The organism is Streptomyces sp. NPDC088785, from assembly GCF_044750685.1.
Taxonomy (GTDB): domain Bacteria; phylum Actinomycetota; class Actinomycetes; order Streptomycetales; family Streptomycetaceae; genus Streptomyces.
The window spans coordinates 1-111,858 of the sequence record NZ_JBIVKH010000012.1; the positions used below are offsets into that span (position 1 = coordinate 1).

100 protein-coding genes and 2 pseudogenes (1 of these 102 only partly in view) are annotated in these 111,858 nt (G+C 73.1%); 58 read left to right on the top strand and 44 right to left on the bottom strand.

Annotation, left to right across the window (positions count from 1 at the left end):
• Positions 1–83, bottom strand: a pseudogene (locus tag ACIP5K_RS26900) (electron transfer flavoprotein subunit beta); the annotation flags it as partial.
• 129 nt (positions 84–212) lie between these two features.
• On the opposite strand from ACIP5K_RS26900, the gene ACIP5K_RS26905 reads away from it, so the two are divergent.
• From ACIP5K_RS26905 to ACIP5K_RS26915, 3 genes are all read left to right on the top strand, one after another.
• Positions 213–929 carry a TetR family transcriptional regulator gene (locus ACIP5K_RS26905; protein ID WP_401413490.1) on the top strand — a complete coding sequence of 239 codons (717 nt, stop codon included), beginning with the start codon at positions 213–215 and terminating at the stop codon, positions 927–929.
• Between the two features lie 131 nt (positions 930–1,060).
• Entirely contained in the window at positions 1,061–1,480 is a 420-nt protein-coding gene (locus ACIP5K_RS26910) for a Zn-ribbon domain-containing OB-fold protein (RefSeq protein ID WP_401413492.1), read from the top strand.
• A gap of 27 nt (positions 1,481–1,507) precedes the next feature.
• A complete protein-coding gene (locus ACIP5K_RS26915) occupies positions 1,508–1,816 on the top strand; it encodes an immunity 53 family protein (protein ID WP_401413494.1) in 309 nt (102 codons plus the stop codon).
• Between the two features lie 8 nt (positions 1,817–1,824).
• On the opposite strand, the gene ACIP5K_RS26920 is transcribed toward ACIP5K_RS26915, so the two are convergent.
• Complete coding sequence (locus ACIP5K_RS26920) at positions 1,825–2,775, bottom strand: alpha/beta fold hydrolase (protein WP_401413496.1); 951 nt, start codon at positions 2,773–2,775, stop codon at positions 1,825–1,827.
• Positions 2,776–2,989: 214 nt separating this feature from the next.
• On the opposite strand from ACIP5K_RS26920, the gene ACIP5K_RS26925 reads away from it, so the two are divergent.
• On the top strand, positions 2,990–3,349 hold the full coding sequence (locus ACIP5K_RS26925; RefSeq protein ID WP_401413498.1) for a luciferase family protein: 360 nt from the start codon (positions 2,990–2,992) through the stop codon (positions 3,347–3,349).
• A 24-nt stretch (positions 3,350–3,373) separates the two neighbouring features.
• Here ACIP5K_RS26925 and ACIP5K_RS26930 read toward each other — a convergent pair whose 3' ends face one another.
• On the bottom strand, positions 3,374–5,113 hold the full coding sequence (locus tag ACIP5K_RS26930) for a cation:proton antiporter (protein ID WP_401413500.1): 1,740 nt from the start codon (positions 5,111–5,113) through the stop codon (positions 3,374–3,376).
• Positions 5,114–5,200: 87 nt separating this feature from the next.
• Here ACIP5K_RS26930 and ACIP5K_RS26935 point away from each other — a divergent pair, with 87 nt between their 5' ends.
• Positions 5,201–5,776 (top strand): dihydrofolate reductase family protein, encoded by a 576-nt coding sequence (locus tag ACIP5K_RS26935; protein ID WP_401413879.1) that lies wholly within the window; start codon positions 5,201–5,203, stop codon positions 5,774–5,776.
• 135 nt (positions 5,777–5,911) lie between these two features.
• The gene (locus ACIP5K_RS26940) at positions 5,912–6,283 is read left to right on the top strand and encodes a helix-turn-helix domain-containing protein (protein ID WP_401413502.1); all 372 of its coding nucleotides are present in this window, start codon (positions 5,912–5,914) and stop codon (positions 6,281–6,283) included.
• A gap of 37 nt (positions 6,284–6,320) precedes the next feature.
• Here the strand turns inward: ACIP5K_RS26940 and ACIP5K_RS26945 are convergent, their stop codons facing one another.
• Positions 6,321–6,698, bottom strand: a complete 378-nt coding sequence (locus ACIP5K_RS26945; protein WP_401413504.1) for a DUF488 domain-containing protein — start codon at positions 6,696–6,698, stop codon at positions 6,321–6,323.
• A gap of 96 nt (positions 6,699–6,794) precedes the next feature.
• Here ACIP5K_RS26945 and ACIP5K_RS26950 point away from each other — a divergent pair, with 96 nt between their 5' ends.
• Complete coding sequence (locus ACIP5K_RS26950) at positions 6,795–7,424, top strand: HdeD family acid-resistance protein (protein ID WP_401413506.1); 630 nt, start codon at positions 6,795–6,797, stop codon at positions 7,422–7,424.
• A gap of 83 nt (positions 7,425–7,507) precedes the next feature.
• Here the strand turns inward: ACIP5K_RS26950 and ACIP5K_RS26955 are convergent, their stop codons facing one another.
• Entirely contained in the window at positions 7,508–8,608 is a 1,101-nt protein-coding gene (locus tag ACIP5K_RS26955; protein ID WP_401413508.1) for a hypothetical protein, read from the bottom strand.
• A 161-nt stretch (positions 8,609–8,769) separates the two neighbouring features.
• Positions 8,770–8,928, bottom strand: coding sequence for a hypothetical protein (locus tag ACIP5K_RS26960; RefSeq protein ID WP_401413510.1), 159 nt, complete (start codon positions 8,926–8,928; stop codon positions 8,770–8,772).
• A 282-nt stretch (positions 8,929–9,210) separates the two neighbouring features.
• On the opposite strand from ACIP5K_RS26960, the gene ACIP5K_RS26965 reads away from it, so the two are divergent.
• The 5 genes from ACIP5K_RS26965 (at position 9,211) to ACIP5K_RS26985 (ending at position 14,789) form a co-directional block, all read left to right on the top strand.
• On the top strand, positions 9,211–9,711 hold the full coding sequence (locus ACIP5K_RS26965) for a ferredoxin (protein ID WP_401413512.1): 501 nt from the start codon (positions 9,211–9,213) through the stop codon (positions 9,709–9,711).
• A gap of 152 nt (positions 9,712–9,863) precedes the next feature.
• Entirely contained in the window at positions 9,864–11,054 is a 1,191-nt protein-coding gene (locus ACIP5K_RS26970; protein WP_401413514.1) for an acyl-CoA dehydrogenase family protein, read from the top strand.
• A gap of 168 nt (positions 11,055–11,222) precedes the next feature.
• Positions 11,223–13,133: a PAS domain S-box protein gene (locus ACIP5K_RS26975; protein WP_401413516.1), complete on the top strand. Its 1,911-nt coding sequence runs from the start codon at positions 11,223–11,225 to the stop codon at positions 13,131–13,133.
• 168 nt (positions 13,134–13,301) lie between these two features.
• Positions 13,302–13,871 carry a TetR/AcrR family transcriptional regulator gene (locus ACIP5K_RS26980; protein WP_401413518.1) on the top strand — a complete coding sequence of 190 codons (570 nt, stop codon included), beginning with the start codon at positions 13,302–13,304 and terminating at the stop codon, positions 13,869–13,871.
• A 57-nt stretch (positions 13,872–13,928) separates the two neighbouring features.
• On the top strand, positions 13,929–14,789 hold the full coding sequence (locus tag ACIP5K_RS26985; protein WP_401413520.1) for an NmrA family NAD(P)-binding protein: 861 nt from the start codon (positions 13,929–13,931) through the stop codon (positions 14,787–14,789).
• A gap of 31 nt (positions 14,790–14,820) precedes the next feature.
• Here the strand turns inward: ACIP5K_RS26985 and ACIP5K_RS26990 are convergent, their stop codons facing one another.
• The 3 genes from ACIP5K_RS26990 to ACIP5K_RS27000 form a co-directional block, all read right to left on the bottom strand.
• On the bottom strand, positions 14,821–15,237 hold the full coding sequence (locus tag ACIP5K_RS26990) for an ATP-binding protein (protein ID WP_401413522.1): 417 nt from the start codon (positions 15,235–15,237) through the stop codon (positions 14,821–14,823).
• A 71-nt stretch (positions 15,238–15,308) separates the two neighbouring features.
• Positions 15,309–15,644 carry an STAS domain-containing protein gene (locus ACIP5K_RS26995; RefSeq protein WP_401413524.1) on the bottom strand — a complete coding sequence of 112 codons (336 nt, stop codon included), beginning with the start codon at positions 15,642–15,644 and terminating at the stop codon, positions 15,309–15,311.
• Between the two features lie 480 nt (positions 15,645–16,124).
• Positions 16,125–17,030 carry a helix-turn-helix transcriptional regulator gene (locus ACIP5K_RS27000; protein ID WP_401413881.1) on the bottom strand — a complete coding sequence of 302 codons (906 nt, stop codon included), beginning with the start codon at positions 17,028–17,030 and terminating at the stop codon, positions 16,125–16,127.
• Between the two features lie 215 nt (positions 17,031–17,245).
• Between ACIP5K_RS27000 and ACIP5K_RS27005 the strand changes: the two genes are divergently transcribed.
• The 5 genes from ACIP5K_RS27005 (at position 17,246) to ACIP5K_RS27025 (ending at position 21,930) form a co-directional block, all read left to right on the top strand.
• Complete coding sequence (locus ACIP5K_RS27005; protein ID WP_401413526.1) at positions 17,246–17,569, top strand: carboxymuconolactone decarboxylase family protein; 324 nt, start codon at positions 17,246–17,248, stop codon at positions 17,567–17,569.
• Between the two features lie 36 nt (positions 17,570–17,605).
• Entirely contained in the window at positions 17,606–18,448 is an 843-nt protein-coding gene (locus ACIP5K_RS27010; protein ID WP_401413529.1) for an SDR family oxidoreductase, read from the top strand.
• A gap of 49 nt (positions 18,449–18,497) precedes the next feature.
• Positions 18,498–18,905, top strand: a complete 408-nt coding sequence (locus ACIP5K_RS27015) for a cupin domain-containing protein (protein WP_401413531.1) — start codon at positions 18,498–18,500, stop codon at positions 18,903–18,905.
• A 53-nt stretch (positions 18,906–18,958) separates the two neighbouring features.
• Positions 18,959–19,429, top strand: coding sequence for a hypothetical protein (locus tag ACIP5K_RS27020; RefSeq protein ID WP_401413533.1), 471 nt, complete (start codon positions 18,959–18,961; stop codon positions 19,427–19,429).
• 233 nt (positions 19,430–19,662) lie between these two features.
• The gene (locus tag ACIP5K_RS27025) at positions 19,663–21,930 is read left to right on the top strand and encodes a tetratricopeptide repeat protein (protein WP_401413535.1); all 2,268 of its coding nucleotides are present in this window, start codon (positions 19,663–19,665) and stop codon (positions 21,928–21,930) included.
• A gap of 335 nt (positions 21,931–22,265) precedes the next feature.
• Here the strand turns inward: ACIP5K_RS27025 and ACIP5K_RS27030 are convergent, their stop codons facing one another.
• Entirely contained in the window at positions 22,266–22,769 is a 504-nt protein-coding gene (locus ACIP5K_RS27030; protein WP_401413537.1) for a GNAT family N-acetyltransferase, read from the bottom strand.
• A 152-nt stretch (positions 22,770–22,921) separates the two neighbouring features.
• Here ACIP5K_RS27030 and ACIP5K_RS27035 point away from each other — a divergent pair, with 152 nt between their 5' ends.
• A complete protein-coding gene (locus tag ACIP5K_RS27035; RefSeq protein WP_401413539.1) occupies positions 22,922–24,466 on the top strand; it encodes a phytoene desaturase family protein in 1,545 nt (514 codons plus the stop codon).
• A 22-nt stretch (positions 24,467–24,488) separates the two neighbouring features.
• On the opposite strand, the gene ACIP5K_RS27040 is transcribed toward ACIP5K_RS27035, so the two are convergent.
• On the bottom strand, positions 24,489–26,285 hold the full coding sequence (locus tag ACIP5K_RS27040) for a serine hydrolase (RefSeq protein WP_401413541.1): 1,797 nt from the start codon (positions 26,283–26,285) through the stop codon (positions 24,489–24,491).
• Between the two features lie 167 nt (positions 26,286–26,452).
• Between ACIP5K_RS27040 and ACIP5K_RS27045 the strand changes: the two genes are divergently transcribed.
• Together ACIP5K_RS27045 and ACIP5K_RS27050 are read left to right on the top strand one after the other, a co-directional pair.
• Positions 26,453–27,553, top strand: a complete 1,101-nt coding sequence (locus ACIP5K_RS27045; protein ID WP_401413543.1) for an NAD(P)H-dependent flavin oxidoreductase — start codon at positions 26,453–26,455, stop codon at positions 27,551–27,553.
• A 117-nt stretch (positions 27,554–27,670) separates the two neighbouring features.
• Positions 27,671–29,227: an acyl-CoA synthetase gene (locus ACIP5K_RS27050; protein ID WP_401413545.1), complete on the top strand. Its 1,557-nt coding sequence runs from the start codon at positions 27,671–27,673 to the stop codon at positions 29,225–29,227.
• A gap of 36 nt (positions 29,228–29,263) precedes the next feature.
• Here ACIP5K_RS27050 and ACIP5K_RS27055 read toward each other — a convergent pair whose 3' ends face one another.
• A complete protein-coding gene (locus ACIP5K_RS27055) occupies positions 29,264–31,687 on the bottom strand; it encodes a penicillin acylase family protein (RefSeq protein ID WP_401413548.1) in 2,424 nt (807 codons plus the stop codon).
• Between the two features lie 117 nt (positions 31,688–31,804).
• Between ACIP5K_RS27055 and ACIP5K_RS27060 the strand changes: the two genes are divergently transcribed.
• Positions 31,805–33,334 (top strand): acyl-CoA synthetase, encoded by a 1,530-nt coding sequence (locus tag ACIP5K_RS27060; RefSeq protein WP_401413550.1) that lies wholly within the window; start codon positions 31,805–31,807, stop codon positions 33,332–33,334.
• 179 nt (positions 33,335–33,513) lie between these two features.
• A complete protein-coding gene (locus tag ACIP5K_RS27065) occupies positions 33,514–34,464 on the top strand; it encodes an alpha/beta hydrolase family esterase (RefSeq protein ID WP_401413552.1) in 951 nt (316 codons plus the stop codon).
• A gap of 19 nt (positions 34,465–34,483) precedes the next feature.
• Here the strand turns inward: ACIP5K_RS27065 and paaK are convergent, their stop codons facing one another.
• Positions 34,484–35,776: a phenylacetate--CoA ligase PaaK gene (gene paaK / locus ACIP5K_RS27070; RefSeq protein WP_401413883.1), complete on the bottom strand. Its 1,293-nt coding sequence runs from the start codon at positions 35,774–35,776 to the stop codon at positions 34,484–34,486.
• A gap of 270 nt (positions 35,777–36,046) precedes the next feature.
• Between paaK and ACIP5K_RS27075 the strand changes: the two genes are divergently transcribed.
• The gene (locus ACIP5K_RS27075) at positions 36,047–36,580 is read left to right on the top strand and encodes a hypothetical protein (RefSeq protein ID WP_401413554.1); all 534 of its coding nucleotides are present in this window, start codon (positions 36,047–36,049) and stop codon (positions 36,578–36,580) included.
• Positions 36,581–36,634: 54 nt separating this feature from the next.
• Here ACIP5K_RS27075 and ACIP5K_RS27080 read toward each other — a convergent pair whose 3' ends face one another.
• Together ACIP5K_RS27080 and ACIP5K_RS27085 are read right to left on the bottom strand one after the other, a co-directional pair.
• Entirely contained in the window at positions 36,635–37,450 is an 816-nt protein-coding gene (locus tag ACIP5K_RS27080; protein ID WP_401413556.1) for a GNAT family N-acetyltransferase, read from the bottom strand.
• Positions 37,451–37,490: 40 nt separating this feature from the next.
• Positions 37,491–39,146 carry an acyl-CoA synthetase gene (locus ACIP5K_RS27085; RefSeq protein WP_401413559.1) on the bottom strand — a complete coding sequence of 552 codons (1,656 nt, stop codon included), beginning with the start codon at positions 39,144–39,146 and terminating at the stop codon, positions 37,491–37,493.
• 174 nt (positions 39,147–39,320) lie between these two features.
• Between ACIP5K_RS27085 and ACIP5K_RS27090 the strand changes: the two genes are divergently transcribed.
• From ACIP5K_RS27090 to ACIP5K_RS27120, 7 genes are all read left to right on the top strand, one after another.
• The gene (locus tag ACIP5K_RS27090; RefSeq protein ID WP_401413561.1) at positions 39,321–40,121 is read left to right on the top strand and encodes a crotonase/enoyl-CoA hydratase family protein; all 801 of its coding nucleotides are present in this window, start codon (positions 39,321–39,323) and stop codon (positions 40,119–40,121) included.
• A gap of 97 nt (positions 40,122–40,218) precedes the next feature.
• Positions 40,219–41,184 carry a Zn-ribbon domain-containing OB-fold protein gene (locus ACIP5K_RS27095; RefSeq protein WP_401413563.1) on the top strand — a complete coding sequence of 322 codons (966 nt, stop codon included), beginning with the start codon at positions 40,219–40,221 and terminating at the stop codon, positions 41,182–41,184.
• Positions 41,185–42,255, top strand: a complete 1,071-nt coding sequence (locus ACIP5K_RS27100) for a thiolase domain-containing protein (protein ID WP_401413565.1) — start codon at positions 41,185–41,187, stop codon at positions 42,253–42,255.
• A complete protein-coding gene (locus tag ACIP5K_RS27105; RefSeq protein WP_401413567.1) occupies positions 42,252–43,421 on the top strand; it encodes a thiolase domain-containing protein in 1,170 nt (389 codons plus the stop codon). The genes ACIP5K_RS27100 and ACIP5K_RS27105 overlap by 4 nt, the downstream gene beginning before the upstream one ends.
• An 84-nt stretch (positions 43,422–43,505) precedes the next feature.
• The gene (locus ACIP5K_RS27110) at positions 43,506–43,748 is read left to right on the top strand and encodes a DUF397 domain-containing protein (protein ID WP_401413569.1); all 243 of its coding nucleotides are present in this window, start codon (positions 43,506–43,508) and stop codon (positions 43,746–43,748) included.
• Positions 43,749–43,896: 148 nt separating this feature from the next.
• Positions 43,897–44,784: a universal stress protein gene (locus ACIP5K_RS27115; protein WP_401413571.1), complete on the top strand. Its 888-nt coding sequence runs from the start codon at positions 43,897–43,899 to the stop codon at positions 44,782–44,784.
• 73 nt (positions 44,785–44,857) lie between these two features.
• Entirely contained in the window at positions 44,858–45,355 is a 498-nt protein-coding gene (locus ACIP5K_RS27120; RefSeq protein WP_353940497.1) for a hypothetical protein, read from the top strand.
• Between the two features lie 75 nt (positions 45,356–45,430).
• Here ACIP5K_RS27120 and ACIP5K_RS27125 read toward each other — a convergent pair whose 3' ends face one another.
• On the bottom strand, positions 45,431–47,425 hold the full coding sequence (locus tag ACIP5K_RS27125; protein WP_401413574.1) for an N-acetylmuramoyl-L-alanine amidase: 1,995 nt from the start codon (positions 47,423–47,425) through the stop codon (positions 45,431–45,433).
• A 324-nt stretch (positions 47,426–47,749) separates the two neighbouring features.
• Positions 47,750–48,904, bottom strand: coding sequence for an aminoglycoside phosphotransferase family protein (locus ACIP5K_RS27130; protein ID WP_401413576.1), 1,155 nt, complete (start codon positions 48,902–48,904; stop codon positions 47,750–47,752).
• Between the two features lie 235 nt (positions 48,905–49,139).
• Between ACIP5K_RS27130 and ACIP5K_RS27135 the strand changes: the two genes are divergently transcribed.
• Positions 49,140–50,642: a hypothetical protein gene (locus ACIP5K_RS27135; RefSeq protein ID WP_401413578.1), complete on the top strand. Its 1,503-nt coding sequence runs from the start codon at positions 49,140–49,142 to the stop codon at positions 50,640–50,642.
• 21 nt (positions 50,643–50,663) lie between these two features.
• Here ACIP5K_RS27135 and ACIP5K_RS27140 read toward each other — a convergent pair whose 3' ends face one another.
• From ACIP5K_RS27140 to ACIP5K_RS27150, 3 genes are all read right to left on the bottom strand, one after another.
• Positions 50,664–52,088, bottom strand: a complete 1,425-nt coding sequence (locus tag ACIP5K_RS27140; protein WP_401413580.1) for a PP2C family protein-serine/threonine phosphatase — start codon at positions 52,086–52,088, stop codon at positions 50,664–50,666.
• 281 nt (positions 52,089–52,369) lie between these two features.
• Entirely contained in the window at positions 52,370–55,351 is a 2,982-nt protein-coding gene (locus ACIP5K_RS27145) for a CARDB domain-containing protein (RefSeq protein WP_401413582.1), read from the bottom strand.
• A gap of 38 nt (positions 55,352–55,389) precedes the next feature.
• On the bottom strand, positions 55,390–57,600 hold the full coding sequence (locus ACIP5K_RS27150) for a discoidin domain-containing protein (protein WP_401413584.1): 2,211 nt from the start codon (positions 57,598–57,600) through the stop codon (positions 55,390–55,392).
• A gap of 481 nt (positions 57,601–58,081) precedes the next feature.
• Between ACIP5K_RS27150 and ACIP5K_RS27155 the strand changes: the two genes are divergently transcribed.
• The 5 genes from ACIP5K_RS27155 (at position 58,082) to ACIP5K_RS27175 (ending at position 64,242) form a co-directional block, all read left to right on the top strand.
• Positions 58,082–59,416, top strand: a complete 1,335-nt coding sequence (locus tag ACIP5K_RS27155) for an ABC transporter substrate-binding protein (RefSeq protein ID WP_401413586.1) — start codon at positions 58,082–58,084, stop codon at positions 59,414–59,416.
• An 86-nt stretch (positions 59,417–59,502) separates the two neighbouring features.
• Complete coding sequence (locus tag ACIP5K_RS27160; RefSeq protein WP_401413588.1) at positions 59,503–60,435, top strand: carbohydrate ABC transporter permease; 933 nt, start codon at positions 59,503–59,505, stop codon at positions 60,433–60,435.
• A 4-nt stretch (positions 60,436–60,439) separates the two neighbouring features.
• Positions 60,440–61,426 (top strand): carbohydrate ABC transporter permease, encoded by a 987-nt coding sequence (locus ACIP5K_RS27165; RefSeq protein WP_401413590.1) that lies wholly within the window; start codon positions 60,440–60,442, stop codon positions 61,424–61,426.
• A gap of 123 nt (positions 61,427–61,549) precedes the next feature.
• Positions 61,550–63,154, top strand: a complete 1,605-nt coding sequence (locus ACIP5K_RS27170; RefSeq protein WP_401413592.1) for a glycoside hydrolase family 13 protein — start codon at positions 61,550–61,552, stop codon at positions 63,152–63,154.
• A 77-nt stretch (positions 63,155–63,231) separates the two neighbouring features.
• A complete protein-coding gene (locus ACIP5K_RS27175; protein ID WP_401413594.1) occupies positions 63,232–64,242 on the top strand; it encodes a LacI family DNA-binding transcriptional regulator in 1,011 nt (336 codons plus the stop codon).
• A gap of 16 nt (positions 64,243–64,258) precedes the next feature.
• On the opposite strand, the gene ACIP5K_RS27180 is transcribed toward ACIP5K_RS27175, so the two are convergent.
• The 4 genes and pseudogenes from ACIP5K_RS27180 to ACIP5K_RS27195 form a co-directional block, all read right to left on the bottom strand.
• On the bottom strand, positions 64,259–65,272 hold the full coding sequence (locus ACIP5K_RS27180; RefSeq protein ID WP_401413595.1) for a LacI family DNA-binding transcriptional regulator: 1,014 nt from the start codon (positions 65,270–65,272) through the stop codon (positions 64,259–64,261).
• A gap of 207 nt (positions 65,273–65,479) precedes the next feature.
• Positions 65,480–67,099: an alpha-amylase family glycosyl hydrolase gene (locus ACIP5K_RS27185; RefSeq protein ID WP_401413597.1), complete on the bottom strand. Its 1,620-nt coding sequence runs from the start codon at positions 67,097–67,099 to the stop codon at positions 65,480–65,482.
• A 105-nt stretch (positions 67,100–67,204) separates the two neighbouring features.
• A complete protein-coding gene (locus tag ACIP5K_RS27190) occupies positions 67,205–67,381 on the bottom strand; it encodes a hypothetical protein (RefSeq protein WP_401413599.1) in 177 nt (58 codons plus the stop codon).
• A 289-nt stretch (positions 67,382–67,670) separates the two neighbouring features.
• Positions 67,671–68,012, bottom strand: a pseudogene (locus tag ACIP5K_RS27195) (universal stress protein); the annotation flags it as partial.
• Positions 68,013–68,390: 378 nt separating this feature from the next.
• Here ACIP5K_RS27195 and ACIP5K_RS27200 point away from each other — a divergent pair.
• On the top strand, positions 68,391–69,110 hold the full coding sequence (locus ACIP5K_RS27200) for a PP2C family protein-serine/threonine phosphatase (protein ID WP_401413601.1): 720 nt from the start codon (positions 68,391–68,393) through the stop codon (positions 69,108–69,110).
• A gap of 90 nt (positions 69,111–69,200) precedes the next feature.
• On the top strand, positions 69,201–69,458 hold the full coding sequence (locus tag ACIP5K_RS27205; RefSeq protein WP_401413603.1) for a DUF5133 domain-containing protein: 258 nt from the start codon (positions 69,201–69,203) through the stop codon (positions 69,456–69,458).
• On the opposite strand, the gene ACIP5K_RS27210 is transcribed toward ACIP5K_RS27205, so the two are convergent.
• Positions 69,447–71,225, bottom strand: a complete 1,779-nt coding sequence (locus tag ACIP5K_RS27210) for a coagulation factor 5/8 type domain-containing protein (RefSeq protein WP_401413605.1) — start codon at positions 71,223–71,225, stop codon at positions 69,447–69,449. The two genes, ACIP5K_RS27205 and ACIP5K_RS27210, sit on opposite strands and share 12 nt — an antisense overlap.
• A 329-nt stretch (positions 71,226–71,554) precedes the next feature.
• On the opposite strand from ACIP5K_RS27210, the gene ACIP5K_RS27215 reads away from it, so the two are divergent.
• Complete coding sequence (locus ACIP5K_RS27215) at positions 71,555–73,426, top strand: discoidin domain-containing protein (RefSeq protein WP_401413607.1); 1,872 nt, start codon at positions 71,555–71,557, stop codon at positions 73,424–73,426.
• A gap of 16 nt (positions 73,427–73,442) precedes the next feature.
• On the opposite strand, the gene ACIP5K_RS27220 is transcribed toward ACIP5K_RS27215, so the two are convergent.
• Positions 73,443–73,976, bottom strand: coding sequence for a DUF4232 domain-containing protein (locus ACIP5K_RS27220; RefSeq protein ID WP_401413609.1), 534 nt, complete (start codon positions 73,974–73,976; stop codon positions 73,443–73,445).
• Between the two features lie 134 nt (positions 73,977–74,110).
• Between ACIP5K_RS27220 and ACIP5K_RS27225 the strand changes: the two genes are divergently transcribed.
• Positions 74,111–74,779, top strand: a complete 669-nt coding sequence (locus ACIP5K_RS27225) for a TetR/AcrR family transcriptional regulator (protein WP_401413610.1) — start codon at positions 74,111–74,113, stop codon at positions 74,777–74,779.
• Positions 74,780–74,941: 162 nt separating this feature from the next.
• Positions 74,942–76,552: an MDR family MFS transporter gene (locus ACIP5K_RS27230; protein ID WP_401413612.1), complete on the top strand. Its 1,611-nt coding sequence runs from the start codon at positions 74,942–74,944 to the stop codon at positions 76,550–76,552.
• Positions 76,553–76,611: 59 nt separating this feature from the next.
• On the opposite strand, the gene ACIP5K_RS27235 is transcribed toward ACIP5K_RS27230, so the two are convergent.
• On the bottom strand, positions 76,612–77,079 hold the full coding sequence (locus ACIP5K_RS27235; protein WP_401413614.1) for a pyridoxamine 5'-phosphate oxidase family protein: 468 nt from the start codon (positions 77,077–77,079) through the stop codon (positions 76,612–76,614).
• On the bottom strand, positions 77,076–77,675 hold the full coding sequence (locus tag ACIP5K_RS27240; protein WP_401413616.1) for a GNAT family N-acetyltransferase: 600 nt from the start codon (positions 77,673–77,675) through the stop codon (positions 77,076–77,078). Before ACIP5K_RS27240 ends, ACIP5K_RS27235 begins: the two co-directional genes overlap by 4 nt.
• Before the next feature lie 391 nt (positions 77,676–78,066).
• Here ACIP5K_RS27240 and ACIP5K_RS27245 point away from each other — a divergent pair, with 391 nt between their 5' ends.
• The 4 genes from ACIP5K_RS27245 to ACIP5K_RS27260 all read left to right on the top strand — a co-directional run bounded on the left by ACIP5K_RS27245 (position 78,067) and on the right by ACIP5K_RS27260 (position 84,749).
• Positions 78,067–79,161, top strand: a complete 1,095-nt coding sequence (locus ACIP5K_RS27245; protein ID WP_401413618.1) for a DUF1996 domain-containing protein — start codon at positions 78,067–78,069, stop codon at positions 79,159–79,161.
• A 102-nt stretch (positions 79,162–79,263) separates the two neighbouring features.
• Positions 79,264–81,015, top strand: a complete 1,752-nt coding sequence (locus ACIP5K_RS27250) for a discoidin domain-containing protein (RefSeq protein WP_401413620.1) — start codon at positions 79,264–79,266, stop codon at positions 81,013–81,015.
• 68 nt (positions 81,016–81,083) lie between these two features.
• Positions 81,084–83,612, top strand: coding sequence for a beta-glucosidase (locus tag ACIP5K_RS27255; RefSeq protein ID WP_401413622.1), 2,529 nt, complete (start codon positions 81,084–81,086; stop codon positions 83,610–83,612).
• Positions 83,613–83,708: 96 nt separating this feature from the next.
• Positions 83,709–84,749 (top strand): LacI family DNA-binding transcriptional regulator, encoded by a 1,041-nt coding sequence (locus tag ACIP5K_RS27260; protein WP_401413624.1) that lies wholly within the window; start codon positions 83,709–83,711, stop codon positions 84,747–84,749.
• A gap of 19 nt (positions 84,750–84,768) precedes the next feature.
• Here ACIP5K_RS27260 and ACIP5K_RS27265 read toward each other — a convergent pair whose 3' ends face one another.
• On the bottom strand, positions 84,769–86,061 hold the full coding sequence (locus ACIP5K_RS27265; protein ID WP_401413626.1) for an ROK family protein: 1,293 nt from the start codon (positions 86,059–86,061) through the stop codon (positions 84,769–84,771).
• 215 nt (positions 86,062–86,276) lie between these two features.
• Between ACIP5K_RS27265 and ACIP5K_RS27270 the strand changes: the two genes are divergently transcribed.
• Genes ACIP5K_RS27270 through ACIP5K_RS27285 form a run of 4 tightly spaced genes read left to right on the top strand, consistent with a single transcriptional unit; the run spans position 86,277 to position 90,909 of the window.
• On the top strand, positions 86,277–87,593 hold the full coding sequence (locus ACIP5K_RS27270) for an ABC transporter substrate-binding protein (RefSeq protein WP_401413628.1): 1,317 nt from the start codon (positions 86,277–86,279) through the stop codon (positions 87,591–87,593).
• A gap of 14 nt (positions 87,594–87,607) precedes the next feature.
• The gene (locus ACIP5K_RS27275) at positions 87,608–88,615 is read left to right on the top strand and encodes a carbohydrate ABC transporter permease (RefSeq protein WP_401413630.1); all 1,008 of its coding nucleotides are present in this window, start codon (positions 87,608–87,610) and stop codon (positions 88,613–88,615) included.
• Positions 88,608–89,504 carry a carbohydrate ABC transporter permease gene (locus ACIP5K_RS27280; protein ID WP_401413632.1) on the top strand — a complete coding sequence of 299 codons (897 nt, stop codon included), beginning with the start codon at positions 88,608–88,610 and terminating at the stop codon, positions 89,502–89,504. Before ACIP5K_RS27275 ends, ACIP5K_RS27280 begins: the two co-directional genes overlap by 8 nt.
• 40 nt (positions 89,505–89,544) lie before the next feature.
• Positions 89,545–90,909, top strand: coding sequence for a GH1 family beta-glucosidase (locus ACIP5K_RS27285; RefSeq protein WP_401413634.1), 1,365 nt, complete (start codon positions 89,545–89,547; stop codon positions 90,907–90,909).
• Positions 90,910–90,973: 64 nt separating this feature from the next.
• Here the strand turns inward: ACIP5K_RS27285 and ACIP5K_RS27290 are convergent, their stop codons facing one another.
• Genes ACIP5K_RS27290 through ACIP5K_RS27300 form a run of 3 tightly spaced genes read right to left on the bottom strand, consistent with a single transcriptional unit; the run spans position 90,974 to position 93,492 of the window.
• Positions 90,974–91,240, bottom strand: a complete 267-nt coding sequence (locus ACIP5K_RS27290; protein ID WP_401413636.1) for a metal-sensitive transcriptional regulator — start codon at positions 91,238–91,240, stop codon at positions 90,974–90,976.
• Positions 91,237–91,803: a rhodanese-like domain-containing protein gene (locus ACIP5K_RS27295; protein WP_401413638.1), complete on the bottom strand. Its 567-nt coding sequence runs from the start codon at positions 91,801–91,803 to the stop codon at positions 91,237–91,239. The genes ACIP5K_RS27290 and ACIP5K_RS27295 overlap by 4 nt, the downstream gene beginning before the upstream one ends.
• Before the next feature lie 48 nt (positions 91,804–91,851).
• On the bottom strand, positions 91,852–93,492 hold the full coding sequence (locus ACIP5K_RS27300) for an FAD-dependent oxidoreductase (protein ID WP_401413640.1): 1,641 nt from the start codon (positions 93,490–93,492) through the stop codon (positions 91,852–91,854).
• 199 nt (positions 93,493–93,691) lie between these two features.
• Between ACIP5K_RS27300 and ACIP5K_RS27305 the strand changes: the two genes are divergently transcribed.
• Positions 93,692–94,639, top strand: coding sequence for an SDR family oxidoreductase (locus ACIP5K_RS27305; protein ID WP_401413642.1), 948 nt, complete (start codon positions 93,692–93,694; stop codon positions 94,637–94,639).
• A 156-nt stretch (positions 94,640–94,795) separates the two neighbouring features.
• Here the strand turns inward: ACIP5K_RS27305 and ACIP5K_RS27310 are convergent, their stop codons facing one another.
• Positions 94,796–95,050 carry a hypothetical protein gene (locus ACIP5K_RS27310; protein WP_401413644.1) on the bottom strand — a complete coding sequence of 85 codons (255 nt, stop codon included), beginning with the start codon at positions 95,048–95,050 and terminating at the stop codon, positions 94,796–94,798.
• A gap of 176 nt (positions 95,051–95,226) precedes the next feature.
• On the opposite strand from ACIP5K_RS27310, the gene ACIP5K_RS27315 reads away from it, so the two are divergent.
• Positions 95,227–95,388, top strand: a complete 162-nt coding sequence (locus ACIP5K_RS27315; protein WP_401413646.1) for a hypothetical protein — start codon at positions 95,227–95,229, stop codon at positions 95,386–95,388.
• A gap of 63 nt (positions 95,389–95,451) precedes the next feature.
• Entirely contained in the window at positions 95,452–96,696 is a 1,245-nt protein-coding gene (locus ACIP5K_RS27320) for a hypothetical protein (protein WP_401413648.1), read from the top strand.
• Positions 96,697–96,729: 33 nt separating this feature from the next.
• Here ACIP5K_RS27320 and ACIP5K_RS27325 read toward each other — a convergent pair whose 3' ends face one another.
• Complete coding sequence (locus ACIP5K_RS27325; RefSeq protein ID WP_401413650.1) at positions 96,730–97,581, bottom strand: endo alpha-1,4 polygalactosaminidase; 852 nt, start codon at positions 97,579–97,581, stop codon at positions 96,730–96,732.
• Positions 97,582–97,918: 337 nt separating this feature from the next.
• Here ACIP5K_RS27325 and ACIP5K_RS27330 point away from each other — a divergent pair, with 337 nt between their 5' ends.
• Both ACIP5K_RS27330 and ACIP5K_RS27335 read left to right on the top strand, forming a co-directional pair.
• Positions 97,919–98,311, top strand: coding sequence for a nitroreductase/quinone reductase family protein (locus tag ACIP5K_RS27330; protein WP_401413652.1), 393 nt, complete (start codon positions 97,919–97,921; stop codon positions 98,309–98,311).
• A gap of 74 nt (positions 98,312–98,385) precedes the next feature.
• Complete coding sequence (locus tag ACIP5K_RS27335; protein ID WP_401413654.1) at positions 98,386–99,069, top strand: ribonuclease H; 684 nt, start codon at positions 98,386–98,388, stop codon at positions 99,067–99,069.
• A gap of 45 nt (positions 99,070–99,114) precedes the next feature.
• On the opposite strand, the gene ACIP5K_RS27340 is transcribed toward ACIP5K_RS27335, so the two are convergent.
• Positions 99,115–99,981 carry a family 16 glycosylhydrolase gene (locus tag ACIP5K_RS27340; RefSeq protein ID WP_401413656.1) on the bottom strand — a complete coding sequence of 289 codons (867 nt, stop codon included), beginning with the start codon at positions 99,979–99,981 and terminating at the stop codon, positions 99,115–99,117.
• 222 nt (positions 99,982–100,203) lie between these two features.
• On the opposite strand from ACIP5K_RS27340, the gene ACIP5K_RS27345 reads away from it, so the two are divergent.
• Positions 100,204–101,217: a D-2-hydroxyacid dehydrogenase family protein gene (locus ACIP5K_RS27345; protein ID WP_401413658.1), complete on the top strand. Its 1,014-nt coding sequence runs from the start codon at positions 100,204–100,206 to the stop codon at positions 101,215–101,217.
• Positions 101,218–101,408: 191 nt separating this feature from the next.
• A complete protein-coding gene (locus ACIP5K_RS27350; protein WP_401413884.1) occupies positions 101,409–103,004 on the top strand; it encodes a GMC oxidoreductase in 1,596 nt (531 codons plus the stop codon).
• Positions 103,005–103,043: 39 nt separating this feature from the next.
• Here ACIP5K_RS27350 and ACIP5K_RS27355 read toward each other — a convergent pair whose 3' ends face one another.
• From ACIP5K_RS27355 to ACIP5K_RS27365, 3 genes are read right to left on the bottom strand one after another with little or no spacing between them, the layout of a single operon-like run.
• On the bottom strand, positions 103,044–103,526 hold the full coding sequence (locus tag ACIP5K_RS27355) for a carboxymuconolactone decarboxylase family protein (protein ID WP_401413660.1): 483 nt from the start codon (positions 103,524–103,526) through the stop codon (positions 103,044–103,046).
• Positions 103,523–104,608: a dihydrodipicolinate reductase gene (locus tag ACIP5K_RS27360; protein WP_401413662.1), complete on the bottom strand. Its 1,086-nt coding sequence runs from the start codon at positions 104,606–104,608 to the stop codon at positions 103,523–103,525. Before ACIP5K_RS27360 ends, ACIP5K_RS27355 begins: the two co-directional genes overlap by 4 nt.
• A gap of 42 nt (positions 104,609–104,650) precedes the next feature.
• Positions 104,651–105,505 (bottom strand): fructosamine kinase family protein, encoded by an 855-nt coding sequence (locus ACIP5K_RS27365; protein ID WP_401413664.1) that lies wholly within the window; start codon positions 105,503–105,505, stop codon positions 104,651–104,653.
• A gap of 100 nt (positions 105,506–105,605) precedes the next feature.
• On the opposite strand from ACIP5K_RS27365, the gene ACIP5K_RS27370 reads away from it, so the two are divergent.
• Positions 105,606–106,340, top strand: coding sequence for a type 1 glutamine amidotransferase (locus ACIP5K_RS27370; protein ID WP_401413666.1), 735 nt, complete (start codon positions 105,606–105,608; stop codon positions 106,338–106,340).
• Here the strand turns inward: ACIP5K_RS27370 and ACIP5K_RS27375 are convergent.
• Positions 106,288–107,550 (bottom strand): benzoate/H(+) symporter BenE family transporter, encoded by a 1,263-nt coding sequence (locus tag ACIP5K_RS27375; protein ID WP_401413668.1) that lies wholly within the window; start codon positions 107,548–107,550, stop codon positions 106,288–106,290. The genes ACIP5K_RS27370 and ACIP5K_RS27375 overlap by 53 nt on opposite strands.
• 163 nt (positions 107,551–107,713) lie before the next feature.
• On the opposite strand from ACIP5K_RS27375, the gene ACIP5K_RS27380 reads away from it, so the two are divergent.
• The gene (locus ACIP5K_RS27380) at positions 107,714–108,262 is read left to right on the top strand and encodes a helix-turn-helix domain-containing protein (protein WP_401413670.1); all 549 of its coding nucleotides are present in this window, start codon (positions 107,714–107,716) and stop codon (positions 108,260–108,262) included.
• Positions 108,263–108,314: 52 nt separating this feature from the next.
• Here the strand turns inward: ACIP5K_RS27380 and ACIP5K_RS27385 are convergent, their stop codons facing one another.
• The 5 genes from ACIP5K_RS27385 to ACIP5K_RS27405 form a co-directional block, all read right to left on the bottom strand.
• Entirely contained in the window at positions 108,315–109,097 is a 783-nt protein-coding gene (locus ACIP5K_RS27385) for a hypothetical protein (protein WP_401413672.1), read from the bottom strand.
• Between the two features lie 159 nt (positions 109,098–109,256).
• Positions 109,257–110,801: a PstS family phosphate ABC transporter substrate-binding protein gene (locus ACIP5K_RS27390; RefSeq protein ID WP_401413674.1), complete on the bottom strand. Its 1,545-nt coding sequence runs from the start codon at positions 110,799–110,801 to the stop codon at positions 109,257–109,259.
• A 105-nt stretch (positions 110,802–110,906) separates the two neighbouring features.
• The gene (locus ACIP5K_RS27395; RefSeq protein ID WP_401413676.1) at positions 110,907–111,377 is read right to left on the bottom strand and encodes a DUF2269 family protein; all 471 of its coding nucleotides are present in this window, start codon (positions 111,375–111,377) and stop codon (positions 110,907–110,909) included.
• The gene (locus ACIP5K_RS27400) at positions 111,374–111,700 is read right to left on the bottom strand and encodes a hypothetical protein (RefSeq protein WP_401413886.1); all 327 of its coding nucleotides are present in this window, start codon (positions 111,698–111,700) and stop codon (positions 111,374–111,376) included. Before ACIP5K_RS27400 ends, ACIP5K_RS27395 begins: the two co-directional genes overlap by 4 nt.
• A 79-nt stretch (positions 111,701–111,779) precedes the next feature.
• Positions 111,780–111,858, bottom strand: the 3' end of a protein-coding gene (locus ACIP5K_RS27405; RefSeq protein WP_401413678.1) for a DJ-1/PfpI family protein. 593 nt of this gene lie beyond the right edge of the window; only the last 79 of its 672 coding nucleotides appear in the window; the start codon falls outside the window, past its right edge; its stop codon occupies positions 111,780–111,782.

Here is a 111,858-nt window from a genome sequence, read left to right on the forward strand (position 1 = left end):
TCAACGGTCAGGTCATCGGCGAAATGCCGGTCGCCCGTGGCATCCGGCACATACTTCACGGTGACAACGATCCTCAAGCTCACGCCGGCTCTCCTCGATCAGAGCGTCCTCGGACTGCCCAGTACGTTCTTCCGACGCCAACGTATGGCACTGAGTTCCCTCTGTAAAGGTACGTAGTGCCAAAACGGGATGTCCGGTGTTACGTTCCCCGCATGAGCGAGGCACGCGAGGTCACCGGTTCCCCCAAGAAGGCACCCATGCGGGAGGTGCTGGCCGAGGCGGCGTTCCAGCTGTACCTCGAGCGGGGCTTCGAGCGGACGACCGTCGACGACATCGTCGCGCGCGCGGGCGTCGGGCGCCGGTCCTTCTTCCGGTACTTCCCGTCCAAGGAGGACGCGGTCTTCCCCGACCACGAGAGCTGCCTGGCCGACATGACCGCGTTCCTCGACGCGGCCGGTGACGACAGCGACGCCGTCGAGATGGTGTGCGACGGCGCCCGGATCGTGCTGCGGATGTACGCCGCGAACCCCGAGTTCTCCGTCCAGCGCTACCGGCTGACGCGCGAGGTCCCCGGGCTGCGCACCTACGAACTGTCCGTGGTGCGCCGCTACGAGCGCACCCTCGCCGGATACCTGCGCCGCCGCTGGAGCGACGCCGCGGACGGCGCGCTGCGGGCCGAGGTGGTCGCCGCGTCCGTCGTCGCCGCGCACAACAACGGCCTGCGGTCCTGGCTGCGGTCGGGCGGCGAGGGCGACGCGGAGGCGGCGGTCGACCGGGCGCTCGGGCTGGTCCGGCGGATGTGGGGCGAGGCGGGGCAGGCGCCGGGGGCGGCGGAGTCCGACGAGGAGGTCGTCGTCATGGTGGCCCCCAAGGGCGCCCCCATGTGGCGGGTCATCCAGCGCGTGGAGTCGGCGCTGCGGGAGGACTGACCGGCCCGGACCGCAAGAGAGGGTACTGGGTGTCTTTACCGCGCGGCACTGAGTGCCATACGATGCGGGAGGCGTCGAGGCCGCAGCCCCGGCGTACACCGGGCGAGCGCGGGAGGCCGAGAGTGTCGGAGATGGCGGAGTGGTCCGGAAGCCGGATCGGGGCCGGGACCGGTACGGACGTGATGGCGCCGCCGACGGACCGGGAGCCGGCCGGTTTCACCTACCAGCGCTGCAAGTGGTGCGCCTCGCCGTCGTTCCGCAGGCTGCTGTGCCCGGTGTGCGCCTCCAGCGACCTGGAGACCGAACACAGCGCGGGCCTCGGCGTCGTGGTCCAGTCCCGGGTGGTGCACCGCGGCACCGGCGCGGCCCGCAACGAGTCGCTGGTCCGCTTCCCCGAGGGCTTCATCGTGCCGTGCCGGATCGTCGGCACCGCCCCCCACCTGGTGTGGGTGGGAGCCCCCGTCCGCCCCGCGCGGGGCACCGTCGTCGGGGCGACGGCCGGCGAGGTCGTCTTCGAACTGTGCGAGTACGGGACGGACGACCGGCTCTAGGACACCGCTCGCCTAGCATCTCCTGCCATGGGCGATTCGGAGCATGTCCTCGGGTGGTTGCAGGGCTGGTACGCGGCGCAGTGCGACGGCGACTGGGAGCACGAGCGGGGGGTGCGGATCGACACGCTCGACAACCCCGGCTGGTCCGTCCGCATCGACCTGGCGGAGACGGACCTGGCGGAGCGCGAGCACCCCGGCCGGGACGTCCACCGCGCTCCGCACGACTGGGTCCGGGTGTGGACGTCCGAGAAGGCCTTCCACGCCGTGTGCGGACCCGGCAACCTCGGCGAGGCCCTGACGCTGTTCCGCGCCTGGGCGGGCGCGGGAACTGCCTGAGGGCTGCGTCAGTCGAGCCCGGCGAGGAAGTCGAGCAGCGCGGCGTTCACCTCGTCCGGCCGCTCCTGCTGGATCCAGTGGCCGGCGCCGTCGAGGACGACGCGGCCGCGCAGATCGGTCAGGACGCGTTCCATCCTGTCGTCCGGCATGAAACGGGCGACCGGGTCGCGCGAGCCCGTGACGAACAGCGACGGGCAGTCGATCGTGCGCCCCGCCAGATGGTCCGTCAGGGACCAGGTGCGGTCGAGATTGCGGTAGTAGTTCAGCCCGCCGGTGAAGCCGGTCCGGGTGAACTCGGCCACGTAGTAGGCGAGTTCCGGCTCGCTGAGCCAGCGCGGCGGCGGCTGGTCCTCGTCGGGGCGCGCCGCCCACCGCGCCGAGTAGATCTCCCGGGTGATCAGTGTGCGGCGGACGTTCCGGGCGAGCGCGCGGTCGGCCGTGCCCGGCTCCTGGAACCACACGATGTAGAAGTCGTCGCCGTTGCGCCTGCGCAGCAGCGGGACCGGCGGCACGGGGGAGCGGGGCGTCGCCGGCACGCTCATCCCCGCCACCGCCCGCACCCGCTCCGGGTACGCCGTCGCCATCTGCCACACCACGATCGCGCCCCAGTCGTGGCCCACGAACACGGCGTCGTCGGCGCCCTCCGCGTCGAGCAGCCCCGCGAGATCCGCGCAGAGCGTCAGCGCGTCGTACGCGTCCGGATCCTCGGGGCGCGTGCTGCCGCCGTAGCCGCGCATGTCCGGGGCCAGCACCCGGTAACCCGCCGCGGCCAGCGCCCGTACCTGATGACGCCACGAGAAGGCCAGCTCGGGGAAGCCGTGGCACAGCACGACGAGCGGCCGGTCCGCGTCCCCGGAGGGGGCGGGCCCCTGTTCGAAGACGCGCAGCGTGATGCCGTTCGTCCCGACCTCCCGGACCGTGACGTCCTCCCAGCCGGCTCCCGGCGACGGTGTGGGCATGCGCGCGACCTCCTGCTCTGCGGTGTGGCTCCTGGGCGCAGCGCGGGACGCTGCTCGTCGGCGTACTCGATCAAGAGGCCGATCCGGTGCGAGTGAAGTCGATGGGACCCTCCCGGCACAAGGGCCGCCGGAACACCGTGACGACAAGTAGCCGGGGGAACACGACGGTTGATGGGGCTGGTCCTCCAGGTGAAGGGTGCGCGAGGATGGAGGCATGACCGCGGCCCAGCGCGCCATGTCCGAACTGGGGACATGGCCGAACCTGGTAAGTGGCCCGCCCCGGTGCTCGGTTGGGCACGCCTTCGGCGCGGCGGGCCACGAACTCATCCATTTCCACGCCGACGACTGCGCCGACCTCTACCTGACCTCCGACGCCGTCCAGCGGCTCCTGCCCCAGCTGCGGCACAGCAGCGCGATCCGGGTGCGGCCGGGCGACTCGTGGATCACCGTCCTCCTGGAGTGCGACACGGACGTGCACCTGCTGCTCAGCCTGGTGAGCGTCGCGCTGAAGGAGCACGACGCCCACGCCCGCCCGTCCCGGCCCTGCGACTGGGAGCGGCCCGTGGCCTCGTAGCCCACCCGGCGGCTCCGGGCGCGCTCACTCCTCGAAGCGGTCGCCGAACTGGTCCAGGCGCGCCTCCTCCAGGTCGAGCACGTGCTGCGCCCCTTGCAGCGCGCGCGAGCTGTACGAGCCCCGGGTGCGCGCGGCGAGCAGGGCGTCGCGTTCCGCCGAGACGACCCGCAGCCGCAGCCGGAGATAGACGACGGGGGCGCCGTCGATGCCCCGGAGCGCTTCGGCGGCCTTCTTGTGGTCCTCGTCCATGTCTGCCTCGCGCGGCCGGATCATGCTGTCCTGGCGCACCCGGTCCAGCAGTTCGGGCGGGGTGGAGCCGGCCTCCGCCGCCTCGTCGAGCGAGGCCAGCGCCGCGTCGGACATCTCGTCGATGAGCCGTCCGTACTCCGAGCGCAGCCGCTGGGGGTCGTCGCCCGGGATGCGGACCGCGCGGATCACGACCGGCAGCGTCAACCCCTGTGCGAGCAGCGTCGTCACGGCCACGACGAACGCGATGACGATCAGCTGGGCGCGGTACGGGGTGTCCTCGGGCAGCGTCTGCGCGGCCGCGACCGTGATCGCGCCCCGCATCCCCGACCAGGCGAGCACCACACCGCCCTGCCAGCCCAGCGTCTCGGTGAGCCGGAAGTCGATGTCCGCGCTCGTGCGCTGCACCCGGCGCTCGATGTGCGCCTTCTTGCGCGGGGTGAACCGCTCGCTCAGGTCGAAGGTGTCCATCCGCTCCTGCATCCGCTCGATCAGCGGCTTCGACGCGGCGGCCCGGCGTTCGTCGCGGCGCACCAGCGCCACCAACGGCACCACGAACACCATGCGGACGACGATGACGAGCCCGGTCAGGGCGAGACCGTAGAGGACGACACGGCCCGCGCCGATGCCGTTCTCGTGGGCGTGCGCCTCGTCCAGCAGCGTCTTCAGGCCGAGCCCCATCAGCAGGAAGACCGAGCTCTCCAGGAGGAAGGCGAGGGTGCGCCAGTTCATCGCCTCGCCGAGCCGGTCCCGGGCGCGCAGCAGCCGCGGGCTCAGATGGCCCGTCACCAGGCCGCAGACGACGACGGCGAGCACGCCCGACGCGTCGAACTCCTCGGCGGGCACGTACGCGACGAACGGCACGACGAACGAGATCGCCGTGTTCAGGACGGTGTCGTCGAGGAGCGCGCGCACCCGGACGTTGACCACGCCGACGACGACGCCCACGACGACCGCCAGCGCGACCGAGAAGAGGAACTGTCCCGCGACGCCCCACAGGGACACCGCGCCGGCCATCGCCGCGACCGCCGAGCGCAGCAGCACCAGGGCCGAGGCGTCGTTGACCAGCCCCTCGCCCTCCAGCAGCGTCAGCAGGCGCGACGGCAGACCGAGCTTGCGGCCCACCGACGTCGCGGCGACCGCGTCCGTCGGGCTGATCACCGCCCCCAGCGCGAACGCGGCGGGCCAGCCGACGTCCGGCATCAGCACGTGCAGCAGCCAGCCCGCCCCCAGCGTGGACACCACCACGAGCAGCACGGCGAGCCCGCCGATGGCCTTGATGTCGCGCCGGAAGTCCTGCGCGGGCATGTTCACGGCGGAGGAGTACAGCAGGGGTGGCAGGATGCCCGCCAGGACCCAGTCGGGGTCCAGCTGCACCACCGGCACACCGGGGACGAAACTGAGGGCGATGCCCACGACCACCAGGCTGAGCGGCGCGGCGAGCCCGAGACGCTGCGAGAACGCGGCCACGGCCACGATGCTCGCGACGCCGACGACGGCGATCAGGGTCACTTCCATGGCGGCCTCGCGGCGGACTGTGCAGTCTGGTGCATGCGGGCCATTGTGTCCGCGCGGGTGCCGGACGAGGCGAGAGACGAGGCCGAGATGCGCAAGATCGTCCTGATGATGTCCGTGTCCCTGGACGGGTACCTGGAGGGCCCGGGCCGCGAGATCGGCTGGCATCGGGTGGACACCGCGCTGCACCAGCACATGAACGACGTACTGGCCCCCATGGGCGGGTTCCTCAGCGGGCGTGTCACCCACGAACTGATGGCGGACTACTGGCCCGCCGCCGACGCCGACCCGAAGGCCGATCCCGTCGAGGCCGAGTTCGCGGCGATCTGGCGCGACAAACCGAAGATCGTCTTCTCGCGCACCCTGCCGCCGGGGCCCGCCGAGTGGCACACCACCGTCGTCCCCGAGGTGTCCCCGGCCGCCGTCCGCGCCCTCAAGGAGGAGCCCGGCGGCGACCTGAGCCTCGGCGGCGCCGACCTGGCCGCCACCTTCCTCGCGCACGACCTGGTCGACGAGTTCCGCATCTACATCCACCCCGTCCTGATCGGCACGGGCAAACGCGTCTTCCCGCAGGGCCCGTTCGCCCCCTCGCCCCTGCGCCTTTTGGAGACCCGCGCGTTCGACAACGGAGTCGTCCTGATCCGCCACGGCCGCGACACCGACTGACCGGCTGACCGGCCGACCGGCGCGGCGACGCGGCGGCGCGGGGAAGCGGCACAAGAACGCGTCGCGCGGATATCGCGGATATCGCTGTGAGTGAAGTCCGGCGTGACGGCGCCGCACCGCGTCTAGGCTGACGCGATGAGCGCCCACGAGACCCGCAGGCCCCGCGCCGCCCTAAGCCCCGAGCCGCTGTGGCGGCACGTCGTCGGAGACGTGCTGCGCCGCCGCCGTCGCGCCCAGAGCCGGACCTTGCAGGACGTGGCCGACGTCGCGGGCATCTCCATGCCCTACCTCTCCGAGGTGGAGCGCGGCCGCAAAGAGGCCTCGTCCGAGATGCTCGCCGCCGTCGCCGGGGCGCTCGGCCTCGGCCTGATCGACGTACTGGCGCTCGCCCAGGGCGAATTGGCGCGCGCGGCCCAGGTGCGCCGTCCCGTCTCCGTCACGGCGGCGGTCTCCGCGCGCGGCGCGGGGGCGGCCCCGGGGCGCGGCACGATGTGCCTGGCGGCCTGAGCACCGCCGCCGGGGACCGGTCCCGGCCGGCGCCCGGTCAGGCGCCGGTCACCTGCCGCACCAGGACCGGGACATGGCTGCGCTCGATCTCCTTCACGGAGGTCACCAGCGTGACCCGGCCGCGCCGCGCCAGCTCCCGGACATGGGCCACGAGACCGGCGCGCACCGGATCGGCCAGCTCGGCGGCGTAGCGCTCGGCGAAGGCGTCGAACCGGCCGGCCCGGTCCTCGTGGTACCAGGTCCGCAGGTCCTTGGAGGGCGCGATGTCCCGCAGCCACTCGTCGACGGCCGCCCGCTCCTTGGAGATGCCGCGCGGCCACAGCCGGTCGACCAGCAGCCGGGCGCCGTCGGCCGGGGCGGGCGGGTCGTAGACGCGGCGTACGGCGATGCGGTCCGGCTGCGCGTGGGTGCTCATGGGGCCATTGTCGGGCGCGGGCGCCGCCCGGCCGGCCGGTCCCCTGTTCGGCGCACCCGGATGGCCGTACCCCGTGCCGTGTGCGAAGAGTCGGACATGACCCAAGCACCGTACGACCCTCAGACCCCGCACCAGACGCCCGTCGCCGACGAGCCGTCCCCCGATCAGGGGCCGCTCGGCAGGCTCGCGCAGAACGCGTGGCAGGCCGTGCTGCTGATGGGCGTCGCCTCCCTCATCCTCGGTGTGCTCGTCCTGGTCTGGCCGGGCGCGTCGCTGTGGGCGGCGGGCGTTCTGTTCGGCATCTACCTCGTGGTGAGCGGCGTCTTCCAGCTGGTCTCCGCGTTCGGCCGGCACGTCACCACCGGGCTGCGGATCGTGGCCTTCGTCAGCGGCGCCCTGTCCGTGCTCCTCGGCCTGTTCTGTTTCCGCGGGGCCATGCAGTCGACCCTGCTGCTCGCTCTGTGGATCGGCATCGGCTGGCTGTTCCGCGGCATCACCCAGACCGTGGCGGCGGCCGCCGACCGGACCGTGCCCGCGCGCGGCTGGCAGATCTTCCTCGGCGTGGTCACGGCCCTGGCCGGAATCGTCCTGATCGACTCGCCGTTCGAGTCGGTCGCGGTCCTCACCCTGGTCGGCGGGCTGTGGCTGCTGGTGGTCGGCGTCGTGGAGATCGTCACGGCGTTCGCCGTGCGCGGCAAGGCGAAGAGGATCCCGCACGGGGCGTGAGCGCGCGAAGGTCCCGCCGCGACCCGCGGCGGGACCCTCGATCAGCCGGCGGCGGCCCCGGCGCGCGGGGCCGACCGGAGCCGTCACACGCCGACGGTCTCCTCCTCCTCGGCGACGTCCTCCTCCGGCTCCGCGACCGCGGCCGGGGCCTGGGCTGCCGTCGGGGCTGCGGTCGGGGCCGGGCCGGCGGCGTGCCGCGCCGTCGCCGTGCGCTCCTGCCGGCGCTCGGCGAGCGCCGCGATCCCGATGACGACGAGGCCCACGGCCAGCCAGGCCACCAGTGTCCACAGGTTCCGCGCGAGGTCGTGGTGGCCGAAGTAGACGAGGCTGCGCGCGCCCTCGACGAAGCCGGCGCCGTTCCAGAACGCGTGCAGGCTGCCGAAGAACCCGTTCTGGAGCTCGGGCCGGAAGATGCCGCCGGAGCTGGTGAAGTTCAGCATCACGAACAGGACCATCACGCCGAGCGTCGTCCAGCGCTTCAGGAACGTGTGCAGGCCGACGCCGATGAACAGGATGCCCGCCGAGTACAGCCAGGCCATGCCCCACAGCCCCCAGAGGCTGGTGTGGGCGAGGTGGAAGAGGGGCCCCGCGAACGCCGCGCCGATCAGCGCGACCACCCCGGAGACCCCGACCACGAGCAGGGCCCTGGCCCGCATCCGCAGGGCGGCGCCCACGCCGCCGAGCACCGCCACCGACGCGTACGAGCCGATGCTGAGGGCGACGAGCAGGAAGAACAGCCCCTGGCCCGTCGGGTCGTCGTCCACCGTCGGCACCACGTCCGTGACCTTCAGCGGCTCACCCTGCTCCGCGGCGACCGGCGTGAAGATCTTCTGGACGACGGAGACCGTGGTGTCGGAGCCGGCCGAGGCCACGATCAGCTCGGGCGTCCGCGCGCCCTCGCCGCCGAGGACGTAGGCGCCGTCGATGTCCCGCGTCCTGAGCAGGTCGACGGCGTCGGCCCGGGCGTCGAGGGTACGGACGTCCAGCGCGTCGCCCCCCTTGTCCTTCACCGTCTGGGCGAAGACCTTCGCCTCGGCGCCCGAGCCGACGACGGCGACGGGCAGGTGGTGCGGCTCCGGGTGGGCGAACGCGCCCAGATACGCCAGGCCCATGCCCACGCACATCAGGAGCGGGGTGAGCAGATGCGTCAGCACGTGACGCAGCGCGGGATTGCGCGCGGGCATGGGCGGGACCTCCGTGGTTCGGCGTGACCGGCCGGGCCGATGCGATCGGCCGTTCGGTTGGCTTATACAACTTCTACTTCAGTTGCACTGTACAACCGGTTGGGGTGGGGAAGGGCCACGGAGGCTGTGAGCCTCCCCACCCCGGCCCGCCGAAGAGGCGGTCAATCCTCTCCGCGCACCAGATTCCACTCCTGGTCCGGCTCGCCCTCGGGCCCGGCCGGCTCGCCGGTCTCACGGTGCGCGGGGCGGCAGGTGCGCACCCGGCCCGTGACCTCGCGTCGGGTCTCGCCGGGGTGGGGTGCGCGGACGGTGACGGCCATGGTCGCTCCTCTGTGCGGTCTCTCGCGGTCCGATGGGGTCGGCGTGCGGTGCGGTGCGGACGGACGTGGGGTCGGACGCCGCGGCCCACGCCGTCGGCGCGCGGGGCGTCGCAGGTCCGGAGGCGCGGCGTGCGGGTACCCCGGGGGCCGCGGGCCAACCGGGAGGGCGTCCCGGCCCCGCGCGGCCGGGTCCTCCGCTGACCTGGGGGAGGGCGGGTTTGGCGGTCCCGGATCCGGCTACCCGCCCCGCGAGTCGTACGAGCCGTGGAAGGGAGCCGGGCCGTGACCCCCCTGACGAAGCACGCGAACTCCCGCGCGGAGGAGGCCCGGAGCACGGAGCGCGCCTCCACGGGAGAACCGTCCAAGGACGCGCTCGTGCGGTACCTGGAGGACCGGTTCGCCTGCGCCCAGTCCTGCACCGAGTGCGCCCGCTCCTGCGCCGTGCAGGTGAGCTCCGCCGACCGGGCGGAGATCGCCGCGGCGGCGCGGGGCCCCGCCGGACCGCCGGCCGCCGGCGCGGAGCCCGGCTCCGCCGCCCGCCCGCCGCTGGAACCGCGCCGCACCCTGCTGCTGTGCGTCGAGGTCTGCGACGCCACCTGCCGGCTGCTGTCGGAGGAGAACCTGCGGGACGAGTACGCACTGCGCCTCCAGGTCGAATGGTGCCGCGCCGTCGCCCTGGAGTGCGCGCACGCCTGTGACCGGGTCCCGGCCGCCGAGGAGACCGCCCGGCGGTGCCGGGCGTGCGCGCGGGCCTGCACCGACTTCCTGGCGACGCTGGGCTGAGCCGCCGTCCCGCGGGGCGGGCCGCGGCGTCCCGGGTGCAGCCGGGGGCGTCCCCGCCATTCACAATTTCTGGAACGGGTTCTACTGTGTGCGCCGTCGCACCGCGCCTGAAAGACCGTCAGGCGCCGCCCAGTCGACCGCCAGGAGGGGCCGTGCACCTCGAATACACGCCTGAGCAGCAGCAGTTGCGCACCGAGCTGCGCGCCTACTTCGCCGAGCTCGTGCCCGACAACGCCTACGCCCGCTACGAGGACCCGGCCGCCCAGAAACGCTTCTACCGGGAGACCGTGCGCCGCCTGGGCTCCGACGGCTGGCTCGGAGTGGGCTGGCCCAAGGAGTACGGCGGCCGGGGCCTGACCCCGATGGAACAGTTCATCTTCTTCGACGAGGCCGCCCAGTCGGGCGTGCCGCTGCCGCTGATGGCGCTCAACACCGTGGGCCCGACGCTCATGCGGTTCGGCTCGGACGAGCAGAAGGAGTACTTCCTGCCGAAGATCCTCGCCGGGGAGATCGACTTCGCCATCGGCTACAGCGAGCCGGACGCGGGCACCGACCTGGCCGCGCTCCGGACGAAGGCGGTCCGCGAGGGCGACGAGACGGACGGCCACTACACGGTGAACGGCCAGAAGATCTGGACGACCAACGGCGACACCGCCGACTGGGTGTGGCTCGCGGTGCGCACCGACCCCGACGCCCCGCCCCACAAGGGCATCACCATGCTGCTCGTCCCGACGTCGGACCCCGGCTACTCCTGCACCGTCATCAACACCCTCGCCTCGCACGACACCACCGCCAGCTACTACGAGGACATCCGGGTGCCCGCCACGCGCCGGGTCGGCGAGGAGAACAAGGGCTGGCGCCTGATCACCAACCAGCTCAACCACGAACGCGTCACCCTCGCCGCCCACGGCACCATGGCCATCCGCGCCCTGCACGACGTCCAGCGCTGGGCCATGGACACCAAACTCGCCGACGGACGCCGCGTCATCGACCTCGGCTGGGTCAGGAAACGCCTCGCGCGGACCCACACCCTCCTGGACGCCATGAAACTCCTCAACTGGCAGATGGTGAACGCCGTCCAGCAGGGCACCCTCACGCCCCAGGACGCCTCCGCCGTGAAGGTCTACGGCTCGGAGGCGCGCCGCGACGCCTACGCCTGGCTGATGGAGGTGACGGGCGCCGCCGGAGCGCTGAAGGAGGGCAGCGCGGGCGCCGTCCTCCACGGCGAACTGGAACGCGGCTACCGCTCGGCCGTCATCTTCACCTTCGGCGGCGGCAACAACGAGATCCAGCGCGAGATCATCTCGTGGATCGGCCTGGGGATGCCGCGGGTGCGCCGCTGACGGAGTGCCCGTCCGGGCGCCGGGCGCTCCCGGCAGGCCGACGCGACCACCCTGATCCGCGGGCGGCGGAGTGCACGGGAATCACGACCCGTTCCGGCAAGAAGCGACATATACGGGCGCTTGAGGACAACGGTCCTGTGCCGGGCCCCCTCGATGCTGAGATGGGTCATGACATCGGGTGAACAAGGAGCACGGCGCCGCACGATCTCCGTATCCGAGGAGCCGTTCCGCGCGTTGCTGGAGGCGGCTCCCGACGCGATGGTGATCGTGGACGACGCCGGGGTGATCCGTCTGGTCAACGCCCAGACGGAGACGCTGTTCGGCTACCCGCGCAGCGAGCTGCTCGGGCGCCCCATCGAGATCCTGGTCCCGCAGCGGTTCCGGGCGCAGCACCCCGGCCACCGCATGGGCTACTCGGCGAACCAGCAGATCCGCCCCATGGGCGCCGACCTCGAACTGCACGGACTGCGCAGGGACGGCGCCGAGTTCCCGGTCGAGATCAGTCTCAGCCCCCTCCAGACGCCCGACGGGCTGCTGATCTCCGCCGCCGTCCGCGACGTCAGCGAGCGCAAGGCCGCCGAAGCCCGGTTCCGCGCCCTGCTGGAGGCCGCCCCGGACGCCATCGTGATCGTCGACGACGCCGGCACCATCCAGCTCGTCAACGCCCAGACCGAGGCCCTCTTCGGCTACGGACGCGAAGAACTCCTGGGGCGCCGGGTCGAGATCCTGGTGCCCCACCGCTTCCACGACCAGCACCCCACCCACCGCCACGGCTACGTCGGCGACCATCGCGTGCGCCCCATGGGTGCGGGCCTGGAGCTCTACGGGCTGCGCAAGGACGGCGTCGAGTTCCCCGTCGAGATCAGCCTCAGCCCGCTGGAGACGCCGGAGGGCACCCTGGTCTCCGCCGCCATCCGCGACGTCAGCGAGCGCAAGGCGGCCGAGGCCCAGCTCGCGGAGCTCTACGAACAGCAGCGGCACGTCGCGCTCACCCTGCAACGCAGCCTGATGGGCTCTCCGGCCCCCCTGCCCGGCATGGACACCTCCAGTCGCTACTTCCCCGCCCGGCAGGGCCCGGGCGTGGGCGGGGACTGGTTCGACCTGATCGCATTGGGCGGCGGCCGGGTGGGGGTGCTGATCGGTGACGTCATGGGGCGCGGCCTGGAGGCCGCCGCCGTCATGGGACAGCTCCGCTCGGCGTCGCACGCCCTGGCCAAGACCGGGATGCCGCCCTGGCAGCTGATGCGGGCCCTGGACGCGGTCGTCAGCGAACTGCCCGATCAGCTCGTCACCTGCTGCTATCTGATCCTGGACCCTGACGAGAGCGCGCTGACCGTGTGCTCCGCGGGACATCTGCCGGTCCTGCTGGTGGACTCCACCGGACAGGTCCGCAGACTCCCGGTCCCCGTCAGCGTCCCCCTCGGTGTCGGCGAGATCCCCCACCAGGAGACGCGGCTCGACGTGCCCCCGGCCTCGGTGCTCGCCCTGTACACCGACGGGCTGGTGGAGACCCCCACGAGTGACATCGAGGAACAGATCGACGCCCTCGCCATCGCCCTGGAGAAGGCCACCGCGGGCACGCCCTGCCTCGAAGCGGCCGCCGACTCGGTCCTCGCGTCCCTGCTGCCCGGCCCCCAGGACTACGCCGACGACGTGACCCTCCTGCTCGCCCGCATTCCGCCCACCCCGGCGACCGCCGTCTCGGCGGTGCTGCCCGCCCGACCCGTCAGCGTGGGCGACGGGCGGCGCTTCCTGCGCCGCACGCTGGAGGACTGGGACTGCGACACCCTCGTCGACACCGCGTGCCTCCTCGGGTCCGAGCTCCTGTCCAACGCGGTACGGCACGCCTGCGATCCGCTGCGGCTCCGCCTGCGCCGCACCAGGGACGAACTCCACATCGAGGTCAGCGACGGCAGCCCCGTCCTGCCCCGCGCCAGGATCGCGGGCCTGGAGGAGGAGTCGGGCCGCGGCCTGGCCCTGCTGAACCAACTCGCCGCCACCTGGGGCACCTTGCCCACCCAGGAGGGCAAGGCCGTGTGGTTCGCCCTCCCGTTGCCCGACCCGGCGGCCGACGGGTGACCTTCCCGCGGCCCGGCCCGGGCGCCCGGCGGCGCCACCGGCCCGGTTTGTCGCCGGTCGCGTTCCGGGTTACTTTCGATACGCAACCGTAGCGTAGCGAAAGTGGGAGTCGGAGTGGCGAGCGCGGCGAACGGCCCACGGGCCGGTGACACGGGTGGGCCGCCGGTCATGGGGAGGCCGCGCGACACCGGCCGTGGGCTGGCGATCCTGGAGGCGACGCTGTCGCTGCTGACCGAGGTGGGGTACGAGCAGCTGTCCATGGAGGCGGTCGCGAGTCGCTCCGGGTCGGCGAAGACGACGATCTACCGCCGCTACCGCGACAAGGCCGCACTGGTCGCCGCCGCGGTCGAGCACCGTGCGCGGGCCACGCCTCCCGAACCGGCCGCGGACGACCTCCGGGCGAATCTGCTCGGGCTCGTCTCCTGGCTGGCCGGGCAGATCGCCGAGCAGGAGATCGGCCTGCTCGGGGCACTGTTCGCCGGGATGCGCAGCGATGCGCGGCTCGCCGAGGAGATGCGCCGCATCCTGCGCCGCGACGAGGCCGCGATGACCGACGAGCCGCTGCACCGGGCGATCCGGCACGGAGAACAGCTCACCCCCGGGGCCGCCGCCCTCTTCGCCGAGGTCGCCCCGGCCGTCATCGTGCACCGCGTCGTGATCGCGGGCGAGGTGTGCGACGAACCCTTCGTCGAGCACCTCGTCGACGACATCCTGCTGCCGCTCCTGCGCAGCCGCTGACCCCCGCCCCGCCCGCGGACCCCGGACGGGCGCGGCGGGAACGAAAGGAACCCCCACATGATCGTCGTCACCGGTGCCACCGGTTCCCTCAACGGTGCCACCGTCGAACACCTCCTCGGGCGGCTGCCCGCCGAGCGGATCGGCGTCAGCGTGCGAGACACCTCGAAAGCGCGGCACTTCGCCGACCGCGGGGTTCGCGTGCGCCGGGGCTCCTACGAGGACCCGGCCGCGCTGCGGCACTCCTTCGAGGGTGCCGAGCAGGTCCTCCTCGTCTCCTCCAACGACCCGCACGCCGACGCCGTCGCGCTGCACCGCGCCGGTATCGACGCCGCCGTCGCGGCGGGCGCCCGCCGCATCCTCTACACCAGCCACCAGGGCGCCGGAGCGGACAGCCCCTTCCGTCCGGCCCGCGACCACGCCGCCACCGAGCAGTTGCTGGCCGATTCCGGCGTCGCGTGGACCGCACTGCGCAACGGTTTCTACGCCCACAGCCTCGGCCGGCTGCTGGGGCCCTGGCGGCGGAGCGGCACGATCACCGCCCCTGCCGACGGACCCGTCTCCTGGACCGACCGCGCGGATGCCGCCGAAGCCGCAGCCGTCATCCTCGCCGGGGACCGTGCCTTCGACGGCCCGGTCACGCTCACCGCCCGGCGGGCCGTGACGTTCGACGACGTCGCCGACCTGGCGTCGAAGGCCGCCGGCCGCACGGTCGAGCGCGTCACGCTCGACGACGAGAGGTGGGTCGCGGCCACGGTCGCCGCCGGCACGCCCGAGGAGATGGCGCGGATGACGCTCACCACCTTCCAGGCCGCACGCGAGGGCCGCTTCGCCGGTGTCGATCCGCTGCTCGCCGGGCTTCTCGGCCGTGAGCCCCGGACCGTCGCCGACCGGCTCGCCGCGGACGTCGACGACGCCTGAGCGGCGGCGTGCCGCGGCGGTGTGCGGCGGATCAGGCCAGAGCCACGTCGGCGATGATGCGCTTCCCCTTGCCGGGGAGGACCTCCACGGTCACGGCCCGCGCCAGGCGCTGGACGGTGGGCCACCCGTAGCCCCCGGGCAGGAACGTGCCCGCGGGACGGGCGACGAGGGTGGGTGTCGCGGTGCTCGCGTCCTGCACGATCACGCGCGCGACGTCGTCCTCCACCCGGCAGTGGAAGCCGGTCACGCCGCCCGCGTGCAGCATCGCGTTGGTCACGAGCTCCGAGACCACGAGCAGCACGTCGGACACCATCGTCGGAATCAGGGTGAGGCCCGTGCGGGCGGTGAAACCGGCGAGTACCTCACGGGCCCTGCCCCGTGCCTCGGCCGGTGCGTCGCCGGGTGCCTCGATGGGGCCTTCGTTCTCGCGGCCGTACTGGATGTCCATTGCAGCCCCTTCGGGATCGCTCTCGGTCGAGCGCCGCCTGGTGTCCGCATGCCCGGTATGCGCCGCGCGAATCACCGGTGGTCCCTCCGGCCGCCCGGCAGTCGGGGTGCTTCGCGTCCCGCCCGGGCGTCGTCGGCGGTGGCGTACCGGGGGAACCGCGGTGCGGCGTCGAGGAGGTCCAGGATCGTCGCGATGAAGAGCTGGTCGTAGACCAGGCGCAGTCCGTGGCCGGCCCGTTCGCAGTGCTCCTGTGCGCCCTTCAGCTCGCGGACCGTGGCGGTGTCGATGAAGGTGACCGCCCGCAGATCCACGATGAGCCAGGCGTCGCGGGTCTGCCGGCAGCTGCCCCGCAGTACGGCGGTGAGTACGGGCAGGCGGGCGATGTCGAGCTCTCCATGAAGCCGCACGACGCGGCAGGCTGCTCTGGGGACGGGCCATGAGTCGTCGATCGGGTTCCCTCTCCTCGCGTGTCGCACCACCGGCACGAACGACGCGCGGAGGTGAAGGACCGCGGGTCGGGTGTCATGGCGGAGGCCGCCGCTTCGGGGGCGGCGGCCTCGTGCCCTGCGCGGCGCGACCCCCGAGAGTGCCGCGGAGCACTCCCTCCGAGCTGCCGGGGGCATGGGCTGGACCGGCGTGGAAACTGCTCCGAGGGACGGTCCGGACCTGCACGGCATCCGCGGGAGACGATGCGGGGCCCGGCGTCGTGCTCCGCAGGCTCACCCTGCTGCGGAGAAGGGCCTCTGAGCGACAACACCCGACTGGTGCGAAGAGGCGATGACGTCAATCTAGGGCAATCGATGAAGGACCGTACCCAATATGCGAAAACTGGTACGAAGAACAGTTTCCGATCATGGTCTCGCCGCAGGGTCGGCGACGGCAGTGGGTCACGGACGCGGGTGGTCGGCGGTGTGCGGCCCGGTGGCCGCCGGGTGGTCGGCGGTGGCGGCCCAGCTGGCGAGGAGCTTCAGGGCGTCGTGGTCCGAGGTGCCGGGTGCGGCGGTGTACGCGGTGAGGGTGAGGCCGGGCCGGACGGGCAGGTCCATGGCGTCGAAGTCGAGGGTGATCCCGCCGACGGCGGGGTGGTGGAAGGACTTGCGGCCGGTGTGGTGCAGGCGCACGTTGTGCTTGGCCCAGGCGGTGCGGAACTCCTCGCTGCGGGTGACGAGTTCGCCGATGAGGCCGGTGAGGTCGCTGTCGTGCGGTGCGCGGCCCGCTTCGGTGCGCAGGAGGGAGACGGTGGTGTTCAGGGACGTGTCCCAGTCGGGGAAGAAGGCCCGGCCCGCGGGGTCCAGGAACTGATAGCGGGCGATGTTGACCGGGCGCGGGGCGTCACCGGCGTACAGCGGCGAGTAGAGGGCACGGCCCAGGGTGTTGGCGGCGAGGATGTCCAGGCGGCCGTTGCGGATGAAGGCCGGTGAGTCGGTCATGGACTCCAGGATCCGCAGGACGCTGTCCGGGATCGGTCCGCGACCGCGTCCGGCGCGCCGAGCGGGCCGTTTCGCCGCGGCGCGCGCCAGGTCGTAGAGGTGGGCGCGCTCGGCGTCGTCGAGCTGGAGTGCGCGGGCGACGGAGTCGAGGACCTCTTCCGAGGCGCCGGCGATGCGGCCGCGCTCCAGACGCACGTAGTAGTCGATGCTGACGCCCGCCAGCAGGGCGACTTCCTCCCGGCGCAGCCCGGGCACGCGTCGGTTCCCCCCGTAGGCGGGCAGCCCGGCCTGCCGCGGGGTGATCTTGGCGCGGCGGGAGGCCAGGAACTCACGGATGTCGCTCTCGGTACTCACGCATTCCAGGCTAAGCCGGTCACGGGGCCGGTGGGGGGTCCTGTCAGTACCTGGAGGGCCAGGCCCTCCCCGGCCGCGCCGATCTGCGTTTTCCTCGATATCGGCAGGGGTTGGTGCCCGCGGCGCCGCCCCGGTGCGCGGCCCGGCCGCCGCCCGCAGGGGCCGTCTCCACCCGGAGCAGCGACCTGCGCCGATTCGTCCCGCTCCGATCGAGGAGGCAGCGCATGCCGAAGCAGTCCGCACCCCAGGAGCTCGCCGCCCTCGCGCCGAAGCTCGTCGAGGTCACCGACGACGTCCTGTTCGCCGACATCTGGGAACGCCCCGGGCTGTCCCCGCGGGACCGCAGTCTGGTCACCGTGAGCGTGCTGGCCGCCCTCTACCGCTCCGAGCAGCTCGGCTACCACCTGGGCGTCGCCCTGGACAACGGCCTGAGCGTCGAGGAGCTGTCCGAGGCCATCACCCACCTCGCCTTCTACGCGGGCTGGCCCAACGCCATGACCGCGGTCAACCACCTCAAGAAGGTCGCCGCCGACCGCGACGTCGGCTGACCCCCCTCCACGACCCCTTCGGAACGGAGCACCCCCATGAGCAAGGTCTTCCTGATCACCGGCGCCGGACGCGGGCTCGGCGCGGATCTCGCGCGTCAGGCACTCGCCGCCGGCCACCAGGTGGTGGCCACCGGCCGCCGCCCCGGCCACATTCTCGAAGCCCTCGGCGGCGAGCAGGACAACCTGCTGGTCACCGCCCTGGACATCACCGACCCGGCCAGTGCCCGGAACGCGGTCCGGGCCGCCGTCGACCGCTTCGCGCGCATCGACGTACTGATCAACAATGCCGCCAACTTCTACGCCGGCTACTTCGAGGAGATCTCCGACGCGCAGATGCGCGCGCAGATCGAGACGAACCTGTTCGGTCCGATGAACGTGACGCGCGCGGTCCTTCCCGTCATGCGGGCCCGGCGCGACGGCCACGTCCTCACCATCTCCTCCCTGGCCGGCGCGGTCGGCCAGGAATTCTGCGTCGCCTACGCCGCCGCGAAGTTCGGTGTCGAGGGCTTCATGGAATCCCTGCGGCACGACGTCGAGCCGTACAACATCCGCACCACCGTCGTCGAGCCCGGCTTCTTCCGCACCGAGCTGCTGGTGGACACCTCCACCACCTGGGCCGACCTGTCGATCGACGACTACGCCGGGCGCACCGCCGCCACGAAGAAGCAGTGGCAGTCCATGAACGGGCAGCAGCCCGGCGACCCCGCCAAGCTCGCCTCGGCTCTGCTGGCGCTCGCGGACCAGGAACAGCCGCCGGCCCGGTTCGTCGCCGGAGCCGACGCCATCGAGGCCGTCACGCTCAAGGCCCGGGAACTGCTCGCGCAGGCCGAGGCCTCCCGCGCACTGGGCGGTGACCTCGCCCACGACGACGCCGCCTGACCGCCCGCCGTCCCACCCCCCCTACCGCTCACGACCGAGGAGAAGAGCCATGGAACACATCACCTCCACCCCCACCCTGAAGGCCCCCGCGGAGCGCTTCACCGGCGACGTCCACCTCACCGTGATCGAGGCCCCCACCGAGCCCGCCCGCCTCGCGGCCGCGCTCGTGCGCTTCACCCCCGGCGCCCGCACCCACTGGCACTCCCACGCCAACGGACAGGTCCTCCACGTCACCGACGGCGTCGGCCTGGTCGTCACCCGCGACGGCGACATCGCACGCGTCGGCGCCGGCGGGACCGTCACGTGCCCGGCCGGCGAGGAACACTGGCACGGCGCCACCGACACCACCTTCATGGCACACCTCGCCCTCGTCGTCGGTGACGGTGCCGGCGACGGCACCACCTGGCTGGAGCCCGTCACCGACGAGCAGTACAGGACCGCCCTCGCCACCGGCTGATCCGCTCGCCTCGGTCCGGCAGAATGAGGCCATGACGACCCTCCGAAAGGCAGATGCCGCGTAGACGGCCCGGCGCCCTGCGCGCCGAACAGCGGGACCGGCGTACCGGGGAGGCCACGCCGCCGGACCGGATCCACGGGCTCTCGGCCCGTACCAGCGGGGCCATAGACCGGGTGGAGCGGTTCTCGGACGACTACCACCTCCACCCGGGAGCCACCGACCGCGCGTTGCGGCGCTACCGCTCGTTCGTCGGACCACCGGGACGCAAGCCCCGGTACCCGCGGGCCGCGCGGTGCTCGTGCCGCGGCTGTTCCTTCGACGACGTGCGACACGCGCGCGACGTGCTCGCGGACGTGCTGCGGCGGTTGCCGGCCGGGGCCCGCGGCGAACTGCGGCGGCACGTGGCCCGGCTGGACGACGCGTACCGGGCACGCACCCTTCCCGACCCCTTCGCCGGACGCCGGCAGTGGCGGTCCGACCTCTGGTGGCGCCGGCGTCTCGCGGACGGCCCGGAGGGTGGTTGATACCGGACGGTGGTTGATACCGGAGGGTGGTTGACATGCGCGCGGGGGCGCGGCGACCGCGGGCGCCCGTCGCCGCGCACCCGGCACCCGGCGGACCCGGCCCGCGGCCCGTGGCCGGACTTGGCCCGACGCGCGTACGGCACCGTACAAAGTCGACAGCCGGGTAGCCATACTGGACCGAGGTCCTGCCCGGGGAGGGCGCGGAGGCGACGCGACGGGGGCGATGGCGGACGATGCCGGAGTTGGGGGACACCCGCGACATCAGGATGATCCACGGGCGGTACCGGCTGCTGGACCGGATCGGCCGCGGCGGCATGGGCGAGGTGTGGCGGGCCCGGGACGAGTCGCTGGGCCGGCACGTCGCCGTGAAGTGCCTGAAGCCGCTCGGACCGCAGCGCGACCAGTCCTTCACCCGGATCCTGCGGGAGCGCTTCCGCAGAGAGGCGCGGGCGGCCGCCGCACTCCAGCACCGCGGCATCACCGTCGTCCACGACTTCGGCGAGTACGAGGGCGTCCTCTATCTGGTGATGGAGTTGCTGGAGGGCAGGAATCTCAGCCAGCTCCTGGCGGAGGACCGGCACCAACCGTTCGCGGTGGACGACGTCGTGGACGTCGCCGAGCAGGTCTCCGCGGCGCTGGCGTACACCCACGAACAGGACATCATCCACCGCGATCTGAAACCCGCGAACATCGTCCGGCTCGCCGACGGCACCGCCAAGATCTGCGACTTCGGCATCGCCCGGCTCGGCCACGACATCGGCTTCACCGCCCGGCTCACCGGCACCGGCATCGCCATGGGGACCCCGCACTACATGTCGCCCGAGCAGATCGGCGGCACCCAGGTCGACCCCCGCAGCGACCTCTACTCCCTCGGCTGCGTCCTGTACGAGATCGCCACCGGCGCGCCCCCGTTCGACCAGGACGACGCCTGGGCGGTGCTCGTCGGCCACCGCGACACCCCGCCGGAGCCGCCGCGCAGCCACCGCCCCGACCTGCCCGCGTACGTCGAACGGATCATCCTCGACCTGCTCGCCAAGGAACCCGACGCACGGCCGCGCGACGCGGGGGAGGTGGGCCGGCGCATCGCCGCCGGGCGCACCGGGAGCACGCCCCACGCACCCACCGTGCGGACCCCGCCCGTCGCCCCGCACCCCGCGACCCGGGAGATCCCCGCACCGCGGACCCCGCACGAGGCCGGCCTGCCGTCCTGGACCCGGGGCATGACCACCGGACACAAGGCCGCCGCGGGCGCCGGCCCGCGCACCACCCCGCCGGACGGCGCGGCCGGACTCACCGGCGCATGGGTGGTCCCGCGCCCCACCGAGCCCTTCCCCGCCCGCCCGGCCGGAGCCGAACCCCCCTCACCCGCGCCCGACCCGGCGGCCGCCCTCGCCTCCCGGCACGAGACGGGCCTCGGCCTCGGGCGGCTCGGCCGCTGGACGGAGGCCGGGGAGCTGCACCGCTCCGTCGCCGCCGACCGTGAGCGACTGCTCGGCCCCGACCACCCCGACACCCTCGCCAGCCGCTACGAGATCGCCCTCGGCCTCAGCCGCACCGGCCGCGCCGCGGAGGCGCTGCGCGCGTACCGGCACGTGGTGGACGGCCGCACCCGCGCCCTCGGCGCCGAGCACCCCGACACGCTGGGCGCACGGCAGGAAGTGGCGTACGTCCTCGGCAAGCTGGGGCGGCACGCCGAGGCCCACCAGGCGTACGCGGACGTCCTCGCCGCCCGCGAGCACGCCATGGGACCCGACCATCCCGACACCCTGCGCTGCCGCCACAACCTCGCCTTCAACCTCAGCCGGCTGGGCCGCCTGGAGGAGTCGTACCGGATGGCCGGGCAGGTGGCGCGGGCCCGCGCCCGGGTACTGGGCGCCGACCACCCCGACACCCTCGTCACCCGCTGCGAAGTCGGCTACACCCTGGGCCGGTTGGGCCGCTGGGCCGATGCCCTGCGGACCTACCGCGAGGTCGCCGCGGCCCGGACCCGGACCCTCGGCCCCGACCACCCCGACACGCTCGCGGTGCGCTACGAGGTCGGCATCGGCCTCGGCCGCCTCGGCCGCAGCGCGGAGGCCCTCGCCCTCTACCGCGACCTGATCGACGACCGCACCCGGGTGAGCGGCCCGCACGACCCCGAGACGCTGCGCGCCCGGCACGGCCTCGGCGTCAACCTCGGCCGGACGGCCCGCTGGGAGGAGGCCCTGGCCGAGGCCCGCGACGTCTGCGCGATCCGCGAGCGGGTGCTCGGCCCCGACCACGTCGACACCCTCGTCAGCCGCCGCGAGATCGCGGTCGGCCTCGGCTGGCTCGGCCGCTGGCAGGACGCGCTCACCGAGTACCGCACGGTGGCCGACGCCCGCGAGCGGGTCCTGGGCGCGACCCACCCCGACGCCCTCGCCAGCCGCAGCGACGAGGCCCACTGCCTGGAGCAGGTGGGCCGCGGCGCGGAGGCGACGGAGCTGTACCGGCGGGTGGCGACGGCGCGGCGCGGCGGCTAGGCACTGTCCGGCGGATCTGGCGGATCTGGCGGATCTGGCGGATCTTGTCGCGGGCGCGGGGTCCGGCGCGCCGACCTGCGGCGTTGTCGTCGGTCGCCAACGCTCCGCGTCGACGCCCCCTCCGCCTTGCCTCCGCCTGGCATCTCGACGCACCGGACCCCGCTCACCAGCACAGAAGCGCGCGGGCCACCCGACTGCGACCTGATCCGCCGGACAGGCCCAGGGCCTGTCCGGCGCGGGTGCGGGATGGGCGGCGGGAGGAAGCCCGGTGACGTGTCACCCGGCCCGGTGGCCACGGGCCGGGGCGGCGGCCCTCGGCGCACGGTGGCCGCCGCTCACACGGCGCGCTCCATGCAGACCAGCCGGTCCCGCTCGTCCCACGACTCGGTGACGGTGAAGCCGTGCCGTTCGTACAGGGCGACGGCCCCGGTCCGCCAGTCCCACACCGAGAGCCGGACGGTGTCCGCGCCGTTCTCCCCGGCGTGGGCGAGCGCGGCGCCGAGCAGGGCGGACGCGACGCCCCGGCCGCGGTGCGCGGGGTCGGTCCAGAGCCGCTTGATCTCCGACGCCCCGTCGGCCGCCGAGGTCAGCACCAGACAGCCCACCGTGGTGTCCGCCAGGCGGGCCAGCAGCACGGCATCACCGGCGAACGCGGCCCGCGGGTCGGTGATCTCCGCCCGGTAGCGGTCCGGCAGCGCGTCCACCGAGTCGACCGCTCGCCCCTTCTCGGCCTCGGTCCGCAGGTGGTAGGCCGCCAGCAGGGCGGCCAGGCCGTCGTCCTCGGTCGGAGGGGCCCGGTCCGGCAGGCGCAGGACCACGACCTCGCGGTGATCAGTCATGCCGCCAGGATCACACGCGGGGGAGCGGCCGGCGTGCGCGCCCCGGGGCCCCTCCGGCCGACCGGCCCGGCCGGGGAACGGTGGGTGCGGCGCGGCGCACAGCCGCAGCCCGCTCCCTGGCCGGGCCGGGCGCCCCCGTGCTACCAAGGGCCATGCTCACCCGGACCGACGTCGCCATCGTCGGCGGCGGCCACAACGCCCTGGTCGCCGCCGCCTACCTCTCCCGCGCAGGCCGCACCGTCACCGTCCTCGAACGCCTCGCCGTCACCGGGGGCGCCGCCGTCTCCACGCGCCCCTTCACCGGCCTCGACGCCCGCCTGTCCCGCTACTCCTACCTGGTCAGCCTCCTGCCGAAGAAGATCGTGCGGGACCTCGGCCTCGCCTTCGCCGTCCGTCCCCGCACCGTCTCCTCGTACACCCCCACCGTCCGCGCGGGCCGGCCCACCGGCCTCCTCGTCGGCGGCGGCGACGAACGCACCCGCGCCTCGTTCGCCCGGCTCACCGGCGCCGACCACGAGTACGCGGCGTGGAAGCGCTTCTACGCGACCACCCGGCACGTCGCCGAGCGCGTCTTCCCGACCCTGACCGAACCCCTGCCCACCCGGGAGGAGCTGCGCGCCCGCGTCGCGGACGACGCCGCCTGGCGGCTGCTGTTCGAGGAGCCCATCGGCGTCGGCGTCGAGGAGCACTTCCGCGACGACCTGGTGCGCGGCGTCGTCCTCACCGACGCCCTCATCGGCACCTTCGCCGACGCCCACGACCCCGGCCTCGCCCAGAACCGCTGCTTCCTCTACCACGTCATCGGCAACGGCACGGGCGACTGGGACGTCCCCGTCGGCGGCATGGGCGCGCTCACCGACGCCCTCGCCGCCGCGGCCCGCGCCCACGGCGCCGTCCTGCGCACCGGGCACGAGGTCACCCGGATCGACACCGACGGCCGGCACGCCGAGGTCACCTACCGCACCGGCGACACGGAGGGCACCGTCGCCGCCCGGCACGTCCTCGTGAACGCGTCGCCGGAACACCTCGCGCGGCTGCTCGGCGACACCCCGCCGCCCCCGGCCGAGGGGGCCCAGCTCAAGGTCAACATGCTGCTCGAGCGGCTGCCCCGGCTGAAGGACACCTCCGTCGACCCGCGCGAGGCGTTCGCCGGGACCTTCCATGTCGCCGAGGGCTACGCGCAGTTGGCGACGGCCCACGCCGAGGCGGCGGCCGGGTCGCCGCCGAGCGTCCCGCCGTCCGAGATCTACTGCCACAGCCTGACCGACCCCAGCATCCTCGGACCGGACCTGGCCGCGCGCGGCTTCCAGACCCTCACCCTCTTCGGACTCCACACACCGGCCCGGCTGTTCGCCGCGGACCACGACACCACCCGCGCCGCCCTGCTCGACGCCACGCTCGCCCAGCTCGACACCCATCTCGCCGAACCGCTGGCGGACTGCCTCGCCAAGGACGCCGAAGGGCGCCCCTGCATCGAGGCGAAGACCCCGCTCGACCTGGAACGGGACCTCCGGCTGCCCGGCGGGAACATCTTCCACCGGGAGCTGGCCTTCCCCTACGCCCGGCAGGGCACCGGTCGTTGGGGCGTCGAGACCGCGCACGCCAACGTCCTGCTGTGCGGAGCGGGCGCCGTCCGCGGCGGCGGGGTCAGCGGGATCCCCGGGCACAACGCGGCGATGGCGGTGCTCGGCCGCTGATCCGCCCCGGCCGGCGGCGCGCTCAGTCCCGGGAGGCCGCCCAGCCGACCGCCCCGATCCGCGACGCGTCCGCCCGCCGGGCCTCGTCGAAGGCGACGCGGCGGCCGTCGGTGACCCGGATGCCGTCCACGTAGACCCCGCGGCCGACGTACAGCTGATCCGTCGTGTACCGCCAGCGCACGCGTACGGACGCGGGGCCGAGGCCGCCGAGGGGCGCCTCCAGGCGGTGCCAGGTGCGGCCCGCGTAGCCGTCCGCGGTCCCGGTGGGGTGGGCGTCGGTGCGGTCGGTCGTGAAGGGGAGCGCCCGCCAGGCCGTGCCGCCGTCCGTGGACACCTCCAGGGACAGCACGTCGGAGCGCGGCTCGGTGTCCCACCACAGGGAGCAGGTGAGGCGTGCGGCCGACGAGGTGAGCCGCAGGTCCGGCAGGGTCAGGGTGGCGGACGCGGCGCTCGCCGTGCCGGCGAACCAGGCCGTGCCGCCGTGCGCGGGCCGCACCGGGACCGCCCGCGCCATGTGGGTGCCCGCGGCGACCCGGGGAGCGGAGCCCGAGCGCCAGTTCCGCACCGGGTGCACGGAGTTGCCCAGGACGACGAGGAAGGAGTCGGTCGTCGGGTCCAGGACGATCGAGGTGCCGGTGAAGCCGGTGTGGCCCGCGGTGCGCGGGGTGGCCATCGCCCCCATGTACCAGTGCTGGTAGAGCTCGAAGCCCAGGCCGTGCTCGTCGCCGGGGAACGCCTGGTTGAAGTCGGTGAACATCAGCTCCACCGACCGGGCGGAGAGGATGCGCGCACTGCCGTACACACCGCCGTTGAGCAGCGTGCGGCCCAGCACGGCCAGGTCCCAGGCGGTGGCGAAGACACCGGCGTGGCCCGCGACGCCGCCCAGGCCGTAGGCGTTCTCGTCGTGCACCTCGCCCCACACCAGACCCCGGTCGAGCCCGGACCAGGGCGCGCGGGCGTCCTCGGTCGCCGCGATGTCCGGCTTCCAGTCCGCGGGCGGGTTGTAGCGGGTACGGGTCATGCCCAGCGGGCCGGTGATCCGCTCGCGCAGCAGGACGTCGAGCGTCGATCCGGTGATCTTCTCCAGGACGAGCTGGAGGGAGATCAGGTTCAGGTCGGAATAGAGATAGACGGTGCCCGGCGGGTTGAGCGGCGCCTCATCGAGGACGAGCCGGAGCCGGCCCTCGCGCGTCGGCGCCTTGTACAGCGGGAGCCAGGAGCGGAAACCCGAGGTGTGGGTCAGCAGTTGACGGATCGTCACGTCCTGTTTGCCCGCGGCCGCGAAGTCCGGCAGGTACGAGGCGACCTTCGCCTCCAGGCGCAGCCCCCCGCGCTCGATCTCCTGCACGGCCAGGATCGACGTGAACAGCTTGGAGACCGACGCCAGGTCGAAGACGGTGTCCTGCGTCATGTCGATCTGCTCGGCGGGCGGGAACTCGACGCCGGTGTCGCTGACCTCGTCGTAGTGCCGGTACCGCACCGCCTTGCCGATCGGCTGGTGCAGCGCCACGGTCCCGCCGCGCCCCGCGAGCAGCACCGCCCCCGCGTACCAGGGGTGCCCGGTCCCGCCGGGGGAGGGGTGGGAGGGGGACAGGAACGTCTGCGCGTCGGCGACCAGTTGGCGCAGATGGCCGGCGAGCAGGCCCGCGCGCTCGGGGGAGCCGTGGCGCAGGGTCGGACGCCGTTTCTGCTCGGTGGCCACGGCGGGGCCCGCGGGGAACGGGGCGAGTGTGAGCGCCCCGCCCAGCGCGAGGGCCGCGGCGCCCAGTCCGCGCCGGGTGAATCCGGCCCGCGATCCGTCCTGGTCCCCTGCGCTCATCAACAGCCTCCTGAAAGTATCTTTCGGGATCCATCGCGACGGATGAAACTTTCATGTCAGGTCCGCTCCGTGTCAACCACCCGGGCCCCCTGCCCGCCCCCGAAAGAATCTGACGCTGCATCAGAAAACCTCTTCCGTCGTCCGGTCGGCTGCGGCATCCTGCGCGCATGCAGACGGAGCTGAGCAACAGACTGGGGATCGAGCACGCCGTCTTCGGGTTCACGCCGTTTCCCGCGGTGGCCGCCGCCATCAGCAGAGCCGGCGGCCTCGGCGTCCTCGGCGCGGTCCGCTACACGGCGCCCGACGAACTCCGACGCGACCTCGACTGGCTGCACGAGCACGCCGACGGCAGGCCCTACGGACTCGACGTCGTCATGCCCGCCAAGAAGGTGGAGGGCGTGACCGAGGCCGAGGTCGAGGCGATGATCCCCGAGGGCCACCGGCAGTTCGTCGCGGACACCCTCGCCAAGTACGGCGTGCCGGAACTCGCCGCGGGGGAGGCGTCCGGCTGGCGGATCACCGGCTGGATGGAGCAGGTCGCGCGGCACCAGCTCGACGTCGCCTTCGACTACCCGGTCAGGCTCCTCGCCAATGCCCTCGGCTCGCCCCCGGCCGACGTCGTCGCCCGCGCCCACGAGCACGACGTCCTCGTCGCCGCGCTCGCGGGCAGCGCCCGGCACGCCCGCAAGCACGCGGAGGGCGGCATCGACATCGTCGTCGCCCAGGGCTACGAGGCCGGCGGGCACACCGGCGAGATCGCCTCCATGGTGCTCACCCCGGAGGCCGTCGAGGCCGTCGCCCCGCTGCCCGTCCTCGCCGCGGGCGGCATCGGCAGCGGGCAGCAGATCGCCGCCGCGCTGGCGCTCGGCGCGCAGGGGGTGTGGCTCGGGTCGGTGTGGCTCACCACCACCGAGGCCGACCTGCACTCCCCGGCCGTCACCCGCAAGCTCCTCGCCGCCGGATCCGGCGACACCGTGCGGTCGCGGGCCCTCACGGGGAAGCCCGCGCGGCAGCTGCGCACCGAGTGGACCGACGCCTGGGACGACCCGGCCGGACCCGGCACCCTGCCGATGCCCTTGCAGGGGCTGCTCGTCGCCGACGCGGTCTCCCGCATCCAGAAGTACGAGGTGGAACCGCTGCTGGGGACGCCCGTCGGCCAGATCGTGGGGCGGATGAACACCGAGCGCAGCGTGCAGGCCGTCTTCGACGAACTGACCCGCGACTTCGAGAAGGCCATCGACAGGATCAACCGGATCGCGGGGCGGTAGCCCGTACCGGGCGCGGCCGACGCGAGCACGCCCCCCGAGACCTACAGCACCTACAGCACCTCCAGCACGTCCAGCACGTCCAGCACGTCCAGAACCTCCAGAAGGGACGCCCACCCCATGCCCGACAAGACCCCCCCGAACGGCTTCTGGGCCCAGGCCGCGGCGGACCCGGACCGGATCGCGCTCGTCGCCCCGGACGGCGAGGAGTGGACGGCCGCCCGGCTCCACGCGGCCGCCAACCGGATGGTGGCGGGCCTGCGCGCGGCCGGCCTGGAACGCGGGGACGCCTTCGCCGTCGTCCTCCCCAACGGCGTCGAGTTCTTCACCGCCCACCTGGCGGCCTCCCAGGCCGGCTTCTACCTCGTGCCGGTCAACCACCACCTCGTCGGCCCGGAGATCGCCTGGATCGTCTCCGACTCCGGCGCCAAGGTCCTGATCGCCCACGAACGCTTCGCCGACCAGGCCCGGGCCGCCGCCGACGAGGCCGGGCTCCCCGCCACCCACCGCTACGCCGTGGGGACCGTCGACACCTTCCGCCCGTACGCCGAACTCCTCGACGGCCAGGACGACGCGCCGCCCGCCGACCGCACCCTCGGCTGGGTCATGAACTACACCTCCGGCACGACGGGCCGCCCCCGCGGCATCCGCCGCCCGCTGCCCGGCAAGCTCCCCGAGGAGACCTACCTCGGCGGCTTCCTCGGCATCTTCGGCATCAAGCCCTTCGACGACAACGTCCACCTGGTCTGCTCGCCGCTCTACCACACGGCCGTGCTCCAGTTCGCCGGCGCCGCCCTGCACATCGGCCACCGGCTGGTCCTGATGGACCGGTGGGCGCCCGAGGAGATGCTCCGCGTCATCGACACCCACCGGTGCACCCACACCCACATGGTGCCGACCCAGTTCCACCGCCTGCTCGCGCTGCCGCGGGAGACCAGGGACCGCTACGACGTGAGCAGCATGCGGCACGCGATCCACGGCGCCGCGCCCTGCCCCGACCACGTCAAACGCGCCATGATCGACTGGTGGGGGACGTGCGTCGAGGAGTACTACGCGGCCAGTGAGGGCGGCGGTGCCTTCGCGACCGCCGAGGACTGGCTGAAGAAGCCGGGTACGGTCGGAAAGGCCTGGCCCATCAGCGAACTGGCGGTCTTCGACGACGACGGCAACCGGCTGCCGGCCGGTGAACTCGGCACCGTGTACCTCAAGATGAGCACCGGCGGATTCTCGTACCACAAGGACGAGAACAAGACGCGGAAGAACCGCATCGGCGACTTCTTCACTGTCGGCGACCTCGGCGTGCTCGACGAGGACGGCTACCTCTTCCTGCGCGACCGCAAGATCGACATGATCATCTCGGGCGGGGTCAACATCTACCCCGCCGAGATCGAGTCCGCGCTGCTGACCCACCCGGCCGTCGCCGACGCGGCCGCCTTCGGGATCCCGCACGACGACTGGGGCGAGGAGGTCAAGGCCGTCGTCGAGGTCGCCGAGGGCCGCACCGCGGGGGACGCGCTCGCCGCCGAGATCCTCGCGCACTGCGCGACCCGGCTCGCCGGGTACAAGCGGCCCAAGAGCCTCGACTTCATCGGGGCGATGCCGCGCGACCCCAACGGCAAGCTGTACAAGCGGCGGCTGCGCGACCCGTACTGGGAGGGGCGGACCCGGACCGTGTGACCCGGCCGCCGCCCCTCCCGCCGCGGGTGCGCGGGATCAGCCGCGCACCCGGACCACCCGCAGCGCGGGCGAGGACCGGACGTCCTCGGCGCAGAAGCGCTCCGTGACCCACTTCCCCCGGGAGAAGAGCCGGGTCTGGTCGCTGGAGTGCGCCGAGTCCGGGTCCGACGACTGGGAGTACGTGAGCAGGGTGCGCGCCACCGGGCAGCGGCCGCCGTCCCAGCCGACGGCCTGGATGTAGCTGGAGCCGTGCACGACCTCCGTGTAGCCGCCCCGCGCGGCGTCCCAGACCGGCTCGACCTTGTTCCAGACGCCGAGCCCCTCCGTGCCGCCGTGCACCGGGATGCGCTGCCCGGCCCGCACCACGAACTGGTGGTCGCCCAGCCGCGCGTCCAACGGGATCCCCGCGGACCGCAGTTCGGCCACGGTGTCGGCCAGGGCCGTGGCGAACTCCGGTGCCCGCGTGTCGAGGGTGCGCGGCGTGCGCACCGGGTCGGCCGCCGAGAACGGCACCTGCCACAGCCGCGCCGCCGGGACCGCCGCCGTCAGCCGGCGCCAGAACCGGTCGAAGAGCAGCGCGCCCCGGCTGCCGGTGCGCAGGGTGCGGTCCCAGCCCCTCAGGACTCCGCACGCCGCCGACACGTCGACGGTCGTCCCGGTGCTGCCCGTCGCCGTGCCGCCCGGCAGCGCGGCGCACGCCCGCGCCGCGTCCGCCGCCGCGAGGTCCCCGGCCGGGGCCCGGTCCGCGAACTGCTGCCGCTGGAGGTCGGCGACCTCCAGGCGCCCCCTCCCGGCCATCGCCGCCACGTCCTCGACCGCGCCGCGGGTGCGCATCGAGCGCGGGGTGCCGACCGTGCCGAAGACCCGCTCGTATCCGGTCAGCGGCCGGTCGGCGTTGGCCAGCCAGGCGCTGTCGTTGGAGTTCTCCGCGTACGGCGCGTCCTTCAGCACCGGCATCCGGGCCGGGCCGAAGACCCCCGGCTGCACCGCGTCCGCGTCGCGGCCGAGCGCGCAGTCGCCGCGCGAGCCGTCCAGGACCGCGACGCCCGAGGCGGGGTAGGTGGCCCGGCCCAGCGCGGTCGAGCAGCGCGCCGCCAGCTCGTCCGTGATCCGCGGCAGCACCTGCGACTGGGTGAAGAGCGAGTGCCCCGCCGCGTCGGCGGCGATCGTGTTCACCCACGGAAGGCCCTGGGTGCGGCGCAGGGAGCGCAGCACGTCGTCCGTCGAGCGCGCCTTGCCGAACCCGAGCGCCGTGTCGGAGGCCCGCAGGTTGACCGCGTTCGGATCGTTCAGCGCGTACGCCGTCGTGGCCGTCCAGGGCAGCGGCAGGGTCGCGCCGAGCGAGGTGACGACCGGCCCGTACCGCGTCCACCACTGGGTCCGCGTCACGTCGGGGCCGCCCCGCACGGGCACGGTCACGGTCCGCCGGGTCATCTTCCGCGGGCTGCCGTCCACCAGGTACGTGGTCGGGTCCGCGGGGTCGAGGGAGAGCTGGTGCAGATTCAGGGTGACGCCGGTCGCGACGGTGTGGCTCCACGCCACCCGCGCGTTGTGGCCGATCGAGATGGTCGTCGTGCCGAGCAGCGAGCCGCCCATGACGTCCAGTTCACCGGGGATCGTCTGCTGTGACTGCCAGAAGCGGCGGCCGCCCTGCCAGGGGTAGTGCGGATTGCCGAGCAGCAGCCCGCGCCCGTTCGCCGTCACCTTCCCGCTGAAGGCGACCGCGTTGGACCCCATGTCGGTGTCCTCCTGGTCGAACAGCGCCGCCGCCGCGCGGGCGAACCGCTCCCGGTCCGTGCGCGTCGGCGCGGGCGTGCCCGGCGCCGTGGCGGACGGCGGCCGCGCGGCCGTGATCCCGTCGACCGCCCGGCCCTGCCCGCCGAGCACCGAGATCGCGAACCCGCGGGTGGCGACGTCGAGCGCGGTCACCGGCCGCACCCAGCCCGCGCCCCTGCACGCGGGGTCGGTGACGCGGTGCTGTCTCAGCCACGCGTTGTACCCCGCCGCCCAGCCGCGCATCCCGTCCCGCACGTCCCGGCCGGGGCCGGCCGGCGCGGGCGTGGCGAGCAGCTTCTCCACCGTCCGGGACCGCCGCACGCCCTGGAAGTACAGGTCGCTGGAGAGGTTCCCGGCCGCCGAGGACAGCGAGCCGTCCGGCGCCGCGTCCGCGCCGAACCAGCGCGAACGCTCGCCGCGCAGCGTCACGAACCCGTCGGCGAGCGTGCACACCTGGTCGGCGGCCTGCGCCCAGCCGGTGCCGAAGCCCAGGTTCGTGTAGTCCGCGGCCTCGATGTGCGGGATGCCGTACTCGGTGTAGCGGATGGTGGCGGACAGGCCGTCGCCGCGCGGGCGCTCCGGCCGGTCGGCGGCCGCCGACGGCAGCGCGAGAACCGCCATGAGAACGGTCGACAGGGCCGTGCCGACCGCCGCGAGGCGCCGTCGTCCCGGGCGGATACGCATCGTGGTCCCAACTGTCGTGCGGGCAGGGGCGGTTGAGCGTACCAGCCGGTATGCGGCCGGTCGGGGCGCCGTCGCACGCGTCTTGACCTGGCGTCGGTCACCCCGCAGGATCACGCCATGACGAGTCCCTCCAGGGCACCGAGGACACCGGCCGCGACGGCGGCGGTCAGCACCGTCGACGGAGTGCTGCGGCGCAGCGCCCGCCGCACCCCGGCGCGCGTCGCGCTGCGCTACGGGCCGCGCTCATGGACGTACGCGGAACTCGACGACGCCGTCTCCCGCGCCGCCGGGGTCCTGCGCGGCCTCGGACTCGTCCCCGGCGACCGGGTCGGCGCCTACGGGCACAACTCCGACGCGTACCTGATCGGCTTCCTCGCCTGCTCCCGGGCCGGCCTCGTGCACGTCCCCGTCAACCAGAACCTCACCGGCGACGACCTCGCCTACATCGTCCGCCAGTCGGGCAGCGCCCTGGTGCTCACCGAGCCCGACCTCGCCGGACGCCTCCCCGACGGGGTGCGCACGCTGCTGCTGCGCGACGCCGCGGACTCGCTGCTCGACCGGCTGCCCGCGGCCGCACCGTACGACGGCGACGCGCCGGACGCCGACGCGCTCGTGCAGCTGCTCTACACGTCGGGGACGACGGCCCTGCCCAAGGGCGCGATGATGTCCCACCGCGCCCTGGTCCACGAGTACGTGAGCGCGATCCACGCCCTGCACCTCACGGAGACCGACCGCCCGGTGCACTCGCTGCCGCTCTACCACTCGGCGCAGATGCACGTCTTCCTGCTGCCCTACCTCGCGGTCGGCGCCACCAGCACCCTCCTCGACGGGCCCGCCGCCGACCGGATCCTCGACCTGGTCGAGGCGGGCGAGGCCGACAGTCTGTTCGCACCGCCGACCGTGTGGATCGGCCTGTCCCAGCACCCGGACTTCGACGCCCGCGACCTGAGCGGCCTGCGCAAGGCGTACTACGGCGCGTCGATCATGCCGGTGCCGGTCCTGGAGCGGCTGCGCGCCCGGCTGCCCGGACTCGCCTTCTACAACTGCTTCGGGCAGAGCGAGATCGGCCCGCTCGCCTGCGTCCTCGGCCCCGACGAGCACGACGGCCGGCTGGACTCCTGCGGGCGGCCGGTGCTCTTCGTCGAGGCGAAGGTCGTCGACGAGGACGGCGCCGACGTGCCCGACGGCACGCCCGGCGAGGTCGTCTACCGCTCCCCGCAGCTCTGCGACGGCTACTGGGACAAACCGCGCGAGAGCGACGAGGCCTTCCGCGACGGCTGGTTCCGCTCCGGCGACCTCGCCGTGCGCGACCCCGAGGGCTACTTCACGGTCGTCGACCGGGTGAAGGACGTCATCAACTCCGGCGGCGTCCTGGTCGCCTCCCGCCAGGTGGAGGACGCCCTGTACACCCACCCGGCCGTCGCGGAGGCCGCCGTCGTCGGCCTGCCCGACGCGCGCTGGATCGAGGCCGTGACCGCCGTCGTGGTCCGTTCGGCGGAGGTGACCGAGGCCGAACTCCTCGCGCACACACGGCGGGAGCTGGCCTCCTTCAAGGCGCCCAAGCGGATCGTGTTCGTCGACGGACTCCCGCGCAACGCGAGCGGCAAGATCCTCAAGCGGGAGCTGCGCGACCGCCTCACCGACTGACCCGGCACCGGGCCGACGGCCTCGGAGGCGACGGCGCGACCGGCCGCGGGGCTCCCGCGTTGTGTTCATTGAGTTCCCCGTTCAGGGCGTATTGCCGGGCCCCGCGCGGGCGTTAGTGTCCCCGCCGTCGGCCGGGCCGCGGACGGACCGCGACCGCCGCGCCGCCCGAAGGGAACCCCATGAGCCCGTCGCACCGCACCCGCCTGGCCGCCTCCGTCGTCGGGGCCCTGCTCGCCGCCTCGGCCCTGACCCCGGGACCGGCGGCCGCCGCCGCACCACCGCACCGGGCCGCCGGATCGGCCGGCTGCGGCACACCGGCCGGCCTCACCCCGGGCGCCTCCACCGCGCGCTCCCTGACCGTCGACGGCGCGCGGCGCGACTACCTGGTCCACCTCCCCGCCTCCTACGACCCGGACCGGCCGACCCCGCTCGTGCTGTCCTTCCACGGGCACGGCCGCACCTCCGGCTACCAGGAGCGCCTCACCGGCATGAACGCGCTCGACGCCGTCGTCGTCTATCCGCAGGGCGTCACCGGCACCGACGGCAGGAGCGCCTGGGAGGGCGCGCCCTACTCGGCGGACGTCGACGACATCGCGTTCACGAAGGCGCTGATCGGCCGCGCCGAGAAGGAGCTGTGCGTGAACACCCGCCGCGTCTTCGTCTCCGGCAAGTCCAACGGCGGCGGGTTCGCGGCCGTCGTCGCCTGCCGCCTCGCCGACCGGGTCGCCGCGGCCGCCGTCGTCTCCGGCGCCTTCTATCCGCAGGGCGGCTCCTGCGCCCCGCGCCGGCCCGTGCCCGTCCTCGACTTCCACGGGCAGGCCGACACGACCATCCCGTACGACGGCGACCCGGCCAAGGGACTGCCCGCGCTGCCCGACTGGCTGGCCGGCTGGGCCGGGCGCGACGGGTGCGCGGCGCGCCCGCGCGAGACCCGGGTCCGGGCCGACGTCGTGCTCCGGCGCTGGCGGTCCTGCGACGGCGGCTCCGCGCTGGAGCACTACCGGATCACGGACGGCGGACACGTCTGGCCCTCGACGACGCCGAACGAGGACTCCGCGACGCCGGCCACCATCGACGCGACCCCCCTCATCCGGGACTTCTTCGCCCGCCACCCGCTGCCGAAGAGCTGAGGCCCGCCCCCCGGCCGCCCTATCCCTCCCGCCGCAGGTCCACGATCCGCTTGATCTTCCCCACCGACCGCTCCAGGGACTCGGGCGCGACGATCTCGACGCCGACCGTCACCCCGACCGCGTCCTTCATCCCCGCCACGATCGAGCGGGCCGCTGCGGCCCGCTCGTCCGGCGTGGCATCCGGGCGGGCCTCCGCCCGTACCGTCAGCGCGTCCATCCGGCCCTCCCGGGTCAGCCGCAACTGGAAGTGCGGCGCGACCCCGGGCGTGCGCAGCACGATCTCCTCCACCTGGGTGGGGAACAGGTTCACCCCGCGCAGGATCACCATGTCGTCGCTGCGGCCGGTGATCTTCTCCATCCGCCGGAACGCCGGCCGCGCCGTCCCCGGCAGCAGGCGTGTCAGGTCCCGGGTGCGGTAGCGGATCACGGGCATGGCCTGCTTGGTGAGCGAGGTGAAGACCAGTTCGCCCGGCTCGCCGTCCGGCAGCACCGCACCCGTGACGGGGTCGACGACCTCGGGATAGAAGTGGTCCTCCCAGATGTGCAGGCCGTCCTTGGTCTCCACGCACTCCTGCGCCACCCCGGGCCCGACCACCTCCGACAGGCCGTAGATGTCGACGGCGTCGATCGCGCACCGCTCCTCGATCTCCCGCCGCATCTCCTCGGTCCACGGCTCGGCCCCGAAGATGCCGACCTCCAGGGACGTCGTCCGCGGGTCCACGCCCTGCCGCTCGAACTCGTCGAGGAGCGTCAGCATGTACGAGGGCGTCACCATGATGATCTCGGGCCGCAGGTCCTGGATCAGCCGCACCTGACGGGCCGTCATGCCACCGGAGGCGGGGATCACGGTGCAGCCGAGCCGTTCCGCGCCGTAGTGCGCGCCGAGCCCGCCGGTGAACAGGCCGTATCCGTACGCCACGTGCACCTTGTGGCCGGGCCGGCCGCCCGCCGCGCGGATCGCCCGCGCCACCATGTCCGCCCACATCGACAGGTCCGCCTCGGTGTACCCGACGACGGTGGGCGTCCCCGTCGTCCCGCTCGACGCGTGCAGCCGCCGCAGCTCCGCCTGGTCGACGGCGAACATCCCGAACGGATAGTTGTCCCGCAGGTCGGCCTTGGCCGTGAGCGGGAACCGGCTCAGATCGGCGAGCGTGCGGCAGTCCTCGGGGCGCACCCCGGCCTTGTCGAACGCCTCCCGGTAGAACGGCACCCGCTCGTACACCCGGGCGAGCGTCGCGCGCAGCCGCGCCAGCTGCAACTCCCGCAGCTCCGGCACGCCCAGCCGCTCGCCCGCGTCCCACCAGTCCGCCATGGATGCCTGTGTCGCCATCGACCGCACTCCCGAACTCCCGACCGATCATTCGGTTGACCTGTTGCCCGTCAGTTATTCAAGGCGGGGCGCCCGGCGTCAAGAGACAGGACGCGCGGGATCGGCGCGGATCCGCCCGGCGAACCGAGGGGGCTCAAGGTCTGGACGGGGGATCGGGCGGCCTGGATACTCGCGCAGACGTGCGCGGGCGCACGGCGTCGCCGCGCACCGGCGCCGCGGGGCGGGCGTGGTCTTCCGGACGGGGGCGGGACGATGGTGCGGCGGGTGGCGGGGGCGGTGCTGGGCGCGGCCGTCGGCGGGGTGCTGCTGTCGGGGTGCACGCCGGCCCAGTATCCGATGGTCGCGGGCTGGCTCGACGACCGCGGGACCCCCATGGTGGTGGCCAGCCCCTGTGACGGCGACCGGGTCGAGGACATGGATCTGAGCGGCAGCGACCCGAGCGTGCCCCTCACGACGGAGGGCGCGCGGCGGCCCCGTGCGGACACCCGGACCACCGTCACCGCGTGGTCCGCCACGGCCGGCCCCGGTCGGGCCGGTGCCTTCGAGTTCCCTCTGTTCGACCCGCCGTCGGCGTGGCACGTGTCGAAGGTGGGCGACCAGCGTCTGAAGCCGGCCTTCGAGTACTACGTGCTGTTCAAGGGCGGGCGGAGCGTGTTCGGCAGCTACAACGGGATCGGCGGGTTCTCCACCGAGGACCTCCGGGGGCTGGAGCCCGGACAGGTCTGGTCCGACGGCCGGGCCATGACGCGCCAGGAGTTCGACGACAGGGTCGCCGACGCCTGCTGACCCGAGCCGGTGCCGGTGCCCGTCCGGGCACCGGCCGGTCTCCCTCAGCGCCGCTCAGCGCCCTCGCGGTGCCGTCGGGTCCTGCTCGGCCGTGTCCATCGGCAGCGTGTACGGGGTGGTCGTCCCCAGCACCTCGAACCCGAGCCGCTCCAGGATCGGGCGGCTGTACTCCGTCGCGTCGACCTGCAGGTACGGGTAGCCCCGCTCGGCCGCGATGCGCGCCCGGTAGGCGACCACGGCCCGGTAGATCCCGCGCCCGCGCCACTCGGGGACGGTGCCGCCGCCCCACAGGCCGGCGAAGTCCGTGCCCGGGTTCAGTTCGAGGCGGGCGGCGCTGACCGGCTCGTCGCCGTGCAGCGCGAGCACGGCGGGCACGGTGTCCGGATCGTCCGCGAGCTGCCGGCGGATCTGCTGCGCGATGTGGGACGACTCGTGGTCGAAGGCCCGCGCGTGGACGGCCTCGACGAGCGCGATGTGCGCCTCCCCGGTGACCGGCACGAGCCGGATGCCCTCGGGCGGCGCGGTGTCCAGCGGCAGCGCGGCCGTCTCGGCGACCAGCAGCGTCTCCCGCTCCTCGGCGACGAACCCGGCGGCCGTCAGCCGCGCGCCCAGGTCGGCCGGCCGGTCGTGCGCGTACGTCTTCCACTCCACCTCGCCGCCCAGCTCCCGGAAGAGCCGCACCTGCGCGGCGATGGCGGCGTCCGCCGTCTCATCGTCGAGGTCCGACCAGAGCACGCCGTGCCAGCCGCCGGGCGGGCCGACGTGCCGGAGGACCCCGCCGACCCGCTCGACCCGCGCCCCTTCCTCGTACGGCTGCGTCCCGAGGCGTATCTGCCGGTCGTACAGGGCCAGCACCTTTTCACGATCCATCCGGTCACTTCAGCACCGCACCCGTGGGGCGGCAACCGGATTACGGCGCGTCCGGCCGCCGGGCGGATCCGGCGGCACCGGCGGCCGAGTCCGCGGCCACACCGCGCGCCCACCGGTAGTCCGCCTTGCCGCTGGGGGAGCGCTGGATGGTGTCGGTCAGCACCAGCTGGCGCGGAATCTTGTACCCGGCCAGCTGGGTGCGACAGTGCGTCTGGACCGCGTCCAGGTCCAGCTCGGGCGCTCCGTCGCGGAGCTGGACGACCGCCGCCACGTGATTGCCCCACGTCGGGTCGGGGACGCCGGCGACCAGCGCGTCGTAGATGTCCGGATGGGACTTGAGCGCCTGCTCCACCTCCTCGGGGTAGACCTTCTCGCCACCGGTGTTGATGCACTGCGAACCGCGGCCGAGGACCGTGACGATCCCCTCGGCGTCGACCGTCGCCATGTCGCCGAGCAGCACCCAGCGCTCGTCCCCGGTCCGGAAGAACGTCTCGGCGGTCTTCTCGGGGTCGTTGTAGTAGCCGAGCGGGACGTGCCCGCGCTGGGCGAGCCGGCCGATCTCGCCGACCGCCACCGGGGCGTACGTCGCCGGGTCCACCACCTGCGTACGGGCGTTGACGCGCAGCCGGAACCCCTGTCCGGCGCCCGAACCGTCGGTCGCGGTGCCGTTGAAACCGGACTCGGACGAGCCGAAGTTGTTGAGCAGCATCGCGTTCGGCACCAGCGCCTGGAACTGGGCGCGCACCGTGTCCGACATGATCGCGCCGGACGACGAGACGCTGAACAGCGCCGAGCAGTCGGTGCCCTTCAGCGGCCCGTCGAGCGCGTCGACGAGCGGGCGCAGCATCGCGTCGCCCACCAGGGACACGCTCGTCACCCGCTCCTTCTCGATCGTGCGCAGCACCTCCTCCGGCACGAACTTGCGGTGGATGACGACGCGCTGCCCGAAGTTGAAGCCGATGAAGGCGGTCAGCGTGGACGTGCCGTGCATCAGCGGGGGAGTGGGGAAGAAGGTGATGCCGTCACCGCCCGCCGCGACCCGCTCGGCCAGCTCCTGCGGCCGGGCCACCGGCTCGCCGGTCGGCGCGCCGCCGCCCAGCCCGGCGAAGAACAGGTCCTCCTGACGCCACATCACGCCCTTGGGCATGCCGGTCGTGCCGCCGGTGTAGATGATGAACTGGTCGTCCGCCGAGCGCGCCGGGAAGCCGCGCTCCGGGGACCCCGCGTCCTGCGCCCGCGCGAACCCGACGGCGTCGAGCGGCGGGGCCTGCGCGGGCGGGGTGCCCACGCGCACCAGGTGCCGCAGCTTCTCGGTGCGGGGCAGCGCGGCGGCCACCCGCTCGGTGAACTCCGCGTCGAAGACCAGCGCCGCCAGATCGGCGTCGCGGTAGAGGTACACCAACTCCTCTTCGACGTAGCGGTAGTTGACGTTGACGGGTACCACCCGCGCCTTGAGGCAGCCGAGGACCGTCTGCACGTACTCGACGCCGTTGTAGAGGTGCAGGCCCAGGTGCTCGCCCGGCCGGATGCCGCTGTCGATCAGGTGGTGGGCGATGCGGTTGGCCGCCGCGTCCAGCTCCGCGTAGGTCAGCCGGCGCTCCGCGCCCGTGCCCGGGTGGTCGACGTAGACGAGCGCCTCGCGGTCCGGGACCACGTCGACGACCGACTCGAACAGGTCGGCAAGGTTGTACTCCACCGCTCCTCCTGACCGTGGCCGCATCTCGTGTGGCCGTCATCAGAGCAGACGGGGATGTAAGGCGGAAGGGTCCCCGCACAAGAAATCTGACTGTCTGTCAGAAAACTCTTGAACTGGTCGGTCCCCTCCTGCAACCTGTTCCAGGTCCGAGCTCCGGCCGACTGGAGGACCCCCATGGGTGGGACCGAACATCTCGACGTGCGGCGCGAAGGCGCGACGCTCGTCCTCACGCTCAACCGGCCCGAGGCCAAGAACGCGTTGTCCCTGCCGATGCTCGTGGGCCTCTACGACGGCTGGCTGGAGGCCGACGCCGACGACACCGTCCGCTCGGTGGTGCTCACCGGCGCGGGCGGCTCGTTCTGCGCCGGGATGGACCTCAAGGCCCTCGCGGGGAACGGCATGGCGGGGGAGAACCACCGCGAGCGCCTCAAGGCCGACCCCGACCTGCACTGGAAGGCGATGCTGCGGCACCACCGGCCGCGCAAGCCGGTGATCGCCGCCGTCGAGGGGTACTGCGTGGCGGGCGGCACCGAGATCCTCCAGGGCACCGACATCAGGGTCGCCGGCGCGTCCGCCACGTTCGGCCTCTTCGAGGTCAGGCGCGGACTGTTCCCGATCGGGGGCTCGACGGTGCGGCTGCCGCGGCAGGTGGCCCGCACCCACGCCCTGGAGATGCTCCTCACCGGGCGCGCGTACCCGGCGTCCGAGGCCGCCGCGATCGGGCTCGTCGGACGGGTCGTGCCCGACGGCACCGCGCTGGACGCCGCGCTCGGCATCGCCGAACAGATCAACGCGTGCGGGCCGCTCGCGGTGGAGGCCGTCAAGGCGTCCGTGTACGAGACCGCCGAGCTGACCGAATCCGACGGCCTCGCCGCCGAACTCAAGCGCGGCTGGCCGGTCTTCGACACCGCCGACGCGAAGGAGGGCGCGAAGGCGTTCGCCGAGAAGCGCGCGCCGCGCTTCCGCCGCCGATGACGCTCCGCCGCCGGACACCGGCCACGACGGGACCGGCACCCGGCGGACGCGACCGCACCACCCCCGAGCACGCCGCCCGCACCGCAGAGGAGCCCCGATGACAACCGCGCCCCCACCGGAGACACTCCGCGCACCCCTGGTCGTGGAGTTCCCCTTCACCCGCTCCCTCGGCCCCGTCCAGAGCGCCTTCCTCACCGGACTGCGCCACCGCACCGTCCTCGGCGTCCGCACCACCGACGGCAGGACCCTCGTGCCCCCCGTCGAGTACGACCCGGTCACCGCCGACGAACTGCGCGACCTGGTCGAGGTCGCCGGCACCGGCACCGTCACCACCTGGGCCTGGAACCCCGAACCCCGCCGGGGCCAGCCCCTCGACACCCCGTTCGCCTGGGTCCTGGTCACCCTCGACGGCGCCGACACCGCACTGCTGCACGCCCTCGACGCCCCGGGACCGGACGCCGTGCACACCGGCATGCGGGTCCGCGTCCGCTGGGCCGCCGACCGCACCGGCGCCATCACCGACATCGCCTGCTTCGAACCGCACGACGGACCGCGCGACCCGGCCCCGCCCACCCCGCACCCCGGCACCTTCGGCGAGGCGCCGGTCACCGGCATCGTCGCCGAGGCCCGCCTCGACTACACCTACAGCCCGGGCGGCGCCCAGAGCCGCTACATCACCGCCCTCGCCGACCACCGCACCGTCGGCGAACGCTGCCCCTCCTGCCACAAGGTGTACGTCCCGCCCCGCGGCGCCTGCCCCACCTGCGGCGTCGCCACCACCGACCAGGTCGAGGTCGGCCCGGCCGGCACCGTCACCACGTACTGCATCGTCAACGTCAAGGCGAAGAACCTCGACATCGAACTGCCCTACGTCTACGCGCACATCGCGCTCGACGGCGCCGACCTGGCCCTGCACGGCCGCATCGCCGGCATCCCCTACGACCAGGTCCGCATGGGCCTGCGCGTCGAACCCGTCTGGAGCGAGGGCGGGCGCTTCCCGGACCACTACCGGCCGACCGGCGAACCCGACGCCGACTACGACACGTACAAGGAGCTGATCTAGATGCGGCCGCCGATCCGGGACATCGCCGTCGTCGCCTTCGCCCAGAGCGACCACCTGCGCACCACCGACGAGATGTCGGAGGTGGAGATGCTGATGCCCGTCCTGCACCAGGTGCTCGCCGCGACCGGCCTGAAGACCGCCGACATCGGCTTCACCTGCTCCGGGTCCTCCGACTACCTCGCGGGCCGCGCCTTCTCCTTCACCATGGCGCTCGACGGCGTCGGCGCCTGGCCGCCGATCTCCGAGTCGCACGTGGAGATGGACGGCGCGTGGGCGCTGTACGAGGCGTGGACGAAACTGCTGACCGGCGAGGCCGACACCGCGCTCGTCTACGCGTACGGGAAGTCGTCGCCCGGCAGCGTCCGCGACGTGCTCACCCGCCAGCTCGACCCCTACTACGTGGCCCCGCTGTGGCCCGACGCCGTCGCCCTCGCCGCACTCCAGGCACAGGCGCTCATCGACCGCGGGGCGACCGACGAGGGCGCCCTCGCCGGCGTCGCCGCCCGCAGCCGCACGGCCGCCGCGGACAACCCGCACGCCCAGCTGCGCGGCCCCGATGTCCCGCAGGGCGACTACGTCGTCCAGCCGCTGCGCACCGGCGACTGCCCGCCGATCGGCGACGGGGCCGCCGCCGTCGTCCTCGCCGCCGGGGACCGGGCCCGCGACCTGTGCGAACGGCCCGCCTGGATCCGCGGCATCGACCACCGCATCGAGGCCCACGGCCTCGGCGTGCGCGACCTCACCGACTCGCCCTCCACCCGGCTCGCCGCCGAGCACGCCGGCGTCTTCGAACGGCCCGTCGACACCGCCGAACTGCACGCCCCCTTCACCGCGCAGGAGGTCGTCCTCAGGAAGGCCCTGCGGCTCGGCGACGACGTCACCGTCAACCCGTCCGGCGGCGCGCTCGCCGCCAACCCCATGATGGCCGCCGGACTCATCCGCATCGGCGAGGCCGCCGCCCGCATCCACCGCGGCACGTCCCGCCGCGCACTCGCCCACGCCACCTCCGGGCCCTGCCTCCAGCAGAACCTCGTCGCCGTGCTCGAAGCCGCCGAAGGAGAGAACCGATGACCAACAAGGAACCGGTGGCGGTCGTCGGCATCGGCCAGACCAAGCACGTCGCCGCCCGCCGCGACGTCTCCCTCGCCGGGCTCGTCCGCGAGGCCGCCCGACGCGCGCTCGCCGACGCCGAGTTGACCTGGGCCGACATCGACGCCGTCGTCATCGGCAAGGCGCCCGACTTCTTCGAGGGCGTCATGATGCCGGAGCTGTACCTCGCCGACGCCCTCGGCGCCGTCGGCAAACCCATGCTCCGCGTGCACACCGCCGGCTCCGTCGGCGGCTCCACGGCCCTCGTCGCCTCGAACCTCATCGCGGGCCGCGTCCACGGCACCGTCCTCACCCTCGCCTTCGAAAAACAGTCGGAGTCCAACGCGATGTGGGGGCTGTCCCTGCCCGTCCCGTTCCAGCAGCCGCTGCTCGCCGGGGCCGGCGGCTTCTTCGCCCCGCACGTGCGGGCCTACATGCGGCGCACCGGCGCACCCGACCACGTCGGCTCGCTCGTCGCCTACAAGGACCGCCGCAACGCCCTGAAGAATCCGTACGCCCATCTCCACGAGCACGACATCACCCTGGAGAAGGTCCAGGCCTCACCCATGCTGTGGGACCCCGTCCGCTACTCCGAGACCTGCCCGTCGTCCGACGGCGCCTGCGCGATGGTCCTCACCGACCGGGCGGGCGCCGCCCGCTCCCCGCGGCCCCCCGCCTGGATGCTCGGCGGGGCCATGCGCAGCGAACCGACGCTCTTCGCGGGCAAGGACTTCGTCTCGCCGCAGGCCGGGAAGGACTGCGCCGCCGACGTGTACCGGCAGGCCGGGATCGCCGATCCGCGCCGGGAGATCGACGCCGTCGAGATGTACGTGCCCTTCTCCTGGTACGAGCCGATGTGGCTGGAGAACCTGGGGTTCGCCGCGGAGGGCGAGGGCTGGAAGCTCACCGAATCGGGCGTCACGGAACTCGACGGGGACCTCCCCGTCAACATGTCGGGCGGTGTTCTCTCCACGAATCCGATCGGCGCCTCCGGAATGATCCGGTTCGCCGAGGCCGCCCTCCAGGTCCGGGGACAGGCGGGAGAACACCAGGTGGAAGGGGCGCGCAAGGTGCTCGGCCACGCCTACGGGGGCGGCTCGCAGTTCTTCTCCATGTGGCTCGTCGGCTCCGAGCCGCCCACCCGCTGACCTTCGGCCCCTTTCGTGGCCTGTGCGCGGCACCGGCCGATCGCTAGGCTGACGCACGGACGACGAACCGGGAGGAGCACGGACGTGGCCGAGAGCACCATCGACCAGCACCCGCTCGCAGGATGGGAGAAGCCGGACCTGGATCTGAGCAAGGCGGACTGGCGCTCCAGCAGCAAGGGGCTGGGCGATGTCCAGATCGCCTTCATCGAGGGCTTCATCGCGATGCGCAACAGCGGCAGCCCGCAGAGCCCGTCGCTGATCTTCACTCCCGCCGAGTGGGGCCAGTTCGTGCTCGGTGCCCGCGAGGGCGAGTTCGATCTGACGTAGGAGCCGCCCCTGCCGCCCGGGCACCCCCGACAGGTGACTTTCGGCCCTGTCCTGTGACTCCCGTGTACGCGATCATGGTCACGAGAAGACAGGAACAGCCGGTCAACGAGGGCACGGCCAGCGTGCCCGGTGTCGGAGGCAGTGAGCCATGAGCACGCCCGAGTCGCAGAACCTTCCCGTCGTCGTCGCGGTCGACGGGTCCGACGACAGCCGCGCGGCCCTGGAGTGGGCGCTCGCCGAAGCGACCCGGCGCGGCGCCGGTGTGCGCGTCGTGCACGTCCGGCAGTACGCGCCCGTCCTCCAGCCCGCCGTCCTGGTGGCCGGGCCGGAGGAGCCGGCCGACGACCCCGTCGTCGACGAGGTGCGCAAGGAACTCGCGGGGCGGCCGGGACTGCCGGCCGTCGAGTACGTCTGCCTGGAGGGCGTCCCGGCCGCGGTCCTGCCGGCCCTGGGCGGCGAGGCCCAGCTCCTCGTGCTCGGCTCGCGCGGCCGGGGCGGCTTCGCCAGCCTGCTGCTCGGTTCGAACGGCGTGGCCGTCGCCCGCGACGCCGCCTGCCCGGTCGTGGTGGTGCGCGCCCAGGAGGCGACGGCGCGGCGCGTCGTCGTCGGCCTCCAGCCGGACGACCCCGACGGGACGACACTCGCCTTCGCGCTCGACCACGCGGCCCGGGTGGGCGCGCCGGTCCGCGTCGTCGCCGCGTACGCCTGGCCGGTGCTCGCCTGGACCGCGTACGGCGACTTCGCCCTGACCGGCCAGGAGCAGGAGGCCGTGGAGAAGGAGACCCTCGCACTGGCCCGGCGGGCCCTCGCCCCGCTCCTGGAGTCCCACCCCGAGGTCGAGGTCGAGGTCCTGGTGACCCCGGGCGACGCCGCGGGCCGACTCGTCGAGAGCTCCGAGGACGCCGCCCTCGTCGTCGTCGGCCGCCACCGGCGGCGCCTCACCCGCCCCGCCCCGATGCTCGGCTCCGTGACGCACGCCGTACTGCTGCACGCCGAGAGCCCCGTCGCCGTGGTCCCGCCCGCACCCCAGGACTGAGCCCGCCCGCCGCCGCCCGCGGCGCCCGGGCCCCGAAGGGGGAGAAGGCGCCCGGGCGACGTACCATGGCCGCATGTCCTTCCTCCGCCGCCGAGCAGCGACCCCCGCGGGCCCCGACTTCGACGTCCTGGCCATGGACCCGGGCGACTGGCCGGGCAACCTCGGCGCGGGCCTGCTGCCCGCCCCCGACGGAACGTGCCAGGGCGTGTTCCTGCGCTACGACCTGTTCGGCGGCCGCGGCCCCGCGATGGTGATCGGGAACCTGCCGGAGGGCTCCCCGGCCCGCGAGGTCGCCGAGGGCGAGATCCCCTTCGAGGTCGCCCAGCTGCTCATCGCGCTGGAGAACGACGAGGAGGTCACGGTCACCGACGTCGAGGACGTCCCGGTGATGCAGGGCGACAACCTCCTCATCGTGCGCCGCCTCAAGCTCTCCGAGACGCGGATCTCCTGCGTCCAGTTCGACCGCAGCGACGGCGTCCTGGTGACCATCGCGTCCTGGGACCGCCCCATCACCGACGACCTGTACGCGCTGCTCAAGCCGCTGCCCGCCGAGCTGTTCCAGCAGGGCTGAGCCCCACCCGCGACCGACGGGGGCCCGGGACCGCGCACGCGGACCCGGGCCCCACCTGTCAGCCGCACACGGCCGCTACGACCCCGTGGACGGCACCACCCGCACGTCGGCCGCCCGCACGTACGCGACACGGTGACCGAACTGGATCTCGTAATACACGTCCTTGCCCCTGACCACCCGGTGCGTCGACGTGTCGAAGGTCGGGGAGTAGAAGTACTCGCCCGTCGTCCGCCCGCCGACCACATAGCGCTGGCCCGCGAGGAGCGTGTACGACAGCGGGGAGACCGCCTGCGGGGTCATCCCCGCCGGATAGGCCTCCTTCTCCGGATAGGCCCGCCCGTACACCGGCACCGACTGCGCGCCCGCCTTCGGCTCGACCACGAGCCCCTTGGCGTTCACGGCCGTCGGCTGCTTCCGCGGGTTCTCGAACCAGGCCTTCTGGCCCAGGTACCAGATCGCCGTCCAGTCGCCCTCGCGCCCGGCGACCGCGTACTGCTGGCCCGTCGACACCCGCGACGCCACGTCGTTCACGTCGATCGTGGAGTCCTGGCCACCCGGACGCAGCCCGATGTCCTTGACCAGCGGGGCGTCCGTACTCGGCGCCGTGTACAGCCGCACCGCGCTCGAACCGTGCGCCGCGCACGGCCGGCCCGCCGCCTCGCAGCCCGTGAACACCGGCTTGTTCCGCCCGAAGCGCGGGTCGATCGTGACGACCCCGCCGCCCCGGCCCGCCGTCGGGTGGAACGGCCTGCCCATCAGCTGGAAGTAGTGCGCCCAGTCCCAGTACGGGCCCGGGTCCGTGTGCATCGACGGAATGGTGGACGTCGTCGGACCCGGCACCGTGTCATGGCCGAGAATGTGCTGCCGGTCCAGCGGAATGTCGTACTTCTTCGCCAGATAGGAGACCAGCCGCGCCGACGCGCGGTACATCTCCTCCGTGTACCAGGAGTCGGGCTGCGCCAGGAAGCCCTCGTGCTCCAGGCCGATCGACTTCGCGTTCACGTACCAGTTGCCCGCGTGCCAGCCGACGTCCTTCGCCTTGATCGACTGGACGATGTGGCCGTCCGTCGAACGCAGCGAGTAGTGCCACGCCAGATACGTCGGGTCCTGCACCAGCTTGAGCGTCTCCTCCCACGTCGCCTCCGTGTCGTGGATGACGATGTAGTCGATGCTCTGGTCGTGCGGCCGGTCCGCCAGGTCGTGGTTGCCGTAGTCGCCGTCGCCGAACTCCTCGTACGGCGCCGGGATCCACTCGCACGACACCGTCCGCGGGCACTCGGTGTCGGAGGCGCTCGTCCTCTTCAGGCCCATCGCCCTCAACTGCGCGGCCTGCGGCTGCGCCGCCCGGTCGGGTGCCAGGGCCACCCGCTGACCTGCGTCCGTCGTGCGCTGCTCGCCGTCGCGGATCACCGCGAAGACGTCGTTGGCGTAGGTGGCCGCCGTCGCCGCGTCGTCCGCGCCGGCGAACGTGCCGACAGCGCCGTACCAGTCCGCGGGATCGGAGCTGAGCGGCTTGCCGAGGCGCTTCTGCGCGGCGGCGAGCAGGGCCGCGCCACCGCGCACGTTCGCCGCCGGGTCGGTGCGCAGGTCCGCGGCCGGGATGCCGGACAGGTCGGCCGCCCGCACCAGCGTCTTGAGCCGGGCCGGGAGCTGGGACAGGGTGGGCACCGTCCGCGCCGCCGGGGGGGCCGCCGCGAGCGGACCCCGCGCGGCGTCGCCGCGCGCGTCGCCCTCCGCGTGGTCGTGCGCCACCGTGCGCGCGAGGGCGGTCCGCGCGTCCGTCAGGTGCATCGGGCCGTAGCCGCCGCTGACACTGGGCGCGCCGTCGTGCGCGTCCCACCGCGACTGGAGGTAGGACACGCCCAGGAGCACGCTCTGCGGTACGTGGTACTCGCTCGCGGCGGCCGCGAACGCGTGCTGGAGCTCGGCCGACGGCGCCGCCGCGTCCTGCGGCGGGGCCGCGCCGAGGAGGGGGAGGAGCAGGGCGCCGGTCGCGAGGGTGCCCGCGGCCCGGACTCGTGTGCTGCCGCCGGGGCCTCTGCCGGTGCGGGAGCGGGGGGATCGTTGCAACGGTGCCTCCAGGGACCAGCGAATCTCGGGATGGTGCGCGGTGCGCGTGCGGGGCCGATCGTGGTCAGTGGTATCGGCTCACCGACGATCCGTCAATGATCGGACGGGCCACGGAGATTCGCGGGAAGTCCCATGTCAGCACGGCTGTGCGGGGGTTTTCCGGCGCGGTGGTGCGGCCGCCTGCGACGCGTCAGTGGTGTGGACCAATGTGCGGCAACGCGGGCCGGTCGGCGAGGAGTTGGGCACGCGGCCGCGCGCCCGGACACGAAGAAGATCCGCGGTACGCCGTCCTCCACCCCGGCGTACCACGGATCTTCGTCTCGGTCAGCGCGTGCCGACGGCCGCGCGCACCGCCTTGCGCGCCATGTTGCAGTCGTCGTGCAGACGGCGCAGCAACAGCCGCTGCTCCTCGCCGGTCGGTACGGCACCGGACGGGACGGCACCGGACGGCGCCGTGGCCGCCGGGACCTGCTCATGCAGCGACCGCTGCACCACCGACTCGTAGGTACGGATCTCGCGGGTCAGGACGAGCATCAGATTGACCAGGAACGCGTCGCGGGAGGCCGGACCGCCGGACTGCGCGAGCTGGCTGATCTGGCGGCGGGCCACCGGCGCGTCGCCGAGCACCGCCCACAGGGTCGCCAGGTCGTACCCCGGCAGGTACCAGCCCGCGTGCTCCCAGTCCACGAGCACCGGACCGGCCGGGGAGAGCAGGATGTTCGACAGCAGCGCGTCGCCGTGACAGAACTGGCCCATCGAACCGCGGCCCGAGGCGTGCGCGATGCCGTGCAGCAGCTTCTGGAGATCACCCATGTCACGGTCGGTCAGCAGACCCAGATCGTGGAACCGGTTGATCCGCTCCGCGTAGTCCAGCGGCGCGCCGAAGGTGCCCGCCGGGGGCCGCCACTGGTTGAGCCGGCAGACGGCGCCGAGCGCCGCCCTGATGTCCGCCCGGGGCGGCGCCTCGGCCGGGTGCCGTTGCAGGGCGGCCACCCGGCCGGGCATCCGCTCGATCACCAGCGTCCCGTTGTCCGGGTCGGCGGCGATCAGCCGCGGCACCCTCACGGGCGGCCGGTGCCGGACGAACGAGCGGTAGGCGGCTATTTCGTGTTGGACCCGCTCCTCCCACACGGGGGAGTGGTCGAGTAAGCATTTCGCGACGGCCGTGCTGCGCCCGGTCGTGCCGACGACGAGCACGGACCGCTGACTGCGGCGCAGCACCTGGACCGGATGGAACTCCGGGCAGATCCGGTGCACCGCGGCGATCGCCGTGCGCAGCTGGGCGCCCTGAGGGCCGGACAAGTCGAGTCTCCCGCTGAGCGGTTGCGTGCCGAGCCCCGGCAGGCGCCGGGTCCTGCCGGCGCCACCGAGCGCTGTGGACCCCGAACGGGCGGGGTCGAGATACGGGCCGCCGGCCACCTGGCGGGCGGAGCGCAGCGGCCGGGGCGGGGCGGACACGGAGGACGATGCTGCGTACATAGGAGATACAGATCCCTTCGTGTGCCGATCAGTTGCTGCGCCTCCCGGCCCGGCCGAGTTCGGTAACACCCTGGGGAATGCCCTGCGGCGACCGGGTCGGGGTGGCGCATTCCTACCTGACACCCGGGGGGCTGGAGCACAACAGCTGGCGCACCCTGGCGAACCGTGGCGAATAGTCGCTCAGCAACTGACAGGCGGCTACTGTCATTTTCAGCCGAGAACCTGGGGGCTTGAAGTGAGCGGACAACCCAACACCCGCCTGAACGACCTGTTCGGCCTGGCCGGCTGGTCCAAGGGCGAGCTCGCGCGACTCGTCAACCGGCAGGCGGCGGCCATGGGCCACCCCCAGCTGGCGACGGACACCTCGCGGGTGCGGCGTTGGATCGACATGGGAGAGATCCCGCGCGATCCGGTGCCACGCGTGCTGGCGGCGCTGTTCACCGAGCGACTCGGCCGTGTCGTGACCATCGAGGATCTCGGTCTTGTCCGGCACGGGCGCGCGGGGAAACGGCAGGGCGGCGGGGGCCTGGAACCACAGGGCCCCGACGGAGTGCCGTGGGCGCCCGAGCGGACAGCTGCGGTCCTCACCGAATTCACGGGAATGGACCTCATGCTCAACCGACGCGGCTTGGTGGGCGCGGGTGCCGCGCTCGCCGCGGGCTCCGCACTCAGCACCGCCATGCACGACTGGCTGCACACCGACCCGGTCCTCGCGGCCGACGCTCCCCGGAGCACCGATCCCCTCTCCTCGGCGGGCGCCGCCGACCCGGCCGGGTTCGACCGCTACGAGGCGGCCCCCATCGGCTCGCAGGAGATCGAGGAACTGGAGCGCTCCGTCGAGGTGTTCCGGGCCTGGGACGCCTCCCGGGGCGGCGGCCTCCAGCGCAAGGCGGTCGTGGGCCAGCTCAACGAAGTCGGCGGAATGCTCTCGTACCGGCATCCCGACCATCTCCAGCGGCGCCTGTGGGGCGTCGCCGCCAATCTCGCCGTGCTCGCGGGCTGGATGTCGCACGACGTCGGCCTGGAACCCACGGCCCAGAAATACTTCATCATCGCCGCGCACGCCGCGCGGGAGGGCGGCGACCGGCCGCGCGCCGGGGAGGCCCTGTCCCGGGCGGCCCGCCAGAAGATCCATCTCGGCGCCCCCGACGAGGCGCTCGACCTGATGAAGCTCGCCCAGTCCGGCGCGGGGGACGAGGTGCTGCCCCGCACCAGGGCGATGCTCTACACCATCGAGGCGTGGGCCCAGGCGTCGCTCGGCAAGGGCCAGGCGATGCGGCGCACCCTCGGCCGGGCGGAGGACCTCTTCGTCTCGGACAAGGGAGACGTGGAGCCGCCCACCTGGATGCAGATGTTCGACGAGGCGGACCTGCACGGGATGCAGGCCCTCGCCTACCGCACCCTCGCCGAGCACGAGCCGGGCGCCGCCGTCATCGCCCAGCAGCACGCCAGGGAAGCCCTCGAACTGCGCGCGGGCGGCCGGGACCGGTCGAAGATCTTCGACCACCTGTCGATGGCGTCGGCCTGCTTCATCGCCGACGACCCCGAGCAGGCGGACCGGTACGCGCGCCTGGCGCTCTCCTCGATGGGCGCGAACTCCTCGCACCGCACCTGGGACCGGCTGCGCGAGATGTACCGGCTCACGGGGCAGTACGCCGGCTACCCGAAGATCGAGGACCTGCGCCAGGAGATCAAACTGGCGCTGCCGAGGAGCGCGGGGAAGCGGATGCGGGCCTGACGCCGGTTCGCGGCCGGGCCGTCAGGAGTCGATCCTGGCGACGAGCACACAGGCGTCGTCCGCGCGCTCACCGTCGGCGCACGCGTCGGTGACCACCTGCACGCACTCCTGCGCGTCGCGGGCCCGGGCCAGCTCGGGTGCCAGGGCGAGCAGCCGGCCCGCGGCCGCCTTCTCGCCGCGCCGCGGCACCAGCGCGTCGGTGTGCAGCAGCAGTACGTCACCGTCGCGCAGCCGCACCTCGGCCTGCTCGTAGACGGCGCCGGAGGTGGCGCCGAGCAGCAGGCCCCGAGGAGGCGTGAGCGCACGCCCCGTCCCGTCGCGGAAGAGCAGCGGGGCGGGGTGTCCCGCCTGCGCCCACGCCAGCGTGCGGTCCGCCGGGTCGTACCGGCAGCACAGGGCGCTGCCGAGGGCGGGGCGTACGGCGTTGTCCAGCAGGTGGCCGAGGCGGTTGAGGAGGTCGGCCGGCGGGGTGTCGCACACGGCCATGCCGCGCAGCGCGCCGAGCAGCATCGCCATGCCGGAGGTGACGGCGACGCCCTGCCCGGTGAGGTCGCCGACGGTCAGCAGCGTCTTGCCGTCGGGCAGCTCCAGCGCGTCGTACCAGCTGCCGCCGGTGGGCGGGCCGGCGGCGGAGGGGAGGTGCCGGGCCGCGACGTGCAGGCCGCCGGGGCCGCCGTGCGGGAGCCGCAGGGAGCCGCGCCACGGCGGCAGCACGGCCTCCTGCAACTCGACCGCGAGCCGGTGCTCGGTCTGCGCGATGTGCCGCTGGCGCTGGAGCGAGTCACGGGTCTCGCTCACCGCCCGCTGGCTGCGGCGCAGTTCGCTGACGTCGCGCACGACCGCCCACATGGAGGCGGTCGAACCGTCCGCGTCGAGCACGGGTTCGCCCATCATGTGCACCGTGCGCGCGGTGTCGTCCGGGCGTACGACGCGGAACTCGCCGTCGATGGGCTTGCCGTCGATCAGGCAGTCCGTGACCATCGCGGTCAGCTTGGGCCGGTCGTCGGCGTGCACCACGGCGGACAGCTCGTCGAGGGTCAGGGCGGGGGAGCCGGGGTCGCGGCCCAGGATCTCGTACAGCTCGGGGGACCAGGTGACCTCGTCGGTCAGGAGGTTCCAGTCGGCGCGGCCGACACGGGTGGGCGTCGGGTCGGCGGGCCGGCCGGCGGCCCGGCGCATCGCCGGTGCCGCGCCGCTCGGCGCCGGGCCCTCCCGCAACTGGGCCAGGTGCCGGTCGAGATCGCGGAGCTGGTGGGAGGCCAGCTCGTACAGCGCGCGCTGCCAGCGGGCCTCGGGGGCGCTCTCGTCGGGTACCGCGTCGGCGCAGTCGCGGCGCACCGCGTCGACGTCGCCGAGCAGCCGGCGCGCCTGGTCGATCAGCGCGTCGACGGTGCCACGCTCCGGCGGCTGGCCGGCGGAGCGGTCCGCGAAGACATGGGACGACATGACGGACTCCGATGCAGGCGCCGGGTCGACCGGGGCGGACGGAAGGATCGCTCACGACTGTGGCACAGGGCGCCTGGCCTCGTAAGGCATTTGGCCATACACGATGCGGTGGTGTCTCTGACATATGCCTTTGTCCTCCAGGGGCCCCCTCCAGGGTGACTGAACCGTACGGATGAGCGAGTGCGGCGTACCTGGGCTACGTCCGACGACGTGCCGCCCGGACCTCGTGTGCGGGGGTCCGGGCGGCATGCCTTACGTGAGACGTGGAGCGGTGGTGCTGTCTACCTCCCCATGCGGGTTCCCGGCCGGGTCGCGGCCGCCGTGTTGGGGCTGCCGTTGATGACGAACTGGGAGCCCGGCTCGACGAGCACGTCCCCGTCGCGGGAGTCCTTGATCGTCACGCCCGAGAGGGTGGCGCTGCCCCGGGCCCCGCTCATGGCGAGGATGCCCGAGCCGTTGACGGACTTGGAGATCGACACGTTGCTGACCTTCACGTCCGGCATCGCGCCGCCACCCGTCTTGAACTGGATGCCGTCATACGTCGAGTCCTGGATGTCGGTGTCCCGGATGGTGACGCCCGGAATGTTCTGGCCCTGGGCGAACAGGGTGATCGCCCCGAACTCCTGGTCCTCGTTCCAGAACGCCCCGCCCGTGCGGTACAGGCCGTTGTTCGCGATCAGCGTCTGCCCGGAGAAGGGCAGCGGGTCGTGGTCGGTCGCGAGCATGATGCCGGGGTAGTTCGCCGTGTCGTACACCAGGTTGTTCTCGATCTTGTTCCCGTAACCGCCGTACACCGCGATGCCGTTGGCCCGCCACGGCAGCTGCACCGTGTTGTTGCGGAAGACGTTGTCGTGGCCGACGTCGACCGAGGTGTCCTTGACGTACTTGTTGGCCCACACGGCCAGCGCGTCGTCACCGGTGGTGCGGAACGACGAGTTGTAGACGCTCGAATTGCGGGTGCCGTTGGAGAAGTTGATGCCGTCCGCGTACGTGTCGCGGATGCGCATCCCGCTGAACTCGAGACCGTCGGCGGGGTTCCACAGCTCCGGGATGTTGCTGTAGTCCCGGCCCACCCAGACGGCGACGTTGGCGTGCTCGATCCAGACGTTGGAGATCTTGGTGTTCTTGCCGAACCGGCCGTTGAGGCCGACGCCGCCCTCCGCGTTGCCGTCGCCGCCCCGGATGGTGCCCGAGCCGAACACGGCGATGTCGGAGATCTTGGTGTTGTCGTCGATGTCGAAGCCGAAGTTGCCCTCGTGCGGGTGGTTGATGCCGCCCGCGTTCTGCGGCGCGGTCAGCGTGTAGAGCTGCGAGTGCCACATGCCGGCACCCTTGATGGTGACGTCACGGATGCCGACCTGGTTGTACTGGCCGCGGTTGAGCGGGTCCTTGGTGAGGATCTTCTGCTCCTGGCGCCACTGCCCGGCCGGGATCCACACGCAGGCGATGTCGCCGTTCTGGTCGGCGGTCACCGCCTTCTGGATGGCCGCCGTGTCGTCGTTGCCGTCGTTGGGCACCGCGCCGTAGGCGGTGATCGACGTGCACTCGGCGGGCTTGCTCGTCGGCGGCGCCACCTGCTCCAGGTCGATCAGGTCGACGATGTAGTACGAGGCGTCGTCGCCGGAGTCGCGCTGCAACCGGAAGGTGGTGCCCTGCGGGTAGGTCTGGGACAGCAGCGCGTGGGTCTCGTCGAACAGACGGCGGGCGTCACCGCCGGGGCTGTTGGTCAGGCCCTCGGGGTCGTCCGTGTGGCCGTAGAGCCAGCTGTGCTTGGAGGACAGGTTCAGCTTCTGCACGAAGGTGCCGTTCGCGTACAGGCTGAGCGTCTTCTCCTGGCCGCCACCGCCCGGCGCGTCCGGGATCGAGTTGCGCACGACGATCGAGTTCGTCGCGCTGGTCGAGGTGAACTGCACGTACTCACCGGTCGAGTTGAGCCGGACCGACCTGCGGCCCGAGGACTCGCTGGCGAAGTTGGTGTGGCCGAAGGTGCGCTTGGCGTCCGCCGTCAGCAGGGTGCCGGTGTACGAGCCGCTCTCCGCCTCGTACTCGACGTAGGGCACCGCCGCGCCCCGGCCGACCACGATGGACCGCGCCAGGACGTTGTTGCCCTCGTTCGTCTCGGCGACCTGCCCGGTGGCGTCCGCCGTCGCGGTGAGGGTGGCACCGCCGCTGGCCGCGGTCCAGGTGCCGCTGAGGGCGACATCGGCGCTCGCGCCTGCGGCGAGGGCGGGCGTCGTGCCGCTGAGTGTCGTGGTGCCCACCGTCAGCCGGGTCACGGAGCCGGCCGGCACCGCGCTGGTGCCGCGGTTGTGCACCTTCACCGAGAACGAGACGCTCGCGCCGACCGCCGGGCTGGCCGGGTTCGACGTGATGTCGGTGACCTCCAGGTCGGGACCCGGGGTCTGACCGACCGTCAACTTGGTGTCGGCGGTGCGGCTGTTGTTGGTCTCGTCCTGCTCGTTGATCGCGTTGGTCGGGTCGACCAGCGCCGAGACGGTGTAGCTGCCCTCGGCCCGCTTGCCGATCGTGACCGGCACCGTCGCCGACGCCCCGGCGGCGAGCGCGGGCACGGCCACGCTGCCCGCGACCGTGCCGCCGACGCTCACGTCCACGGTGGTCGCCGCGGCGGCCGCCGTACCGGCGTTGCGCACCGTGGCGTTCACCTTGACGGTGTCGGCCTCACTGGGCTGCGCGGGCGTCCAGGACAGCGCGGACACCGTCAGATCGGGGTTCGGCGCCGGAGTGCCGTGCACCTCCAGCTCGGCCACCTGGCCGCCGTAGCCCGCGGTGTTCGACGAGATCTTCAGCTGCACGTCGGAGTAGCGCCCGGACACCGGGATGGTCACGGTGTTCTGGTTGCCGGACGGGTTGAAGGTGTAGTCGGCCCGCGCCTTGACCGTGCTGAACGCGCTGCCGGACGCCGCCCGCCCCAGCACCTCGATGCTCTGCGTGCGGGTGGCCCAGGCCGGGTCCGGGTTCAGCTTCAGGACGAGCGAGTCCAGGTCGGCGTCGGAGCCGAGCTTCACCGTGAGGGTCGACGGGCTGCCGCTCGCCTCCCAGTAGCTGCCCGTGCTGCCGTCGACGGCGTTCTTCGCGACGTAGTTCTGGATGGTCGACGACGCCTCGACCGGCTTGTTCAGGGCCAGGTTCGGGCCGGCCGCCGCCGGCGCCGCCTGGGCGGCGACGGGCAGCAGCCCGAGCGTGCTCAGCGCGGCGCCGAGCAGGACGGCGGTCAGCCGCCGGCTTCTCTGTCTGTGTCTCACGACGTGGTCCTCTCGGGGGTGGGGGATGCGGGGGCGGATCACTTCAGGTACGCCTCGACCTCGCTGAGCTGCGCGGCGGGCCAGCCCGTGTTGCCCGTCACCTGCACCCGCAGGTGGCGGGTCGCGGGCGACGTGTCGGGCAGGGAGACGGTCACGGTGTTGCCGGTGGCCGGATCGAAGCGGTAGCCCTTCGACGCGGCCAGCGTGGTGAACGACGATCCGTCGGTGCTGCCCAGCACCGAGAGGGTCTGGGTGCGCGCGCCCCAGGCGGCCGACGGCGGCAGCTTCAGGACGACCCGCCGCACGGCCTGCGCCGAGCCGAGGTCGACGGTGAGCGCCTGCGGGAAGGCGTTGCCGGCCGACTCCCAGTACGAGTTCGCGTCGCCGTCGACCGCCTTGCCGGGGGTGTACACGTCGACCGAGCCGGTGGCCGTCGCCGGGCGGCCCTGGGCGAGGTTGCGGGCCGGGTCGGGGTCCGGGTTGCCGGCGCCGGGCTGCGGCCAGGCCGAGCAGTTCCCCCAGGTGCTGGACCAGCCGGAGTTGCCGCCGCCGTCGGTGAGCGTGAAGGTGCCGGAGCCCGCCGGGTAGGGGCAGTTGTAGACGCCGGCCGCACCGACGCCGGTGGCCTTGAGGTTGCTGATCCGCACGGCGCCGGGCGTCTCGGCCTGCACCACGACCGTGCCGACCCTGTCCACGGTCGACCCGTCGACGGTCACGTTCTTGACGGCCTTGCCGGTGCCGCCGCCCGAGACGAACTCGTAGGCGCTGTAGGGGCTGTCCTTGATCGTGGTGTCGGTGATGCTGACGTTCGCCTCGATGGCGCTGTCGTACGCGTCGACGCGCAGCGCGCCCATCGGGTGGCCCCAGTTGGGGTTGAGGGCACCGGCGCGCACGAGCGTGTTGCCGGAGACGGTGATCGTGCCCGCGAGCGGGGAGAAGGGGTCGAGGAACTTCTGGTTGGAGATCGCGATGCCGCTGCCCAGCGCGTTGGTGTCCTGGACCAGGTTGTCCTTGACGGTGATGTCGGTGCCGCCGTAGATCGCGATGCCATTGGCCAGGTTGGGCTGCGAGATCGTGTTGCCGGCGAACGTGGAGCGGGTGTCGGCGCCGTTCAGCGACCACATGGCGAGCGCGTCGTCGCCCTGGTTGCGCAGGAAGTTGCCGCGGACCTGCACGCCGTGCGCGTTGCCGTTGAGGTTGAGGCCGTCGGCCGTCGTGTCCAGGACGCGGTTGTTCTCGACGATCAGGTTGTCGTTGTTGCCGGTCAGCCAGAAGCCGCACTTGAGGTGCTGGAGCCACATGCCGGAGACGGACGAGTCCGGACCCAGGGAGCCGGTGACGAAGTTGTCCGGGCTGTTGTCGACGCGCTCGGTGACCTCGCCGATGACGGCGAAGTCCTTCAGGTGCACCTTGCCCGCGGAGCCCGACTGGTCGATGAAGTGGGAGGAGCGCACGACGGAGTACCAGCTGCCCGCGCCCTGGATCGTCACGTTCTCCACTCCGCCGAGCGCGGAGCCGACCTTGAAGGTGCCGGCCGGGACCCAGACGGTGCCGCCACTGCCCTTCGCGGCGCTGATCGCGTCGCGGAACGCCTGGGTGGAGTCCTGCTGACCGCTCGCGTCGGCGCCCTTGTCGACCACCGAGACGGCGCCCGCGGGCTTGGTGGCGGCCGCCGCGACCTGCTCGAAGTCGGCCACGTCCACGGTGACCTGGGTCGAGGCGGCCTCCAGCCGCACCTTGTCGCCCGCCTGGAGGTTCCGGCCGAGCAGCAGCCTGGCGTTGTCAAAGAAGTGGTGCGTCTTGGTGCCCGCGATCCAGGAGGTGTCGACGTAGCTGTACTTCGACGTGACGGCCAGGGACGAGGAGAGCCGGGTGCCGTTGACGTAGACGGCGAGCGAGCCGGACTGTCCGTCGGGCACGTTGTAGGCGACGTTCACGGCGTTGGCCGCTCCGGTCAGCGTGAACTCGACGCTCTGGCCCGCGTTCAGCCGTACGGCCTGGCGGCCGGAGGCCTCCGACGCGACGGTGCCCTGGGTGTGGTCGGGGCCGATCTTCTGGCCGCCGGTGACGGCGGACTCGGCCTCGTACGAGCCGAAGGGGAGCGTGGCGCCCGCGGCCGCCGCGGCGGCGGCCCGCTGCGGTGCCGCGTGGGCGGTCGCCGCCCCGCCGACGCCGACCACGGCGCTGACCAGGGCGACCGCGAGGGCGAGGGCGGGGAGACGGCGCGCGGTGCGCACTGGCGAGTACATGACATGGGGGTCCATCTGCGGTGGGGCCTTCCTGGTGGGGGTGGGGAGGTGGGGGTGGGGAGGTGGGGGTGGGGAGGCGGAGAGGTGCCTTCCGGGGAGCGCTGGGCGTCCCGGCCGCAGGCAGCGCTCACTCAAGCATCGGGACCAGGGCAGCACAAGATGTCGGGCAGATACTGCAAATAATTGACAGTCTTGCGTAATCGCTGACCAAGTACGGCTGTCGGCGCCAACGGGGACGCCGTCGGCTCAGACCGTCGCGTCCGGGGCGCGGCGGAGGATCCGGCTCCACTCGTCGCCTGTAGGACGCATGCTTCTTCGGCCTGGAGCGGTTCGGCGCTGACGGCGCATCACCGATGAGCCGTCGTGATGTAGTCGTAATCTTGCAATTTTGGATCCGAATCTTGCGGTCATCTGTGCGCCGTCCTATCGTCACGTCTCGAATCAAGGGCAGTGCTTGGGCTTGACCCCTGGAGGAGCCGTAATGAAGCCCCGTAACCTCGCGATCCTTCTGACGACAGGTCTGGCACTCACTGCCACAGCCTGCGGCGGTGACTCGTCGGACTCCGACGCCGGAGGCAAGGTCAACATCACCGTCGCGTGTCAGCCGGCGAAGACCGCGCCGAAGCAGCGCAAGGCGTGGGACGACGACGTCGCCGCCTTCGAGAAGGCGCACCCGAACGTGAAGGTCAAGAGCACGGACCAACAGCCGTGCTTCGACCCGAAGACGTTCGCGGCGAAGCTGGCCGGCGGGCAGATGGAGACCGTCTTCATGGTCCCCGTCACCAACTACGCGGACGTGATCTCCAAGCGGCAGGCGAAGGACATCACGGGCGACACCAAGTACGTGAAGAACTTCGGTGACATCAAGCAGAACGTGCGCGACATGGTCACCAAGGACGGCAAGGTCTACGGGATCCCGAACGTCAGCTACAGCGTCGGACTCGTCTACAACCGCGCCGTGTTCAAGAAGGCGGGCCTGGACCCGGACAACCCGCCGAAGACGTGGGACGAGGTCCGCGCCGCCGCCAAGAAGATCGCCGGTCTCGGCAAGGACTACGTCGGCTACGGCGAGTACGGCGGCGGCAACACCGGCGGCTGGCACTTCGCCCAGGCCATCTACAGCCGCGGCGGCGAGATGGTCCAGGACCACAAGGCGGCCTTCAACAGCGCCGAGGGCAAGGCCGTCCTCCAGACGCTGCACGACATGCGCTGGAAGGACAACAGCACCGGCAGCAAGGTCAACATCGGCTGGGAGTCGCTGATGCAGCAGATGGCGGCCGGCAAGACGGGCATGATGCTCGGCGCCCCGGACGTCGTCACCGACGTGGTCCAGAAGTTCCAGGGCAAGGTCGACGACTACGGCATCACCGGGATACCCGACGGCAAGGCGTCGCTGACCGGTGGCGAGGCGTACATGGTCAACCCCAAGGCGAGCGCGGCGCAGACCAAGGCCGGCCTGGAGTGGATCGACTTCCAGTTCGACACGCCGGGCAAGGGCCGCTTCGACTTCGCCCGCGGCAAGGCCAACGGCGAGGCCGTCGGCGTGCCGAACAACGACTACATGGGCGACTCGCCCACCGGCAAGAAGCTCGCCGAGGAGCGCAAGACGAACGCCAGCCTCCCGGTCGAGTACTACGAGCCGTACGTCGCGAACTCGACCTCGGTCGAGCCGAAGCTGGAGCCGGAGAAGGCCCAGGAGCTCTACGCGGTCCTCGACGTCGCCATGTCGGCCGTCCTCACCCGTGAGAACGCCGACGTCGACAAGCTGCTCAAGGACGCCGAGACCAAGGCGAACTCGATCCTCGCCAAGAGCTGACGGCACAAGGTTCCGGGGTGTCGCCCACGTGGCGGCACCCCGGGTCGGCACCGCACCGCGGTCGGCGCCGGGAACGGGAGATCACGATGGAAACACTCACGGTGGAGACCGAGCGGCGACCCGCGCCACGGCGCCGGCCACCCTCCAAACGCGGCCGGGCCGCGCGCAGAAATCTGAGCGCCTACGGATTCCTGTGCGCCGCGCTCTTCTGTTTCGCCATGTTCGCGTGGTGGCCGATCGTCAAGGAGGTCCTGCTCAGCTTCCAGTCGACCAACCTGGTCGACCCGCCCACCTGGGTGGGCCTGGACAACTTCCGCACGGTGGTGGACGACCCGGCGTTCGGCCAGGCCTGGCGCAACACCCTGATCTTCACGCTGCTCGCCCTGGTGTGCGGCTACGTCATCCCGTTCGGCGTCGCCATCGTGCTCAACGAGCTGCGGCACGCCCGGGCGTACCTGCGGTTCGTGGTCTACCTGCCGGTGATGCTGCCGCCGATCGTCGCGGTGCTGCTGTTCCGCTGGTTCTACGATCCCGGACCGGGCCTGTTCAACCAGGCGCTGGACTTCTTCGGCCTGCCGACCCTCGCCTGGCTCGACTCCACCAGCACCGCGCTGATCTCCCTGGTGATCGTCGCCACCTGGATGAACCTCGGCTCGGGCGTGCTGATCTACCTGGCCGCCCTCCAGAACATCCCCGGTGACCTCTACGAGGCGGCCGAACTCGACGGCGCCGGCATCTTCAAGCGGATCTGGCACGTCACCATCCCGCAGACCCGGCTGATCCTGCTGCTGATGTTGATGCTCCAGATCGTCGCCACCATGCAGGTGTTCATCGAGCCGTACATGCTCACGGGCGGCGGCCCGGAGAACGCGACGGTCACCGTCGTCTACCTCATGTACCAGTACGCGTTCGTCTACGGCGGCAACTACGGAGCGGGCAGCGCGCTCGGCCTGATGCTCATGGTCGTGCTGCTGGCGGTCGCCGCGGTTCAGCTCCGGCTGACCCGAGAGGAGAACTAGGTCCATGGTCAACACCACCGCCCGCCCGGACGCGGCGGAGCAGACCCCGGTCGGCAAGACCGCCGTCCGCGCATCCGGACGCCCCCGGAACAAGCGCCGCGGCGCCTGGGCCGAGGGCCACACCAGGACCATCGTCTCGCCGCTGGAGCTCAAGTCCCGCTGGGGCCGCAAGATCTACTGGACGCTCCTCGTGTCCGTCCTGCTCCTGTTCACCCTGGTGTTCGTCTTCCCCCTGTACTGGATGGTGACGGGGGCGATGAAGTCGGGCGAGGAGATCGCCCAGATGCCGCCCACCCTCTTCCCCGAACATCCCGACTTCGGCGTCTTCGCCGACGCCTGGCAGCTGTTCGACATCGGGACGCTGCTGAAGAACACCCTGTTCTACGCCGTCGGCGCCTGGCTGTTCGCGCTGGCGGTCGACGTCTGTGCCGCCTACGCCCTGTCCAAGCTCCGGCCCCTGTTCGGGAACGTGATCCTGGCCGGCATGTTCGTCACCCTGATGATCCCGCCGATCGTCGTGATGATCCCGGCCTACATCACCGTGACCGACGTGCCGATCTTCGGCTGGCACCTGCTCAACACACCCTGGGCGATCTGGTTCCCGGTGGCCGCCAACGGGTTCAACATCTTCCTGCTGAAGCGCTTCTTCGACTCCATCCCCAACGAACTCCTGGAGGCGGCCGAGATCGACGGCGTGCCCCCGTGGCGGATCCTGGTCTCGATCATCCTGCCGATCTCCCGGCCGATCCTCGGCGTGGTCTCCATCTTCACGGTCGTCGCGATCTTCAAGGACTTCGTCTGGCCGCTCCTCGTCCTGCCCGACAGCGAGAAGATGACCATCAGCGTGGGCCTGTCGCAGACGGCCGGAGCGGTGACGCAGAACCAGATCATGGCCGGGCTCGTCATCGCCAGCATCCCGATGATCATCGTGTTCTTCTTCTTCCAGCGCAGCATCATGGCGGGCCTGACCGCCGGAAGCCTCAAGGGCTGACCGCGCGCGCACCGCGCCGGGCCCGCAGCCAGTACCACCCCTCAGCACTCCGTCGCCGGCCTCGACCATCCATGCCCCCGCACCGGCCGGCGGCGGAGTCCCACCTGCCCGAAAGGACCTCCCGTGGCAGCTGTTCCCTCGTCCCGCACCGACGACTGGTGGCGCGACGCCGTCATCTACCAGGTGTACCCCCGGAGCTTCGCGGACGGAGACGGCGACGGAGCCGGGGACCTGGCGGGCGTCCGCGCCCATCTGTCGTACCTCGCCGAACTCGGGGTGGACGCGGTCTGGTTCACGCCCTGGTACCAGTCCCCGCTGGTGGACGGCGGCTACGACGTGGCCGACTACCGCACCATCGACCCCGCCTTCGGCACCCTCGAAGAGGCGGAGAAGCTGATCTCGGAAGCCGCCGACGCCGGCATCCGGGTCATCGTCGACATCGTCCCGAACCACGTCTCCGACCAGCACGCCTGGTTCCGCGCGGCGCTGGCGGCGGGCCCCGGAAGCCCCGAGCGGGAGCGCTTCCACTTCCGGCCCGGCCGCGGTGAGCAGGGCGAACTCCCGCCGAACAACTGGCCGTCCGAGTTCGCGGGCGGCACCTGGACCCGGGTGCCCGACGGCGAGTGGTACCTCCACCTGTTCACCCCCGAGCAGCCCGACCTCAACTGGGCCCACCCCGAGGTGCGGCGCGAGCACGAGGACGTGCTGCGCTTCTGGTTCGAGCGCGGTGTGGCCGGCGTGCGCATCGACTCCGCGGCGCTGCTCGCCAAACACCCCGACCTGCCCGACTACGAGGAGGGCGTCACCCCGCACCCGTACGTCGACCAGGACGAACTGCACGACATCTACCGCTCCTGGCGGGCCATCGCCGACGAGTACGGCGGCGTGTTCGTCGGCGAGGTCTGGCTGCCCGACGCCGAGCGCTTCGCCCGCTACCTGCGCCCCGACGAGCTGCACACCGCGTTCAACTTCAACTTCCTCAGCTGCCCGTGGGACGCGGACCGGCTGCGCCGCACGATCGACGACACCCTCGCCGAGCACGCCCCCGTGCACGCGCCGGCCACCTGGGTGCTGTGCAACCACGACGTGACCCGCACCGCCACCCGCTACGGCCGCGAGGACACCGGCTTCGACTTCGCGACCAAGGCGTTCGGCACCCCCGTCGACCTCGCCCTCGGCACCCGGCGGGCCCGCGCCGCGGCCCTGCTCACGCTGGCCCTGCCCGGCTCGGTCTACCTCTACCAGGGCGAGGAGCTGGGCCTGCCCGAGGCGGACATCCCGCTGGACCGCATCGAGGACCCCATGCACTTCCGCTCCGGCGGCACCGACCCCGGCCGGGACGGCTGCCGGGTGCCGCTGCCGTGGGTGGCCGACGCGCCGCACTACGGGTTCGGCTCCGGGGCCGAACCCTGGCTGCCGCAGCCCGCGTACTGGGCGGACTACGCGGTCGACCGGCAGGAAGGGGCCCCCGACTCGATGCTGACGCTCTACCGCACCGCGCTGGAGGTCCGGCGCGCGGGCCCGGGGTTCGGCGACGGGCCGATGTCGTGGCTGCCCGCGGCGGACGGGGTGCTCGCCTTCTCCCGGCCCGGCGGCCTGGTGTGCGTGGTCAACCTGGACGACCGGCCCGCCGACCTGCCGGCGTACGACCGGCTGATCCTGACCAGCGGCCCGCTGGACGGCCAGGGACGGCTGCCGAGCGACACCGCCGCGTGGCTGCGGACCTGACACCGATCGGCATGCGAAGCAACTCAACTGCCAGGAGGTGCAAGTTCTTTGCAAGCCAATGAGATAATCTTGCAGACATGACACGACGACTTGCTCAAGTTGCCAGGAAAGCGGGAGTCAGCGAGGCAACGGTCAGCCGTGTCCTCAACGAAAGGCCCGGTGTGTCGGAGGCGACGCGACAGTCGGTGCTCACCGCGCTCGACGTGCTCGGCTACGAGCGCCCCACCCAACTGCGGGGCGAGCGGGCCCGGCTGGTCGGGCTCGTGCTTCCGGAGTTGCAGAACCCGATCTTCCCCGCCTTCGCGGAGGTGATCGGGGGCGCGCTCGCCCAGCAGGGCCTCACCCCGGTCCTGTGCACCCAGACCAAGAACGGCGTCTCCGAGGCCGACTACATGGAGCTGCTGCTCCAACAGCAGGTCTCGGGCGTGGTGTTCGCGGGCGGGCACTTCGCGCAGGCCGACGCCGACCACGGGCACTACCGGCGGCTGGCCGAGCGCAAGATCCCGGTCGTCTTCATCAACGCGTCGATCACGGGCCTCGACTTCCCCTGTGTGTCCTGCGACGACGCGGTCGCGGTCGAGCAGGCGTGGCGCCACCTCGCCTCGCTCGGCCACGACCGCATCGGGCTGCTGCTCGGGCCGCTCGACCACATGCCGTCCCGCCGCAAGCTGCGGGCCGCGCGCGGGGTCGCCCGGGCGATGGGCATGACGTTGGACGACGCCCTGGTGGAGCGGTCGCTGTTCTCGCTCGAAGGAGGACAGGCCGCCGCCGCCCGCCTCCTCGACCGCGGCGTCACCGGCATCGTGTGCGCGAGCGACCCCCTCGCGCTCGGCGCCATCAGGGCGGCCCGCCGGCGCGGCCTGTCCGTGCCCGAGGACCTGTCGGTCGTCGGGTACGACGACTCGGCGTTCATGACCTGCACCGAGCCGCCCCTGTCGACGGTCCGCCAGCCCATCGAGGCGATGGGCCGCGCGGCGGTGGAACTGCTGATGGCGCAGCTCCAGGGCTCCCGCACCCACCTGGGCGAACTGCTCTTCGAACCAGAACTCGTGGTGCGCGGCTCCACGGGCCAGCTGACCACGCCCTAGGGCGGGCGGCGGGCAGTCAGTCGGCGGCGCGCGGCGGCGCCGTCGATCCGCGCACCACCAGCTCGGGCTCGAAGAGCAGCTCGCCGGGCGGCACCACGCCGCCCTGGATCTGGGCGACGAGCAGTTCGACGGCGGCCCGGCCCATCGCCTCGATGGGCTGCCGTACGGTCGTCAGCGGTGGCTCGGTGCAGTTCATGAACGCCGAGTCGTCGTAGCCCACCACGGAGATGTCCCGCGGCACCGAGCGCCCCGCCCGGCGTGCGGCGCGCACCGCGCCCAGGGCGAGCGGGTCGCTGGCGCAGATGACGCCGGTGATGCCCCGCCCGATCAGCCGGGCCGCGGCGGCGTGCCCGCCCTCCAGCGAGAACATCGCCCGCTCCACCGCGTCGTCGGGCAGCGTGCCGCCCGTCGCCCGCGCGGCGGCGCGGGCGGCCGCGAGCTTGCGCTGCGAGGGCATGTGGTCGTCGGGGCCGAGCACCAGCCCGATGCGTTCGTGGCCGAGCGAGGCGAGGTGGCGCCACGCCTGCTCGACCGCGACCGCGTCGTCACAGGCCACGCACGGGAAGCCGAGCCGCTCGATGGAGGCGTTGACCAGCACCACCGGCACGTTGCGCTCGGCCAGCCGCTGATAGTGGCCGTGCTCCGCGTCGGCCTGCGCGAACAGACCGCCCGCGAACACCACCCCGGACACCTGCTGCTGGAGCAGCAGCTCCACGTAGTCCGCCTCGGACACCCCGCCCTTGGTCTGGGTGCACAGGACCGGGGTGAGCCCCTGCTGGGCCAGCGCACCCCCGATCACCTCCGCGAACGCGGGGAAGATCGGGTTCTGCAACTCCGGAAGCACGAGCCCGACCAGCCGCGCCCGCTCACCCCGCAGCTGGGTGGGGCGCTCGTAGCCGAGCACGTCGAGCGCGGTGAGCACCGACTGCCGCGTCGCCTCCGACACACCGGGCTTGTTGTTGAGCACCCGGCTGACCGTGGCCTCGCTGACCCCGACCTTCTTCGCCACCTGAGCAAGTCTGCGCGTCATGGAACGCAAGATTAGCGCAACGCTTGCGGTCCGTTTGCGTGATCGGGCCATCCGTCCGGCGGCTCGTCCCGGCCGAGGCCCGCGCCCGCCCGCCGCGGGGGCCGGCCGCGGACGTGAACGGCACGACCGTACGCGACGACCCGGCGGCCCGGAACCGGCGGGCACCGCCCGGCCCGCCGACCCGTCCGCCCCCGCCCCGGGTGTCCGTCAGCCCGGCAGCACGAAGATCCCGTGACCGAATCCGTCCGCCTCGACGACCGCGCCGTCCGCGCTGATCCGCACCCCGTCCACCTCGACGGGCCGCGCCCCGGCGATCCGGGACGCGCTCGCGCCGGCCGGCCAACCGCTCGCGCTCCGGCCCGGGTTGACCACCACGAGGAACCGCCCTCCCCGCACGTACACGAAGGGATGCCCCTCGTGCACGACCTCCACCGGTGACCGGTGGCCGAGCGCGGCGGTGGAGCGGCGCAGGGCGACGAGGCGGCGCACGAGATGCAGCAGCGAGGTGGTGTCGGCGCGCTGGGCGGCCACCGAGGGGCGGTCGGGGGACGGGTCGAGGGGCAGGTAGAAGCGGTCCTCGGCGGCGCTGGAGAAGCCGGCGCCGGGCCCGTCGTCCCACTGCATCGGGGTGCGGGAACCGGCCCTGTTGTAGCGCGGGCCGAGGACGCTGCCCTCCGTGTCGGGGAGGCCGGGCACGTACCGCATGCCGATCTCGTCGCCGTAGTAGATCGCCGGCAGGGTCGGCCAGGTGAGCTGGAAGACGAACGCCGCCGGGAGCTGTTCGGCCGTGCGCGGGCCGCAGTTGAGGCGCGAGAAGTCGTGGTTGGCGGTGGGCAGGGCGATGAAGCCGGTGTCCCCGAGCGCGGCCGCCGCCTGCCGCCACGCCCGGACGAACGGGCGGGGGGAGCCGTGCCCGGAGGCGTCGAAGAAGCAGTCCAGCGGATCCCAGGCGTCGTCGGTGGTCCCCGCGCCGTTGCTCCACAGCGAGCGCATCGCGAGCCCGTTCGCCGGGCCGCCGAACTGGAGGAAGAAGTCGGTGTGGAAACCCGCGGGGACCGACACCTCGGGATCGCCCCACTCCGCGAGCAGCACCGCCTGCGGGTGGGCGCCGTCGATCCAGTGCCGCAGCTCCGTCCAGAGCGCCGCGGTCGCCCGCCGCCCCGGATCGTCCTTCACCAGCGACGCCGCCATGTCGACGCGAAACCCGGACACGCCGAGCCGCAGCCAGTGATCCATGATCTCGCGCAGCGCCGCCCGGTTGGCGCGCGGGCCCGCCGCGTCGACCGGCTGCCGCCACGGCTCGTCCGGACGCGTGCGCGCGTAACCGAAGTTGAGGGCGGGCTGGGAGTCGAAGAAGTTCGGCAGATAGCCGCCGGGGCGGCTGCCGGGGGAGGCGACGAAACCCTCGGGGACGCCCTCGCCGGTCCAGATGTAGCGGTGGTCGCCGGGGTCGTCGACGGCGGCGCGGAACCACGGGTGCGCGTCGGAGGTGTGCCCGGCCACCAGGTCGAGCAGGATCCGGATGCCGCGGCGCCCCGCGAGATCCACCAGCTCGGCCAGATCGTTCGTCGTGCCGTAGCGCGGCGCGATGCGGAGGTAGTCGCTGACGTCGTAGCCCGCGTCCCGGAACGGCGAGGCGAAGCACGGATTGATCCACACCGTGTTCACGCCCAGCCACGCCAGGTGGTCGAGCCGCTCGGCGATCCCGCCGAGATCCCCGATCCCGTCGCCGTCCGAATCGGCGAACGACTGCGGGTAGATCTGGTAGAAGACGGCCTCCGCGAGCCAGGCCGGGGCCGGATGGAACGGAGCTGCGTCGTCGGGCATGGAACCGCCAACTCCCTCGCGATGTGGCCACGGTGCGACGTGCGGACGAGAAGCGTACGAGGAGGACGGCGGAGCCGGGTAGAGGGCCCGGCAGCGGGCCCGCGCTCAGGAGTGCGGCACGAGCGCCACGGGACTCGCCGCGTGCCGCACGACGGACCGGGCGGTCGCGCCGAGCCGGAGCGCACCGGCGCGCCGCCCGACCACCGTCAGGCCCGCCCCCGCGGACGCCGCCGACAGATGGCGCCCCGGCCGCCCGCGGACCAGCCGCTCCACCACCTCCACCTCGGGATACTTGGCGCGCCACGCCCGGAGGGCGCCCGCGAGCGCCCGGGCCGCCGTCCGGGGAATCCGGCGTCCGGGCGTGCACCGCGTGCAGCGGGGCCCCGCGCAGCGCCGCGGTCTCGAACGCGTAGCTGAGCAGGTCGTCGGTGGCGGACACCGCGTCGAGGCCGACGACCACCGGCGGGAGACGTCCCCCGGGCGTCCGCCCGTCCGCGGCGGGTGCCCCGGCCCTGACCAGCACGACGGGGCACGCCGCCCCGGCCGCGACGGCGAGCGCGACCGGGCCGACCAGGGATCCGGTGTGGCCGGTGGAGGCCGGCGTCCCGAGCACCAGCGCCTCGGAGTCCGTCGCCGCCTCCAGCAGCGCGCGCCGCGCCGGCCGCGGCCCGCGCCGCGCCAGGATGCGCAACGCCGGGTGCGCGTAGGAGAGGTGGAGGGCGGTCCGGTCGAGGAGCGTGCCGCGGGGCAGATCGACGTCGAGCGGTGGCGGCGCGGCCCTCCGGCCCTCACCCGCGTGCACCAGACGCAGGGGCAGACCGCGCCGCAGCGCCTCGCGGGCCGCCCAGTCGGCGGCGTCCAGGCCCTCCCGCGAGCCGTCGGTCCCGACACTCAGGACACGGATGCCGGTCATGACGGAACCTCCGGGGCGGTGGCGCGGACGGTGTCCGCCCGCGGGTTCCACGCGAGCGCCGGGTCAGTCGCGGACCCGCCCCGGCACGTTCCCACCGGGGCCCTCCCGCCGGGAGGGGCGAACCGGCCCTGTCACGAGGGTCGTTCGGCCCCCGGCCGCGGGAGCGGCGCCGCCCGGTCCGGACACGCCCGCGCCGCTCCGCCGCCGCCCCGCGAGGCGGCGGGAGCGCGGCGCCGCCCGGATGCGCCCCGGACGCCCCGCCCGCAAGGCTTTGCGGGAAACCGTCACAGAGCGCGTCGGGGTGACTACACTTCCGTGGGTTCCCCCCGCCGTGCGTCTCCCCACCTGGCATCCGGCCGCACTTTCGGAAGGCCCCCCATGACCGTCCGCCCGCCGTCGCGCACCTCCGTCCCGGACACGGTCGGCTCGCTGAGCGTCAGCGCCCGGCTGCTGACCGCGGGATCCGGGCGCGGCGGGGCGGCCGGGGACCTGCACGGGGTCCTCGACACGCCGTTCGGCACCCGGCTGCTGATGGGCGACGTGATGGGCAAGGGGGCGGAGGGCGCGCGGACCGCCGGTGCGGTGCTGGACGTCTGGCGTCAACTGGCCGTGCGCGAGGCCTCGTTGGAGGCGCTGGCGGTGCGGCTGCACACGGTGGTCGCCCACTCCGCCGAACCGGACCGCTTCGTCACCGCCGCGCTGCTCACCGTCGGCCCGGACGGCGCGGCCGACCTCGTCTGCTGCGGACACCCGCCGCCCCTGCTGATCCGCGACGGCGGCGCCGTACCCGCCGCGGTGCCCGCCCCGGCGCCGCCGCTCGGCCTGCTCGACCTCGCCCACGGATGGTGCGCGGCCCAGCCGGTGCCCGCGCGCGCCTGGGACCGGATGCTGCTGCACACGGACGGCGCCAGCGAGGCGCGCGACGCCGACGGCGACTTCTATCCGCTCGCCGAGCGCGCCGCCGAACTGGCCGACCGCCCGCTGGCCGTCTTCACCGCGGCGCTCGCCGCCGACCTGCTGCACCACGCGGGCGGCAGCCTCCAGGACGACGCCTCGCTGCTCGCGGTGGAGGCGGCACCCGCCCTGCTCCGGGCGTGATCGTCCGCGTACCGCCGCCGCCGTTTGGGCGACGGCGGCGCGGGCAATCGCGCAGTGTCCGGATCACCGTGAACCGAGGAGTACCCGCCGATGCTGCTGGCCCACCCCGTTCTGCTGGCCGATCTCGTCCGTGAGTACGACTCGCTGAGCGCACTGGACGCGGACGGCGGCGGCCCCGAGGCACGCCGCCGCCTGGCCGACGTCTCCTACAGCCTGTGCGTCGCCACCGGGACGCGCGACGTGGATGCGGCGGTCGTCGCGGCCCGGTACCGGCTGCCCGGCGCCCGGGTCCACGACGACTCGCTCATCGGCGCGCCCCGCCCCCGTACCTCCGCCTCAGGGGTATGACACCACGGTGGACGGCACCGTGCCGGTGCCCGAGGTCGCCGCACCGGTGTTGTTGATGACGTGCTCGAACTGGCCCTTGCCGCCGAGCGACACGACGAGCAGGTCGTGGAACTTCACGCCCGGCTTGTTCGGCGCGGCGAACCCGTGGTCCTGCCGGATGGTCGGGTCCGTGTTGTAGAAGCAGTACGAGCCGAGGCCCCAGCCCTCGTGGGTCGTCACCGAGTCCGCGACCTTGTAGGCGGCGAACCCCTTCACCGAACCGTCCTGCACGGCGGCCTGGTTGGGGGCGTCGTACGCCTTCTCGTTCTGGAAGAAGATGGTCCGGCCGCGCTCGCCGAACCACTGCACGTCGTACTTGTTGAAGTGCTCCACGAACAGGCCCGTCATCAGCACGTCGTCGCCCCGCACCACCACGCCGTAGTCGGCCCGGTTGGTGGTCCAGCCGACGCCGTCGCCGTGGTCGGCGCGCCACACCCACGTGTGGTCGACGATCGTGTGCCGCGCGTTGACCACCAGGCTGGTCGTCGCCTTGCCGGGGCCCGCGCCGCCGATCCGCACGAACACGTCCTGCACGGTGATCGGGTCGGCCGAGTGGTCGGCGGACGCGCCCGACGGGCCGATCTCCAGCAGCGTCGCGGAGTTGACCGTCCCGGCGTCCACCAGGAACCCGGCGAGCCGCACCCCGTTGACGTCGGCCACCTTCACGGCCGTGGCGCCGCCGTCCGGGATGAGCGTCGCGTAGCCGAGCCCGAGCACGACCGTGCCCGCCCGCTTCACCTGGATCGGCGCGCTGAGGTGGTAGATGCCCGGCGTGAGCAGGAGGTGCAGGCCCTGGTCGAGAGCGGCGTTCAGGGTCGCCGCGCTGTCCCCGGGGCGCGCCACGTAGAACTGGGTCAGCGCCAACGACGTCCCGCGCGGCGTGCCGTTGCCCCAGGTCGTGCCCCGCGCGTTCGTCCGCTTCTCCGGCAGGAACACCCGGTACGTGGAGCCGTCCAGGTACAGGAACGGCTTCTCGCGGGAGACCGGCGTCGTGTTGAGCGTCGTGTACGGGGGATTGGGGAAGCCCTGCGCGGGCGCCCCCTCGACACCGGAGAAGACCATGTTCCAGACCGCGTTGGTCCAGCCGCCCACCGAGGAGTCACGGGTGTACCACTGCTGCTGCGAGTACGGGCCGACCGTCCCGTCGATGCGGCTGTCGGCGATGTAGCCGCCGCTCGCCCAGCCGTAGCCGTCGGGCGCGAGGTTCAGTCCGCCGCGCACGTGCATCCGGCGGAACGGGGCCGCCTGCGCCACCGCCCACCGGTTCGTTCCGCTGACCGGCACGAGGGCCAGGTTCTCGGCGCTGCGCCAGAAGTTCTGCGTGGCGTTGCCGCCGAACCAGCCGGCGTCGACCGTCACGTCCCCGTTGATCGTGGTGTCGTCGGGGGACAGGCCGAGGCCCGCGATCGAGGTGTAGAAGCCGAGCTGGGCGTTGAGGCCGTGGTAGGAGCCCGGCTTGAACAGCAGCGCGTAGCGGCCCGTGCCGAACTGGGCCGACTCCTGCTTCTTGAAGATCTCGTCCAGCTTGGCCTGGATGCCCGGGGTGGCCGGGTCGAACACGATGACGTTGGGGCCGAGGTCGCCGCCGGCCGGGAGCTGTTTCACCTGCGCGGCGGGCCGGGCCTCGGCGGCTGCCGCGGAAGCCGTTCCGAGCGCGGGCAGCGCCGCGGTCGCGGCGGCCGCGCCGAGGACCGTGCGGCGGGACAGGGGTGCGGGGGAGTGGGGCACAGCGGCTCTCCTGGTTCATGAAGTGAACGAGTGGGGGTGTGGGAGCGCTCTCCTGGCGACGCATGCTTCAGGTGTGTGAAGTCGACGTCAAGACATGCGACCGAACTTGACGGGAATCCCGCAGCGCACTCGCAACAAATCCCCCACACACGGCAGTTGAGCCTTCCATGACTTCAGGAAGTGTCAGAGCGGGCTCACTCCCTCCTCGCTCTCCCCGCCCCCGTTGACACACGGGGGAGCGCCCCCATACGTTCCGCCCCGGAGCGCTCTCCTTCCGGCTCGTGCACGCTCCGTGACGCACCGCATCCGTGAACCCGTGAAGGAGAGTCATGCGCCGCCCCCTCCTGCTCTGCTGCGCCAGCGCGGCCCTCGCCGCCGTGCTGATCGCCCCGCAAGCCCTCGCCGCACCCCCGCGGGCCGCCGCCGCGGCCGCCGACTGGAACACCGATCTGGCGGCCGCCGCCTACGCGGCGAACCCCGCCGCCGTCACCGCGTCCGGCAGTGAGAACGGCGGCACCACGCCGGGCAACGCCGTCGACGCCGACCCCAACTCCCGCTGGTCGAGCGACTTCTCGGACACCGCCTGGCTCCGTGTCGACCTCGGCGCGAGCCTGCGGATCGACAGTGTGTCCCTCGACTGGGAGGCCGCCTACGGCAAGCGGTACGTCCTTGAGGTCTCCCAGAACGGCACCGACTGGAAGCCCTTCTACACCGAGGACGCCGGCACCGGCGGCAGCGTCACCGCGCGCACCTACCCGCAGGAGGTGCGGGGCCGCTACGTCCGCCTCCGGGGGCTGGAACGCGCCACCCCCTACGGCTACTCCCTGTATGCGTTCAAGGTGTACGGCGGAGCCCCGGCGCCCGCCGCCACCACCCGCTCCAACCTCGCCCTTCACCACCCCGCGTACAGCAACGTCTACCAGCACGCGGGGAACTCACCGGCGTTCGTCACCGACGGCGGCTGGCCCGCCGACCTCAAGGCCGACCAGAGCCGCTGGTCCAGCGACTGGAACGCGGACCGCTGGGTCTCGGTCGACCTCGGCGCGACCTCCACGATCAACAGCGTCGACCTCTACTGGGAGGCGGCGTACGCCGTCGACTACGAACTCCAGGTCTCCGACGACAACAGGACCTGGCGCACCGTCTACCGTCCGAGCGCCGCCGACATCGCCGCCCGCCGCGCCGACGTCAAGTCACCGGGCGACGCGACCGGCCGCCACGACACCCTCCAGCTGCCCTCGCCGGCCACCGGCCGCTATGTGCGCATGCTCGGAAAGGAGCGCCGGTCGTTCTACAATCCGGCGCCCGCCACCGCCCAGTTCGGCTACTCGCTCTACGAGTTCCAGGTCTGGGGCACCGGCGGCAGCGCCGACGCCGCCTATCCGGCCCTGCCCGGCGAGCAGTCCGGCACGTACCGCACCACGTTCTTCGACGACTTCACCGGGGCCGGCCTCGACCGCTCCAAGTGGCGCGTGGTGCGCACGGGCACGGAGATGGGCCCGGTCAACGGCGAGTCCCAGGCCTACGTCGACTCCACCGACACCATCCGCACCGAGGGCGGCAATCTGGTCCTCGCCGCCAAGTACTGCAAGGGCTGCACCAAGGCGGGCGGCGGCACCTACGACTTCACCTCGGGCCGCATCGACACCCACACCAAGCTCGACTTCACCTACGGCAGGGTGAGCGCCCGCATGAAGCTGCCGGTCGGCGACGGCTTCTGGCCCGCGTTCTGGCTGCTGGGCAGCAACGTCGACGACCCGTCCGTCTCCTGGCCCGCGTCCGGCGAGACCGACATCATGGAGAACATCGGCTACGGCGACTGGACCAGCTCGGCGCTGCACGGCCCCGGCTACTCCGCCGACGGCAACATCGGCGCGCTCCAGCACTACCCGGGCGGCTCCACCGCCGACCAGTGGCACACCTACGGGGTGGAGTGGACGCCGACCGAGATGCGCTTCACCGTCGACGGCACGGTCGTCCAGCGCACGACCCGCAACAAGCTGGAGTCCACCCGCGGACAGTGGGTCTTCGACCGCAACCAGTACCTGATCCTCAACCTCGCCCTCGGCGGCGCCTACCCGGCGGGCTGGAACAAGGTCACCCAGCCGTACTGGGGCCTGCCGCAGTCCAGCGTCGACGCCATCGCACGCGGCGGCGTCCAGGCGCAGGTCGACTGGGTGCGCGTCGAGCAGAAGGGGTGACGGCCCCGGCGGTCCCCTAGGCCTGGAACCAGCCGGCCGTCTGGTCCGCGATGACCTGCTCGGCCCGGGCCGGAGACGCCATCCACGGGGTCGTCACCGGCTCCCAGACCCGGATGCCGGTCGGGGCGCCGAGCGTCAGCGCCTGGAAGCCGCGACCGCTCTGGTCCGGGGCCGCGGCCACCCGCAGCGACGGCACGGTCGGCGGCTGCTCGTCCGCCTCCGTGGCGGCGAGCGAGCGGACGGCCGCGTACGCGGTGGCGTGCGCGGCCAGCTCGTACGACCCCGCCTTCGTCGCCGGCCGCGGCTGGGCCGCGCCGTCGAGATCGCCGTACGTCACCGTCGGCGCGACGTCGACGGTGCAGGGCCGGTCCGAGTCGTTGCGCACGCTGAGCCCGATGACGCCTTCACTGTCGTCCGACGGCTCCGCCCGCAGCGTCAGGTCGTTCTCCGCGCACGCGGCGGGCGCGGCGGCCGACACGGCGGCCGGTGCGGTGAGGGCGGTGAGGGTGAGGGCCGCCGCGGCGGCGGCTGCGATGTGGCGAGCGCGCATCGTGGATCCCCGCTAACTGGTACATAAGTGGAAATGGGTACATTGCACGTTATACCGAATGGGTGACGCAGGACACCCCCCGACGGCCCGGGGTGCAGTGAGCGCAACTTTGCACGGTGTGCAAGAATCCGGCGGTGACCACCTCCCACCCGCAGCAGGGCGCCCCGGCCGAGGGCCTGCGCGCGCGCAGGCGCCGCGAGACCCGCGCCGAGCTGCACGCGACGACGCTGCGCCTCGCCCGCGAGCACGGCTTCGCGCGCGTCACGGTGGAGATGATCAGCAAAGAGGCGGGGGTCTCCCCCCGCACCTTCTTCAACTACTTCCCGAGCAAGGAAGCCGCGCTCTTCGCGCTGCCCGGCGCGCTGCCGTCCGCCCTCGCCGACCGCTTCGCCGCGGGGAACGGGCGGGGCGCCGACGCCGTGCTGCGCGACCTCGGCGACGTCCTCGCCGACCACCTCCAGGAGGCCGCCCTCAGCCCCCGGGAGCTGGAGGACACCTTGCGCATCGCCGAGGGCGTCCCCTCGGTCCTGGCCACCTTCCTCGCCCAGTGCGAGGCCGTGGAGCGGGACCTCGCCGGCACCGTCGCCCGCCGCACCGGCACCCCCGCCGACGGCGAGGAGGCCGAACTGCTCGCCGGGATCGCCATGGCGACCGTGCGCAGCGGGCTCAAGCGGTGGTCGCAGGAGAGCGCCCGCGCCGACGGGAGCGAAGGCCCCGCCGCCTCCGTCCGCGGATCCTTCGCCACGCTGCGGGCCCTGCTCGCGGCCGGCGCCGCGCGCCCCGGACCGGACCCGGTGGAGTAACCGCCCCCTCCGAGTGACCGGCCTCCCCCGTCGCGGTCACCCCCGCACCCCTCCCCACCACCCGCGTCCGCGCGGGCCCCGCACGCGGCAACCGCTCGCCCCGCCGCCGCGCGCGCAGTCAGACCCGCACCACTGGCACCCACCTCATCGGAGAAGCACGCAATGACGCACGCCCCCGCGACCGAGGGCACGGACACCGGCCCCGACCCGGCGGCCGAGAACACGGTCAAGCCCGCCAACTTCGGGCTGATCTTCGCCGCGCTGATGCTCACCATGCTGCTCGGCGCGCTCGACCAGACCATCGTGTCGACGGCGCTGCCGACCATCGTCGGCGAACTCAACGGCATCGAGCACATGGCGTGGATCACCACCGCCTACATCCTCGCCGCCACCATCGGCATGCCGGTCTACGGCAAGCTCGGCGACCTCATGGGCCGCAAGAACATCTTCCTGGCCGGCATAGCCCTGTTCCTGGTGGGCTCCGTGGTCTGCGGACTCGCCCAGAACATGGGCACCCTCATCGCGGGCCGCGCCCTCCAGGGCCTCGGCGGCGGCGGCCTCATGATCACCTCGCAGGCGATCATCGCCGACCTCGTGCCACCGCGCGAGCGCGCCAAGTACATGGCGCCGATGGGCGCCGTCTTCGGCCTGTCGTCCGTCGTCGGCCCGCTGCTCGGCGGCTGGTTCACCGACGCGCACTCCTGGCGCTGGGCGTTCTGGGTCAACCTCCCGCTCGGCGTGCTCGCCCTCTTCGTCGCCGCCGTCGCGATCAAGCTGCCGCGCCGGGCCGTCGACGTCACGCTCGACTACCTCGGCACCGCCCTGATGGCCGCGGCCGTCACCTGCACGGTCCTCTTCGCCAGCTGGGGCGGCACGCAGTACGCGTGGAGCGACCCGCTGGTCGTCGGGCTCGGCCTCGGCGCCGTCGCGGCCTGGGTGCTCTTCTTCGTCGCCGAGCGGCGCGCGCAGGAGCCGGTCATCCCGCTGCACCTGTTCCGCTCGCCCATCTTCAACGTCGCGACCCTGCTCGGCATGATCGTGATCGGCCTCGGCATGTTCGCGATCGTCGGCTACATGCCCACGTATCTCCAGATGGTCTACGGCAAGTCGGCGACCGAGTCCGGGCTGCTGCTGATCCCGATGGTCGTCGGCATCATGGCGACCGCCCTGCCGTCCGGCGCGATCATGTCCAGGACCGGCCGCTACAAGATCTACCCGATCGTCGGCACCGCCCTCATCATGCTCGTCGCCTATCTGATGTCGACGCTCGACGTCGCCGACCCGGTCTGGGTCGTCTGCGTCTACGTCGGCCTCGCGGGCGCCGGTGTCGGTCTGATGATGCAGACCCTCGTCCTCGCCGTGCAGAACGACTTCCCGGGCGCGGAGGTCGGCACCGCCACCTCCGCGAACAACTTCTTCCGGGAGATCGGCGCGACGCTCGGCACTGCCGTCGTCGGCGCCGTGTTCGCCAGCCGCCTCACCGACAAGCTCGCCGCCAGCATCCCCGCCGAGGCGGCGGCCAAGGTCGGCGACAGCGACTCGCTGACCCCGGCGCTGGTCAGGTCGCTCCCCACGGAGCTGCGCGACACGGTCGTCGACGCCTACCAGGAATCGCTCGTCCCGATATTCCTGTACCTGCTCCCCGTCTTCGGGGTCGGCCTGGTGCTCGCCTTCCTCCTGAAGGAGAAGCCGCTGGCCGACACCGCGGACTGGCACGCGCAGAACGCAGGGCCCGAGGCCCCGGCCGACAAGGAGCCGCAGCCGGTCGGCTGACCCGGCCCGCGCCCCCGGTGCCCCGCCCCGCCGTACGCGCGGTGCGGGGCACCGGTGCGTCAGCCGTCGACCAGCCAGGTCCCGTCGCGCATCACGTCCCGCCCGTCGAGCTCGTTCACCTCGCGCCACGCCTGGACGCGCACGGGCCGGACGCGGAAATAGAGGTACGGCGCCGACAGCGCGCGCGGGTCGAAGCCCGTCTTCGCGGCGAACGCGTCGCCGAGCGCGGGCGTCACCTCGGCGTCGCCCAGCACCTCGGTCACGCCCTCGATGTGCACGACGTCGCGGGTCGGCCCGAGGCCCAGGTGCGCCCTCCCGGTCGCGACGAGATTGCGGGCCACCGGGTTCGACGCCCGGGTCGAGAGGATCAGCGCGCCGTCGTACCAGAGGAACGACAGCGGCATCATGTACGGCGTCCCGTCCGCCGGATCGGCCGTCGCGACCCACACGTCGACGTCCTGCTCCAGGCGGGCCAGGGTGTCCTGCGTGCGCTGCTTCGCCGAACGGGCGGGCGCGGTCCCGGTCATGGATGCTCCTTCGGGGACGACGGGGGAGACGGCGGGGAAGTCGACGGGGGAGCGGTCGGACGGGACGGTGTGCCCCCGTCGGGCGCCGCGTAGCCGCGCACGGTGACCCGCACCCCCGGCGCCCAGTGCTGCCGCCCCGTGCCGAGGAACGTCCAGCCCGCCCGCTCGTAGAGGGCGATCGCGGCCGTGTCGGTGGTGACGACGTCGAGGACGGCGCGGCTGCACTGCGCCCGGGCCGCGTCGGCCGCCCGCGCCAGCAGCAGCGTGCCGAGCCCCCGGCCGCGCTCGCCGGGAGCGACGAAGAGCCGGCTGACGACGGCCACCGGCCCGGGGTCCCGCCGCAGGAGGGCCGGCGCCACGTCGCCCGCGGCGGCCCGCACCAGCGCGACGTGCCCGGCGATCCGCCCGTCCCGCTCCACGACCCAGGCCCGGTCACCGGCGCCGCCGAGGGCGAGCCAGCCCGCGGGATCGGCCGGCCAGACGGTGGGATACCCGTCCGCGAGGTGCACCGCACGCAGCGCGGCGACACAGGCGCCGAGGTCACCCGCGCCGCGCGCTCTCGTCCGGGGCGCGGCCCCCGCTCCGTCGCTTCGCACCGGGTCATCAGATCACGTACCGCCCCGGTGATCCACCGGTCGCGTCCGCTCCGGACGGTATGCATGGGAGAGCGCTCTCCCATCGGAGTGCCGGATGCTGGGTAAAGTCTTCGAGCCCACGCCGGAGCGGTGCGCCCACCCTGACCTGCACCGGCAACTCGGCTGCTCCGGCGCCGCGTTGCCGCTCCGTTTAACGAGATGTTCACCAAGTCTTGACGGGCTCGCGTCACGGCCGGAACACTGCGGGACGTGGGAGAGCGCTCTCCAACCTTCTCCCCGTCACGAGGGTGCGCCCTCGCCGGCGCACCCCGGGCTCCTCCCCAAGGTCGGCCCGGGGCGCGCCCCCTACCCCCCCCATCCCCCCAACGACCCTGCATCGCAGGAGGCATCCATGGCCCGAAGAGCACGAACCCTCTCGGGGGCCCTGATATCCGGCGCGCTGCTCCTCACCTCGCTCGGGGTGGGCGCCGTGGCCGCCGTCGGCGCGGGCGCGGACACCGTCGCGGCCGCTCCCGCACCCGCTCCCGCCGCGCACACGGGCCACGTGATGGCCGCATCGACCAAGGCGTCCGGCGACGACGCGGACGGCGACGGCTACATCCCGGCGAACCCGCCGGTCACCGGCGTGCAGCCGTCCGACAAGGAGCCGCCGCACCGCTACTTCCACGAGTTCCAGGCCCACTGCACGGTCACCCACACCAGGCCCGACGACCCGATCGTGTACCCCGGCCAGCCGGGCAAGTCCCACGACCACACCTTCATGGGCAACACCACGACCGACGCGAACAGCACCACCGCATCGCTCGACAAGGGTCCGACCTCGTGCCTCGCGCCCGGCGACAAGTCCGGGTACTGGATGCCCACCATGCTCAACGGTGACAAGCCGGTGCTCCCGGTGGGCGAGCAGACCATCTACTACAAGGCCGGTGTCACCGACTACACCAGCGTGCGGCCCTTCCCGAAGGGGCTGCGGTTCGTGGTCGGCAGCCCGATGCAGACGGCGCAGGAGTTCCGCAACCACCCGGGGTTCGTCGAGGGCTGGGAGTGCGGTGACAGCTACTTCAACGTCGACTTCCCCAAGCAGTGCCCCACCACCCAGGACACCCAGGTCAACATCCGCTTCCAGGCGCCCAGTTGCTGGGACGGGAAGTACCTGGACACCCCGGACCACAAGAGCCACATGTCCTACCCCGTGGTGAAGCCCGGCACGAACAACAACGTCTGCCCGGCCGACCACCCGGTCGCGCTGCCGATGATCGAGTTCAAGATGGCGTTCCCGGTCAACGGGGACCTGTCGAAGCTCAGGCTGGCCAGCGGGCCCGCCTACTCCTTCCACTACGACTTCTTCAACGCCTGGGACGACCGGACCCTGAAGGCGATGGTGGACCACTGCGTCGTCGGCGGGCTCCAGTGCGACCCGCGCGGCTACGACCAGAGTCACCCGGAGAACGGCGCGGTCCTCAACGACCGCTACGAACTCCCCTGAGGTGAGCGAGGGGTGGCCGGCGCCTTCCGGCGCCGGCCGCCCGTGCGCCCTCCCCCCGCTCGGCACCCGCACCCCCGCACCCTCCCCCCCCCGGAGAGACACATGCCCACACCCCACTCCACCGGACGGCGTCTCGCCGCGCCCGTCACCGCCGGTGTCCTCGCGGCCTGTGCCCTGATGCTGCCCGGCCAGCAGGCGCACGCCGCCGGCGACGTCGTCAAGGTGACCGGCTCGCAGGGCCACTGGCAGCTGACCGTGAACGGTTCCCCCTACCAGGTGAAGGGCCTCACCTGGGGCCCCTCCGTCGCGGACGCCGGCAAGTACATGCCCGACGTCAAGTCGATGGGCGTCAACACGATCCGCACCTGGGGCACCGACGCCTCCAGCAAGCCGCTCTTCGACACCGCCGCAGCGAACGGCATCAAGGTGATCGCCGGATTCTGGCTCCAGCCCGGCGGCGGCCCCGGCAGCGGCGGCTGCGTCAACTACGTCACCGACACCACGTACAAGAACAACATGCTCGCCGAGTTCCCCAAGTGGGTGCAGACCTACAAGGACAACCCCGGCGTCCTCATGTGGAACGTGGGCAACGAGTCGGTCCTCGGGCTCCAGAACTGCTACAGCGGCGCCGAGCTGGAGAAGCAGCGCGACGCGTACACGACGTTCGTCAACGACGTGACGAAGAAGATCCACGCGGTGGACCCGAACCACCCCGTCACCTCCACCGACGCCTGGGTCGGTGCCTGGCCCTACTACAAGAAGAACGCGCCCGACCTCGACCTGTACGCCGTCAACTCCTACAACGCCGTCTGCGACGTCAAGGCCGCCTGGGAGCAGGGCGGTTACACCAAGCCCTACATCGTCACCGAGACCGGACCCGCGGGGGAGTGGGAGGTGCCCGACGACGCCAACGGCGTGCCCGCCGAGCCCACCGACCAGGCCAAGGCCGACGGCTACCGCAAGGCGTGGCAGTGCATCACCGGGCACCAGGGCGTGGCCCTGGGCGCCACGATGTTCCACTACGGCACCGAGTACGACTTCGGCGGCATCTGGTTCAACCTGCTGCCCGCCGGGGAGAAGCGCCTGTCCTACTACGCGGTGAAGAGGGCGTACGGCGGCAACACCGCCGGCGACAACACCCCGCCGGTCTTCTCCTCGATGGCCGTCGAGGGCGACGCGTCGAAGGTGGCCGCGGGCCGCGACCTCACGATCGCCACCAAGGTGACCGACCCCGACGGCGACCGGATCTCCTACGAGGTCCTCGCCAACAGCATGTACATCGACCAGGGCAAGGACCTGACCCCGCTCAAGGCCACCGACCTGGGCTCCGGCCGGCTGAAGGTGACCGCACCGGACAGGCCCGGCGTGTGGAAGATCTACGTCAAGGCCACCGACGGCCGCGGGAACGTCGGCGTCGAGACCCGCTCCGTGCGCGTGGTGCCGCCGCCCGTCAGCGGCACGAACATCGCCCTGGGCAGGCCCGCCACCGCCTCCTCCCAGCAGACGTCCGACTACGGCGACTGCCCGTGCCTGGCGTCGTCCGCCGTCGACGGCAAGAACGACACCCGCTGGGCCAGCGACTGGAGCGACCCCCAGTGGCTCCAGGTCGACCTCGGCTCCCAGCGGTCCTTCCGGCACGTGCAGCTCAACTGGGAGACCTCGTACGCGAAGGCCTACACGATCCAGACCTCCGACGACGGCCAGAACTGGCGGACCGTCCAGGAGGTGACCAACGGCAACGGCGGTGTCGACGACTTCGACGTCAACGGCACCGGACGCTACGTCCGCGTCAACGGCACCGCCCGCGGCACCGGATACGGTTACTCGCTCTACGAGTTCGGCGTCTACAACTGATCCACCGGGCCCCCGCCGGCCGCGACGCGCGGCGGGGGCCCGGCACGCTCTTCCGGGGAGGGAACCGCATGGAGGACGACGAACTCACACGGCTCGTCGACAAGTTGAGCCTCGCACAGAAGGTGGAGATGCTGACCGGCGCCACCACCTGGCGCACCGCCGCGCAACCCGCGGTCGGCCTGCGCGAGATGGTGATGTCGGACGGGCCCACCGGAGTGCGCGGCGAGTCGTGGGACGAGCGCCGCACCTCCGCGCTGCTGCCCGCGGCCACGGCGCTGGCCGCGATGTGGGACGAGGACCTGACCGGACGGCTCGGCGCGCTCCTCGCGCAGGAGGCCCGGGGCAAGGGCGTGCACGTCGTCCTCGGCCCGACCCTCAACCTGCACCGCTCGCCGCTGGCCGGACGGCACTTCGAATGCTTCTCCGAGGACCCGGAGCTCACCGGCCGCACCGGGGCGGCCCTGATCCGCGGCATCCAGTCCGGCGGGGTCGCCGCGACCGCCAAGCACTACGTCGCCAACGACTCCGAGACCGACCGGCTCACCGTCGACGTCCGCGTCCCCGAACGCGCCCTGCACGAGGTCTACCTGGCGCCCTTCGAAGCGGCCGTCGAGGCCGGCGCCTGGGCCGTCATGTCCGGCTACAACGGCGTCGGCGGCGCGACGATGACGGAGAGCCCGCTGCTCGGCGAACCGCTCAAGGGGCGCTGGGGCTTCGACGGCGTCGTGGTGTCCGACTGGGCGGCGGTCCGCTCCACCGTCCCGTCGGCGCTCGCCGCGCAGGACCTCGCCATGCCCGGCCCGCAGAGCCCCTGGGGCGAGGCCCTCCTGAGCGCCGTGCGGGCCGGACAGGTGCCGGAAGAGGTGATCGACGACAAGGTCCGCCGCCTGCTGCGCCTCGCCGAACGCGTCGGCGCCCTCGGCGACGCGGCACCGGTCCGGCCCCCGCGGCAGGGCCCGCGCCGGTCCCGCGCCCTGCTGCGCCGGGCCGTCGCCGCGAGCACCGTCCTGCTCACGAACCACGGCGTCCTGCCCTGGTCCACCGGCGCCGTGCGCACCGTCGCCGTGATCGGCGCCCACGCGGCGCGCCCCCGGCTCCAGGGCGGCGGCAGCGCCGGGGTGTTCCCGCAGCACACCGTCACCCCGCTCGACGGCATCCGCGCCGCGCTGCGCGGCCGCGCCGAGGTCACTTATGTCCCCGGGCCCGCCCTCGTCGAGCAGCCCTGGCCGCTCGACGCGGACCGGTGCGCCGACCCGCGTACCGGGCGGCCGGGGCTGCTGCTGCGGGTCCTCGACCGCGCGGGACACGAGCTGTACGCCGAACACCGGCTCTCGGGCCGCCTGCTGGAACCGGCGCTGGTGCCCGGCGCGCACACCGTGGAGCTGAGCGCGACCCTGCGGCCGTCCGTCGGTGGCGAGTGGACGTTCGGCGTCGGCGGCTTCGGCCGTCTCGAACTCCTGGTGGACGGCGAGCCGTTGGTGGCGGGCACCTATCCGAAGACCACCGACGACCCGGCCGTCGTGCACGTCGGACCGCCCTGCCGGCACGGCCGGATCGTGCTCAGGGCGGGCCGGGCGGTCGAGGTGGTGGCCCGGCGCAGCCTGGAGCCCGACACCGGCCGCGCCACCCTGCTGACCGCCGCGCCGCCGCCCCCGGACCGGGCGGCGGCCCTGGCCCGGGCCGTCGAGGCGGCCCGCGCCGCGGACGTCGCCGTCGTCGTGGTCGGCACCACCGAGGGCAGCGAGTCCGAGGGCCACGACCGCGTCACGCTCGCCCTGCCCGGCGACCAGGACGCCCTGGTGGCCGCCGTCGCCGCCGCCCAGCCCCGCACCGTCGCCGTCGTCAACTCCGGCGGACCGGTCGAACTGCCCTGGCGGGACGAGGTCGGGGCCCTGCTGCTCGCCTGGTTCCCCGGCCAGGAGTCCGGCGCCGGGCTCGCCGACGTCCTGTTCGGGCAGGCCGAACCGGGCGGACGGCTCCCCACCACCTGGGCCGCCCGGCTCACCGACGCACCGGTCACCCGGACGCGGCCCGAGGACGGTGTCCTCGTGTACGGGGAGGGAACGCACATCGGCCACCGCGCCTGGCTCGGGGCGGGGCGCGAGCCCGCCTACTGGTTCGGACACGGACTGGGCTACACCACGTGGGACTACGAGGACATCGAGGTGCCCGCGCACGCCGGTCCCGACGGCTTCACGGTCCGCGTCACCGTCCGCAACACCGGCGACAGGGCGGGCCGCGAAGTGGTCCAGGTCTACCTGTCCCGGCCGGAGTCCGCCGTCGAGCGCCCGGCGCGCTGGCTCGCCGGGTACGCGGCCGTGACGGCCCGCCCCGGCGCCCGGACCGAGGTGGAGGTGCACGTGCCCGCCCGGGCACTGCGGCACTGGTCGCCCGGCGACCACGACTGGCGCACCGAGCCCGGCCGCTACCGGGTGCACGCGGGCCGGTCGGCCGGCGACCTGCCCCTGACGACACGGATCGAGGTGACGCCCGCGCACCGGGCACCGCGTCAGCCGCCGCACCGAACCGCGCACCGGACCCCGCAACCGCCCGGGCCACGCCCCCCGCTCCCGGCGCTCCAGCGAACCGTCCGGTGACCCCGGGGCCGCCGGCGGCCCGGACCCCGTGTCACCCGGCCGCCGAGTGCGGGAGAGCGCTCCCCGAGACGCGTGGTCGGCGGATATGGTGTGACCATGAGCAAAAGCGTGCCGACCTTGGAGGACGTGGCGCGGGAGGCCGGCGTCTCCCGGGCCACGGTCTCCCGGGTCATCAACGGCGTACGGAATGTGGATCCGAGCATCCAGAACGTGGTCCGCGAGGCCGTCGAGCGCACGGGGTACACCCCCAACCAGGCCGCGCGCTCGCTGGTCACCCGGCGGGCGCAGACCATCGCGCTCGTGGTGTCCGGCGCCGGGGACGAGGACGACGGCGTGCCGGGCGACTTCACGGCGCGGGTGTTCGCCGACCCGTTCTTCGGGCGCGTGGTCACCGGCGTCGTCGGGTTCCTGCGTCCGCGCTCCATGCATCCGGTGCTCATGTTCGCCGACTCCGACGGCGCGCGCCGCCAGGTCGTCGACTATCTGCGGCAGGGCAGCGCGGACGGCGCGCTCGTGGTCTCCACGCACGCCGAGGACCCGCTGCCCGCGCAGCTCGCGGCCGGGCGGCTGCCCGCGGTGTGCTTCGCGCGGCCCGCGGTGGCGGCGCCGATCAGCTACGTCGACCTCGCGCACCGCGACGGCGGGCTGCTGGCCGCGCGCCATCTGCTCGCCCGCGGCTGCCGGCGGCCCGCCACGGTCTCCGGGCCGCTCGACCTGCCCGCGGGCCAGGAGCGGCTCGCGGGGTTCCGGGACGGCATGGAGCGCGGTGGCGTGCCCTACGTACCCATCGCGGAGGGCGGGTTCACCCTGGAGAGCGGTGTCGCGGCGATGGAGCGGCTGCTCGACGAACACCCCGAAATCGACTCCGTGTTCGCCGCGAACGACCTGATGGCGCAGGGCGTGTGCCGGGTGCTGGGCGACCGGGGCCGGCGGGTGCCGCAGGACGTGGCCGTCGTCGGCTTCGACGACTCCAGCGCGGCGCTGGCCTGCCGTCCGCCCCTGACCACCGTCAGACAGCCGGTGGAGGCGATGGCGGCGGCCATGGCCGAGCTCCTCCACGAGTTCGTCCAGGGCGAGCGCACCGAGCCCACGTCGCGGATCTTCGACCCCGAGCTGGTGGTGCGCGAGTCGGCGTGACTCCCTGCCGCGCGCCGGTTCAGTGCAGCGCGCGTCCCCGCAGCGCGCCGTGCCACGCGGGTGGTTCGACCGTCCGCGGCGCCTCGGGCGGACGGCCGCCGCGCGCGAAGAACGCCGCGAGCGGCAGTGTCGCCGCACCCACGGTCACGGCGTCCGGCCCGAGCCGGCCGAGCTCCACGCTGACCCGCGACGCGGGATAGGAGAGCGCGTACGTCGGCAGGTGCCGGCGGACGGAGGTCAGGAACCGCTCGCCGAGCTGGAGCCCGGCCCAGCCGCCGACCAGGATGCGGTCCGGCTGGAAGAGGTTGACCAGGTCGGACAGGCCCGCGCCCAGGTACTCGGCCGTCTCCTCGATGATGGCCAGCGCCGTCGGCTCCGGTGCCCGGCCGGGCTCGCGGGGGTGCGCGGCGTCCATCATCGCGGCGAGCGCCGTCTCCTCGTCCGCGCCGTGCGGCGGGCGCCCGCCGGCCTCCCGCCACCGGTCCAGCAGCGCCTCGGCGCCCGCGTACGCCTCCAGGCAGCCAAGGGCGCCGCACCGGCAGCGGCGCCCCCGTACCCGTACCGTCAGGTGGCCCCACTCCACGGCCCGCGCCTGGGCCGCGTCGCCGGTCACCACGCAGGCGCCGACGCCGGAGCCGAAGAGCACCACCACCGCGTTCTGCGTGCCGCGGCCCGCGCCGAACCACATCTCGGCCTGGCCGAGTGTCCGGGCGCCGTTGTCGATGAAGTAGTCGACCGTGGGCGGGAGCTGGCAGGCCCGGCGGAGCACCGACTCCAGCGGCACCGCGCTCCAGCCGACGGTCTGTCCGTGCACGACCGCCCCCTCGGGGGTGTGCGCGACGATGCCGGGCACGCCGATGCCGACGCCCAGCAGCGGGCCCGGGTGGTCCCGTCCGGCGTCGAGCACCTCGCGGACGCCCGAGGCGACCAGTTCGGCGACGCCCTCCACGGGATGCCCCTTCAGGTCCAGCGGGCGTTCGGTGCGGGCCAGTTCGGTGAGGGACAGGTCGAGCAGCTCCACCCGGATCCGGGTCTCGCCGACGTCCACCCCGATCAGCCGCCCGCAGCCGGGCACGATGCGCAGCAGGGTGCGGGGTCTGCCGCCCTCGGACTCGACGCTGCCGGCCTCCTCGACCAGGCCGTCCGCGGCGAGTTCGGCCACCACGTTGCTGATGGAACCTGAACTCAGGCCGATGGCGGGGCCCAGCTCGTTCCGGCTCATCGGGCCGTTGAAATACAACTGTTGCAATAGGGCGGTCCGGTTCTCCCTTCGCAGGTCGTGCACTGTCCGTCCACCGCGCCGCCCGGCCATGTGTCTCCCTCAGGCTCTGTCCGACTCGAAGTTGTTAGCTCCGACCCCCTTGACGGTACCTTCTCGTGCGGTTTAACTCACGTCCTAAATTAAGTCGTGAGGGTCTTCAAGAGTTGAAGCGGGCGGTCGGTTCGCCGATGTTGGCCGCGCCCCCTTCGCCTCTCCCACCTTGAGCCATCCCCCGACGACTTCCTCCGGAAAGGGACACCTGGAGCATGAGCAGAATCCGAGCCACCGCCATCGGCGCCGTCACCGCGTCGCTCGCTCTCGCCGCGACCGCCTGTGGTGGCGGCTCTTCCACGGGGGGTGGGTCCAACGACTCCCCGAAGACCCTCACGTACTGGGCGTCGAACCAGGGTGCGAGCATCCAGGTCGACAAGAAGGTCCTCCAGCCGGAGCTCGACAAGTTCGAGAAGAAGACCGGGATCAAGGTCAAGCTCGAAGTCGTCCCCTGGTCGGACCTGCTGAACCGCATCATGGCCGCCACCACCTCGGGCCAGGGTCCCGACGTGCTGAACATCGGCAACACCTGGAGCGCCTCCCTTCAGGCCACCGGCGCCCTGCTCCCCTGGGACGCCAAGCAGTTCGACAAGATCGGCGGCAAGGACCGCTTCGTCGAGTCCGCGCTCGGCTCGGCCGGCCCCGAGGGCAAGGACCCGGCGGCGGTGCCGCTGTACTCGATGTCGTACGCGCTCTACTACAACAAGAAGATGTTCAAGGACGCGGGGATATCCAAGCCCCCGACGACCTGGGACGAGGTCGTCGCCGACGGCAAGAAGATCTCCAAGAACGGCAAGTGGGGTCTGGGCGCCGAGGGTTCGAACCTGTCCAACAACATCCACCAGATCTTCGTGCTGGCCAAGCAGCGCGGCACCGACTGGTTCACCGCCGACGGCAAGCCGGACTTCACCTCCGACGGCGCGGTCGCCGCGGTCAAGCAGTACGTCGACCTGATGGCCAAGGACAAGATCATCGCGCCCGGCAACGCCGAGTACGCGCAGAACCAGTCCCTGAGCGACTTCTCCAAGGGCAAGACGGCCATGGTCCTGTGGCAGGCCGCCGCCTCCACGTTCAAGTCGCAGGGCATGTCCGAGGACGACTACGGGATGGTCCCCGCGCCCGTCCAGTCCGGCGCCCCCGGCACCGGCAACCAGGTCAACTCGATGGTCGCCGGCATCAACATCGCCGTCTTCAAGAACACCAAGAACCTCGAGGGCGCCTCGAAGTTCGTGAAGTTCATGACCAGCGACGAGGAGTCCAAGCTCCTCAACAAGACCTACGGCTCCATCCCGCCGGTCAAGGCCGCGCAGGAGGACCCCGCGTTCCAGAGCGCGACCACCAGCGTGCTCAAGGACACCCTGGCCAAGAGCGCGGCGCCGCTGCCCCAGGTCGCCGAGGAGTCCCAGTTCGAGACGGCGGTCGGTACGGCCGTCAAGGAACTGTTCGCCGACGCGGCCAACGGCAAGGCCGTCACCACGGAGTCCGTGAAGGCCGCGCTGACCAAGGCGCAGCAGTCGATGCCGAACAAGTGAGCACGGAGAACGCGATGACCACGACCGCCCCTTCCCCCGCACCGGCGGGGGAGGGGCGGGCCGTCGGCAAGGACTCCCCCGGGGCGGCGAGCGGCAAGAGCCGCCGTCCCGGGCGGATCCGCCGGCTCGGCCTGCCCTACCTGCTGCTCCTGCCCGCTCTCGTGCTCGAACTCCTCGTGCACCTCGTGCCCATGGTCATGGGCGTGGTGATGAGCTTCAAGGAGCTCACCCAGTTCTACATCCGGGACTGGAACTCGGCTCCCTGGACGGGCCTGGACAACTTCAAGGTCGCCGTCGACTTCGACGCCCCCGTCGGCCAGGCGCTGCTCCACTCCTTCTTCGTCACCTGCCTGTTCACCATCCTGTCGGTGGGCCTGTGCTGGGCCATCGGCACCGCCGCGGCCGTCTTCATGCAGGAGACGTTCAAGGGCCGCGGTATCCTGCGCGCCCTGTTCCTCATCCCGTACGCGCTGCCCGTCTACGCCGCCGTGATCACCTGGGTCTTCATGTTCCAGCACGACAACGGCCTGGTGAACCACGTCCTGCACGACCAGCTCGGCGTCACCGACAAGCCGTCCTTCTGGCTGATCGGCGACAACAGCTTCTACGCCCTGCTCACCGTCTCGGTGTGGAAGGGCTGGCCGTTCGCCTTCCTCATCGTGATGGCCGGCCTCCAGAACATCCCCAAGGAGATGTACGAGGCCGCCTCCCTCGACGGCGCCGGCCTGTGGCAGCAGCTGCGCCGCATCACGCTGCCCTCGCTGCGCCCGGTCAACCAGGTCCTCGTGCTCGTCCTGTTCCTGTGGACGTTCAACGACTTCAACACGCCCTACGTGATGTTCGGCAAGGCGGCGCCCGAAGCGGCCGACATCATCTCCGTGCACATCTACCAGTCCTCGTTCGTCACCTGGAACTTCGGCAGCGGCTCCGCCATGTCCGTGCTGCTCCTGCTGTTCCTGCTCGTCGTGACGGGCGTCTACCTGGCGCTCACCTCGCGCGGAAGGAAGACTTCCGATGTCTGACACTGCCGTGGCCAAGACCGTGGACACCCCGGTGCGGCACCGCTCACCGATGGCGTCACCGCAGTCCTTCCTGTGGGCCCGCCGGATCTTCCTCACGCTGCTGGCCGCCTTCGTCCTGCTGCCCGTGTTCGTCATGGTCTCCAGCTCGCTCAAGCCGCTCCAGGACGTCCAGGGCGAGTTCCGGTGGATCCCCAGCGGGCTGACCATCCGCCCCTACATCGACATCTGGTCGACGGTCCCGCTCGCCAAGTACTTCGTGAACTCGCTGATCGTGGCGGGTGCGGCGACGGTCTGCTCGGTGATCGTCGCGGTGTTCGCCGCGTACGCGGTCAGCCGCTACCGCTTCAAGGGCAAGCGCGTCTTCACGGTGACCGTGCTGTCGACGCAGATGTTCCCCGGCATCCTCTTCCTGCTGCCGCTGTTCCTCATCTACGTCAACATCGGCAACGCCACCGGGATCGCCCTGTTCGGCTCGCGCGGCGGACTGATCCTCACCTACATGACGTTCACGCTGCCGTTCGCGATCTGGATGCTCATCGGGTACTTCGAGTCGGTGCCGCGCGACCTGGACGAGGCCGCCCTCGTCGACGGCTGCGGTCCGCTCGGCGCGCTGTTCCGCATCATCGTGCCGGCCGCCATCCCCGGCATCGTCGCGGTCGCGGTCTACGCGTTCATGACCGCGTGGGGCGAGGTGCTGTTCGCCTCGGTGATGACCAACGACGACACCCGCACCCTCTCGGTGGGTCTCGGCGCCTACGCCAACCTCAACGACGTGTACTGGAACCAGATCATGGCCGCCTCGCTCGTCGTCAGTGTGCCCGTCGTCGCCGGCTTCCTGCTGTTGCAGCGCTACCTCGTCACCGGTCTCACCGCCGGCGCGGTCAAGTGACCCACCCCCTCCTACAGACCGTACTTGTGAAAGGAACCCTGTGTCCGAGCCCCTAGACCTCGCCGCTTTCCCGAACGACTTCCTGTGGGGCACGGCCACCGCCGCGTACCAGATCGAAGGAGCGGTCGCGGAGGACGGCCGCGCGCCCTCGATCTGGGACACGTTCTCGCACACGCCCGGCAAGGTCGACAACGGCGACACCGGCGACGTGGCCTGCGACCACTACCACCGCTGGCGCGAGGACTTCGACCTGCTCAAGCAACTGGGCACCAACGCCTACCGGTTCTCCGTCGCCTGGCCGCGGATCATGCCCGGCGGCGACGGCCCGGTCAACGCCAAGGGCCTGGACTTCTACGACCGGCTGACCGACGCGCTGCTCGCGGACGGCATCTCGCCGATGGTCACCCTCTACCACTGGGACCTGCCCCAGGCGCTCCAGGACCGCGGCGGCTGGCCCGCCCGCGAGACCGCCGAGGCGTTCGGCGCGTTCGCGTCCGTCGTCGCCGAGCGGCTCGGCGACCGGGTGAAGCAGTGGACGCCGCTGAACGAGCCGCTGTGCTCGGCGTGGATCGGCCACCTGGAGGGCCGCATGGCGCCCGGCCTCGCCGACCTCAACGCCGCCGTCCCGGCCTCCTACCACCTGCTGCTCGGCCACGGTCTGGCCACCCAGGCGATCCGCGCCGCCGTCCCCGACGCCGAGGTCGGCATCGTCCTCAACCTGGCGCAGGTGGAGCCCGCCACCGACCGGCCCGAGGACATCGCCGCCACCCGCCGCATGGACGGCCACTCCAACCGCTGGTGGCTCGACCCGGTGCACGGCCGCGGCTTCCCCGCGGACATGGTCGAGGTCTACGGCGTCGAGCTGCCCGAGCGGCCGGGCGACCTGGACACGATCGCGGCGCCGCTGGACTGGCTGGGCCTCAACTACTACTTCCCGTCCACGATCGCCGACCACCCGGCCGGCCCCGCCCCGTACGCCGATGCCGTGCGCCGCCTCGGCGTGCCGCGCACCGGCATGGACTGGGAGGTCGACGCCAACGGCATCGAGACCCTGCTGCTCCGGCTGACCAACGAGTACGGCGCGCGCAAGCTGTACATCACGGAGAACGGCTCCGCGTACCCGGACGTGGTCCGCCCCGACGGGACCGTCGACGACCCCGAGCGGGAGCAGTACCTCGTGGACCACCTCGCGGCCTGCGCCCGCGCGGTGCGCAAGGGCGCGCCGCTCGCCGGGTACTTCGCCTGGTCGCTGCTTGACAACTTCGAGTGGGCCTACGGCTACGACAAGCGGTTCGGCCTCGTCCACGTCGACTACCAGACGCAGGTGCGGACCATCAAGGGCAGCGGTCACCGCTACGCGGACATCGTGCGCCGGCACGGTGCGCGGGTGCGGCGCGCCGCCTGAGAACGCCGTCCCGGTGGGGCCGACCGGAAGCGGTCCCACCGGGGCGGTCCCGCGCGTACGGGGATCAGGCGAGGGAGAGGAACAGCTTCTCCAGCTCGTCCTCCGTCAGCGGCGGCTGCTCGCCCTCGGCGGCGTTCATGCAGTCCCGCATCCCCGACGCGATGATCTTGAACCCGGCCCGGTCGAGGGCCCGGGACACGGCGGCCAGCTGGGTCACCACGTCCTTGCAGTCGCGGCCCGCCTCGATCATCGCGATGACGCCGGCGAGCTGGCCCTGCGCGCGGCGCAGCCGCTTGAGGACGGCGTCCGTGGCCGCCGGGGTGCCGCTCATGCGCGCAGCGCGGCGCGGGCCGCGTCGAGGGCGTCGGGCGCCGGACGGTTGAAGGGCAGCCTGCCGAGCACGGCCGCCATCCCGCAGGTGTTGCTGAGGCCCGAGTAGACCAGGCCCGAGGCGACCCCGGCGGCCAGCAGCCGGCCCTTCGGTGCGCGGCTGCCGAGCGCGAGTCCGGCGAGGACCAGGGCGCCGGCGGTGAACCGGACCTGGCGGTCCATCGCCCAGACCGCGCGGCCTCGGTGGGCCGCCGTGTCGACGGGGAGTCCCTCGGCGGTCCAGGCGTGCGTGCCGCCGTCGAGGCCGACCGCGTCCACGCCCGCGGCGGCGAGTTCGGCGCAGGCGGCGGCGGAGCGCCGGCCCGCGGCGCAGACCACGACGAGGCGGCGCCGCTCGGCCGCGGCGCGCAGGTCGGGCAGGAGCGCGACCAGCTGGTCGGCCGGCACGTTCACCGCGCCGGGCACGTGGCCGGAGGCGTACTCGCCGGGTGCCCGCACGTCGATGACGAGGGTGCTGTCGGCGGGGCGGGCGTGCAGCTCCGCGGGGGCGAGGGTGGTGCTCATGGTTCTCCCTGGGTGTGCGGGGTGGGGTGACGGTGCGGGGTCGGGGCGTCAGGCGGCCTGCCCGGCGGACCAGGTGGCGTAGCCGCCGTCCAGGTTGGCGGCGTCCCGGCCGAGTCCCGCGAGCAGGCGCAGCGCGGTGTGGCCGCGCAGGCCGACCTGGCAGTGCACGAGCAGGTCGCCCGGCGGCAGTTCGCCGATCCGCTCGCGCAGTTCGTCGAGCGGGATGTTCACCGCGCCCGGGATGGCGCCCCGGGCGTGCTCGGCCGCCGTGCGGACGTCGACGAGCGAGGCGCCCGCGGCCCGCGCCGCGTCCAGCTCGTGCCACTGGACGGTGCGGTCGGTGCGGGTGACCAGGTTGTCGGCGATCATCCCCGCCATGGTGACGGGGTCCTTCGCCGAACCGTACGGCGGGGCGTACGCCAGCTCCAGATCGGCGAGCTCGGGGGCGGTCAGCCCGCCCGCGATGGCGGTGGCGAGCACGTCGACGCGCTTGTCGACGCCGTCCGCGCCGACCGCCTGCGCGCCGAGGATGCGCAGGTCGTCGGGGTCGAACAGGACCTTCAGCGCGATGGGGGAGGCGCCCGGGTAGTAGCCCGCGTGCGCGCCGGGGTGCAGGTGCAGCGCCTGGTACCGGCGGCCCGCCGCGCGCAGCCGCTTCTCGTTCCAGCCGGTGGCCGCCGCGGTCAGCCCGAAGACCTGGACGACGGCGGTGCCGGTCGCGGGGCGGGCCGACACCGGGCGCCCGGCGATCGCGTCGGCGACGAGCCGGCCGTGCCGGTTGGCCAGGTTCGCGAGCGGCACGAGAGTGCTCTCGCCGCTGAGCGCGTCCCGCTTCTCGGCCGCGTCGCCCACCGCGTAGACGGCTTCGTCGCTGGTGCGGCCGCGCTCGTCGACCGCGATTCCGCCGCGCGGGCCGATGGCGAGCCCGGCGGCGCGGGCCAGCGCGACGTCGGGGCGGACCCCGATCGCCATGAGGACGAGATCGGCGGGGACGGCCCGGCCGTCGTCCAGCACCACGTCGTGGTCCCGGATCTCCGTCAGCCGGGTGCCGAGGGCCAGGTCGACCCCGCCCGCCCGCAGCTCGTCGGCGAGGGGCGCCGCCATCTCCGCGTCCAGCGGCGGCAGGACCTGCCCGGCCCGCTCCACGAGCGTCACGTCGAGACCGCGGCGGCGCAGGTTCTCCGCGGCCTCCACTCCGATGAACCCGGCGCCGGCGACCACGGCCGAGCGTGCTCCCGCCGTCAGCGCGTCGGTGATCCGGTCGGTGTCGGTGACGTCGCGCAGGGTGAACGCCCGCTCCACGCCCGGCAGTTCGGGCACGAAGGGCCGGGCGCCGGGGCTGAGGACCAGCCGGTCGTACGGCTCGGTGTACTCGGTGCCGGCCGTGAGGTCGCGCACCGTCACGGTCCGGGCCGCCGTGTCCACGGCGACCGCCTCGCTGCGCACGCGCACGTCGATCCGGAACCGGGCGCGCAGCGCGTCGGGGGTCTGCACGAGCAGCGCGTCGCGCTCCTCGATGACGCCGCCCAGGAAGTACGGCAGCCCGCAGTTCGCGTAGCTGACATGGGCGCCGCGCTCCAGCACGACGATCTCCGCCCGCTCGTCGAGGCGGCGCAGCCGCGTCGCGGCGGACATGCCGCCCGCCACGCCTCCGACGATGACGACCTTCACAGCAACCTCCGATGTCACTCCCGAATCTATACCCCCGAGGGTATCACGCATGCCCTGGGGGGTATCGGACGTGCCGGGTGAGGGCGATCACGTGCCGCCGCGCGCACTCGTCCCGGAAAGTCGGACAGCAGGTGTCGGGATGGGCGGGGATGCTCGGTGCACCCGGTCGGCGCGGCCGGGCGGACCGACACGGTGAAGCGACACGGAAGAGCAGGCCATGACGGACACAGCAGAACCCGGGCAGCCCTCGGACGACCGGCCGCTGCACGGCAGGGTGGCCCTCGTCGCGGGCGCCACCCGGGGAGCCGGGCGCGGCATCGCCGTGGAACTGGGCGCGGCGGGCGCCACCGTCTACGTCACCGGGCGCACCACCCGCACCCGGCGCTCCGAGTACGACCGGCCCGAGACGATCGAGGACACCGCCGACCTGGTGAGCGCGGCCGGCGGCCACGGCATCGCCGTTCCCACCGACCATCTCGCACCGGACCAGGTGCGCGCCCTCGTCGAGCGCGTCGACGCCGAACAGGGGCGCCTCGACCTCCTCGTCAACGACATCTGGGGCGGCGAACACCTCTTCGCCTGGAACGAGCCCGTCTGGGAGCACGACCTCGACAAGGGGCTGCGCCTGCACCGCCTCGCCGTCGAGACACACGCCATCACCAGCCACTTCGCGCTGCCGCTACTGCTGCGCACCCCCGGCGGCCTGGTCGTCGAGATGACCGACGGCACCGCCGACTACAACGCGGCGCACTACCGCAACTCCTTCTTCTACGACCTCGCCAAGAGCGCCGTCCTGCGCATGGCGTTCTCCCTCGGCCACGAACTAGGCCCGCGCGGCGCGACGGCCCTGGCCCTCACGCCCGGCTGGATGCGCTCGGAGATCATGCTCGACGCGTTCGGGGTCACCGAGGACACCTGGCGCGACGCGCTCGCGGCCGAGCCCCACTTCGCGATCTCGGAGACCCCCCGCTACACCGGGCGCGCCGTCGCAGCGCTCGCCGCCGACCCGGACGTCGCCCGGTTCAACGGCACGTCCCAGTCCAGCGGCGGCCTCGCCGCGACCTACGGCTTCACCGACCTCGACGGCAGCAGGCCGGACGCCTGGCGCTACCTGGTGGAGGTGCAGGACGCGGGCCGGGCCGCCGACGTCACCGGGTACCGGTGACGGGCGGCGCCGGGCCCCTCACGAACCCCCAGTTCAGAACCTCGCCGGCTCTTCAGGCTCCTTCGCACCGTCAGATCGCTGCGTCCGTCGAAGCGTTCGGCAAGGCGAATCCGCACGGCGGGAGTGGGGGCCCGGTGACGCCGGACGGCGCTCCGGCTAGAGGCCGTCGGGGTCGTCAGGGTCGTCGATGCGGGCCGGCCAGATGCCGCTGCCGCCGCCGCGCCACTCCACGACGTCCGGGTCGTCGAGCGGCGTGTCCGCCAGCCCGGCCCGGCGCAGGAACTCCACCACGTCCGTCAGCGACCGGGCGAGGCCCGCGTCCTCGCCCCGGATGGAGACCCTGCGCCCGCCGGGCTGGGCCGCGTGCACCACGACCGAGGGATAACCGTCACGTCCCGCGTCTTCGATCATGCGTTCAGCTTCCTCGGACCGGGGCCCGCCCGCACCTCGCGACGCCCGGCGCACGACCGGCCCGGTGAATCGGGCCGCGTGGGCGGTACGCGACGCCGCCGACGGGGCACACGGCCTCCCGCGCCTCGGCCGCCCCCGCCGCCACCGTCCGAGCCCTCGCCGCGACCCTGCCGGCCGTGTCGCTCGCCCACGGCGGCGGCCCCGGGGCCGACCCGGGCCCCGGCCGGGGCGGCGGGGAAGGCTCCGGTACGGGCACCGGCCTCCTCGTCGCGGGACTCGACGAGCGCAGCGGCCTCACCCGCCGGGAGCTCGAAAAACGGGCTGAAAGCCGCCCGTAGCCGGACCAGTTGGGTTTGCCCGAGCGGTCGGCCGAGCGCCGGGATTCCGGTTACGGTGCTCTCGTGGTGATCAACGCGCACGGCAACGACCAGGCAGAATCCCCCGATCAGGGGGCGGCGCTGCTCCTCGCGGCGGCCCCCGTCGGCAAGGGATGCCTCATCGACGCGGCGGGCGTGCTGCCCGCGCTCGCCGCGGTCCCGCCGAGCGCCCTCACCGGCACCGCGGCCGCCACCGTCGTCGAGCTCGCCGACCCGCTCGACCCGCAGACCGTCCTCACCCGGATCCGGACCGCCGCCGCCCTGCCCGGACAGCTGCACGTCTACGTCACCGGACAGCTGCACCTCGACCACCGCCAGCACCTCCTGCATCTGGCGCTGGCCCGCACCACCCCGTCGACGCTGCGCTACACCGCGCTGCCCTGGCACTGGCTCACCGGCGAACTCGCCCTGCGCCGCGCGCACACCACCACCGTCGTCCTCGACCTGGTCGCCGACGCCGACGCGTGGCCGCACGTGCGCGGGGGCGGCGTCGGCCTCGGCCACGGCATCCGCGTCTTCGGCCGCGTCAGCCCGCCCCCGTCCCGCCGTACGGTGCTGACCCCGGACTACCTGCGCACGTTCGCCGACATCTGGCGCACCGGCGCCCGCCCGCACCTCGCCCAGCTCCACGAGAGCGCGGCGGGCCGCACGGGCCCGGCGGAGGCCCTGTTCCTGGCGCTGGACACGCCCGTACCCGCGTTCCCGGTGGCGCGGCCGGGCACGGCCGGTGCCGCCGTACCGCGCTCCGTGGCCCCGATCCCGCCGCAGGCACCCCCGGCGCCCCTGGTGCCCCCGGCGCCACCCGTCGCGCCCTCCCGCCCCCCGGCGGAACCCGCCGAGGACCCCCACCCGGTCCTGCTCGCCGCCGCGCAGGCGGGCCGGCACGAGGAGGCCGCCGCGATAGCGGCGCGCTGGGAGAGCGAGGCGCTGCTGGTCCACGGCGCCGGGTCCGCGCAGGCCGTGCACTGGCTCGAAGTGCGGGCGGACCTGGCGCGGCTGGCGCGGGACCCGGGACGCAGCTGCGCCCTGTGGGCCGAGGTCGCGCAGGGCCGGCTGGCGCGCGGCGAGGCGCCCACCGACGAGGACGTGCAGGCCGCCGTCGACCGCGCCCACCACCAGTGGGAACAGCTCGGCGACCCGGACCGGGCCCGCGCCCTCGCCGTCGTGCTCACCGCGCTGCGCCACCAGGTGCCGGGCCGCCGCCCCGGCGCCCTGGCGGCGATCCACCGTCGCCTGGACGCCCTGGGCACGCCGTCGCCCCTGGGGTAGGGCCGATCCCGGCCCGCCCCGGTGGCGGCGCGGTCAGCAGGTGCGCCGCACGTACCCCTTCGTGCCCGCGGGCCGTACGTCGACGTCCCGCAGGACCAGGGAGATCCGCCCGCCGTAGGCGCGGCAGGCGCGGGCGAAGTCGGCGGCGCGGTACTCGACGGCGAAGACCCGGTCGTCGTACGCCTTCGCGTACGCGCCGCACTCGTCGTAGCTCCCGCACTCCTCGGCGACGGCGAAGTCGAAGCCGGCCGCGGCCCGTTCCGGGAGGAGCTCGGCGGTGTTCTTCTGGCCGGCCGCGAGCCCGGCCGCGTGGGCCCGGTCCGTCAGCAGGCGGGCGAAGGCGACCGCGTCCGACGCGTCGAGGAGCCCGTCGGAGCGCGTGTAGGAGTCGAGGTTGTCCAGTTCGACGGCCTGGAAGCCGTCGGCGCCGCAGCCCTCCACCCACCGGCCGACGATCTTCGCGAGGCGTGCCCGCCGGCCGGCCGTCGAGATGTCGAACAGGGCCTCGTTCCAGTCCTCGTCGATCACCAGGTCGTCCTCGTCGTCGCGCAGCAGCAGACCGGGGTCGTCGCGCCGCCATCGGTCGAGGGCGTCCGGCTGGGCCTGGAACGCGTTGACGTAGCAGACGTTGTACAAGCCCTTCGCGGGCTCGGCGGTCCGGTCGCGGGAGACGGCGCGCACCCCGCGCGGGGGCGGGTAGGGCCCGCCGATCTGGTAGTCGAACCCGACGTGCGGCGCGGGCCGGACCACGGCGGGGGAGCGGTCGGCGGAGCCGGTCGCCGAGGGCGGTGCCGTGCAGGCGGTCAGGAGCAGGGCGGCGGCGGCGAGGAGGAGGCCGACGGCCGACGGGCGGGCGGAACGACGCGGGACCGGGACGAAGATCACCACCGAACCCTAAGGGGCCACGGCGCTGTGACCCACCTCATGCCCGCAGCGAGCGGGGCCGGGAACAACACCACCCCGCGGTCCGTTGAACCCACCGTGGACGCGGATGGGACAGTGTCCCCGGGCCCTACCCATAGCCCACAGGGAAGATCGTTCGGCTGAAGCCCTGTGGAGCCCTCCGCCGCGAGGCGACCGCCATCCGTGCCCACCCAGAGCCGCCCCGGCCGTGGTCCCCCGTCACGGTCGGGGCTTCTCGCTGTCCCGGGAGGGGCGCCGGGGGCGCATGGTCCTGACGGGTCCATGTCCCCTCGGGGCGTCCGCGACTACAGTGCGGGGCATGGCGCGTGATCAGCACACTCGGCACCGGCTCGTCACCACGTTCCAGCGCAGGATCGCCAATCCGCTGACCAGACGGCTGCCGGGGCAGATGCTCATCGAGACGACCGGCCGGGTCTCGGGACGGCCCCGCCGCACGCCCGTCGGCGGGCGGCGGATCGGCGACACCTTCTGGTTCGTCTCCGAGTTCGGGCACAAGTCGCAGTACGTGCGGAACATCGTCGCCAGCCCGCACGTGCGGGTCAGGATCCGCGGCCGCTGGTACCACGGGACGGCCCGTCCGGTGCCCGAGGACGACGCCCGGGCCCGCCTGCGGACCCTGCCGCTCGTCAACAGCACCGCCGTGCGCGCCCTGGGCGACGAACTCCTCACCATCCGCGTCGATCTGGCCTGACGCCGGATCCGTCCGGACGGTCGTGGACACGTCAGCGTTCTCCGGACGGGTCCCGGTCCTGGCATGATCGGGGCATGGCAGAACGTGTGATCGCCGCGTGTGACGGCGCGTCCAAAGGAAACCCCGGACCGGCCGCCTGGGCCTGGGTCGTCGCCGACGACGACGAGCAGGTCGTCCAGTGGGAGGCCGGTGCACTGGGCACCGCGACGAACAACGTCGCGGAACTCACGGCCCTGGAGCGCCTGCTGAGCACGGTCGCGGCCGATGTCGCGCTGGAGGTCCGGATGGACTCCCAGTACGCGATGAAGGCCGTCACGACCTGGCTGCCCGGCTGGAAGCGCAAGGGCTGGAAGACGGCGGCCGGCAAGCCGGTCGCCAACCAGGAGCTGGTCGCCCGCATCGACGCCCTCCTGGACGGCCGCTCCGTCGAGTTCAAGTACGTCCCCGCGCACCAGGTCGACGGCGACCCGCTCAACGACTTCGCGGACCGCGCCGCCAGTCAGGCGGCCGTCGCGCAGCAGGACGCGGGCAGCGCGCTCGGGTCCCCGGCGCCGCCGCCCTCCTCGCCGTCGTCGGCCGCCCCGGCCCGCGCGAAGGCGCCCCGGCGCAAGAGCACCGGGGCGAGCGGCTCCTCCTCGCGCACCCTCAAGGCGAAGTTCCCCGGCCGCTGCCGCTGCGGCCGCTCGTACGCCGCCGGCGAGGAGATCGCCAAGAACCCCGACGGCTGGGGCCACCCGGAGTGCCGCGAGGCGGCCTGACGCACGGGCGAGGGGCGCCGGCCCCTCGCCCGCCCACCGGTCCGCTCAGTCGGAGACGCGGACGTAGTCGACGACGAGCTGCTGCGGGAACTGGGTGCTGCCGTCCGGGTCGCCCGGCCAGTAGCCGCCCACCGCCAGGTTCAGGATCACGAAGAACGGCTTCTCGAAGACCCACTGGTTGCCGCCCACGTCGGCGGGGGTCCGGGTCTGGTACACGGTGCCGTCCACCGACCACCTGATCTCGTTCGGCGACCAGTCCACCGCGAAGGTGTGGAAGTCGTCCGCGAACGCCTGGCCGTTCGGCAGCGAGTACGCCGCGCCGATGCCGCCCGAGCCCGAGTAGCCGGGACCGTGGATGGTGCCGTGCACCGTGGACGGTTCGAAGCCGACGTTCTCCATCACGTCGATCTCGCCGGAGTTCGGCCAGCCGACCGAGCCGATGTCGTCGCCGAGCATCCAGAACGCGGGCCATATGCCCTGCCCGCGCGGAATCTTCATCCGCGCCTCGACGTGCCCGTGCGTCGTCGAGAACCTGCCGGACGTGTTCAGCCGCGCCGAGGTGTACTCGCACGTGCCGTACCAGCACTGATAGTTCGAGGGGTTCTCCTTGCGGGCCGTGATCACCAGATGGCCCTGGCCGTCGAGCGCCGCGTTGCTGGTGCCCGCGGTGTAGTACTGCCGCTCGTGGTTGTTGACGTTGTCGCCCGTCTCGGTCTGCCACTTGGCCCCGTCGACCGCCGACCCCGCGGGCCCGTCGAACTCGTCGGAGAAGGTGGCCGCGGCGGCCCGGGTGCCGTCGGCGCCCGCGGCGTCGGCCACGGGGACGAGGCCCGCGCCGAGGCACAGCAGCGCGGCGGCGCCCAGGGGGAGCCTGCGCCGCAGGGACGTGCGGGAACGATGTGAACTGCGCATGGAGCATCACGTCACTTCGGGTAGGGGGATCGTGCCTGTCTCGGACACGCCAGAAAGTGAAGACAAGGGAGTTGCGCGTGGTGCGATGAGTTCAAGGGTTGATTTAAGGGGCGCCCGGAAGGGACGTCAAGGTATTCGTCCGTACCAACTTCCGCCCCGAAGGACCGCGTTGGGGCCGAGGGGGCGGACCGGGCCGCCCTGACGCCCGTACTAAGGTGCTGGATGATCACGTCAGCCGGCCGGACGGCGACGGACGACGACAGAGGAGCCCCGGTGGCCGCGCCGCGCTGTGCCGTACTCGACGACTACCAGGGCGTCGCCCGCGCACTGGCCGACTGGGACCGGCTGGCGGGCCGGGTCGAGGTGCGCTTCCTCGCGCGGCACCTCACGGACCACGACGCGCTCGTCGCCGAACTCGCCGACTGCGAGATCGTCGTCGTGATGCGCGAACGCACCCCGTTCCCCGCCGGTCTCATCGAGCGGCTGCCCCGGCTGCGGCTGCTGATCACCTCGGGGCCGCGCAACGCCTCCATCGACCTCGCCGCGGCGGCCGCGCACGGCGTCACCGTCTGCGGCACCCCCAGCAGCTCCACGCCCCCGGCCGAGCTGACCTGGGCGCTCCTGCTCGGCCTCGCGCGCGGGATCGTGCCGGAGAACGACAGCCTGCGGGCCGGCGGACCGTGGCAGTCCACGCTCGGCGCCGATCTCCACGGCAGCCGGCTCGGACTGCTCGGGCTCGGCAGGATCGGCAGCCGGGTCGCCGCGGTCGGCACCGCCTTCGGCATGGACGTCGCCGCCTGGAGCCAGAACCTGACGCGCGAGCGCGCCGCCGCGGCCGGGGCCACCCTCGCCGCGTCGCGGGAGGAACTCCTGGAGACCAGCGACTTCGTCTCCGTCCACCTCGTCCTCGGCGACCGCACCCGCGGCCTGATCGGCGCCGCCGAACTGCGCCGGATGCGCCGCACCGCCTATCTCGTCAACACCTCACGGGCCGCCATCGTCGACCAGGACGCCCTCGTGCGGGCGCTGCGCGAGGGCTGGATCGCCGGTGCGGGCAGCGACGTCTTCGAGACCGAACCGCTCCCGCTCGACCACCCCCTGCGCACCGCGCCGAACTTCCTCGGCCTGCCGCACCTGGGCTACGTCACCCGGCGCAACTACGAGGGCTACTTCCGGGGCGCCGTCGAGGACATCGAGGCGTACCTGTCCGGCGTCCCCCTGCGCACCCTGGGCTGAACCGCCCGGCCCCGCACCCGATGGCGCGCAGGCGCGGCAGACGCCCGGTGATCGGGTCGCCGACCGCCGTTGATTACCCGGTGGTTTGCATTCACTTGTCACGCGATCAGCAGTAGAACTCGTTCCTATTCCATCGAGAGTGAGGAACGGACGTGACCGAAGCAACCCGCCCTGAAGTCGTACGCAACGGAATGAGCCGCCGTGGCTTCCTCGTAGGAACAGGTTCTCTTCTTGGAGCAGTGACCCTGAGCGGTCACGCGGCCGCGGCACAGACCCGCGCCACCGCCGCCGTGGCCGACGGCGCGCACATCCCCGCCCTCGTCATCGGCTCCGGTTACGGCGGCTCGGTGACCGCCCTGCGCCTCGCCGAGGCCGGCGTCGACGTGCAGATGGTCGAGATGGGCATGGCCTGGGACACCCCCGGATCCGACGGCAAGATCTTCGCCAACACCACCACGCCCGACAACAGATCCTTCTGGCTGCGCACCCGGACCAAACAGCCCCTGAGCAACTTCCTGGGCTTCCCGATCGACAAGGACATCCCCCGCTACACCGGCATCCTCGACGCCGAGGAGTTCGCCGGGATCATCGTCTACCAGGGCCGCGGTGTCGGCGGCGGCTCGCTGGTCAACGGCGGCATGGCCGTCACGCCGAAGCGGGAGAACTTCGCGGCGATCCTGCCGTCCGTGGACCCCGACGAGATGTACGGCACCTACTACCCGCGGGCCAACGCGGGCCTGGGTGTCGCCACCATCGACCCCAACTGGTTCGAGACCGCCGAGTGTTACCAGTACGCGCGCGTCGGCCGCAAGCACGCCCAGCGCTCCGGGTTCCCGTTCGTGTTCGTGCCCGACGTGTACGACTGGGACTACATGAAGCAGGAAGCGGCCGGCACCGCCCCCAAGTCGGCGCTCGCGGGCGAGATCCTGTACGGCAACAACTACGGCAAGAAGTCCCTCCAGAAGACCTACCTGGCCCGGGCGAGGGCGACCGGCCGGGTGTCCATCTCCCCGCTGCACAAGGTGACCTCGGTGCTCCCCGCCGCGGGCGGCGGCTACACGGTCCGCATCGACCAGCTCGACACCTCCGGCGCCACCGCGGCCACCAAGGAGATCACCGCGGACCGCGTCTTCTTCGCCGCGGGCAGCGTCGGCACCAGCAAGCTCCTCACCCGCCTCAAGGCCACCGGCGCCCTGCCCGGCCTCAACGACGAGATCGGCAAGGGCTGGGGCGACAACGGCAACGTCATGTGCGGCCGCGCGAACCACCTCTGGGACCCCACCGGCGCGCTCCAGGCCTCCATCCCCACCGGCGGCATCGACAACTGGGCGGCGGGCGGCGCCTTCGCCGAGGTCGCCCCGCTGCCGACCGGCATCGAGACGTTCGCCTCCTTCTACCTGTCCATCACGAAGACCCCGCAGCGCGCCCAGTTCACGTACAACCCGACGACCGGCGGGGTCGACCTGAGCTGGCAGAAGGCGTGGAAGCAGACGTCGATCAACGCGGCGAAGACCATCTTCGACAAGATCAACGCCAAGGAGGGGACGATCTACCGCACCGACCTGTTCGGGGTGTACAAGATCTGGGGCGACCACCTGACCTACCATCCGCTGGGCGGCGCCGTGCTCAACAAGGCGACCGACAACTACGGCCGCCTGCACGGCCATGCGGGTCTGTACGTCATGGACGGCGCGCTGATCCCCGGCAACACCAGCGTCAACCCGTTCGTGACCATCACGGCTCTGGCCGAGCGGAACATCGCACAGATCATCGCCGCTGATCTGTGACGGGACGCGTCCTGTCCCGGCCCTGAGCCGTGCGGTGGTTCAGGGCTTGGGCAGGACACACACGGCGTCGAGCCCGAGGACGTGGTTGAGCCGGCCGAACGCCAGCCACGAGCCGATGCCCATGCTCAGCTCCACGATCTCGGTCTGGCTGTAGTGCGCGGTCATCCGCCGCCAGAACGCGTCGTCCAGGCCGTGGTGGTCCAGCGCGTACCGCTCCGCGTACTCGGCGGCGAGCCGGGTCCGCTCGTCGAAGGCGTCCGTGGTGCGCCACTGGGTGACCGCGTCGGCGAACGTCTCCTCGACCTTCTCCTCGCCCTCGCGCTCGGTGCGCCAGTCCAGGCAGAACAGGCAGCCGTTGATCTGCGCGATCCGCAGCCGCGCCGCCTCGAACTCGCGCAGCCCCAGCGTCGAACGGTCGTAGACGGACATCGAGAACTGCGCCGCCGCCACGCCGATGCCGGGCACCATCTCGCCCCACACGTACGCGATCGGGTCCTTGTCGTCGGGTACGTCGATCATCATGACTGCTGTTTCCTTCCCAGGCGGCCGGTGGCGGGGAGCAGGGGGACGCCGAGCGCGTCGTACAGGCCGGGTTCCGCCGCCACCAGCCATTCGATGGCGCCGACGAGCCGGCCGACGGCGGTCGCGTTGCCCCCGGCGGAGTGGTTGCCGCCCTCGTCGGTCGCCTGCACGGTGACCTCGATGCGCGGGCGGCCCTCGATGACGACCCGGTGCGCGCCGGCCCCGCCGCCGGGCGGCAGCGGCCAGTCGGGCGCGCAGGACGGGTGGATCCGGGTGACGTGCTCGACGACGATCCGCACCTCTGCGTCGACGACGCCCTGCACCTCGAAGCGGACCGCGCCCTGGGTGCCCGCCGCGAAGTCGCCCATGATCGCCGTGCTGACGTCGCTCTCCAGCGCGCGGCGCTCCAACGTCTCGCGTATCTCGTCGAGTTCGACGCCCAGCGCGCGGGCGAGCAGCCGGATCTGGCCGCCCCACACCATGGTCGGGATCGACTCGGCGAGCATCAGCGGCTCGTAGTCCATGGGATGGCCCATGCCGATCAGGTTCCGGACCGAGTCCTCCTGGTCGTACGTCGAGTAGTCGAAGATCTCCTGGCAGCGGACGGTGTCGATGTCCGTACCCAGGCCGCTGACCAGGAGCGGCAGCACGTCGTTGGCCCAGCCCGGGTCGACGCCCGACACGAAGAGGGAGCCGCCGCCCGCGGCGATCGCCGCGCGCACCGGGTCCGTGAAGTCGGGCGGCGCGCTCGCCGGGTCGTAGAGCGGATACAGGGCGGGCGTCACCACGACGGCGCCGGCCCGCAGGGCCCGGCAGATGTCGTCGAGCGCCTCGTCGGGACGCAGATCGCCGGAGGCCGCGTACACGACGGCGCCGGGACGGCCCGCCAGCACCGCCTCGACGTCGGTCGTGGCCGCCACCCCGAGGGCGCGGTCGAGTCCGGCGAGGTCGCCCGCGTCGCGGCCGTCCTTCGCGGGATCGTGCACGAGCACACCTGACAGGGCGAGCGCGGGGTGAGCGGAGACGGCCCTGATCGCCGCGCGGCCCACGTTGCCGGTGCCCCAGACCACCGTGGATGTCATGCGCCGGAGCGTAACCTGATGGAGTGTCAGTTCATAGAGTCACTACGTGAGTTGGCCGCGTGCCACGGCCACGGCCCGCTCGGCGTAGCCGCGGCCGAAGAGCACCGCGTGCACCAGGAGCGGGAAGAGCTGGTGCAGCGGGACGCGCTCCCGCCAGCCGTCGGCGAGCGGGGCCGCCCGCTGGTAGCCCGCCAGGATCCGGTCGAGGTGCGGCGCACCGAACAGGTCCAGCATCGCGAGGTCGCTCTCCCGGTGCCCGCCGTGCGCGGCCGGGTCGATCAGCCAGGCGGCGCCCGCGCCGTCCCACAGCACATTGCCGTTCCACAGGTCGCCGTGCAGCCGGGCGGGCGGCTCGGCCGGGCCCGCGAGGGCGGGCAGCAGCGCGCAGACCCGCTCGATCACCCGGGCCTCGTCGGGGCGCAGGGTCCCGGCGTCCACGGCCCGGCGCGCGTAGGGCAGCACCCGCTGCTCGGCGAACCAGTCCGGCCAGGTGCCGCCCGGCGCGTTGCGCATCGGCGCGAGCCCGATGTACGCCTCCGCGGGGCCGTCCGGCGGCGCCGCCCCGAAGGCCGGGGCCCCGGCGGCGTGCAGCGCGGCCAGCTCGCGGCCGAACCGCTCGGCGCCCCCGGCGTCCGCCCGCCCCGGCGCGACCCGGTCGGTGACCAGCCAGGTGTCGTCGTGGCCGTGCACCGTCGGCACCCGCACCGCGTCCGCCGCGGCCAGCCAGCGCAGCCCCGCCGCCTCCGCCCGCACGGCCCCCGGACCGTCCGCCCTCTTCACCATCACCACCCGCCCGTCGGCGAGCGTGACCTCCGTGAGGTGGGGGGAGAGGCGGTGTTCGGCGGTGGCGGGCGAGCCGGTGAAGCGGGTGGCGGTGACGGCGGGTGTGGCGGGCATGGGGGCAGCGTAGGGGCGGGCACGGGCCGTTGACGCGAGGCGCCACGTCTTGATCTGCTGCGTCCGGACCCGGCGGGCGAAGGACGTGGAGGAGTCGCGCATGGTGGGCAGGGACGAGAACGGCGCCGTCCTCGTGGTGCAGCACATCCCGGACGGCGGCCCGCGCCGCGTCGGCACCTGGCTGGCCGGGGCCGGACTCGACGTCCGGGTGATACGGGCCTACGCGGGGGAGGAGCTGCCCGCGACGCTCGGCGGGCGCCCGCTGCTGGTCCTCGGCGGCGACTACCTGCCCGACGACGACGCACGGGCCCCCTGGCTCCCGGCGACCCGGCGCCTGGTCGCCCAGGCGCTCGACGACGGCAGCCCGCTCCTCGGGATCTGCCTCGGCGGCCAGCTGCTCGCGCAGGTCGCGGGCGGCACCGTGCGGGCCGAGCACGGCACGCCCGAGTACGGCAGCGTCTCCGTGCGGCTGCGCCCCGAGGCGACCGCCGACCCGCTGCTGCACGGGCTCGGCCCGGTGGTCCCCGCGATCGAGCGGCACGTCGACGCGATCACCGAACTGCCGCCGGGCGCCGTGTGGTTGGCGTCCAGTGACGCGTGCCCCTACCAGGCGTTCCGGGTGGGGGAGCGGGCGTGGGGCGTGCAGTTCCACCCGGAGGCCGAGGCGGACCGGATCGCCGCCTGGGACCCCGCCCCGCTCGCGGCGCGGGGCATCGACCGGGAGCGGCTGCACGCCCGTGCGCTGGCCGACGAGGGCGCGGCGGTCGCGGCGTGGTCGGTGGTCACGGCGCGGTTCGCCGCGCTGTGCGCGGGTCGGCGGCCGGTCGGGCGGTGACCGGAGCGCCCGGTGTCCCGGCGCGGCGGGCCGAGGTGACGAGGCTGGTCAGGGCTCCGGCGAGCAGCCCCCAGAACGTCGAGCCGATCCCGAGGAGGGTGACGCCGGAGGCGGTGGCGAGGAACGTCACCGCCGCCGCCTCGCGCGCCGAGGGGTCGGCGAGCGCCGCGGCGAGGGACGCCTCGATCGTGGCCAGCAGCCCGACCCCGGCCACCGCCATGACGAGCGCGTGCGGCATCGCCGCGAGCAGGGACACCACCGTGGCGCCGAGCAGCCCCACGCACAGGTAGAAGACGCCGGACCACACCGCCGCGAGATAGCGCCGCTCCCGGTCGGGGTGCGCCTCCTCGCCGGTGCAGATCGCGGCGGTGATCGCCGCCAGGTTCAGCCCGAACGCGCCGAAGGGCGCGAGCACGGCCGTGACGGCGCCGATCCACGTCATCATCGGCGACACCGGCACCTGGTAGCCGGCCGCGCGCAGCACCGCGACACCCGGCAGGTTCTGCGAGGCCATCGTCACGACGAACAGCGGTACGCCGACGCTGATCAGCACCTTCCAGTCGAAGGACGGCGCCGTGAACACCGGCTGCGCCAGCGACAGGCGGATCCTCTCCAGGTGCCAGCCGCCCGCCAGGACGGACGCGACGACACCGCCGCCCAGCGCGACGAGGACCGCGTACCGGGGCAGCAGGCGACGGGCCGCCAGGTACAGGGCGAACACCGGGAAGGCGATCGCGAAGCTGCCGTCCATCGAGGCGAAGAGACCGGTGCCGAAGTGGAGCAGCACCCCGGCGAGCAGCGCCGACGCCAACGGCACCGGTATGCGGTCCATGGCCTTCGCGAACCAGCCCGTCACCCCGCTGACGACCATCAGGGCGGCGCTGAAGACGAAGGCGCCCACGGCCTGCGCCATCGACACGCCCGTCAGGCCGGTCGCCAGGAGCGCCGCGCCCGGGGTCGACCAGGCGGTGACCACCGGCGCCCGGAACCGCAGCGAGAGCCCGATCGCGGTCACGGCCACGCCGACGCCGATCGCCAGCATCCACGAGGACGTCTCCCGGGCATCGGCCCCGGCGGCCCGCGCGGCGGTGAAGACGAGCGCGGCGGAGCTCGTCACGCCGACCAGGACGGCGATGAGCCCCGCGGCGACGGCCGACGGCGGCGCGAGCGCGCGGACGCGGGCGAGGCGGGAGAGGGAGGACGAGGGCATGCGGGATCCACTTCCGGGGGCGTACGTCGGACGGGCGCGGCGGGGCACCGCGGTCGTTCCATAAACAGAACGTTCCGTTTGTGGAACACTAGAGACGCGGACGACGGCCCGTCAACCGGGTACGGGTCGCCCGCGCGATCGACTGCGGACGGGAGGCGGGGCGGTGGGCCTGAACGACGAAGTGGGGCGCAGGCTCAAGGAGTTGCGCCAGGGCGCGGACCTCTCCCTGTCGGAACTCGCCCGCCGCTCGGGCGTCGGCAAGGGCACGCTCTCCGAGCTGGAGGGCGGCCGCCGCAATCCCACCCTGGAGACCCTGTACGCGCTGACCACCGTGCTGGGCCGCCCGCTCAGCGCCGTCCTGGACGACCCGCCCTCCACCGGGCGCGCGAGCGCCGCGGGCGTCTCCGGCAGCGCCGTCACGGCGGTCCTCGTCGAGCGGTACGAGGACGAGGAGGCCGCCACCGACGTCTTCCGCGTCACCATCGCCGACGGCGCCACGCAGGAGTCGGCCGCCCACGCCCCGCGCACCACCGAGAGTCTGATGGTGCTCTCCGGGACCGCGCTGGTCGGCCTCCCGCACGCCCCGCGGACGGCGGGCCCCGGCGCGCACGCCCAGTGGCCCGCCGACGTCCCCCACGTCTACGGCGCGCCCCACGGAGAGGTGCACGGCATCCTGTTCGTCCGCTACCCGAAGGACGGGCCGCACCGCTAGGGCACACACCGCCGGGGCGCACCGCCGGGGCGACGTCGACCGGACCGCGGGGCTACGCCTGCGGCGGCGTCGCGTTCGGGTTCACGTCGTCGAGCTTCGAGATGTCGACGGACTCGCTCGCGGACGGCGTCGCCGACGGGACCGGCTTGTCGTAGTCGGCCAGGGTCATCGTCAGATTCTGCCCGCCGCCCTTCTCCGTCGCCTTCACCAGGCGGTGCGGCGCGTCCGCGGTGACGTACATCGTGAGGGTGCTGCCCTTGTCGCGGCCGGTCAGCGGGACGACCCCGGTGCCGTCGACCTCCGTCGCGTCCCCCTTGGAGAGTTTCCGCTGCGCCGAGTGGGCGGAGCCGCTGTCGAGCCGGCCGCGGAACGCGTCGAGGTCGCACGTGTCGGCGAAGCTCTTGAGCATCTCGTCGTCGGTGGTGCCGTGCACGTACTTGCCGTCGAACAACTGCGCCGCCAGCGTGCCGGAACCGCCGCCGACCTGCGTCTTCCAGAAGGTGTCGTCCGGCTTCAGCCACACCTGGTCGCCGCGTTTGACGAGGTCGACCGAGCCGCCGTCGGCCCCGCCGACGCCCATCCGCAGCGAACCGGCGCAGTTGCCGTCCCGGTCGAGCCGCAGATCGAACAGGGCCGGAGTGCGGACGTCGCGCCCGGTGTCCGACCGGTTGGCCACGGTGAGGTGCAGGGATGTGGCGTCCAGGAGTTCCTTCTTCGCGTCGTCGGCCAGCTGCCGCGCGGAGAGGTCCGAGGCCGCGCCGCCGTCGGCGAACGCCGGAGTCGCGCAGAGCACACTCACGCACACGCACACGGCCGCCGCTGTGGTCCGGGTCATGACGTCACCTCGCTGTCCGGGACGCCCGCAGCGGGACGTGCGGGCCGAGCGCCCGAAATACCCACAAATTGTACGTTCGGGCCGTGACCGATGTCCTGGCGGGACCGGTCCGTCGGGTCCGTCGGGTCCGTCGTCGGGGCCGTAGGGTGCGGCCTTCGGTCAGTCGTCCTCGCCGCACACCCGCAGCCCGACCGGCGTCCCGCACGGCAGGTGCCCGTGCGCGGCGACCACGCCTTTGCCGGTGCCGTTGTCGACCGCGTACGACAGGAAGCTGGAGGCCAGCGAGTCGGCCGGCGGACGGCCGTAGGTGTAGGCGTACTCGATCTCGCGGTAGGGGTAGCCGTCCCGGTCGAGCCGGTCCGGGTCGGGGGCCCGGCCGTCCAGCGTCACCCGGTGCAGGCCGTGCGGCGCGTCCGGCGGCGAGGCGGCGCGCAACTCGCTGTAGCCGAGGGCGCCCGGGGTGCGCGCCACCGCCTGGAGGACCTGCTCGGTGGAGTCGAGTTCGCAGCGCAGGACCGGTGACGTGGCGCGCACGGTGCGCCCGACGCAGTCGTCCGAGGTGGCCGGCGGCTCGTCCGTGCCGCCGAGGACGCGGCGGGTCAGCGCGGAGCGGGTGCCCGAGCCGGAGCCGCGGCTGACGAGCACGATCGGCAGGCGGGGCCCGCCGACCTGCGACCAGTCGCGGACCTCGCCGCGGTAGATGCGGCGCACGTCGGCCACGGAGAGGTTCCGCACGCGGACGTCGTCGTGCACGACGAGCGTGAACAGCGAGACCGCGACGCGGCTCTCGCTGAGCCCGGTGTAGCTCGCCGGGCGCGGCCCGTCCGAGAAGGCGATGACGCCCGTGCCCCGCTGGGGCCCGCCACCGGAGAGGGCGAGTTCGCGCACCCCGGTGCGGCTGCCGTAGGCGGCGACCGTGATGACCGGCCGGTCCTGGCAGTGGTCCCGGTACTTCCGCGCCAGCTCGTCCAGGACCGGCGCGAACGCGGTGGAGCCGGTCAGCCGGAGCGTCCCGGTCTCGCAGTCGGCGGGCAGCGCGGACGGCAGCAGCAGCGGGAAGGTGACCGAGGCGATGAGGCAGAGGCCGAGCACGACGGTCGTCCAGCGGGCCCGCCTGCTGAACACCGGCGGCTTCTCGTCCGGGGTGAGGCTGTGGTTCTCGTGCAGACTGCCGTCGCGCACGTCGCCGGTGACCGTCACCGGGCCGCCCTCCTCGCCGCCCGTCAGCAGTACGAGGATCTTGTAGAACGCGCCGGGCCGCAGCGGGACGCGGGGGATCAGCAGGGTGCTGGAGCCCACCACGCGCAGGCCCGGCTCGTCCTCGAAGTAGCCCATCAGGTTGGCGTGTCCGGGCGGCAGCGTCACGTCCTGCGCCGCGATGCGCCGCCCGGGGAACTCGGCGGTCAGCCCGTACTCCCGCGGGGAGTGGATGTAGTCGGACTCCTCGACGTGCCGGGTGCCGTCGTTCTCGATGCGCAGCAGCACGAGCGTCGCGTCGCGCATCGCGGGCACGTCGTTGAAGAGCCCGAGCCGCGGATCCGACGCGTGGGGCGGTGCGTTGTGCCCTATGGCGATGTCCATCTGCTTGCGGAAGCCGATGCGCCTGCTGCGCCGTGCGCGCAGGTCCGCGAGGAACGGCGTCGCCATGGAGAGGACGCCGAGCACCAGGCCAGCGACCGTGAAGATGATGTCCAGCCGTCCCATGCGACGACGGTACGGAGTCCCCCCGCGGCCCGGGGCAGTCCGGCGCCGACCTTCGTCCAGTGTTCGACGGCCGTTCAACTACGCTGCCGCGCGGCTCCGTTCCGGTCACCCTCCGGTGGTGGATCCGGGCCGGACGATCATCAGGATCGTCACCGTCGCCCACAGCAGGTTGAACACGCCCGTGACCATGGCGAGCCGTCCCGCCGCCGCTCCCCGCGCGTCCGCGTCCGTCCCCGGTCCCGGTTCCTCGGCGGCGGCCAGGGCCACCTCCTGGCCGGGCAGGATGCCCACGATGAGGACGGCCGCGGCGGCGGCGGTCAGCGCGATGGAGACGATCAGCCACGCGCTGCCGAGGACCCCGAGACTGCTCGCCGTGGCGAACCCGAACACCGGCACCGCGAGGCCGACCCCCGCGTACACCCGGCAGATCCGGTGCATGACGCGCAGCGTCGCGCCGGTGTCCTCCGCCCGGGGCGCCGTCCGCAGCGCCGCGGGGAACATGCTCGCGGCCACGGCGACCGGCCCCACGGCCAGGACGGCGGCCAGCACGTGCAGGATGAGCAGCACCTTCGTCATGAGCGGGCGCCGTCCGCCGGGGCGGGCGCGCGGCGGCTGCCGGCGACCTTCGACGCGGGCAGCCGTCCGGCCCGGGACGTTCCGGTGAGGGTGTCGCCGTCGACGGTCACGGCGAACGTGAGGTTCAGCCGCAGCGGCCTGGTGACGGCCTGCCGCCAGGTGAGCCGGTCGCCGTCGAGCGCGACGTCCGCGAGCGGCACCTCCTCCCCGGCGCCGTGCGCCACGCCGGTCAACCCGTCCCCGGTGTCCTGGAGTTCGACGACGGCTGTGACGGTTCCGATCGGGGTGGAGACGGCCAGGTCCCAGGTCCCGGCGGCGGACATGCGGTTCATTCGGTCGTTCCTCATGTGGTGGGTGTGGTGGGTGTGGTGGGTGTGTTGGAGGGGGAGCAGGGCGGCGGGCTCAGAAGGCGGCGGGCTCGGGGCCGCGCGCGTGCCACACCGTGCCGCGCCGCTCGTACGCGAACAGGTCCTCGACCGCG

Excerpts from the sequence above, each read along its gene's own strand:
- ACIP5K_RS27175 (WP_401413594.1), top strand. The coding sequence starts at position 63,232 with ATGACACGACGACTTGCTCAAGTTGCCAGGAAAGCGGGAGTCAGCGAG.
- ACIP5K_RS27025 (WP_401413535.1), top strand. The coding sequence starts at position 19,663 with ATGCCGGAGTTGGGGGACACCCGCGACATCAGGATGATCCACGGGCGG.
- ACIP5K_RS27335 (WP_401413654.1), top strand. The coding sequence starts at position 98,386 with ATGGCAGAACGTGTGATCGCCGCGTGTGACGGCGCGTCCAAAGGAAAC.
- ACIP5K_RS27150 (WP_401413584.1), bottom strand. The coding sequence starts at position 57,600 with ATGTACTCGCCAGTGCGCACCGCGCGCCGTCTCCCCGCCCTCGCCCTC.
- ACIP5K_RS27270 (WP_401413628.1), top strand. The coding sequence starts at position 86,277 with ATGAGCAGAATCCGAGCCACCGCCATCGGCGCCGTCACCGCGTCGCTC.
- ACIP5K_RS27160 (WP_401413588.1), top strand. The coding sequence starts at position 59,503 with ATGGAAACACTCACGGTGGAGACCGAGCGGCGACCCGCGCCACGGCGC.
- ACIP5K_RS27045 (WP_401413543.1), top strand. The coding sequence starts at position 26,453 with ATGCAGACGGAGCTGAGCAACAGACTGGGGATCGAGCACGCCGTCTTC.
- ACIP5K_RS27200 (WP_401413601.1), top strand. The coding sequence starts at position 68,391 with ATGACCGTCCGCCCGCCGTCGCGCACCTCCGTCCCGGACACGGTCGGC.
- ACIP5K_RS27385 (WP_401413672.1), bottom strand. The coding sequence starts at position 109,097 with ATGACCCGGACCACAGCGGCGGCCGTGTGCGTGTGCGTGAGTGTGCTC.
- ACIP5K_RS26910 (WP_401413492.1), top strand. The coding sequence starts at position 1,061 with ATGGCGGAGTGGTCCGGAAGCCGGATCGGGGCCGGGACCGGTACGGAC.
- ACIP5K_RS27065 (WP_401413552.1), top strand. The coding sequence starts at position 33,514 with ATGAGCCCGTCGCACCGCACCCGCCTGGCCGCCTCCGTCGTCGGGGCC.
- ACIP5K_RS27115 (WP_401413571.1), top strand. The coding sequence starts at position 43,897 with ATGAGCACGCCCGAGTCGCAGAACCTTCCCGTCGTCGTCGCGGTCGAC.
- ACIP5K_RS26950 (WP_401413506.1), top strand. The coding sequence starts at position 6,795 with ATGACCCAAGCACCGTACGACCCTCAGACCCCGCACCAGACGCCCGTC.
- ACIP5K_RS27365 (WP_401413664.1), bottom strand. The coding sequence starts at position 105,505 with ATGCCCGCCACACCCGCCGTCACCGCCACCCGCTTCACCGGCTCGCCC.
- ACIP5K_RS26985 (WP_401413520.1), top strand. The coding sequence starts at position 13,929 with ATGATCGTCGTCACCGGTGCCACCGGTTCCCTCAACGGTGCCACCGTC.
- ACIP5K_RS27185 (WP_401413597.1), bottom strand. The coding sequence starts at position 67,099 with ATGCCCGACGACGCAGCTCCGTTCCATCCGGCCCCGGCCTGGCTCGCG.
- ACIP5K_RS27040 (WP_401413541.1), bottom strand. The coding sequence starts at position 26,285 with ATGAGCGCAGGGGACCAGGACGGATCGCGGGCCGGATTCACCCGGCGC.
- ACIP5K_RS26925 (WP_401413498.1), top strand. The coding sequence starts at position 2,990 with ATGACCGCGGCCCAGCGCGCCATGTCCGAACTGGGGACATGGCCGAAC.
- ACIP5K_RS27080 (WP_401413556.1), bottom strand. The coding sequence starts at position 37,450 with ATGGATCGTGAAAAGGTGCTGGCCCTGTACGACCGGCAGATACGCCTC.
- ACIP5K_RS27140 (WP_401413580.1), bottom strand. The coding sequence starts at position 52,088 with ATGTCGTCCCATGTCTTCGCGGACCGCTCCGCCGGCCAGCCGCCGGAG.
- ACIP5K_RS26960 (WP_401413510.1), bottom strand. The coding sequence starts at position 8,928 with ATGGCCGTCACCGTCCGCGCACCCCACCCCGGCGAGACCCGACGCGAG.
- ACIP5K_RS26920 (WP_401413496.1), bottom strand. The coding sequence starts at position 2,775 with ATGCCCACACCGTCGCCGGGAGCCGGCTGGGAGGACGTCACGGTCCGG.
- ACIP5K_RS27010 (WP_401413529.1), top strand. The coding sequence starts at position 17,606 with ATGAGCAAGGTCTTCCTGATCACCGGCGCCGGACGCGGGCTCGGCGCG.
- ACIP5K_RS26905 (WP_401413490.1), top strand. The coding sequence starts at position 213 with ATGAGCGAGGCACGCGAGGTCACCGGTTCCCCCAAGAAGGCACCCATG.
- ACIP5K_RS27400 (WP_401413886.1), bottom strand. The coding sequence starts at position 111,700 with ATGTCCGCCGCCGGGACCTGGGACCTGGCCGTCTCCACCCCGATCGGA.
- ACIP5K_RS27060 (WP_401413550.1), top strand. The coding sequence starts at position 31,805 with ATGACGAGTCCCTCCAGGGCACCGAGGACACCGGCCGCGACGGCGGCG.
- ACIP5K_RS27330 (WP_401413652.1), top strand. The coding sequence starts at position 97,919 with ATGGCGCGTGATCAGCACACTCGGCACCGGCTCGTCACCACGTTCCAG.
- ACIP5K_RS26990 (WP_401413522.1), bottom strand. The coding sequence starts at position 15,237 with ATGGACATCCAGTACGGCCGCGAGAACGAAGGCCCCATCGAGGCACCC.
- ACIP5K_RS26975 (WP_401413516.1), top strand. The coding sequence starts at position 11,223 with ATGACATCGGGTGAACAAGGAGCACGGCGCCGCACGATCTCCGTATCC.
- ACIP5K_RS27130 (WP_401413576.1), bottom strand. The coding sequence starts at position 48,904 with ATGTACGCAGCATCGTCCTCCGTGTCCGCCCCGCCCCGGCCGCTGCGC.
- ACIP5K_RS27340 (WP_401413656.1), bottom strand. The coding sequence starts at position 99,981 with ATGCGCAGTTCACATCGTTCCCGCACGTCCCTGCGGCGCAGGCTCCCC.
- ACIP5K_RS26955 (WP_401413508.1), bottom strand. The coding sequence starts at position 8,608 with ATGCCCGCGCGCAATCCCGCGCTGCGTCACGTGCTGACGCATCTGCTC.
- ACIP5K_RS27030 (WP_401413537.1), bottom strand. The coding sequence starts at position 22,769 with ATGACTGATCACCGCGAGGTCGTGGTCCTGCGCCTGCCGGACCGGGCC.
- ACIP5K_RS27050 (WP_401413545.1), top strand. The coding sequence starts at position 27,671 with ATGCCCGACAAGACCCCCCCGAACGGCTTCTGGGCCCAGGCCGCGGCG.
- ACIP5K_RS27260 (WP_401413624.1), top strand. The coding sequence starts at position 83,709 with ATGAGCAAAAGCGTGCCGACCTTGGAGGACGTGGCGCGGGAGGCCGGC.
- ACIP5K_RS27075 (WP_401413554.1), top strand. The coding sequence starts at position 36,047 with ATGGTGCGGCGGGTGGCGGGGGCGGTGCTGGGCGCGGCCGTCGGCGGG.
- ACIP5K_RS27355 (WP_401413660.1), bottom strand. The coding sequence starts at position 103,526 with ATGATGATCGACGTACCCGACGACAAGGACCCGATCGCGTACGTGTGG.
- ACIP5K_RS27235 (WP_401413614.1), bottom strand. The coding sequence starts at position 77,079 with ATGACCGGGACCGCGCCCGCCCGTTCGGCGAAGCAGCGCACGCAGGAC.
- ACIP5K_RS27090 (WP_401413561.1), top strand. The coding sequence starts at position 39,321 with ATGGGTGGGACCGAACATCTCGACGTGCGGCGCGAAGGCGCGACGCTC.
- ACIP5K_RS27345 (WP_401413658.1), top strand. The coding sequence starts at position 100,204 with ATGATCACGTCAGCCGGCCGGACGGCGACGGACGACGACAGAGGAGCC.
- ACIP5K_RS27290 (WP_401413636.1), bottom strand. The coding sequence starts at position 91,240 with ATGAGCGGCACCCCGGCGGCCACGGACGCCGTCCTCAAGCGGCTGCGC.
- ACIP5K_RS27255 (WP_401413622.1), top strand. The coding sequence starts at position 81,084 with ATGGAGGACGACGAACTCACACGGCTCGTCGACAAGTTGAGCCTCGCA.
- ACIP5K_RS27370 (WP_401413666.1), top strand. The coding sequence starts at position 105,606 with ATGGTGGGCAGGGACGAGAACGGCGCCGTCCTCGTGGTGCAGCACATC.
- ACIP5K_RS27245 (WP_401413618.1), top strand. The coding sequence starts at position 78,067 with ATGGCCCGAAGAGCACGAACCCTCTCGGGGGCCCTGATATCCGGCGCG.
- ACIP5K_RS27165 (WP_401413590.1), top strand. The coding sequence starts at position 60,440 with ATGGTCAACACCACCGCCCGCCCGGACGCGGCGGAGCAGACCCCGGTC.
- ACIP5K_RS27205 (WP_401413603.1), top strand. The coding sequence starts at position 69,201 with ATGCTGCTGGCCCACCCCGTTCTGCTGGCCGATCTCGTCCGTGAGTAC.
- ACIP5K_RS27180 (WP_401413595.1), bottom strand. The coding sequence starts at position 65,272 with ATGACGCGCAGACTTGCTCAGGTGGCGAAGAAGGTCGGGGTCAGCGAG.
- ACIP5K_RS26930 (WP_401413500.1), bottom strand. The coding sequence starts at position 5,113 with ATGGAAGTGACCCTGATCGCCGTCGTCGGCGTCGCGAGCATCGTGGCC.
- paaK (WP_401413883.1), bottom strand. The coding sequence starts at position 35,776 with ATGGCGGACTGGTGGGACGCGGGCGAGCGGCTGGGCGTGCCGGAGCTG.
- ACIP5K_RS26940 (WP_401413502.1), top strand. The coding sequence starts at position 5,912 with ATGAGCGCCCACGAGACCCGCAGGCCCCGCGCCGCCCTAAGCCCCGAG.
- ACIP5K_RS27305 (WP_401413642.1), top strand. The coding sequence starts at position 93,692 with ATGACGGACACAGCAGAACCCGGGCAGCCCTCGGACGACCGGCCGCTG.
- ACIP5K_RS27390 (WP_401413674.1), bottom strand. The coding sequence starts at position 110,801 with ATGGGACGGCTGGACATCATCTTCACGGTCGCTGGCCTGGTGCTCGGC.
- ACIP5K_RS27155 (WP_401413586.1), top strand. The coding sequence starts at position 58,082 with ATGAAGCCCCGTAACCTCGCGATCCTTCTGACGACAGGTCTGGCACTC.
- ACIP5K_RS27035 (WP_401413539.1), top strand. The coding sequence starts at position 22,922 with ATGCTCACCCGGACCGACGTCGCCATCGTCGGCGGCGGCCACAACGCC.
- ACIP5K_RS27095 (WP_401413563.1), top strand. The coding sequence starts at position 40,219 with ATGACAACCGCGCCCCCACCGGAGACACTCCGCGCACCCCTGGTCGTG.
- ACIP5K_RS27230 (WP_401413612.1), top strand. The coding sequence starts at position 74,942 with ATGACGCACGCCCCCGCGACCGAGGGCACGGACACCGGCCCCGACCCG.
- ACIP5K_RS27020 (WP_401413533.1), top strand. The coding sequence starts at position 18,959 with ATGCCGCGTAGACGGCCCGGCGCCCTGCGCGCCGAACAGCGGGACCGG.
- ACIP5K_RS27275 (WP_401413630.1), top strand. The coding sequence starts at position 87,608 with ATGACCACGACCGCCCCTTCCCCCGCACCGGCGGGGGAGGGGCGGGCC.
- ACIP5K_RS26980 (WP_401413518.1), top strand. The coding sequence starts at position 13,302 with ATGGGGAGGCCGCGCGACACCGGCCGTGGGCTGGCGATCCTGGAGGCG.
- ACIP5K_RS26935 (WP_401413879.1), top strand. The coding sequence starts at position 5,201 with ATGCGCAAGATCGTCCTGATGATGTCCGTGTCCCTGGACGGGTACCTG.
- ACIP5K_RS27250 (WP_401413620.1), top strand. The coding sequence starts at position 79,264 with ATGCCCACACCCCACTCCACCGGACGGCGTCTCGCCGCGCCCGTCACC.
- ACIP5K_RS27350 (WP_401413884.1), top strand. The coding sequence starts at position 101,409 with ATGAGCCGCCGTGGCTTCCTCGTAGGAACAGGTTCTCTTCTTGGAGCA.
- ACIP5K_RS26915 (WP_401413494.1), top strand. The coding sequence starts at position 1,508 with ATGGGCGATTCGGAGCATGTCCTCGGGTGGTTGCAGGGCTGGTACGCG.
- ACIP5K_RS27005 (WP_401413526.1), top strand. The coding sequence starts at position 17,246 with ATGCCGAAGCAGTCCGCACCCCAGGAGCTCGCCGCCCTCGCGCCGAAG.
- ACIP5K_RS27105 (WP_401413567.1), top strand. The coding sequence starts at position 42,252 with ATGACCAACAAGGAACCGGTGGCGGTCGTCGGCATCGGCCAGACCAAG.
- ACIP5K_RS27280 (WP_401413632.1), top strand. The coding sequence starts at position 88,608 with ATGTCTGACACTGCCGTGGCCAAGACCGTGGACACCCCGGTGCGGCAC.
- ACIP5K_RS27215 (WP_401413607.1), top strand. The coding sequence starts at position 71,555 with ATGCGCCGCCCCCTCCTGCTCTGCTGCGCCAGCGCGGCCCTCGCCGCC.
- ACIP5K_RS27015 (WP_401413531.1), top strand. The coding sequence starts at position 18,498 with ATGGAACACATCACCTCCACCCCCACCCTGAAGGCCCCCGCGGAGCGC.
- ACIP5K_RS27265 (WP_401413626.1), bottom strand. The coding sequence starts at position 86,061 with ATGGCCGGGCGGCGCGGTGGACGGACAGTGCACGACCTGCGAAGGGAG.
- ACIP5K_RS27295 (WP_401413638.1), bottom strand. The coding sequence starts at position 91,803 with ATGAGCACCACCCTCGCCCCCGCGGAGCTGCACGCCCGCCCCGCCGAC.
- ACIP5K_RS27310 (WP_401413644.1), bottom strand. The coding sequence starts at position 95,050 with ATGATCGAAGACGCGGGACGTGACGGTTATCCCTCGGTCGTGGTGCAC.
- ACIP5K_RS27100 (WP_401413565.1), top strand. The coding sequence starts at position 41,185 with ATGCGGCCGCCGATCCGGGACATCGCCGTCGTCGCCTTCGCCCAGAGC.
- ACIP5K_RS27360 (WP_401413662.1), bottom strand. The coding sequence starts at position 104,608 with ATGACATCCACGGTGGTCTGGGGCACCGGCAACGTGGGCCGCGCGGCG.
- ACIP5K_RS27220 (WP_401413609.1), bottom strand. The coding sequence starts at position 73,976 with ATGCGCGCTCGCCACATCGCAGCCGCCGCCGCGGCGGCCCTCACCCTC.
- ACIP5K_RS27055 (WP_401413548.1), bottom strand. The coding sequence starts at position 31,687 with ATGCGTATCCGCCCGGGACGACGGCGCCTCGCGGCGGTCGGCACGGCC.
- ACIP5K_RS27120 (WP_353940497.1), top strand. The coding sequence starts at position 44,858 with ATGTCCTTCCTCCGCCGCCGAGCAGCGACCCCCGCGGGCCCCGACTTC.
- ACIP5K_RS27375 (WP_401413668.1), bottom strand. The coding sequence starts at position 107,550 with ATGCCCTCGTCCTCCCTCTCCCGCCTCGCCCGCGTCCGCGCGCTCGCG.
- ACIP5K_RS27395 (WP_401413676.1), bottom strand. The coding sequence starts at position 111,377 with ATGACGAAGGTGCTGCTCATCCTGCACGTGCTGGCCGCCGTCCTGGCC.
- ACIP5K_RS26945 (WP_401413504.1), bottom strand. The coding sequence starts at position 6,698 with ATGAGCACCCACGCGCAGCCGGACCGCATCGCCGTACGCCGCGTCTAC.